Source organism: Mesorhizobium sp. BR1-1-3 (assembly GCF_020165455.1).
GTDB classification, from domain to species: domain Bacteria; phylum Pseudomonadota; class Alphaproteobacteria; order Rhizobiales; family Rhizobiaceae; genus Mesorhizobium; species Mesorhizobium ciceri.
The window spans coordinates 1-114007 of the sequence record NZ_JAIUIC010000015.1 but is presented as its reverse complement, the minus strand read 5'-3'; the positions used below and the strand labels follow the sequence as shown (position 1 = coordinate 114007).

Sequence of the window (114007 nt, the reverse complement as noted above, 5' to 3'; positions counted from 1 at the left end):
ATTCGATGTTGTATTGCCGCGCCGGATTCCGTCCGCCGATCGTCACCGTCGGGCAGATGCGCAGCGACGCCTCGCGGTCGCGGTCGGCAAGCCAGGTGTAGGAAGAACTCCAGCTGTGCGGCTTCAGCCGGTAGAAGGACGACACGCTCGACGCCGTCATGGCGGTCATCCCAGGCAGATGGCGCAGCACGCCGGCACAGAAGGCGCCCGCTTTGGCGGAAAGGCCGCCCGCCAGTGCCGGATCGTAAGTCATCGGCTTGCCGGCGTCGTCGACGAAGCTGAAATGGATGTGGACGCCGTTGCCGACGGCGGTTAGCGCTGTCTTGGGGGCGAAGCTCGCACGCCAGCCGGCATTGCGCGCCAACTCGCGCGTGATTTCGCGGATGGCGACGGCGCGGTCGGCCGCCGTCAGCGCGTCCGCCGGCTCGTGCGTCACCTCGAACTGCTCGTCGCCGAATTCGGCGATGACCACCTCGGGCACGACGCCGGCTTCCTCGAGCGCCGCCATCAGATTCGGCGCGAAAGGATCGGCGCGGCGCAGTGCGGCGAAAGACATTGAATGCGCCTGTGCGAAGCCGCCGTCGGCGACGTTGAATTCATGCTCGAAGGCGGCGATGACCGACAGGCCGGTTGCGGCTTTCAAATCGGCCAGCGCGTCTTTGAGCATCGTGCGGGTGCAGCCGAGCCATGGGCTGCCGTCGAGCTCGACGATGTCGCCGGCGATCATATCGAATGGCGTTGCCGATCCGGTGCGTGTCGTGCGAAAGCGCGCCTCGAGATCGGGGATCAGCCGCAGGTCGCCCGACGAGCCCCAGGGGTTGGGATCGACGATCGAGTTGAACGGTGTCAGCGACAGATTGGCCTGCAGCCAACCGACGCCGGTCGTGGCGGTCTTCTGCAACTTGCTTTCGGCAACGAAACGGCCCCGCGTGACGGCGGAGAGATCCGTGGTGACGACGGCAACCAGAGGCTCGACAGTCGACGTCATGCCGGTTTTCCCAAAGCGTTGAAGCGGTCGACGACCGTGTCGGTGTCGGCCACCCAGCAGTAGCCGCCGAAGGCCTTGAGCGCGATGTCGTGGCGTTCCTGGGTGATGGTGGCGCAGGCATCCGATACGCAGGTGACAAGATAGCCGCGGTCGGCGCCGTCGCGCACCGCCATGTCGACGCATTGATCGGTCAGCACGCCGACCACGACGAGATAGCGGATGCCGAGGTTCTTGAGGAGATAGTCGACATTGGTCGAATTGAAGATGCCCGACGACGTCTTCGGCAGCATGATCTCGTCGCCAACCGGCGCCAGCGATGCCACCGGCAGTCCTTCGGGGAGACTGGGCGCAACATGGATCGGTGTCAGCTTGTGGTCGAGCGAGCGCTCACGGCCGTCTTCGGTCAGGCTCTGAATGATGGTGTGCAGCACCTCGACGCCATTGGCCCGCGCCGCCGCCAGCAGGCGCTCCTGGTTGGGGATCGTCTGCGAGGATGTCTGCCGGTAAAAATAATGATCGGGGCCGCGTTCCGGATGCGATGGATCGGCGCCCGGCTCCAGCCAGATGCGCTGCATGTCGACGAGCAGCAGTGCCGTTTCGCCGGCACGGAAGGCTTCGTCTCGTTTGGGTAGGGCCTGGGTCATGCTTTGTCGTCCTGCTTTGCTGATTTGGGTCCCGGTGTCTTGCGGGGGCCGGGTGTTTTGCGCGCGCCGTTCTCTTGCGGGTCGCTGTCGAGCGTCACGGCATTGGCATGCCGCACCTTTTCGAGTCGCTCGATGCGGGCGCGGGCCTCGTCGCCCAGCGTCGAAACGATATGGGCGACCAGCGCTTCCATCTGTGCGATCGCCGGCGCCAGCGTGTCGTAAGGTGAGGCGACTTCGAGCGGGCTGACGATGGTGACTTCGGCGAGATCTGATATCGGCGACAGCCATTGGTCGGTGAACAGGAGGATGCGCACATCGAGGGCCGCCGCCTGTTTTGCATAGGCCATCACATCGAGCTGGTAGCGGCGGTAGTCGAAGACGACGAGCACGTCGCGCCGGCCGAGGTCGGCCAGCGTGTCGAAGATCTGCGGAGAGAGCACGCCGAGATCGCGAACCCCGGAGCGGAACTGCACGAGATAGCCGGCCAGCATGCCGGCGATGTGGCGGCTGAACCGGCCGCCAACCAGCACGATCTCGCCCTTGGCCTCCATCAGCAAGCGGGCCGCCCGCTCGTAAGTCTGGACGGGTGTCGCGGCGGTGGCTTTCTGCAAGGCCGTGGTGACGCTATCGAGATAGGCCAGCACGGCGCTGTCGTTGGAACCGCTCTGCCGCTTGGCCTCCATCATCAGCAGCGGCGAGTGCAGTCTTGCCTCGACTTCGGCCAGAAGCCTCGCCTGGAAATCCGGAAACCCTTCATAGCCGAGCTTCATCACCAGCCGCACCACGGTTGGATCGCTGACGCCAGCGCGCCGGGCGAGCGATGAGGCGGTACCGAGGCCGGAGGTCGGATAGTCCGTCAACAGCAGTCGGACGATCTTCTCCTCCGACGGCGTCAGCGCAAGATCCCCGCGCATCAGAACATCGCGTATCGCCATGGGCCTCCCCGGAATCCGTGTTCTCTTGTTTTGTCGAGTTTATTACAGAGATTTAAATCTCGGTCAACAATGAAGAGATGTTGACATTGCGCGATCGCTGGCCCTACCTTGTCGAAAAGCAGCCAAGAGACTGTGGGGAACAGCCATGCGAAATGGAAGCGACGTCATCGTCGTCGGTGCCGGTATTGTCGGATCGAGCGCGGCCTATGATCTGGCCAAAGCCGGTGTGAAGGTCACGCTGGTCGAGCAGACCCATCCCGCCGGCGGCCCGTCGGGCAGATCGTCGGCGCTGCTGCACGCCTTCTACCTGATGCCGGAACTGTCGCAGCTATCCATCCGTGGCCGAGAGATCCTGGTGTCGCTGCCCGAAGTCGCGGGCGAAGGATCCTTTGTCACCGAAATCGGCATGATGTGGGTCTGCGGCAACGACAACAAGGCGAGCTGGACGTCGGCAGCCGAACGCATCCGCGGCGAGGGCGCGCGCATCGAGACATTGTCGCCGCAGGCATATGCCGATGCCGCACCGGGCTTTGCCCTGGACAATCTCGCCGTCCTGGTATCCGCGCAATCCGGTGCGCGACAGCGCGCCGACCTGGAACTTTGCCGTCGTGCATTGTCATGGACATCCGGTGCCGCTCGACGATCACGGCACCGCCCGGCATCTCCTGCAGCTTGTCGACGTGCTGGAGAAGGATCGCGACGATCGCTGGCGCATGCGTGAGCTCGGACCAGGCGGCATGGAGCGACGCATACCTGGTATCATAGGGTTTGACCTGCCGATCGGGCGGCTCGAAGCCAAGTTCAAGATGGGCCAGGATGAGCGCCTCTACGACACAGGCGGAGCCATCAGGGTGCTGGAGCAAAACGATCCGGCGCTGGCAACGATGATGAAGGCGCACAACGCGCATCGCCAGGACTGAGCGCCTGCATGCGGCAAGGAAAAGAAAAATGATCCCCAATCTCAACATCGTGCCCTTCGTCAGCGTCGATCATATGATGAAGCTGGTGCTGAAGATCGGCGTCGAACGCTTCCTCGTCGAACTCGCCGGCTACATCGAGGATGATTTCCGCCGCTGGGAGCTGTTCGACAAGACGCCGCGCGTCGCCTCGCACAGCGCCGAGGGTGTCATCGAACTGATGCCGACCAGCGACGGCGAGGTCTACGGCTTCAAATATGTCAACGGCCATCCCAAGAACATGCGCGAGGGACGCCAGACCGTGACCGCCTTCGGCATGCTCGCCGACGTCCACAATGGCTACCCGGTATTGCTGTCCGAAATGACCATCCTGACGGCGCTGCGCACGGCGGCGATGTCGGCTCTGGCCGCCAAGTATCTGGCGCCGGCCGGCTCCAGCTGCATGGCGCTGATCGGCAACGGCGCCCAGGCCGAATTCCAGGCGGTGGCCTTCAAGGCGCTGCTCGGCGTCGACAGGCTGAGGCTTTACGATATCGACCGCACGGCCACCGAAAAATGCATCCGCAATCTCGCCGGTCTAGGCTTCGACATGGTCGCTTGCGGCACCGCGCAGGAGGCGGTCGAAGGGGCTGACATCATCACCACCGTCACCGCCGACAAGCAGTACGCCACTATCCTCACCGACAACATGGTCGGCTCCGGCGTGCACATCAACGCGGTCGGCGGCGACTGCCCCGGCAAGACCGAATTGCATCGCGATATCCTGCTGCGCTCAGACATCTTCGTCGAATACCCGCCGCAGACCCGTATCGAGGGCGAGATCCAGCAGCTTGCGCCGGATCATGAGGTGATCGAGTTGTGGCAGGTGATGTCAGGCGCCGTGCAAGGCCGGCGCGATTCCGGCCAGATCACGCTGTTCGATTCGGTCGGCTTCGCCATCGAGGATTTTTCGGCGTTGCGCTATGTCAGGGATCAACTGCGCTCGACCGGCCTCTACCAGGAACTCGACATGCTGGCCGACCCCGACGAACCGCGCGATCTGTTCGGCATGCTGTTGAGGGCGGCCCAGCAGGGTTGAGGCATAGAGTGTTCAGCCAGCCGAACCCCACATGGCATCCGGCACCACCACCAGCTTGCCGACGAAATCCTTGGCAATGAAATCCGCCTGCGCATGGTGGAAATCGGAGAGCTTGTAGACGCCACCGACCAGCGGCCGGATTTTCTTCGCCTCGATGTAACCAACGATGCGACGGAAATCCGCGCGCGTGCCCTGGCTCGAACCATGCAACTGCAACTGCTTGAGATACATGGTCCTGAGATCGAGTTGCACGACCGGACCGGCAATCGCGCCCGCGGTCGTGTAGCGGCCTTCGGGCCTGAGAATACGCAAGAGGTCGTTGAAGATCGCGCCGCCGACCAGGTCGGCCACCACGTCGATCGGTTGGCCACCGGTCGCTTCAATCACGGCTTGCGGCAGGTCTGCGACGCCACGGGTGATGACCGCCTCGGCGCCGATGTCCAGCACCGCCTGTTCCTTGCCCTTGCCGACGACGGCATAGGGAATGGCGCCGCGCGCCCGTGCCAGTTGCACGATGCCGGAACCGACGCCGCCCGAGGCGCCGGTGACCAGCACGCGCTCGCCGGCCTTCAAGCCGGCGCGCTCCAGCATCTGTTCACCGGTCAGGTAAGCGCAGCAGAAGGTGGCGAGTTCGACGTCGCTCATGTCGGTATCGACGACATGCGCATTCTCGGCCGGCACGGCCTGGTATTCGGCGTAGCCGCCGTCGCGGCCGTGGCCCATATAGTCGATGTCGGCGAGCGAATCGTCGTCGCGATTGTAGATGGAGAAATCGACCATCACCCGTTCGCCGATACGCTCCGGCGACACGCCTTCGCCGACGGCGGCGATGGTACCGACGGTGTCGGTGCCCTGGATGCGCGGGAAAACAAGCGTGTTGCCCTGGCGCCGCCATGTCGACACGGCGGCAGCGTCCTCCTCCGTGCCATAGGCGCCCTGGCGCACCCAGACATCGGTGTTGTTCATGCCGCAAGCGCTGACCTTGACCAGCACTTCACCTGGCGCAGGCGCGGGCACTTTCACATCGCTGCGGTAGACGAGTTTTTCCGGCCCGCCGTGCCCGACAAGCAGCACGGCGGCCATGGTGGCGGGGAGGGTTCTGGTCATGGCATTCATAGTCGATCTCAGAGATTGGCAAACACGCTCTTGACCGCATCGGCGGTCTTCGACACGACGATGTCGGCTTCCTCGCGGGTCAGGCAGAGCGGCGGCGCGAAGCCAAGAATGTCGCCCTGCGGCATGGCGCGGCCGATGACGCCGCTTGCGGCAAGCGCTGTCGCCACCTGCGGTCCGATCTTCTGCGAAGCGTCGAAGAACACCCGGTCGTCCTTGTCGGCAACGAATTCCACCGCTGCCAGCATGCCGTCGCCGCGGACGTCACCGACATTCTTGTGGCCGCCGACCGCCTTGGCCAGCTCGGCGCGGAAATAGGCGCCGGTCTCCTTGGCATTTGTCACAAGATCCATCTCGTCGATCAGCTCGAGATTGGCGACGCCGGCGGCAACGCAGATCGGATGTGCCGAATAGGTCCAGCCATGGCCGAGCGAACCGAGCTTGTCGGAGCCCTCAACCAGCACCTGCCACATCTTGTCGGCGACGATGACGCCCGACAGCGGCGCATAGGCCGAGGTCAGGCCCTTGGCGATGGTGATCAGGTCCGGCTTGATGCCGTAATGGTCGGAGCCGAACATGGTGCCCAGTCGGCCGAAGCCCGTCACCACTTCGTCGGCGACCAGAAGCACGTCGTACTTCTTCAACACCGCCTGGATCTTTTCCCAATAGCCGGCCGGCGGCGGCACGATGCCGCCGGTGCCGAGGATCGGCTCGCCGATGAAGGCAGCGACGGTTTCCGGGCCTTCGGCCAGGATCATCTCCTCGAGCTTGTCGGCACAATGCTGCGAAAACTGCTCCTCGCTCATCGAGCGGTCGGCGCGGCGGAAGTAGTAGGGTGCCTCGGTGTGCAGGATCGGCGCGCGCGGCAGGTCGAAGGCGTTGTGGAACAGGTCGAGCCCGGTCAGCGATCCCGTCATCACGCCCGAGCCGTGATAGCCGCGCCAGCGCGAAATGATCTTCTTCTTCTCCGGCCGGCCGAGCACGTTGTTGTAGTACCAGATCAGCTTGATGTTGGTTTCGTTGGCATCCGAACCGGAGAGGCCGAAATAGACCCGCGACATGCCCTGCGGCGCGCGATCGATGATCATCTTGGCCAGCGTGATCGAGGCCTCGGTACCGTGGCCGACATAGGCGTGGTAATAGGCGAGGTTCTTCGCCTGGGCGGCGATGGCGTCAGCGATCTTCTGGCGGCCGTAGCCGACATTGACGCAATAGAGCCCGGCGAAGGCATCGAGGCTCTTCCTGCCATTGTTGTCCCACACGGTGACGCCTTCACCGCCGGCCATGATGCGTGTCGGGCTTTCGCCCCGCGCATGCGTGCCCATATGGGTCGAGGGATGGAAGAAGTGGTCGCGATCCCAGGCGGCGAGTTCGTTGGACTGGTCGAGCATTTTTTAACTCCTTGAGGGATGGCAGGACGAACCTAGGCGACGTCCAGACAGAGATACTTCAGATCGGTGAAGGCTTCGAGCCCGTGGCGCGAGCCTTCGCGCCCGATGCCCGATTGCTTGACGCCGCCGAACGGGATCGGCGCGCCGGTGATCTTGACGCGGTTGATGGCGACCATGCCGTAGTCGAGCGCGCGGCCCATGCGCTGCTGCCGGCCACCATTCTCGGTCACGACATAGGCGACGAGGCCATACTCGGTGGCGTTGGCGCGGGCAATCACGTCATCCTCGCTGTCGAACGGCGTCACGGCGGCAACCGGGCCAAACGTCTCCTCGCGCATGATCAGCGCTTCCTCACTGACATCGGCCAGCAGCGTCGGCTGGTAGAACAGCGGGCCGGCCTGGTGCCGCTTGCCCCCGGTGAGGCAGCGCGCGCCGTGAGCGATGGCATCGGCGACCTGTTCCTCCACCTTCTTGATGGCGCGCTCATGCATCAGCGGCCCGATGTCGATCTTCTCGGCTAGGCCATTGCCGGTCCGCAGCGTCTCGATGCGCTTGGCGAAGGCGGCGCAGAACCGATCGTAGATCGGACGCTGGACGTAGATGCGGTTGGCGGCGAGGCAGTCCTGGCCCGACGTGGCGAATTTGGCGTCGATGGCGATATCAACCGCTTTGTCCAGATCTGCATCGGCAAAGACGATCAGCGGGGCATGACCGCCAAGCTCCATCACCAGCCGCTTCATGGTCGGCGCGCTCTGGGCGGCGATCAGCCGGCCGATCTCGGTCGAGCCGGTGAAGCTCATGGCACGCACGCGCGGATCTTCGCACATCCGGCCGACGATCGTCGAAGCCTTGCCGGTGACGATGTTGAAGACGCCCACGGGCAGGCCGGCGCGTTCGCCGAGTTCGGCCAGCGCCAGCGCCGACAGCGGCGTTTCCGAGGACGGATGCGCGACGATGGTGCAGCCGGCGGCAAGGGCGGCGGCCGCCTTACGGGTCAGCATGGCCGACGGAAAATTCCACGGCGTGACGACGCCGACGACGCCGAGCGGCTCGCGCCGCACCATCATCTCGGCGTTCGGCAGATGGCTAGTGACGCTCTCGGCGTTCAGGCGTTTTGCTTCTTCGGCATACCATTCGACGAAGGAGGCGGCGTAGTCGATCTCGCCCAGCGATTCCTGCAGAGGCTTGCCCTGTTCAAGCGTCATCAGCAGAGCCAGATCATCCTTGGCGCCGACGATCAGCTCGAACCATTTTCGTAAAATTTTCGAGCGCTCCTGCGGCAACAGCGCCCGCCAGGCCGGGAAGGCGCGCGCCGCGGCATCGATCGCCTTTGTCGTCTGCCGGCCATCGAGCGCGGCGACGAAAGCGACGGTCGTGCCGGTGGCCGGATCGGTGACCTCGAAGCTTTCGGCAGCCTCGCTTGCGGTCCAGTGGCCATCGACATAGGCCAGTTCGCGCAGCAGCCGGCGGTCGGCGAGGCCGTCGAGCGCTTCATGGCGATGCGAGCGGGCGAAATGCGCGGACATGGTCAAAGCCTCCCGGTTCGGACTGATAAGGGAAGACTATCCGCCCGATGCAGATAGAGAGGCTGTTTGGAAGTCCTGACGTAGAGAGACTCTCTCTATCGGGTTGCCCGGCGAGAGAATCTCTCCGCTCCTATGACGACGCCGGCAAAAGCTCTGCGATGGGCAGCGCCACCTCGTCCTTCACGGTCTTGATGACGATGTAGGTGAAGTAACGATCGATGCCGATCTCGCGGTCCAGCAAGCCATCGACCAGCCGCTGATAGGCGTCGATGTCGCGCGCCATTACTTTCAACAGATAGTCGACGCCGCCGCCGACAGACCAGCAGGCGACGATCTCGGGAACATCGCGTATAACGCGCTCGAAGCGGTCGAAATCGGCCTGGCGGTGGTTTGCCAGCGTCACCTCCATCAGCACGGTGGCAACGGGTGCCACGACGCGCATGGCGATCCTGGCGTGATAGCCCGAGACGATGCCGGCCTTTTCCAGCTTGCGCAACCGCATCCAGCACGGCGTCGGAGACAGGCCGACCTGCTCGGCCAGCGCCAGCTTGGTGATGCGTCCGTCGCGCTGGATGGCGTCGAGGATTTTCAGGTCGATCGGGTCGAGTTTCGCTGATGTCATCAGGGCTCACTTTTTCGTCCGAGTACCATGACGGCGCATTATTTCGATTGTCAATTGCACTGATTTCGATCTCTAATAAGTCATGACATTGTGGCAACCCGATCCCGCGCTTATCCGGCGGCCGGCCTATCAGTCGCTGGCCGACCAGTTCGCGCGCGCCATCCATGACGGACGCCTTGCCAATGGCGCGCGGTTGCCGACCCATCGCAGGCTGGCCGACGACCTCAAGCTTTCGGTGCAGACGGTTAGCCGCGCCTATGAGGAACTGATCCGCCGCGGCCTGATTTCGGGCGAGATCGGCCGCGGCAGCTTCGTCCAGACGCAGCGCCGCGAGCCCGAGCCGCCCTATCTGCCGGAGCGGCTCGGTGAAGTCATCGACCTTTCGATCCTGAAACCGGTCTGCGAGCCGATGCATCTTGAGCGGCTGAAGCAGGCACTGGGATGGCTGGCCGAGAACCTGCCGTCGAGTTCAGCACTTTCGTTCCGGCCCAACATGGTGTTTCCCCGCCACCGCGCGGGGGCGGTCGAATGGTTGAGACTGTGCGGCCTCGATGCATCGCCGCAGAACATCAGCCTGACCAACGGCGCCACCGCCGGCATGACAGTGGCGCTGATGAGCGTCGCGCCGCCGGGCTCTACGGTCGCCACGGAGGCGATCGGCCACCATACGCTGGTGCCGTTGGCACGCTATCTCGGCTTCAACCTGGAAGGCCTGCCGATCGACGACAACGGCCTGATTCCGGAAGCGCTGGACGAGGCCTGCCGGCTTTCCGACATCCGCGCGGTCTTCGTTCAGCCCTCGGTCATCAATCCGACGGCGACGCTGATGGATGCGCGGCGGCGAGAAGAGATCGCGGCGGTCGCGCGCAAGCACGATATCGCCATCATCGAGAACGATGTGCTGGGTCCGCTGGTCGAAGACCGGCCGCCGCCGGTTGCCGCGTTCGCGCCGGAGCGCACGCTCTACGTCACCTCCTTCACCAAGATCACCGTGCCCGGCCTGCGCATCGGCTATCTGGCCGCACCCGACCGCTACGTCGCCGCCGTCGCCAACCGGCATCTGGTTTCGAACTGGATGGCGACGCCGCTGGTGGCCGAGATCGCCACCAAATGGGTGACCGACGGCACGGCGATGGAGCTTGTCCACTGGCAGCGCGCGGCTTTGCGGCGCCGGCAGGATATTGCAGCGCAGGTGCTGGCGGGGGTCGACTATCGCGCCCGGCGAGACGGGCTGCATGTCTGGCTTCAACTGCCCGCGGACCGTGCCGAGGAAAGCTTTGTCGCCCAGGCCCGCCTGCAAGGCGTGGCTATCGCGCCCGGAACATCCTTCCGTATTTCGGGTGCGCCCTGGCATCCGGCGGTGCGTATCTCGCTGGGTTCGACCACCGAGGGGGAACTGCGCGCCGGCCTCGGCGTTGTCACCAAGCTGCTGCTTGGCGATCCGGAGCATCTGCTGCTCGCAATCTAGGTCCGGTTTGCCCGGAAATTGTGGGGAATCAGAATAATTGTCATGATATTATTTTCCCAATTGACATGATTTGGCGCGTTCCGCATCGTTAAGGGGCATAGGCTTCTCCAGCACGGGGAAATACATTTGTCCGCACCAGCGCCCATCATCAAGATCGACAGCATCTCGAAAAGCTTCGGCAGCTTCAAGGTGCTGGACGGCCTGTCGATGCAAGTCATGCCCGGCGAGAAGCTGGCACTGATCGGCCCATCGGGTTCGGGCAAGACGACGATCCTGCGCATCCTGATGACGCTGGAGCGCATCGATGGCGGTCATATCCAGATCGACGGCGAGCAGCTCTATCACATGGAGCGCAATGGCCAGCTGTTGCCCGCCGATGAGCGGCATCTGACAAGGATGCGCCAGAAGATCGGCATGGTGTTCCAGCTGTTCAACCTGTTTCCGCACAAGTGCGTCATGGACAATGTCACGCTGGCGCCGATGCTGACCAAGGGCACGCCGCGTGCCGCCGCCGAAAAGCGGGCGATGGAACTGCTCGAAATGGTCGGCATGGCCGACAAGGCCAAGAACATGCCGGCGCAGCTGTCCGGTGGGCAGAAGCAACGCGTGGCGATCGCTCGGGCGCTGGCGCTGTCGCCGAAGATCATGCTGTTCGACGAGGTGACGTCGGCGCTCGATCCAGAGCTGGTCGAGGAGGTGATGAACGTCATGCGCAAGCTCGCCGCCGAGACCGACATGACCATGCTGCTGGTCACCCACGAGATGGGCTTTGCCCATGATTTCGCCGACCGGGTGCTGTTCTTCGATCGCGGCAGGATCGTCGAAGAAGGCAAACCGGACGAGATTTTCCGCAATCCCAAGCAGGAGCGCACGCAAGGTTTCCTGAAGAAGATCATCGCGGCCGGACATCGGGTCTGACCGCAATGCCCAGGGCGACGAAGTCGTCCCGAGGCGGCGAGGGCCGCCATGCAACAAAGCAAGACAAGAAACAAGGAGTTGGGAACAATGAACAAACTTGGCATTCTGGCCGGCGTTGCCGGTCTTGCACTGACGGCGGTGCTGGCCGCCTCGATCCCCGGTTCGGCCGATGACAGCAAGCTCGAGCAGCTCAAGGCGCAAGGTTTCGCCCGCCTCGCCATCGCCAACGAGCCGCCCTATACGGCGGTCGCCGCCGACGGCAAGGTTTCGGGTGCCGCGCCTGATGTGGCCCGCGAGATATTCAAGCGGCTCGGCGTCGCCGACGTTGCCGCTTCGATCTCCGAATATGGCGCCATGATCCCCGGCCTGCAGGCCGGTCGCTTCGATGTCGTCACCGCCGGCCTGTTCATGAAGCCGGAGCGCTGTGCTGCGGTCGCCTATTCGGAACCCGTGCTGTGCGACGCCGAGGCGATGCTGGTGAAGAAAGGCAATCCAAAGGGTTTCAAGAGCTATGAGGATGTCGCCAAGGATACGACTGCGACCATCGGCGCGCCGGGCGGCGGCACTGAGGAGAAGCTCGCGCTCAATGCCGGCGTGCCACGCGATCGCGTCATCGTCGTGCCGGATGGCCAGAGCGGCGTGAAGATGCTCCAGGATGGCCGCATCGACGCTTATTCGCTGCCCGTCCTGTCGATCAATGATCTGGTCAAGAAGGCCAACGATCCGAACCTCGAAGTCATCGCTCCGGTGCAGGGCGCACCGGTCTATTGCGACGGCGCCGCTTTCAAGAAGGGCGACGAGGCACTGCGCGACGCCTTCGATGTGGAACTGGCCAAGATGAAGAAATCAGGCGAGTTCGCCAAGATCATCGAGCCCTACGGCTTCTCGGCGGCAGCCGCGATGTCGACCAGCCGCGACAAGCTCTGCGCGGCGAAGTGATTCTTCCTTCTCCCCGTTCAACGCGGAGAAGGTGTCACGAAGTGACGGATGAGGGGCGGCGCCATACCTTCGCAAGTTCGCGCCCCTCATCTGCCTGCCGGCATCTTCTCCCCGTGAACGGGGAGAGGGAGCTAAACCCAACGTTGGAAACCGAATGACCCAGTGGTCCGGCTATTTCGGCCTGATATTGCAGGGAGCGCTTGTCACCATCGAGCTGACGCTGATGGGGTCGGTGCTGGCGCTGATCATGGCCTTCCTCGCCGGCATGGGGCGCGTGTCGCGCTTCTTTGCGCTGCGTTGGTTGGCCACCGCCTACATCGAGTTCTTCCGCGGCACCTCGATCTTCGTGCAGTTGTTCTGGGCCTATTTCGTGCTGCCCTTCATCGGCATTTCGCTGACCCCGTTGCAGGCCGGCGTGCTGGCGCTCGGCCTCAATGTCGGCGCCTACGCCGCCGAAGTGGTGCGCGGTGCCATCCAGTCGATCGGCCGCGAACAGTATGAGGCCTGCACAGCGCTCAATCTCGGCCGCTGGCAAGGCATGCGCCACATCATCCTGCCACAGGCGCTGCTGGTGATGCTGCCGACCTTTGGCAACAATGCCATCGAATTGCTCAAGGCGACCGCCGTGGTGTCGCTGATCTCGCTCACCGACCTGACCTTCCAGGCGCAGGTGGTGCGCGCCCAGACCGGCAACACCCTGGTGCCGTTCACCACCATCCTGATCATCTATTTCATCCTCGCCCTGCTCATCTCGTGGGGCGTGCGCTCGCTGGAACGCCGCATGGCGCGCGGCCTCGACGGGGTGCGTGCCTGATGGCCAACTCCCTTCTGATAAATTGGGCTTGCTGATGGAGTGGGATTGGAACTTCGTCTGGGAAATCATGCCGACGCTGATCCAGGGGGTGAAGATCACCATCCTGGCGACGCTGCTCGGCTCGGTGCTGGCGGCGATCGTCGGGCTGGGCATTGCGCTGGCGCGCCGCTCGCCCAACAAGGCGTTGTCGCGCACGGTCGGCTGGGCGGCTGAATTCATCCGCGGCACGCCGCTACTGGTGCAGCTCTATTTCATCTTCTACGTGCTGCCCGACATCGGCATCCTGCTGCCGCCGCTGGTCGCCGGTGTCATCGGGCTCGGGCTGCACTACGGCACCTACACGGCTGAGGTGTATCGTGCCGGCATCGACAATGTGCCGCGCGGCCAATGGGAGGCCGCCAAGGCGTGCAATCTGAGCGCCAGTCAGACCTGGACCCACATCATCGTTCCGCAGGCTATCCCACCGATGATTCCGGCGCTCGCCAATTACTTTATCGCCATGTTCAAGGAAACGCCGCTGCTGTCGGCGATCACCGTGCTGGAACTGATGAACCAGGCCAAAAGCGTCGCCAACACCTACTATCGCTATATCGAGCCGATCACCCTGGTCGGTGCTTTCTTCCTGGTCATCAGTCTGTTTTCGGTCGTGTTGCTGCGCTGGCTGGAACGCCGCTACGGCAAGATCGAGAGGTAACCGATGAAACCCTTGCCCGAGATCAAGGTATATCCAAAACGGCCGGCACTGGATGCGCGTCCGCTGGAGCGGCGCATCGGCCTGATCATCCTGGCCACCGACCACACCAGCGAACCGGATTTCCGCCGCATGGTGGCGAGCGAACGCGTCGGCGTCTATGTCGCGCGCATTCCCTATGCCAACCCGACGACGCCCGAAAACCTGCGCAAGATGCAGCCGGCGCTGACGGCGGGCGCGGCCCTGATCCTGCCGGATGAGCCACTCGATGCCGTCTGCTATTCCTGCACTTCGGCCTCGGTGGTGATCGGCGATGCCGAGATCGAGGCGGCGATCCAGGTCGCAAAGCCCGGCGTGCCGGTAATCACGCCGCCGATGGCGGGCGTGCGCGGGCTGCGTGCGCTGGGCGCAAGCAAGATCAGCATCCTCACTCCCTACACGGTCGAGACATCCAGGCCGATGGCCGCCTATTTCGCGGCGCACGGCTTCGAGATCGCCAGCTTCACCTGCCTCGGTTTCGAGGACGACCGCGAGATGGCGCGCATCGCACCGGCGGCCCTCGTCGAACTGGCGCGTGAGGCGACCGACGCCAGCGCCGATGCGCTGTTCGTCTCCTGCACGGCGCTGCGTAGCGCCCTCGCGGTCACCGGAATGGAAAAAACTATTGGACGTCCCGTGGTGACCAGCAACCAGGCGACCGCCTGGAATTGTCTGCGGCTGTGCGGAGATGACACGCCGCGTCCCGAATTCGGCCGTCTGATGACGCAGCCATTTGCCGCCTGATTGATGATCATGACACAGGTCACTCTTGAGCACATTCGCGCCGCGCGTGAGCGCATTGCCGGCAAGGTCGAGCGCACGCCGACCGTGCTGTCCCAAAGTCTTTCCGAAGAGCTGGGCGTCCCCATCCACCTCAAGCTCGAACACCGGCAGACCACCGGCAGCTTCAAGCTGCGCGGCGCCTCGAATGCCGTCGCTTCGCTCAGCACCGCGGAGAAGGCGCGTGGCGTGGTCGCGGCCTCGACCGGTAACCACGGCCGCGCGCTGGCGCATGCGGCGAAGCTTGAGGGCATGCGCGCCGTGATCTGCATGTCGCGGCTGGTGCCTGAAAACAAGCTCGACGGGATCCGCCGGCTGGGCGCGGAGGTTCGCATTATCGGCAACAGCCAGGACGATGCCCAGCAGGAGGTCGATCGGCTGGTGGCGCAAGAGGGGCTGGTCATGCTGCCGCCCTTCGACCATCCCGACATTGTCGCCGGGCAAGGCACGCTCGGGCTTGAGATGATCGAACAGGCTCCGGATGCTGCCCTCGTCCTGGTGCAGTTGTCGGGTGGCGGGCTCGCCTCAGGCGTTGCCGCGGCCATCAAAGGCGTCAGCCCCGGCACAAAGATCATCGGTGTCTCGATGGCTCGTGGCGCGGCGATGAAGGCCAGCCTCGATGCCGGCCGCCCGGTGCTGGTGGAAGAATTGCCGACGCTGGCGGATTCGCTCGGCGGCGGCATCGGCCTCGACAACCGGCTGACCTTCGCCATGTGCCGCGACCTGCTCGATGGTATCGTCCTGCTTAGCGAGGACGAGATCGCCGCCGGCATCCGTCACGCCTATGCGCGCGAACGCGAAATCGTCGAGGGCGCCGGCGCGGTCGGCATCGCCGCGCTGCTCGCCGGCAAGGTCAGGTCGGACGGGCCGGTGGTCGTGCTTCTCTCCGGCCGCAACATCGATATGGACGCGCACCGCAGGATCGTCTGCGGCGAGGCGCCATCGCTCAAGGAGCACGCCGCATGAGCCGGATGACGATCCTCACCGAGCAAGAATTGCGCGCGATCGTGACACTCGATCTCGATGCCGTCGCCTGCGTCGAAAACGCCTTCCGTGCGCTTGCCACCCTGCCGGTGGCGATGCCGCCGATCCTGCGGCTCGACATTCCCGAGCATCGCGGCGAGGTCGACGTGAAGACCGCCTACGTGCCTGATATCGACGGTTTCGCCATCAAGATCAGCCCCGGCTTCTTCGACAATCCGAAGCTCGGCCTGCCCAGCGTCAACGGCATGATGGTGCTGCTGTCGTCCAAAACCGGGCTGGTCGAAGCACTGCTGCTCGACAACGGCTATCTCACGGATATCCGAACCGCTGCTGCCGGCGCCGTCGCCGCCAAACATCTGTCGCGGCAGGACTCGTCAGTTGCCGCGATCTTCGGCGCCGGCGTCCAGGCCGGGTTGCAATTGGAAGCCCTGATGCTGGTGCGGCCGATTGCCGAGGCGCGCATCTGGGCGCGCGATGTGGCAAAGGCCGAGGCAACCGCCGGAGCCCTGCGCGAAAAGCTCGGCATTCTCGTGCATGCCGAGCCCGACGCGGCAAACGCAGTTGTCGGCGCCGACATCATCGTCACCACCACGCCTTCGACCGAGCCGCTGATCAAGGCGGGTTTCGTTTCCGCCGGCCAGCACATCACGGCGATGGGCTCCGACGCCGAGCACAAGAACGAGATCGCGCCGGCAATCCTGCGCATGGCCGACCTCTATGTCGCCGACAGCGCCCGTCAGACGCGGCGGCTGGGTGAGCTGCATCACGCCATCGCGGCGGGCGTGATGGCCGCTGACGAAGAGGTGACCGAACTTGGCCAGATCATCGCCGGTAAACGGCATGGTCGGCGCTCGGCCAGCGACATCACCATCGCCGATCTGACCGGCACCGGCGTTCAGGATACGGCGATAGCTACGTTCGCCCGCGATCGGGCGCGGGTGGCCGGTTCCGGGGCCATTTTCGAAAGCTGATGCTGGCCAAGGCGTGATCCGGAAGAGTGGGAACCGGTTTTCCGAAACGATCACGCTCAAACAAGAACGACGGGCCGGTTTCAACGAAGTTGAAACAGGCTCAAGGCCCAACAAACGAGGACCAAGAACAATGCAACCGAACCTGAGATTCTCGCGCGGCGAATATGCGGATCGCCTCGCCAAGACACGCAAAGCCATGGAGGTGAAGGGCGTCGATCTTCTTGTTATCAGCGACCCGTCCAATATGGCCTGGCTGACCGGCTATGACGGCTGGTCGTTCTACGTGCATCAGGCGGTTATCGTGCCGCCATCGGGCGAGCCGGTCTGGTACGGCCGCGGCCAGGACGCCAACGGTGCCAAGCGCACTGCCTATCTCGCGCATGACAACATCGTCGGCTATGCCGATCACTATGTGCAGTCGACCGAGCGCCACCCGATGGATTTTTTGGCCAGCGTGCTTGCGGATCGCGGCTGGGGCAAGCTCACCATCGGCGTCGAAATGGACAATTACTGGTTCTCGGCGGCCGCCTTTGCCTCGCTGCAGAAGCATTTGCCCAATGCCCGCTTTGTCGATGCCACCGCGCTGGTCAACTGGCAGCGCGCGATCAAGAGCCCGACCGAGATCGACTATATGCGCAAGGCGGCTCGCATCGTCGAGGCGATGCACCAGCGCATCTTCGACAAGATCGAGGTCGGCATGCGCAAATGCGATCTCGTTGCCGAAATCTATGATGCCGGCACGCGCGGCGTCGACGGCATCGGCGGCGACTATCCGGCGATCGTGCCGCTGCTGCCGTCGGGTGCCGATGCCTCGGCGCCGCATCTGACTTGGGACGACAGACCGATGAAGCGGGACGAGGGCACCTTCTTCGAGATCGCCGGCTGCTACAACCGCTATCACTGCCCGCTGTCGCGCACCGTCTTCCTCGGCAAGCCGACGCAGGAATTCCTCGATGCCGAGATGGCGACGCTGGAAGGTATGGAAGCGGGGCTGGCCGCGGCCAAACCCGGCAACGCCTGTGAGGACATCGCCAACGCCTTCTTCGCCGTGCTGAAGAAGTATGGCATCGTCAAGGACAACCGCACCGGCTATTCGATCGGACTGTCCTATCCGCCGGACTGGGGCGAGCGCACGATGAGCTTGCGTCCCGGCGACCGCACCGAACTCAAGCCCGGCATGACCTTCCATTTCATGACCGGCCTGTGGCTGGAAACGATGGGACTGGAGATCACCGAGTCCATCCTGATCACCGAAACCGGTGTGGAGAGCCTGGCCAATGTGCCGCGTAAGCTGGTGGTGAAGGATTGAGCCCGATGTCGAATCTACGCTCATCACCGGTCGCGCCGACCGTCGATTTCGACCGCGACGGCGTCCAGCACGGCTTCCTGCGCTTGCCCTACAGCCGCGACGATTCCGCGTGGGGCTCGGTGATGATACCGATCTGCGTCATCCGCAACGGCAACGGGCCGGCAGCTCTGCTGTCCGGCGCCAACCATGGCGACGAATATGAGGGGCCGCTGGCCCTCTACGATCTCGCCAGGACCCTCGATCCCAGGCAAGTCAGCGGCACGGTGATCATCGTGCCGGCAATGAACTATCCGGCGTTCCGCGCCGGCACGCGCACCTCGCCGATCGACAAGGGCAACATGAACCGCAGCTTTCCCGGCCGGCCGGACGGAACGGTGACCGAAAAGATCGCCGATTACTTTCAACGTGAGCTGCTGCCTCGCGCCGACATCGTGTTCGACTTCCACTCCGGCGGCAAGACGCTGGACTTCGTGCCGTTCTGCGCGGCGCACACTTTGCCCGACAAGGCGCTGGAACAGAAAGCCTTTGACGCGGTCGCGGCCTTTGCCGCTCCGTTCTCGATGCGCATGATCGAGATCGACGCCGTTGGCATGTACGACACGGCAGCCGAGGAGATGGGCAAGGTCTTCGTCAGCACCGAACTTGGCGGCGGCGGCACGTCGCGCGCGCAAACCGTGCGGATCGCGAGGCGCGGCATTCTCAACGTGCTGCGTCATGCCGGCATTGTAGATGGTGCGGTCGAGAAGACTCGAACCCAGTGGCTCGACATGCCGTCGGGCGATTGTTTCTCGTTCGCCGAAGACGACGGCATGATCGAAACCATGGTCGATCTCGGTGAGCCCGTCAAAGAAGGCTCGGTGCTGGCGCGCATTCATTCCACCGGCCGCACCGGCGTCGCTCCGCAGGAGATCCGGGCAAAAATGTCGGGCATGCTTGCGGCGCGGCATTTCCCCGGGCTGGTTAAGGCCGGCGACTGCGCGGCGGTGGTGGCTGTGCACGTCTGAGCGGCTCCGCCGGGGCCTGCTCCACCCGGTTCGGGTCCATCGTCACTTGTTCTGCGTCCGTCGCGGAGCCCTTCGGCGCGGCGGAAAGAAGCAGGATAGCGGGCGGAGTCGACATTGCAGGAGGATGTCACTATATAGCGGCGGCTTCGACCCGCGCGCCCGAGGGCAGCACCTCGAAGCAACTGTGAATGTGTAGTGTTTTGCGCCATCTATTGTGACGGAAATCGGCTCGGAAACCGGAAAAAAGCAAATAGAAACAGTGGCGCAGCGCTGGGTGTGACCCAGCCAACGGTACCGACCCCTCCAGAATCAGAAAATGCCCTTGACCCCTCGATTTCCTATGGCTCTGTGGACCTTGGACGGCATTGGCTTGCCGGCTGACCGCGACTCGGCTGGAATGGGGACATGCATCCTTTGCGGGATGTCGACGTTTATGATTACCAACCGGCTTTGCCGCCAGGGAACAGCAGTATGAGCGAACACGCCATCGAATTCTTGCGGGGATGGATCGGCGAAAAGGTCCATTGCCAATCCTCCCAGGCAAGGATCGACAAGCAGGCCGAAACCTTGGCCAAGGAGTGCGCCGCCGAGGCGGCCGAGGTCGGCATTCCGCTGGAGGATATCCAGGAAGAAGTCGGCGATATCCAGGAACTTATCGCATCCCGGCTTGAGGAAGCGGCCGAGGCCGAAGAAAGCCAGCAGGCCCCCAGAAAAGCCGCGGAATGATCAAAGCCGCCGAATGATCGCATAGCGGCGACGTTGTTGCAGCGCGGGCTTCTGGCCCGCGTTTTTGTCTTCAGCCAAACGTCTCCTTCAGCCACGTCTTCGGCAGCGCCGGCACGAAATTCCCGTCGCGTCCGGTCATATCGTCATTGGCAACCAGCGCGTTGAGGATTGCTTCCTCTACGGTCTGGATCACCGCATCGAAAAACGGATCGATGTCGGTATCGGGAATAAAATCGGCACTGGCGATGCGGCCGGATGGCGCCCGCGCGGCGCTCGCATTGGCGGTCGAGAAGGCGATGAAAATGTCGCCTGAACTGTGATACCCGAAGCCTCCGGTCATGGCGACGCCAAGCGGCACCCGTCGGGCCAGCCGCTTCATCTGATGCGGCAGGAACGGTGCGTCGGTGGCGATGACGGCGATGATCGAACCCTTTTCGGCGCGCGGTGTGCCTTCGCGGACAGCCGGTTCGACGAGTTGCGGCCCGGCGCGCAGGCCGCGAATGGTTATGTTGCGCCGTTTGCCAAAATTGGACTGCACGAAGGCGCCGACCGTATAGGCACGGCCGTGCCATTCGACGATGCGCGATGCCGTGCCGGAGCCGGCCTTGAAGCCGAAGGTGATCATGCCGGTGCCGCCGCCGACGCTGCCTTCCTCGATCGGTCCGCCGGCGGCACCGTCGAGGGCCTGCGCAACATGCTCCGACGTCAAATGGTGGCCGTTGATGTCGTTGAGGAAGCCGTCATAGGTCTCCGCCGCCACCGGCAGTCCCCAGCCGCTGTCGAGCGCCGCCGGCAGCACGCTTTGCATCCAGCGCAGCGTGCCGTCGCGGGAAACACCGCAGGAATGCGTGTTGGTGACGGTGATCGGGAAGTTGAAAGCGCCGGTTTCCTCGACGATGTGCGAGCCGGTCAGTTCGCCGTTTCCGTTCTGGCTGAAGATCCCGGCGAAGACCGGGTTGGCGAGGTCGGCAAGCGGCCTGGGCAGGATCGCGGTCACGCCGGTGCGCACCGGTCCCTTGCCGACGACAAGCGCGCCATCGCCCGAGATCAGCGTCGCATAGCCGACCGCGACGCCGGGCACATCGGTGATCGCGTTGAACGGTCCAGGCCGTCCGTCGAAGCCGATGCCGAAATTTCGCGCGCGCGGTTTGCCTGAGGGCGTTGCCAGATGATGCGGATTGTCGGTCATGGTGTCAGAATAGGGATCCCTGATTGCCAGGCTCTTTGGCCTTGGCCGCCGGCTTGGCCACGGCTTTCGGTTTTGCCGTGCCGCTGATTGCCACCGCATCGGCGGTCCCGTCGGCGAACTCGAGCGAAAGCGCCATTCCCGACGCCACGTCGGCAGCCTGCTTGACGACGGCGCCGTCCGCATCTCTCACCAGCGCAAAGCCGCGGGCCAGGACGGCCTTGTGCGACAGCGACGCCATCAACCTGTCGGCCTGGACGACGCGGCCGCGCAGGCGCTCCAGCCTGAGCACCACTGCTTGCGTGCCGCGTCTTGTCAAAGCTGTCAGCAAATCCCTCTGCACGCGTTGCCGCCGTGCCGTCGGCTCGATCGTGATGCGGCCTTGCAGCATGGCCAGTTGCTGCTTGTGCCGCTGCAGCGAAGCCCTGGCACATTTTGGCAATTGATCCGCCGCCCGGTTAAGCTCCGCACGCCGGGCTCTTGCCATCGCACGCAGTGCCCCTTGTGCTCGCAAAAGATTGCGTTCGTTGGTGCGCCGGGCCTCTGCAATGCGCTGCGACAGCATTGCCGGTGTCAGTTTCACGGCAAAAAACCTTGCACGCTTGCGTTCGGTGGAGACCAACAGGCCCCGGCCGAGCCTGGATGTCGCCTCATCGAGGCGCCGGCGCGGCAGCGCCAGCAATTGATCGGGCGAGGGCAGAGCCCGGGCGGCGGCACGGGCGGCCTGCCGCTTGCGCTCGAAATTGCGCAGCACCGCCGCTTTCAGCCGCGCACCGAGGCTGGCAAGCGTTGCCTCGAGGTCGGCCTTCACCGGCACAGCGATTTCGGCCGCGCCTGTCGGTGTCGGCGCCCGCACGTCGGCAACGAGGTCGATCAGCGTCCAGTCGGTCTCGTGGCCGACAGCCGAGATCACCGGAATGCCGGAAGCGGCAACCGCGCGGGCGAGCGCCTCGTCGTTGAACCCCCAGAGGTCTTCGAGGCTGCCGCCGCCACGCGCCACGATCAACAGATCGGGCCGCTGGATGGCGCCATCCCATGCCAGCGCGTTGAAGCCGTTGACCGCGGCGGTCACTTCCGCGCCTGACGTCTCGCCTTGCACGCGCACCGGCCAGACCAGGACATGCAGCGGAAAGCGGTCCTTGATGCGGTGGATGATGTCGCGGATGACGGACCCTGTCGGCGAGGTGACGACGCCGATGACGCACGGCATGAACGGCAGCAGCCGCTTGCGACCGGTGTCGAACAGCCCCTCGGCCTGCAGCCGCCGCTTGCGCTCCTCCAGCAGCGCCATCAGGGCGCCGGCGCCAGCCGGCTCCAGATTGTCGATGACGATCTGATAGTTGGATTTGCCGGGATAGGTGGTGAGCTTGCCGGTGGCGATCACCTCCATGCCCTCTTCGGGACGGAACTTCAGCCGGCTCATCGTGCCTTTCCACACCACGGCGTCGAGCCGCGCGCGGTCGTCCTTCAGCGCGAAATAGGCATGACCTGAGGAATGCGGCCCGCGATAGCCTGATATCTCGCCACGCACCCGCACATTGCCGAAAACGTCCTCGACCGTGCGCTTCAGCGCGCCGGAAATCTCGCTCACCGTATATTCGGCGGCGTTGGTGCGTGATTCGGATGCTACTTCGGTCATCCGTCGATTGGGGAACGGTTGGGCGCCCGCGTCAAGGCGGTTGCGTCGGGCCAGCCGTTCATAACCCGCACACCTGGCCCTGCCTACCAGCCGGGCAGGATCTGGTTCGGCTTGGTTCGCCGCAGCTTGGTGAAGGCGAGCGCTGCGAAATCGAACGTTCCGGGGTCTTCGCCGACCGGCACCGAGATGTTGTCCAGGCTTTCCGAAATATGGCGGGCGAGCGCATCGACGATCTCCGGCCGCGACGTCTGGCCGCGCATGATGCCGATGCGGCAATCGGGCAGGGCGCCGAAGCCGTCGGCTTCGCCCAGCACCCGCATACCGGGTCTGAGCGCGCATTCCGGCAGCACCGAGATTGCCAGCCCGGAAAGCACCGCGGCGGTGATGACGGTGGCCGAGAAACTGGTGAACAGGATACGATAGTCGCGGTTCTGCTGGTCGAGCACATCGACGGCGGCGCGCCGCCAGATGCAGTTCGGCCGGCCGAAGGCCATCGGCAGCGTTTCCTGCTCATGCGTGGCATGATTGGCCGAGGTGACCCACAGCAGCGGTTCGCGCCGCACCACCTCCGACTGGCCGCGTACGTCGTTGTGCGTCACCAGCGCGAGGTCGAGATTGCCGCGCTTGATATGCTCGACCAGCCCCGGCGTCGGCTCGCAGATGACGGTGAGTTCGACGCGCGGATTGGAGCGGGTGAACCGTGCCATGATCTCGGGCAGGAAACGATCGGCGTAGTCGTCGGGCGTGCCGATGCGGATCGTGCCTTCGAGCCGCCGGTCGTCGAAGGCCGCCAGGGTCTCGCGGTTGAGATAGAGCAGCCGCCGCGCATAGGAGAGCAGCTTGTCGCCTTCCTCGGTCAGCCTGTTGGTGCGTCCGTCCTTTTCGAACAGCGGCTTGCCCAGCCGCTCCTCCAGCCGGCGCATCTGCATCGACACCGCTGACTGGGTCCGGTGCACCTCTTCGGCTGCTCGCGTGAAGCTGCCGGTGTCGGCAATCGAGATGAAGGTCTGCAACTGATCGAGATCGAGCGGCGATTTCATCGATATGATCCATCACTGGTGTTGATGGTAAAGATTAGAAACATTCGTTGGATTAATCAATCGGCCGATGGCAAATTGGCATTGTCCACATGAAGGCATGTGAATCGAAGCCGGAACGGCCGCTGTCGCCAGCGCCGATCGCAAGGCTTTGCCCGTTCGAGTCTGAAGGAGACCGACAATGACCACGTTCGATTTCGCCACCGAGACCTCGCGCATCACCTCGCGTCCGGCCGTTGCGACGCGCGTGGCCAACACCGTCTCCAACATCTACCGCGCCTGGAAAAACCGCCGCGCCTTCTATCGCCTTGGCGAGATGTCGGACGCCGAACTCGCCGATATCGGCCTGACGCGCGCCGACCTGCATGTCGCTATCGACGTGCCGTTTGGCCGCGACCCGACGGCGATGCTGCGCGAGATCGCCAGCGATCGCATCGAAACGATCGAGGATTTCGCCCGCAAGGTGGCCTGATCGGTTGCTTGTTGTTTAGGTTGCCGTGAACCTTTTCAGGGTTCGACGCGACTGACGAGTATGCAGGCTCCCACTCCCTGCCGGATCCCCCCGGCCCGCCTGCACTCTGCCCGGTCCTCCCAGGACCGGGCTTTTCTCTTTCTACCTCAGCGAAGACCGCCTACCGCCGGTCCATGTCCCGCTTAAACTGGTCGAAGATCGTCTCCACGCCCTTCTGGTAGTCGTCACGCTGCTGGGCGCCGGTTTCGAACATCTTGCCGAACAGGTCGTCGAACGGGTTTTTCGGACGGCCGCTCGGATTGGCCTGTGGCTGCGGTGCCTGACGTTGCGGGGGCGCTTGAGGCTGTTGCGGCGCCGGCTGTCCGCCGGGGATGCCGCCTAAGCCACCGCCACCTTGCCGCAGCATCTCCTCGAAGATTTTCCCCAGCGGATTGTCTCCGTAGGGGCTTTGCGTCTGCTGGGGCTGCGGCTGCGCCCGCCCCTGCGGCTGCGGCTGAGGCGCGCCACCGCCGAACATGTCCTGCAGCACCTTGCCGAGCGGATTGTCGCCGTAGGGATTGGGTGCCGGCTGCGTCTGGCTTTGCGGCTGTGGCTGAGCCGCGCCGCCGCCGAACATGTCCTGCAACACCTTGCCGAGCGGGTTGTCCATCGGGTTCTGGGGCGGCGGCGCCTGGCGCGGCTGCGGCGCCGGGGCCTGCATGCCGCCGCCTTGCCGCATCATCTGCTCGATGATCTCGCCGAGCGGATTGTTGCCGCCGCCGCCAAAACCACCGGCGGCCTGCATCTGGTTTGCCGTCTGCTTGAACAGCCCGCCCATGACCATCGAGGCGATCGCCGGCAGCATCTGCTGCAGGATCTGCTGATTGACGCCGCTGGCTTGCGCCGCCTGGCTGGCCACGGCGCGAGACAGATCCTTCGAACCGAACAGGTGCCCGAGAATGCCGTTGCCCTCATCGACGCCTTGCGGCGAGAAGGCCCGGGTTGCGTCCTCGAAATACTTGGCGTGCTGGCCGCTGGCCATCGCCGTCATGAAGGCGCCGAGCCCATAGGGGTCGGCGGTGTTGCGTTGCAGCCCCTGCGAAAAGGCCGGCAGCAATGCAGCGACCGCGGCTTGCGTCTGCTGCATCGAAAGCCCGTATTGCTGGGCAAGGGCCTGCATGCCATTGCCGTTCTGGGCCTGCGTCAGCATGTCGAACAAGGTGGGCATCGGCGTCTCCTCCGGAAATCCTCGCCGAAGAAGCCTAGTTTGTTTCCACTTCCGATTGAAGCGACTTTTGCCGGCCGGTCAGCTTTGCCAAATCCGAGGGTTAATAGGCGTATTCCATGAAAACCGGCTCGATCGAGCCGCCCCAGCGCGTGTGATAGGCCGACAGCATCTCCTCGGCGCTGGTGGTGCCCCGCGCCACCACTTCGTCCAACGTGTTGAGGAAGGAGGTCTCGTCGTAGCCGTCGCGGTTCTTCTTGCCACGGTTCTTCAGTCCCATGCGGGAAATGACCATCACGTCACGCGCGATCTCGCGCAGCGTGGTGTTGCGGAACGGTGCGGAGATGCCTTGTTCCGGCACGGCATTGCGCATCGCCAGCGTTTCTTCATACGTCCAGCTCGAGGTCAGCGCCTCGGCGGCATCGAGTGCGGCCTCATCATAAAGCAGTCCGACCCAGAAGGCCGGCAGCGCGCAGATGCGCCGCCATGGCCCGCCATCGGCGCCGCGCATCTCGAGGAAGCGCTTCAGCCGCACATCCGGGAACAGCGTTGACAGATGGTTCGCCCAGTCGCCCATTGTCGGCAGCCCGTCCGGCACTTCATTGCGCGCGGCCCCGGCCATGAACTGGCGGAAGGTGATGTGGGTCATGTCGTGATAGCGGTCGTCGCGGATGACGAAATACATCGGTACGTCGAGCGCCCATTCGACATAGTCGGCGAAACCGAAATCGGGCGAGAAGCAGAATTCGAGCAGGCCCGAGCGCTGGTTGTCGGTGTCACGCCATATGTCGCCGCGCCAGCTCTGCAAACCGTTCGGGTGGCTTTCGGTGAAAGGCGAATTCGCGAACAAGGCCGTCGACAGCGGCTGCAGCTTCAACGACACCTGCATCTTGCGGCGCATGTCGGCCTCGCTCTCGAAGTCGAGATTCACCTGGATCGTGCAGGTGCGGTACATCATGTCGAGGCCCTTGGTGCCGACCTTGGGCATGTAGCGCGTCATGATCTCGTAGCGCGATTTCGGCATTTTCGGCGTCTCGGCTAGCGACCATTTCGGGCTGCCGCCGAGGCCGAGGAAGCGGATGCCCATCGGCTCGGCGATCTCGCGCACCTGCGCCAGATGGGCGTTGCCCTCGCGACAGGTCTGGTGGATCGTCTCCAGCGGTGCGCCGGAAAGCTCGAACTGGCCGCCGGGTTCCAGCGAAATCGCACCCTGGCCGGTCGGTTCGACCAGGCCGATGATGCGGCCGTCATCGACGATCGGATCCCAGCCGAGCTTTTCCTGCATGCCTTCGAGGATGGCGCGGATGCCACGCTCGCCGCCATAGGGGACCGGTGCATTGCCGTCGACATAGAAGGGGAATTTCTCGTGCTCGGTGCCGATGCGCCATTTGTCGCGCGGCTTGTTGCCTTCGGCCAGGTGCTCGACGAGTTCGTCGACACCTTCGATCGGGCGGAAATCGGTCGTATCGCGCGCCATGATGGTACCCTCAGAGGCGGCCGGATGACCGCCGGCGGTAAATGGACGAAATGTCAGCAGACGATCAAGCGAAAAATCCTGAGCCACAGGTCAACAGGAATTGAACGTTGCTGGAACTCTGCGTCCCTTGCAAGGGATGACGTCTCACCAGTCTCCGACCGTTGCCTGCATCACCGCGAATGCGGCCACCGCCGCCGTATCGGCGCGCAGGATACGCGGGCCGAGCGGAATGGCGGTGACGAAGGGCAGGGCGCGCAGCATCTTGCGCTCATCGTCGGAAAAGCCACCCTCCGGCCCGACCAGCAGCCCAAGCTTCTTTTCCTTGACCGCCTGCAGCGCGGCCAGCGGATTGTTGGTCGAAGCATCCTCGTCGCAGAAGATCAGCCGTCGCTCTGTGTCCCAGCCGGTCAACAGGCGGTCGAATTTTTCGGCTTCGCGCACCTGAGGCACCGCCAGGATGCCGCATTGCTCGGCGGCTTCGACGACATTGGCGCGCAGGCGATCGATCGACGGCTTGGCCACTTGCGTGTGCTGGGTAATGACCGGCTGCAGGATGCCGGCGCCCATCTCGACCGCCTTCTGCACGAGATAATCGAGCCGGCCCTGCTTCAGCGGCGCAAAGCAGTAGACGAGATCGGGCAGAGGCGGCTGCGGCCGCTGCAGCGCCGACACCTTCAGCCGCACCGCCCTTTTCGTCTTCGCCGATATGGCCGCCGACCACTCGCCGTCGCGGCCATTGAACACCAGGATTTCGGCGCCTTCGCCAAGCCGCAGCACATGCAGGAGATAGTGGCTCTGCTGTTGGCCGGCGTCGAATTCGATGTCCGGCGCGAGATCGTCGGTCACGAACAGACGTTGCATTTTGTAATTGGCGCGCATCGCCGAGGAATGAGCGAGCCGGCCGCCGGCGTCAAGCCTCGGCGGTCGGATGCCACACCGGCCGAAAGCCGTGCCGCAGCACGCAGAGCGTCGTGGCCGGCGTCAGTAGCGAGAGTGTCTTGCTTTTGAGCATGTCGAAATCGTTGGGGTGCTCATATCCCGCAAAGGACCAGCGCAGTGCCTTGCCGCTACGCAGGGCATAAACAGTGCCGCCATCCGCAACCACGACGCCGTCCGGCAGGCCGGCAAGGTCTTCAACCGCAATCACCGGCGGCTTGCCGCCTGACGCCAGCCGCTCCTTGTGCAGCCGCTTGTCGACCATCGGCGCGCGCGGTTCGGCGATGCCGAAGGCTTCGCCGAAGCGGCCGACGAAATCCCTGGCCCGTTCGCGCTGGCAAAAGAAGCAGGGGCGATGCCCGGCCGCCAGTGCGGTCACCTCGTCGAGGAAGAACAGCTCGGTCCAGCCCGCTTTACCGCCCTTCCTGTTGCGGCCCATCGGTTCGCGCCGCACATTTCGGAATTGGCAGACGCAGATGATCCAGGCTTGAAGCGCCCAGCGCTTTTTCTTGAGCGTCTTCGTCTCGGGGTCGTGGATGATGCCGCGATTGCCGGTGAACATGCCGCGATCGGGCACCGCGTGGATGATACCGAACGGATCGACCCGGTTCTGCAGTGGCATAGTTTTCTCTCCGGACACGCATCTTGGCTGCAATGCGAGCGGCATGATATCGCTCGTCGCAGCTTTTTCATGTCAGCAGGGTTTTGCGATGCGGGTGCTGGTGGTCCAGAACTACGACAATACCGGCCTCGGCCAGGTCGGCGCAGCACTTGCGGAAGCGGGCGCCGATCTCGACCTGCGTCTCCCTTACAGGGGCGATCCCCTGCCGGATGACGCGGCCGGGCATGATGCCATGGTGGTGCTCGGCGGGGGCCAGAATGCGCTGGCCGATGATGAGTATCCCTATTTCCCGGCACTGCTCGAACTGACCCGCGACTTTGCCGACAAGGATCGCGCCGTGCTCGGCATCTGCCTGGGCAGCCAGCTCGTCGCTCGTGCCTTTGGTGGCGAGAACCGTATCGGCGGCGCCAATGAGTTCGGTTGGCACGGCGTGTCGCTGACGCCTGACGCCAAGGCCGATCCGGTGCTGGGCGCTCTGCCGGCAAAGTTCCCGATCTTCCAATGGCACGACGACACCTTCGTGTTGCCCGAAAACGCCGTGCGGCTTGCCGGCAACGATGTCGCCGAGAACCAGGCGTTTCGCGTCGGCCGCGCCGTGTACGGTTTCCAGTTTCACTTCGAGGCCGACCGGCCGATGGTCAAGGACTGGAGCGCGTCCTTTGCCCCGACCATCGCTGCGCGCCATCCCGACTGGGCCGGCAAGCTCGATGGCGAAATGGCCCGCAACGGGCCCGATGCGGATGCCGCTGGCTTCGCCATTGCCCGGGCCTGGGTAGCGACCATCTGAGCGTTGGTCTCTCCGTACCCTCCAGCGTGACATAATTGGCACGCGGCGGTGAAACCGCCTGGGGAAAACGGTTTCATTCTTGGCTTGTGTCCGCCCGCCATCCTAGAAGGCGCGCGCTCTGCATCTTCTGTGCAACGGCTATGAACCTTTTGTGTGGCCCGCGCGACACACCGTTGATACAGAACATGCCTAGAAGCGCAAAATCGTCGAAACTTTGAAGCGAATTCTCCGTTTCAACGCATTGGTAACCGCCTGGTGCACAGATGCAGAAAGCTCAACAAGAGATGACCTCCGTGAAAGCAGCGCTTCTGTCCTTTGCCATGTTGTCCGCCATCGTGCTGTGCGGTCTCGGCATCTATGCCGCCGACGCAGCCAACAACCACAACGCCGTCGACGGTTACGGCGTCACCGCCTCGCTGCGCTAAAGCGGGAAGCGTCTTTCGCGTCCTCCGACGCGCGGCGCTCAAGCTTCCTTGATCGTCATTGTCAGGATGCGTTTGTCCGCGCCGTCGACGACGAGCGCGCTCAGCATGCCTGATTGCCAGGCAAGCGTGTCGACATTGACGCGGTTGGCCATCACTTCCGCCTCCGGCACCGGCGTGTGGCCGTGCACCACGATCTTCGGATAGAGGTCGGGGTGGTTGTGGAAGACGTCGCGGATCCAGATCAGATCCTGCGGGTTTTGCTTCTCCAGAGGAATGCCCGGCCTGATGCCGGCATGGCAGAAGAAGAAGTCCCCGAAAGTCACGGAAAACGGCAGCGATCGCAGGAAGTCGATGTGGCTTTGCGGCACGGCCTCGACCAGTGCCTGATGTCCTCTGCGCACGGCCGATTCGGCCTTGCCGAACCACACGCTTGTGCCTTCACTGATCGTTACGCCGTAAGACTGTGCCGTCTGGATGCCGCCGAACCGGATGAAAAGCCCTTCCGGGTCAGGGGTCTTGAGAAAATCGAGAAAGCCGATGTCGTGGTTGCCGGCCAGCATCAGGTGACGAGGGTCTCGCTCTTGCGCTTCGATCAGGAAATCGATGACGCCCTTCGAGTCCGGCCCGCGGTCGACATAGTCGCCAAGATGGATGACGCGCCAGTCGGCAGGCGCCTCCTGCTCGACCTCGGCCCTGATGCGCAGATGCATGGCGGCCAGCAGGTCGAGCCGGCCGTGGACGTCGCCGATCGCATAGAGACGGATGCCGTCCGGCCCATGCGCGTCGAGAAAATGGATGCCGGATTCTGCCAATTCTTCGGTGTCTCCGTGGTCAGGCGGTCACGGGACCTGGCGCCGGAGCTGGTCCTTGCCCATGTCGGTGACAAGACGCTTTCCGCACAGCGCCAGCGTGATGTCCATCTCCTTGCGGATGATTTCCAACGCCTTGGTAACCCCTTCCTTGCCAAGCGCCCCCAGGCCGTAAAGAAACGGCCGGCCTATATAGGTTCCCTTGGCACCGAGGCAAAGCGCCTTCAGGACATCCTGGCCGGAGCGGATGCCGCCATCCATATGCACTTCGATCGTGTCGCCGACCGCGTCGGCAATCTCTTCCAGCACGCCGATCGATGACGACGCACCATCGAGCTGGCGCCCGCCATGGTTGGAAACGATGATCGCGTCGGCGCCGGTCTTGGCCGCCATCAGCGCGTCCTCCTTGTCGAGAATGCCCTTGAGGATCAGCTTGCCGCCCCAGCGCTCCTTGATCCAGGCGACGTCCTTCCACGACAGATGCAGGTCGAACTGCTCCGTCGTCCACGATGCCAGCGAGGCCATGTTGCCGACGCCCTTGGCGTGGCCGACAATGTTGCGGAAGGTCCGCCGCTTGGTGCCGGCCATGGCGGCGCACCAGCGCGGGCGGATGGCCATGTCGACGATGTTGGTCAGCGTCAGCTTGGGTGGCGCCGAAAGCCCGTTGCGGATGTCCTTGTGGCGCTGACCGAGAATCTGCAGGTCGAGCGTCAGCACGAGCGCCGAGCATTTCGCCGCCTTTGCCCTGTCGATCAGGTTGAGCACGAAATCCTTGTCACGCAGCACATAGAGCTGAAACCAGAACGGCTTCGTGGTAACCGAGGCGACATCCTCGATCGAGCAGATGCTCATCGTCGACAAGGTAAACGGCACGCCGAATTCCTCCGCCGCCTGCGCCGCCAGCATCTCGCCATTGGCGTGCTGCATGCCGGTCATGCCGGTTGGCGCCAATGCCACCGGCATAGACACTTTTTCGCCGATCATCGTCGATGCCAGCGAACGGTTGTCCATGTCGACGAGGACGCGCTGGCGGAACTTGATCTTCTGGAAATCCTCTTCGTTGGCCCGATACGTGCTTTCGGTCCACGAACCGGAATCGGCATAGTCGAAGAACATCTTCGGCACACGCCGGCGTGCGAGGTCCTTGAGGTCGGCGATGGTCAGGATCTGGCTCATGGGCTTCCCGTTTCGATAGCTAGGAGCGTTTGCGTGCTGGTTCTGTATCGGTGGCGTCAACGCGCTGTTTCAACCTCAGCCGCGAGACGCGCTGCCAGTCGCCGCTGCGCTCGGCCTCCGCCATCGACCGTTCGACATAGGTGATGTGGTCCATCGCCGCCTGGCGGGCGGTGGCCGGGTCGCCGGCCTTCACCGCCGCATGGATCGCCCGGTGCTGCGCGAGCAGGGCGTCGCGCGCGCCGGGCACGGTGAACACCAGCAGCCGGTTCTGGAACACGCCCTCCGACAGCAGCCGATAACAGGAGCGCAGCGTGTGCAAAAGGATGATGTTGTGCGCGCATTCGCAGATCGCGTGGTGGAACTCGACGTCGATCTCGGCCTCGTCGTCGAAGTCGCCGGTCCGGTGCGCATCGTCCATGCGTGCCATGATCTTATCGAGCAGCGCCATGTCGTCTGGGGTGGCGCGCCGTGCCGCATATTCAGCCGCAACCCCTTCGATCTCGCGGCGGTATTCCAGATAGTCGGTCACTGCCTTGCGGTGCATCGAGATCAGGTCCGTCACCGGTTTGGTGAAGAGCTGGCCGATGACATCGGCGACATGCGTGCCGCCGCCGGGCCTTGTCGTCAAAAGGCCGCGTCCTTCCAGTGCCTTCAGGGCGTCACGCAGGATCGGCCGCGATACGTCGAACTGGCGTGCAAGCTCGCGCTCGCCCGGCAGCCGGTCGCCGGTGCGCAGCACGCCTTCGAGGATGAGGCTCTCGATCTGCTGCACCACCTCGTCGGCGGTGCGCGAATGCTCGATCCTGGAAAAAATGTCGCTCAACAGAATGCCTGGAAGGTGAACCGGTGCCGCAGAATAGAGCCTGCCTCGCCAACTGGTCAAATTATTTATCCAATTGACAAAAAGCTGGCCGATTTCCCGCCCGATCCCGTGATCTTCGGCTAACTTTGCCGTTTGCGTCGTCAGGCCATTGGCACTAGAGGGACGCGAGTGCAAGCGGGTTCAAGGAAACCCCCGGGGAACAAGCCGTGTCAGACGACCCGTCCGATCTCGAATTCCAGCCGCGCGCCAAGGGCAGCGTCATGGGCTTTCCCGCGCATGAGGGCCGGCCCGGCGCACTCGGCGAGGTTCATGCCCGGCCGCATCCGCTGATCGAAAAGCCACGCGTCCTGATGCAACTCGCCTTCATGACGGAGGGCGGCTCCGGCGTCGACCACGCGGTGCTTTCCGAACTGTCACGGCGCCTCGGCATCGCCGCGCCCGATCGCCAGGCCCGCCACCATGCCATGAAATGGGGCAAGGGCTCGCTGCGCTGGGAGCGGCACACCGAATTCTCGACCTATTTGTGGGAAGGGCCGCTTTCCGAAAGCGGCAGGACGCAGGAGGACTCACCCTTCGGCAACGGGTTTTCCCCGCCGGGAACCTGCATCTCCGGCATCAGGCTCGAAATCCGCAAATGGACGCAAGCAAGCGAGCAACTGATAGCCGGTTTCGATCCGACCAGCCTGTGCTACTCGCTGGTCGAGCGCGGAAACGCCGCCATCGTCACCGATTTTCGCCAGGATGGCGATGGCCTGACGCGCATGCTGCTGCTCGATCGCGGCTTGACCCCTGCGCGCACCGGCGCGTTGTCGCAGCGGCTTATCGACATCGAAACCTATCGGACGCTGGCCATGCTCGGCCTGCCGCTGGCATTGACCTTGTCCGGCCGCGCCCGCCGCATCGAGGACCGGCTGGCGCAGACCACGCTGGAGATGAAGGTCGCCGGGACTCGCGACAGCCAGACCTTGCTGGCCGATCTGACCGAACTTGCGGCGGAGCTGGAGGCGGACGCGGCGTCGAGCCTTTACCGTTTCGGCGCCAGCCGCGCCTATGACGGCATCGTCGGCGAACGGCTGGACGCACTCGAGGAAGAGGCTGTGCCCGGCTATGACACATGGCGCGGGTTCCTGCAGCGCCGTGTGGCGCCCGCAATGCGCACCTGCCGCTCGGTCGAGGAGCGGCAGGAAAATCTATCGCGAAAACTGACCCGCGCCACGACGCTGCTGCGCACCTGGGTCGATGTCGAGGTCGAGAAGCAGAACCGCGACCTGCTTGCCTCGATGAACAACCGCGCCCGCCTGCAATTGCGCCTACAGCAGACCGTCGAGGGGCTCTCGGTCGCCGCCGTCTCCTATTATGTGGTCGGCCTTGTCGGCTATGTCGCCAAGGGCGCCTCGATCTTCGGCCATGCCTTCGCGCCGGAGATCATTACCGCTGCTTCGGTGCCTGTCGCCATCCTGCTGGTCTGGTGGGGCGTGCGCCGCGTGCGCCGGATGCACTCCGAACCCGGCAAGCCGCCCGGCGAATAGCAGCGGCAGATTGCCGCTGCGTAAGCCTGTCTCCGCCTTGAAGTTGGATTCGCCGCCATTACAGGATTTGCACCCAACGCGCTTCACTGGTAAAAGATTTTGACCAGTCAAGCGAAATGAGGCTGCTGATGTCCGGCCTGGCCATGCCGAAACCAGACGATGCCACGATGCGCCGGCGCGACGAGATCGTCGCCGACATGCGCATCATCGTGCCGGGTGAGGGCGTTGTCGACGCCGCCAATTCCATGCGCGCTTTCGAGAGCGACGGCCTGACCGCCTATCGGCAGCTGCCGCTGGTTGTCGTGCTGCCGCAAACGGTGGCGCAGGTTTCGCGCGTGCTGAAATACTGCAACGACCGCAACATCCGCGTCGTGCCGCGCGGCTCCGGCACCTCGCTGTCGGGCGGGGCGCTGCCGCTCGAGGACGCGGTGCTGCTGGTCATGAGCCGTTTCAACCGTATCCTCGGGATCGATTTTCCCAATCGCGTCGTCGTTGCCCAGCCGGGCGTCACCAATCTCGGCATCACCACCGCCGTCGAGCAGGAGGGCTTTTACTACGCCCCCGATCCATCCTCCCAGATCGCCTGCTCGATCGGCGGCAATGTCGCGGAGAATTCCGGCGGCGTGCACTGCCTGAAATACGGCCTCACAGCCAACAATGTGCTCGGCATCGAGATGGTGCTGATGAATGGCGAGGTGGTGCGGCTGGGCGGCAGTCACCTCGATGCGGAAGGCTACGACCTGCTCGGCGTCATGACCGGGTCCGAAGGGCTGCTCGGCGTCGTCACCGAGGTCACCGTGCGCATCCTGAAGAAGCCGGAGACGGCACGTGCACTGCTGATCGGCTTCCCGACCAGCGAGCAGGGCGGCCAGTGCGTTGCCGACATCATCGGCGCCGGCATCATCCCGGGCGGCATGGAGATGATGGACCGGCCGGCGATCCATGCGGCGGAAGATTTTGTTCATGCCGGCTATCCCCTCGATGTCGAGGCGCTGCTGATCGTCGAGCTCGACGGGCCGGGCGTCGAGGTCGATCATCTGATCGGGCTTGTCGAGGCGATCGCCTACAAGAACGGCTCGACCACCTGCCGCATTTCGCAGTCCGAACAGGAACGGCTGAGCTTCTGGGCCGGCCGCAAGGCGGCGTTTCCGGCCGTCGGCCGCATCTCGCCCGACTACTACTGCATGGACGGCACCATCCCGCGCAAGGAGCTGCCGCGCGTGCTCGCCGGCATGCGCGAGCTGTCGGAAAAATACGGTCTCGGCGTCGCCAATGTCTTTCATGCCGGTGACGGCAATCTGCATCCGCTGATCCTCTACGACGCCAACGTACCGGGCGAACTCGACAAGGCCGAAAGTTTCGGCGCCGATATATTGCGGCTCTGCGTCAAGGTCGGCGGCGTCTTGACCGGCGAACACGGTGTGGGCGTGGAAAAACGCGACCTGATGCCGGAAATGTTCACCCAGATCGATCTCGACCAGCAGATGCGCGTCAAATGTGCCTTCGATCCCAACCATCTGCTCAACCCGGGAAAAGTATTTCCGCAGTTGCGGCGATGCGCCGAGCTTGGGCGGATGCATGTGCACCGCGGGCAGGTGGCGTTTCCGGACATTCCGAGGTTTTGAGGGTGATGACGGCGCGTGAACACCCCCCTCTGTCCTGCCGGACATCTCCCCCTCAAGGGGGGAGATTGGCAGCTTGCGCGCCTCGCCCTTCCGTCATCATTGAAGATTGGCGAAGCCATATGCGACATCTGATCTCCCCCCTTGAGGGGGAGATGTCCGGCAGGACAGAGGGGGGCGCCAGGGAACTCGGCATATCCGAACTCGCATCTGGCGCGGTCTCTTCATGACCACCTTCACCCCGACCACCCCATCCGAAGTCCTGTCCACCGTCGCCTGGGCTGTAGCGGAAGGCTCGCCGCTGGAAATCCTTGGCCATGGCTCCAAGCGTGGCATCGGCCGGCCGCTGCAAACCGAACACACGCTCGACCTGTCGAAATTATCTGACGTCACGCTCTATGAACCGGCTGAACTGGTGCTGTCGGCCAAGGCAGGCACACCGTTGGCCGGGATCGAAAAACTGCTGGCGGAAAACGGCCAGCAGCTCGCTTTCGAGCCGATGGATTACGGCCCGCTGCTTGGTGGCGAACCGGGCAAAGGTACGATCGGCGGTGTGCTCGGCGCTAACCTCTCCGGTCCGCGCCGGCTCAAGGCGGGGGCCGCGCGCGACCATGTCCTGGGCATCAATGTGGTGTCCGGTCGTGGCGAGGCCTTCAAGTCGGGCGGTCGCGTGGTCAAGAACGTCACCGGCTATGACATGTCGAAGCTGATGGCCAACAGCTGGGGCACGCTGGCCGTCTTCACCGACGTCACCTTCAAGGTGCTGCCGGCAGCCGAGACCGAAGTCACGCTCGCCATCCGTAGCCTGCTCGACGATGCCGCGGCCGCCGCCATGGCCCTGGCGCTTGGCTCGAGTGCTGAAGTATCGAGTGCCGCCCACCTGCCGGAGCGGATCGCCGCGCGCGTCGCCAGCGGCAGTCTCGGCAGCGAGGCCGCCACGCTGCTGCGCGTCGAGGGTTTCGGCCCGTCGGTCGCCTACCGCATCGCCGCGCTGAAAACGCTGCTCGGCAATGCCGGCCCGCTGGAGGAGATTGGCGGCGAGGTTTCGCGGCTGATCTGGCGCGACGTTCGCGATTGCAGGCCTTTCGCCGACGGCAGCGAGAAGCCGGTCTGGCGCATCTCGATGACGCCTTCTCAGAGCCACCAGATGGTCCTGACGCTGCGCATGCAGGCCGCCGTCAGCGCCTTTTATGACTGGCAGGGCGGACTGGTTTGGCTGCGCATGGAACAGGGCGATCCGGAAGCCGCTCTGCTGCGCGGGCTGTTGAGGAAACATGGCGGCGGCCATGCGACGCTGGTGCGCGCCGCACCCTCGCATCGCGCCGCTCTACCGGTGTTCGAGCCGCAGCCGCCCGCTCTTGCTGCACTATCGGTCCGCCTGAAACAGGAATTCGACCCCAAGAATATCTTCAATCCCGGCCGCATGGCCTAGGACATCAGCGATGCAGACCAATTTTTCGCTTGCCCAGCTTGCCGATCCGCATGTCGCGGAATCGGAAAAGATCCTGCGCAAATGCGTGCATTGCGGCTTCTGCACCGCGACGTGCCCGACCTATGTGACACTCGGCAACGAGCTCGATTCACCGCGCGGGCGCATCTACCTGATCAAGGACATGCTGGAAAACGGCCGTCCGGCCGACAAGCAGATCGTCACCCATATCGATCGCTGCCTGTCGTGCCTTGCCTGCATGACCACCTGCCCGTCGGGCGTCAACTACATGCATCTGGTCGACCATGCCCGCGCCCATATCCAGGAGACCTACAAGCGGCCACTGCTCGACCGCCTGACCCGCGCCATGCTGGCCTTCGTGCTGCCCTATCCCCAGCGCTTTCGCGCCGCGCTCAAGCTGGCGAAGCTGGGCAAACCGTTCATCGGCCTGTTCGACAAGGTTCCGGCGCTGAAGCCGCTCAGTGCGATGCTCAAGCTCGCACCGGCCTCGATCCCGGCAGCTTCGCCGATGGCCTCGCCAGGCATCCATGCCGGGCAGGGGACCAAAAGAGGCCGCGTCACCATCCTCACCGGCTGCGCGCAATCGGTGCTCGATCCCGCCATCAACGAGGCGACGATTTCGCTGCTGACACGGCTCGGCGTCGAGGTCTTGGTGCCGCCGGGCGAAGGCTGTTGCGGTGCGCTGGTCCATCATATGGGGCGGGAACAGGCCGCGCTTGCCTCGGCGAGGCAGAATGTCGACGCCTGGACACGCGCCCTCGACCAGGGCGGGCTCGATGCCATCGTCATCACCGCCTCGGGCTGCGGCACGACGATCAAGGACTACGGTTTCATGCTGCGGCTCGACCCGGCCTATGCCGACAAGGCCGCGCGCGTCTCGGCACTGGCCAAGGACGTTACCGAATATCTCTCGACCCTCGACCTGCCCGAACCGGTTCGCAAGCCGGGCACTGTCGTTGCCTATCACTCGGCCTGCTCGATGCAGCACGGCCAGAAGATCACCCGCCAGCCGAAAGAACTGCTGGCCAAGGCCGGCTTCATCGTGCGCGAGCCGCTTGAAGGACATCTCTGCTGTGGCTCCGCCGGCACCTACAACATCCTGCAGCCCGAGATCTCGGCCAAACTGCGCGACCGCAAGGTGAAAAACATCGAGGCGACGGGTGCCTCGATCGTCGCCACCGGCAACATCGGCTGCATCACGCAAATCGCTTCCGCCGCGATGATGCCGGTGGTGCACACGATAAAGCTGCTCGACTGGGCCTATGGTGGGCCGAAGCCGGAAGGTGTTCTGGAAGAGACCCTGATCGCGGCGGAATAGGACGACCTTGGCGGGCGCTTACTCCGCCGCAAGCCTGTCGGCCGTACCGTAGGTCGCCTCGTAGAGCGCGCGCTGGCGGCTGAGCGCGACCATGGTGTTGCGCAGCAGGATGGCGACCGTGATCGGGCCGACGCCGCCCGGCACCGGGGTGATCCAGGAGGCGACCTCGCGCACGCTTTCAGTGTCGACGTCGCCGACGATGCGGCTGGAGCCGTCGGGGGCGATTTCGGAATTGATGCCGATGTCGATGACGGCAGCGCCCGGCTTGACCATGTCGGCCTTGATCAGCCGCGGCTTGCCGACGGCGACGAACAGCGCATCGGCGCGCCTTGCATGGGCGGCGACCGATCGCGTCATGTGGTGGCAGACCGTCACCGTCGCGCCTTCGCTCATCAACAGGAAGGCGATCGGCTTGCCGACGATTTCCGAATGGCCGACGATGACGACTTCCAGTCCCTTGAGGTCGAGGCCGGTTTCCTTCAGCAGCTCGACCGAGGCGGCCGCCGTGCAAGGCGCGAGATCGAGCTGGTTGTAGACGATGTTGCCGATCGAGGCCGGATGCATGCCTTCGACATCCTTCAGCGGATGCACCGCCGCTTGCAGCGTCTTGATGGGGATATGCGCTGGCACGGGCCGCTGGATGATGATGCCGGTAACGCGCGGATCGGCATTCAGGCCGTGGATCGCAGCTTCCAACTCGCCTGCCGTGATGGTGGCAGGAAAGCGCCGTTCCTCGAAATCGATGCCGGCGAGCTCAGCCTTGGCGCGCTGGTTGCGCACATAGACGTCCACCGCATCGGTGTCGCCGACGGTGATCGAGATCAGCTTGGGCGGAAAACCCTCGGCTTTGGCGATCGCTGCGTCCTCGCGAACGGCGGCGATGATGCGCTGGGCGACCGGGCCGCCCTTGAGATAACGGCTGTCTTCGGACAGAGGCATGGGTGAACTCTTTTGTGGAACTTGCCACCGAGATAGCAAAAGAATGCGGCAAAGGGCAGCATGAAAGCGAACCGCTATGCCCGTTGCGCGACGCGTGGGTGGCCTTTTGCCCTCGATTTCTGCTCAAAACGGAAAGGGCAGCGCGGTTTCCCGTGCTGCCCTTCCTGACCGGCCGCATCCCCATACGGCCCGTCCCCCGTATCCCTAAACTGGCCTCGAAACGCGGACTGCTTTGCCGGCCAGGTGATTCGCAAGGACTATTATATCACCTCGACCGTGGTTCCGACATTGACCCGCTCATAGAGATCGACGACGTCCTCGTTGCGCATGCGGATGCAGCCCGACGACACCGCGCCGCCGATCGTCCACGGCTGGTTGGTGCCATGGATGCGGTATTCGGTGGTGCCGAGGTAGAGCGCACGGGCACCAAGCGGGTTCTCCATGCCGCCGGCAAGATAGGTCGGCAAATAGCGGCCCTTGGCGGCTTCGCGCTTGATCATCTGCGCCGGCGGGCGCCAGTCCGGCCACTCGCGCTTGTTGGTGATCTTGTGCGTACCCGACCATTCGAAGCCCGGCTTGCCGGTGCCGACGCCATAGCGCCTTGCCTTGCCGTTCTTCTCGACCAGGAAGAGGAAATTCTGCGTGGTGTCGATGACGATCGTGCCCGGCTTCTGGCCTCCGTCATAGTCGACTTCCTGCGGCAGGTAGATCGGGTTGATCTGGGGACGCGCGACCATGCGCTTGGCCGGCGGCTGCACCGCCGCCGTCTGCACCCGGTCGGGCTGCGCCGGGCGCAGGCGTCGCTGCTGCTGCACCACCTGCCGGTTCTGGCGCACGATGCCGGGCGCATGGCCAAGCTGCAGCACCCAGGGTGCGGAAAGGTCGGGGCTCACCATCACCGGCGGCCTGTCGGCATAGCGGTCGCCGGCGATTGAGGGTGTGACGCCGGCGGCAAACACAGCCACGGCGCCGAGCACGGGAAACAACACTGTCTTCATCGTAACGCACCTTGATCGTCTGATACAAACGGGTGGAAACGTCCTCCCGGTTCGGCGATCATTGGCGCGCAAGCAGCAACCGAAACATGAATCGGAATGCGTAAAATGCGGCTTTGTCAGTAAACCTTTTGGTGTGGTTACCGCCGGGTTCAGGAATCTGGTAAAGCCGCAGTAAATGCCGCGCAAAGCGCGTTAACGAACGGATTTTGGCCTATGGACAAGGAACACACCGGCCTGCTCGCCGGCCCCGACGGTGTCGCGCGCTGCTTCTGGCACGGCAATCTGCCCGACTATCTGCACTATCACGATCATGAATGGGGCCGGCCTGTGGCCGACGACCGCAGGCTGTTCGAAAAGATCTGCCTGGAAGGCTTTCAGTCGGGCCTGTCGTGGCTGACCATACTGCGCAAGCGGGAGAATTTTCGCGAAGCCTTCGCCAATTTCGAATTCGACAAGGTAGCAAGCTTCACCGACAAGGATGTCGAGCGCCTGCTCGGCAATGCCGGCATCATCCGCCATCGCGGCAAGATCGTCTCGACCATCAACAACGCCAGGCGCGCCCGCGAAATGGTGGACGAATTCGGCTCACTGGCCGCCTGGTTCTGGAAGTTCGAACCCGGCAAGGACGAGCGGCCGCAAATCGTCGACCTCGCCCATCTGCGCGCGAACCCGACAACGGCCGTCTCGGTGCGGATCTCGAAGGAGCTGAAGAAGCGCGGCTGGAGCTTTGTCGGCCCGACCACGGTCTACGCTTTCATGCAGGCCATGGGCCTGGTCAACGACCACCTCGAGGGCTGCGCCTGCCGCCAAGAGGTCGAGAAGCAGCGGAAGGCTTTCAGGCGGCCGAAATAGGCTCAGGTGCCGTTGGCGCTGGCCAGCACCAGGCCGGCGACGATCGCCACCACCGTGGCCAGGGTCGGATAGATCACCAGCAGGCCGGTCATCAACGCGTCGCGCATGGATGGTCCCTTGCCGGTGTCGGCGGGTACTTCGAACGGTCCGGCAGCCTGGCTGACCATTTTCGGGACGTTGATGTCGGCCGGGCGCAAGCGTGCGGACAATCCGGCATCGCTGTCGATGGCATGGAATCTTGCTGTGCTGGTCATGGCCGCGAACCCCTCATTTCCCGCGCTTTATCGGCGGCGATTGTGTCGGCACGATGCCGCACGCATGGCGGGATTGTTTCATTTGCGGTCCGGATTGGTTTCAAGGAGGTGCGGCGTCGCCTTCTCTCATCGGCAGCGCCAGAGGTCTGACCCTTGCCGCATCCGACCTCTTCGGTTAGGACACCCGCGTTGCGAAAATCGCAACATTGCCGACCTGCAAGCATCATAAAACGCCGAGCAAACACCCCATGGCCGATAAATCGGAAAAGACGAAAGCGCGACTGCCGCGCGGCTTTGCCGACCGCAGCGCCGAGGACATCCGCGCCGTCGAGAAGATGATGGCGACGATCCGCTCGGTCTATGAGCTTTACGGCTTTGAGCCGGCCGACCAGCCGCTGATCGAATACACCGATGCGCTCGGAAAATTCCTCCCCGACCAGGACCGGCCGAACGAAGGCGTGTTCTCCTTCCAGGATGACGACGATCAGTGGCTGTCGCTGCGCTACGACCTGACCGCGCCGACGGCGCGTTATGTCGCCGAGAATTACGAGCGGCTGCCAAAACCCTACCGCAGCTATCGCTCAGGCTGGGTGTTCCGCAACGAGAAGCCCGGCCCCGGCCGCTTCCGCCAGTTCATGCAGTTCGATGCCGACACGATCGGCACGCCGGGTGTGGCCGCCGACGCCGAAATGGCCATGATGATGGCCGACGTCATGGAAGCGCTGGGCATCAAGCGCGGCGACTACGTCATCCGCGTCAACAACCGCAAGGTGCTGGATGGCGTGCTGGAGGCGATCGGCCTTGGCGGCGAGGAGAATGCCGGTCGCCGGCTGACGGTGCTGCGTGCGATCGACAAGCTCGACAAGCTCGGGCCGGAAGGCGTGAAGCTTTTGCTTGGCCCGGGCCGCTGGGACGGCGGCAAGGAGGGCGAAGGCGACTTCGCCAAGGGCGCCGGGTTGAACAACGGGCAAGCCGAGGCGGTTCTTCTCGCGACTGCGAGGACTATACAGGCCGGCCAGGATTCCATGGTCAGTTCGAACGCGATCTACCAGGAAGGCGTCGGCGAACTCGCCACGATTGAAGCGCTGGTCAGGGCGGCAGGATATGGCGAAGACCGGATTGCCATGGACCGCTCGGTCGTGCGCGGCCTCGAATACTACACCGGCCCTGTCTTCGAAGCCGAGCTTCTGGCCGAAATCCCCAACGAAGACGGCCAGATCGTGCGCTTCGGTTCGGTCGGTGGCGGCGGGCGCTATGATGGCCTCGTCTCGCGCTTCCGTGGCGAGCCGGTGCCGGCAACCGGTTTTTCCATCGGCGTCTCCAGGCTGATGACCGCGCTGAAGAACCTCGGCAAGCTTGATGCCTCGGACGTGATTGCGCCGGTCGTCGTGCTGGTGATGGACAAGGACACCGACAGCCTCGGCCGCTACCAGAAGATGGTGGCGGAGCTGCGCGCCGCCGGCATCCGTTCCGAAATGTATCTCGGCGGCGCCGGTATGAAGGCGCAGCTCAAATATGCCGACCGTCGCGGCTGTCCGGTCGCCATCATCCAGGGCGGCGACGAGCGCGCCAAGGGCGAGCTGCAGATCAAGGATTTGATCGAAGGCGCGCGCATGTCTGCCGAAATATCAGACAACGCCGAATGGCGCGCCGCACGCCCGGCGCAGGTGACGGTGGCGGAGGGCGAGCTGGTCGCCGAGGTGAGGAAGATTTTGGCGGCGCAGGCCGAGGAGAGGGCACGTGGCAAGTAGAGGTCGCGTTGGCGCCTCTGGTTTGGGACCAGAGGGTCGTGCAGCACTGAGGTCAGCAAGTTGACCTCCCGCACCCCCGCCATCTCCACCGACATCACCAACCTTTTCGCCACGCGCAACACGCATGCGGTCGAGGTCGCCATACTACAACCCGCCGACCCGTTCCTCGACATGGCCGGCGAGGATCTGCGCCGCCGGATTTTCCTGACCGAAAGCGAGACCGGCCAGACATTGTGCCTGCGGCCGGAATTCACCATCCCGGTCTGTCTCGACCACATCAGCTCGCAGGCCGGCACGCCGCGCCGTTATTCCTATCTGGGCGAGGTGTTTCGCCAGCGCCGCGAAGGCGGCAACGAGTTCTTCCAGGCCGGCATCGAGGATCTCGGTGACCGCGATACCGCTGGAGCCGATGCCCGCTCGGTGGCCGACGCGCATGCGCTGCTGTCGCTGGTGCTGCCTGGCCAGGCATTGGCGATCACGCTTGGCGACCAGACCATTTTCGAGGCGGTGCTGGCCGCCCTTGGTCTGCCGCGCGGCTGGCGCATGCGTCTTGCCCGCGCGTTCGGCTCGGCGCCGATGCTTGAGGCGGCACTCGCCGATCTCGCCAACCCGCCGCGCAACAGCCAGCTCTCAGGTCCGGTCGCCGCTCTGGTCCTCGACGGTGATCTGGACGGTCTTTCCGCCCATATCGCCAGCGGCATGGAAGAGGCCGGCCTGTCGGCGTCCGCCGGACGCTCGCCATCCGACATTGCCCGGCGGCTGATCGAGAAAGCCGAATTGCGCAGCGTTCGGCTGTCGAGCGAGGCGTTTTCCGCGCTGAAGGATTTTCTGGCGATCGACGTTCCGCTTGATGGTGCGGCCCAGGCACTGGAGACCTTCGCCACCGGCGCAGGGCTGTCGCTCGATGTCGCGCTGGAAAAGTTCGCTGCCCGCGCCAAGGCGATCGAAGCGCATGGCTTGCCGGCCGATAAAATCCGCTACGACGCCGCCTTCGGCCGCCCGCTCGACTACTACACCGGCCTGGTTTTCGAAATCGCGGCCGACAATGGCGACCGGCCGTTGGTCGGCGGCGGCCGCTATGACCGGCTGCTGACCTTGCTTGGCGCCAAGACGCCGATCCCCGGCGTCGGCTTTTCGGTCTGGCTCGACCGCATCGAGGCATTGCGGGAGACGGCGCCATGATCACGCTGGCGATCCCGTCGAAAGGCCGCCTGAAAGAGCAGGCGCTGGACGTGCTGGCCAAAGCCGGGTTGGCCGTCAGCCTGCCCGGCGACGAGCGCAAATACCACGCCCGCGTCGAGGGCCTGGACGATGTCGAAGTGGTGTTCCTGTCGGCTTCCGAAATATCAGGCGAGATCGGCCAGGGCGCAGTCGATCTCGGCATCACCGGCGAGGACCTGGTGCGTGAAAACCTTGCCGACTGGGAGAGCCGCGCCGAAATCGTCGCCCGTCTCGGTTTTGGCCATGCCGATGTCGTGGTGGCCGTGCCGGACATCTGGCTCGACGTCGACAGCATGGCCGACCTCGACGACGTCGCCGCCGATTTCCGCCAGCGCCATGGCCGGCGGTTGCGCATCGCCACCAAATACTGGCGGCTGACCCAGCAATTCTTCTCGCAGAAGCATGGCATCCAGGTCTACCGCATCGTCGAGAGCCTGGGGGCCACCGAAGGCGCGCCGGCGGCGGGGCTGGCCGATGTCATCGTCGACATCACAACCACCGGCTCGACGCTGCGCGCCAATCATCTCAAGGTGCTGGGCGATGGCCTCGTCCTGCGCTCGCAGGCCTGTCTCGTGGCGTCGAAGAAGACACGCGCGGCGGCCGATGAAGCGGTCCTGCGCGACATCGCGGCGAAGATGGCGGCTGCGGTCGGATAGCGGCGGGCCTTCGCCCGCTGCCCCTCAGGGCTTCGAACCCTGCTTGAAAACCCTGACAGCGGCCGTCCCGCGGTGTCGGTAGCCTTGCGCCGGGGTTTTCCTGTATAGGAATTATTTCCTTGACTGGTGAGGGCAGCTATGCTACATTTTTGCCCATGGTGCTGATTTGCGCCAGTGACCGCCGCCCAGGCGGGTTTTTGCGTTTGATGTTCATCAACCAACGGAGGCCCCGAAGCGTCGTGGGCCGGATCGTTGCCCTGCCACGACTATCGGCGGGATTTTCACCACCCCCTCAGGCTGATAGGCTCGGCCAATCCCGGGAGGAGAGAGCGATGCCGGTCAATCTCGACGAGCTGAAGAATGCCAGCAATCTGCGCGGACGCGGAGCGCGAGCGGGCGGTGTCTTCGTCGCACCCGTCGATGGTAGGGCGCATGTCTCTGGCGAACGCAGCGTGCCGCTGCTCGACAAGACCATCCCCGCGCTGTTTTCCGAGACGGTCAGCAAATATGGCACGCTCGACGCCGCCGTCTTCGTCGACCAGAACAAGCGCTTCACCTGGAGCGAACTTTCGGACACGGTGGATGCGCTGGCCGCCGGCTTCCTGGCACTGGGCCTGGCAAAGGGCGATCGCGTCGGCATCTGGTCGCCCAACCGCTGGGAATGGCTGGTGACGCAGTTCGCCACCGCACGCATCGGCCTGATCCTGGTCAACATCAACCCGGCCTATCGGTTGACCGAGCTCGACTATGCGCTGAACAAGGTCGGCTGCAAGGCGCTGGTCACCGCTGCCAGGTTCAAGACGTCAGATTATCTCGGCATGATCGAGACGCTGGCACCCGAGATCGCCAAGGCCACGCCGGGCAAGCTCAAGGCACAAAAACTGCCGGCGTTGAAGATCGTCATCCGCATGGGTGACGAGAACTCGCCCGGCATGTTCAATTTCGGTGATGTGCTGGCCATGGCCGGGCGTGACGAGCATGACAGCCTCGACCGCATCTCGGAGAAGCTGAAGCCGGGCGAAGCCATCAACATCCAGTTCACCTCAGGCACCACGGGAGCCCCCAAGGGCGCGACGCTGACCCACGGCAACATCGTCAACAACGGCAACTTCGTCACTTCGGCGATCAAGCTGACCGCCGACGACCGGCTCTGCATACCAGTGCCGCTCTACCACTGCTTCGGCATGTCGATGGGCACGATGGGTTGCGTCTCGAAAGGCGCCACCATGGTTTTCCCGGGAGAAGGGTTCGACGCCGGCGCCACGCTGAAGGCGGTGGCTCAGGAACGCTGCACCGGGCTCTATGGCGTACCGACCATGTTCGTTGCTCTGCTGGATCATCCGGATTTTTCCGCCTTCGATCTCTCCAGCCTGCGCACCGGCATCATGGCCGGTTCGCCATGCCCGATCGAGGTGATGAAAAAGGTGGTGTCGCTGATGCATATGGAACAGGTGACCATCGCCTACGGCATGACCGAGACCAGCCCGGTGTCGTTCCAGAGCGGCGTCGACGACCCCCTGGAAAAGCGCGTCTCGACCGTCGGGCGCATCCACCCCCATGTCGAGGTCAAGGCGGTCGATGCCGATGGCGCTACAGTTGCGGTCGGCGTACCGGGTGAGCTTTGCACGCGCGGCTATTCGGTGATGAAGGGTTACTGGGACGACGACGACAAGACCCGCGAGGCGATCGACGCCGACGGCTGGATGCACACCGGCGACCTCGCCACCATCGACGCCGAGGGCTATTGCAACATCGTCGGTCGGGTCAAGGACATGGTCATCCGCGGTGGCGAGAACGTCTATCCCAGGGAGGTCGAGGAATTCCTCTACCGCCATCCAAAGGTCAAGGAGGTGCAGGTGTTCGGCATTCCCGACGCCAAATATGGCGAGGAGCTGTGCGCCTGGATCGTGCTCAAGCCCGGCCAGATCGCCACCGAGCAGGAGGTCAGAAACTTCTGCGCCGGCCAGATCGCCCATTACAAGATCCCCCGCCACATCCGCTTCCGCACCGAATTGCCGATGACGGTGACCGGCAAGCCGCAGAAGTTCTTGATGCGCGAGGCGATGGTGGAGGAGCTGGGCTTGGTGGCGCAGAAGACGGCGTGAACGGGTGAACGCTTCGATCTGTCGCTGCGCGAATGCAGCCACGGTTCGCAGCAGCGCGCAGGGGCTTGCATGAGCGGTTTCGGACGTTCGGTGACTTCATATGCGATGCCGCTGGCCGCCTTGGTCATGGCTGTCGCCGTCAGGGCAGGCGGGCTGTCGGCGGACGAAGGTTCGCTGGGCGTCAGGATACTCGTCGGAGCGCTTTCGAGTGCGATCATGTTCACCACCATTTTCGTGGTGCTCGACCACGCCGAGGCTGTGGCTCGGCGTGTAGGAGAGCCCTACGGCACATTGGTGCTGACTTTTGCCGTGACGGCAATCGAGGTGTCGATCATCGTTTCCATGATGCTGCATGGAGAGAACAACCCTACGCTTGCACGTGAGTCCGTCTTTTCAACGGTGATGATTGCATCTACCGGCGTCGTCGGCACGTGTCTCGCGCTTGGCGGCTGGCGCCATCGCAAGCAGGCAATTGTTCGACAAGGGACCAGCGCATATTTGGCGGTTCTGATCGCGCTGACCATCATGACGCTTATTCTGCCGACCTACACACAAGCTACGGGGCCGGGCACATTTTCGGCAGCTCAACTTGGCTTTGTGAGCGTGCTTTCGGTGCTGCTTTATGCAAGTTTTGTGTTCGCGCAGACCGTCCGCCACCGGGAAGACTTTGTCGAAGGGCAGGCCCACGGCGTTTCGCTGCGGACTGCTCCGCACGAAAGCGTCTTTGCCGGCGCTCTGTTGCTGATGGCCGGCCTGATCGGCATTGTCATGCTCGCCGAGCAGGTCGCGGCAAGCGTCGAAGATACGCTCGTTGCCTACCAGGTGACCCAGGCTGACAGCATTGTGGGGGCAATGATCGCCGGGCTGGTGTTGATGCCGGAGGCCATTTCGGCGGTTCGCGCTTCACTCAACAATGAGCTGCAACGCGGTTTGAATGTCGCGATGGGTTCCGCTTGCGCCACAATCGGTTTGACAATACCGGCGGTCGCAGCCGCCAGCCTGCTGACGGGCAGAGGGTTAACCCTGGGGCTTCCAGCGACTGACACAGTGCTTTTGATTTTAGCGCTCTTCATATGCAATGTGAGCTTTAGTACTGAAAGAACAACATTCTTGACGGGCGCTGTCCATATCGTGGTATTTATTACATACATATTTCTTATATTTGTGCCATGAACTCTGGCTCAGGTTGGCGCTTGAGGGCTGGCTCGCGCTGCGGCTGGGCAATGGCCGACGTCGGCTGTAAACCCCGATTGGCATCCAACATCGGTGGGGCGTCCACGCCGCCATGGCGCTGCATCGTCGAAATGAGCAGATGGTCGAGGGCACAGAATTCGTCCAGGGTGATCGGTCCCTTGCCGCGCGGATGGCCGTGCCCCTGGGCGGTGACGAATTCCTCTTCGAACAGTTTCTGCCTGATCAGGCCACTCGAACGTCTTCCGCGGCTCCGATGAAGAGATCGATGTCGCCCTGCTCCAGGTGCTCGACGATCCTCGGCTTGTCGGGCACCGTAAAGGCGACCTTTGCGTTGGGAGCTTGGGATTTGAACCGCGGAATGAGGTCCGGAGCCAGGATCGCTGCCGGATTGTCCGTTGCGGCAATGCGATAGACACGTTTGCTTGTGGCGGGGTCGAACAGATGAGCAGTATTCACGAAATCGCTCAACCGAGCAGCCGGACGAGTTCGGGCTCAAGTGCCAGGGTCGTTCAGCAATTGACGCAGCCGCGTCAGGCGGGCCGACAAGGCCGATTGGGTAATGTTCAATCTCGACGCCGCATGGGTGACGTTCTGGTGCTTCAACAGCGCATCGAGTGTCAGCAGCAAGCCAACGTCGAAATCCGATAGCCGTTTTGTCAATGGGACCTCGAACCAGCAGGCGCTATTCAATCGGTAGCGCTCTCTAGCACGGTTCCGGAGATTGAAGGACAATGGCTTCGAAGTTTACTGCCGCCTATGGCGATTTTGCGACAGGTGCTGCTCCTCGCCACAACGCGGCCCGACCGTTCCAGATGGCACGACTGTTTCCAGCCAGAGGTCCTAACGACGATCGGCCCGCATCTCCGTCGACTTCGGCGCCGTGCCGGGTTCTTGAACGAGCGGTCCGAGCAGCACTTCTCCGAACAGTGGCTGGTAGCGGCGGCGCACGGCCGGGTCTTCCTTGAAGGACAGTGCGTACTGGCCGATCTGGTGGAAATAGGTGATGCGCGCCCGCACGATGCTCTCGTCTTCCGAATAGCCCATGGCGCGGAACGCCCGGATGAGCAGCGCGATGCGCAGATCGTCGATGTCCTTGACTTCCTGAGCGAGCTTTTTCGATGTCCGTGACCAATCGCGAACAGCCAGGTCAAGCAGCGGGCTGAAAGGGGCTTCATCCACCCAGACATGCACGATGTCGGTGAAGAACTGCAGGCCGTCTATGTCGTGGATCTCGCGCATCGCCCAGAACGGCGCGCAATTGCTGTTTCGCCATTCCTGCAAGAGGCCGCCGCGAAGGTCCGCCAGGCTGGCAAAATGGAAATAGAAGCTGCCCCGCGTGACCTTCAACTGCTGCGCCAGGCGGTCGATCTTGACCTCGCCGATGCCGCGCTTTTCCAGCACCTTGCGCGCCGCCGCAATCCAGGCCTCACGGCTGAGCGTCTGCCGCGCCGCTTTTGATCGCACCGCCGGTCGAGGCGGTCGTTTCGTTTTCGCCAGCACGCCTTTCCCGTTCATGAAATTCGAGACCTTCGTCGCCGCGCGCAACGCGCATGGCCGATTCGCCTATCGAACCGCCCCGTGACTGCTTCGCAATTCTCCGTGTCACCGTCTATCGCCGGATACGCATTTTCAGGGCAGTGCACTGATCCGCTCCAGCATCAGCGTGAAGAACGGCGCCGGATCGATCCGGCGCAGGACATTGCAGTTCTTGCGGCGGCCGGTGACGTGCCACCAGTCGACGACGGTCATGCCTATGGTTTCGGGCGAGACGATATCGACCGTCACGGCGCACTGGCGCTGCTCGTAGATCCCCGGGGCCAGAAGGTAACCGGTGACGCACGCATCGTGGATGGGACGCGCCGCCGTCGCGAATTTGTGGGTGCCGTATTGGCGATAGAAGTCGGCCATGTTGGCGGCCTCGATCGCCGCGCGACTGCCGGTGGCGCGCAGGGCGTCGAGCCATTCAGGCGTCATCAGGGCAGTGTAGGTGCAGTCGATGCCGGCCATCGTCACCGGGACGCCGCTGTCGAACACTTTGTGCGCGGCATGCGGATCGACAAAGATGTTGAACTCCGCGGCAGGCGTGGCATTGCCGCCTTGAAAAAAGCCCCCGCCCATCAGCACGACTTCGCGCAGCCGAGGGACGATTTTCGGTTCCATGGTCATGGCCATGGCCAGGTTGGTCATCGGCCCGAGCGTGCAGACGGTCAACGCGCCTTCCGGCGCATCCATGATCGTGCGCACCAGGTAATTGACTGCGTGCTCGCTCTGCAGCGGTGTGACGGGTTCGGGCAGATCGGCGCCGTCGAGGCCCGTTTCGCCGTGAACATACTCGGCCGTGATCAGCTTGCGCACCATCGGCGCCGGGCAGCCGGCATAGACCGGCACATCGGGTCGTCCGGCAAGTTCCACGACCTTGAGCGCATTCTTCGACGTTAGGGCAAGCGGCACGTTGCCGCCGACTGTCGTGATGCCGACTACCTCGAGTTCGGCTGGCGAGCCTAGCGCGAAAAGGATCGCGAACGCGTCATCCTGACCTGGGTCGGTGTCGATGATTATCTTGCGTGGTGCCATTGTGCCGCGTTTTTCCCGTTGCGCTCGAAAGCCTATTGCTGAGGCGATTTGGATGTGTAGAAATACAGTACTGTATCTTATGTTCAAGAGAAGGTGTTCGAATGGACGCACGCGGCGACTTTTCCGAAATTCCGATCATCGATGTGTCGGCGCTCTATGGCGATGACCAGGAAGCGATCGCCGCGACGGCGGCGACACTGCGCCGCCATCTCGAGACGATCGGCTTCCTCTATGTCGTCGGGCATCCGATCCCGCGTGCCGACGTCGAAGCGGTTCGCGAAGCCAGCAAGCGCTTCTTCGCTCTGCCCGAGGAGCAGAAACTGGCGCTGAAGATCGACAGGAATTTCCGCGGCTACCTGCCCTTTGCCGGCTCGACGATCGTGACGTCGTCGGTGGCGACAGTAAGCAAGCCGAACCAGAGCGAATCGATCTTCTTCATGCACGAGGTCGAGGCCGACGACCCCAGGACATTGGCCGACAAGCCGCTGCAGGGTCCCAACCAGTGGCCGGACGAGGCAACGCTTGCTGGCTTCAGGCCAACGATTGAACGCTATGTCGATGAGATGAGCACACTGGCCCGCAAAATGGTCGGCGCCATCGCTCTTTCGCTTGGACTTCCGACCGACAGTCTCGACCGTTATTTCGATCAGCCGACAACCTTCCTGCGGTTGCTGCACTACCCGACGCAGCCGCATGAGGAGGGGCTATTCGGTTCGGCCCCTCACACCGATTACGGCTTCATTACACTGCTGGCGCAGGACAATGTCGGCGGCCTGGAAGTCAAGAACAAGGCGGGCGAATGGGTTCCCGCGCCTCCGGTCCCGGACTCCTTCGTGATGAATGTCGGCGACATCCTGGCGCGCTGGTCGAACGACCAGTTCGTCTCGACGCCGCATCGCGTCATCAACCGGTCGGGGCGCGAGCGCTATTCCCAGCCCTTCTTCTTCGACCCGTCCATGGATGAAACGATCGAGGCGCTGCCGGTCTGCGTGCCGGCCGGTAGCCAGCCGAAATATGAGCCGGTGCTCTACGGCGACTATCTGATGGAGCGCATCGACAAGAACTACCATTACCGCAAGAAAAAGGCTGCGGAAGCAGCCGGTACATAGACGGATCAATGCTTGGCTGCGGCGATGAGGACGCGAGGCCCTGATTGGAGAGCAGACTGCAGGAACCGTTGTAATCAAAAAAGGGGAACGAAAATGAGAGCACATTTACAGATGGCAGGTTTGGCGCTGGCCGCACTTGCCATAGCCTGGAGCGGACCTTCAGGCGCCGCCAAGGTGACGAAATCGGCCGAGGTTCAGCAGACCGGCATGCTGACCGTCGCCAACACGCTGGACTATGCGCCTTTCGAGTATCTCGACGCCGACGGCAAACAGACCGGGATTATCATAGAACTGGCCGGTGAGGTGGCCAAGCTGGTCGGCGCCAAGCTGGACGTGGCGCGCACACCTTTCCCCTCGATGATACCGGGCCTGGCGGCCGGCCGTTTCAAGGTCGCTTGGGAGACTTTCTCCGCCACGCCGGAGCGGCTCAAGCAGGTCGATTTCGTCATGTTCCTGAAGGCCGGCCTGGCTGTTTCGACGTCGCCGGACAAGAAGGCGAGTTTCAGCGGCGACACCCCGCTCTGCGGCAAGCGGATCGGCGTTTCGGCAGGCAGCGCATCGGATTTCCTGGTCGACAAGCTGAGCACGGATTGCACCGGCAAGGGCCAGGCAGCCATCGAAAAATCGGTCTTCAACTCGTCGACGGATATCGTCCAGGCGGTGCTGTCCGACCGCGTCGACGCCCGCATGGACGATGCGACCGCCTCGAGCTATTTCGAGGTCACCAGCAAGGGCCAGCTCGTGGTGCTGCCGACCCTCTATGAAGTCGCGCCGCTCGGCATGGCGATCGCCAAGGACGACAAGGAGACCGCCGATATGATGGTGGGCGCACTCTCCGAGCTGTTCAAGAACGGCACCTACAAGGCTATTCTCGACAAATACGGCATGGGCGCCTACGCGATCAAGGAGCCCTATTTCGTCGGCAGCATGGAGGCGTTGCGCGCCGACTGACAAAGTTTTGTCCAGTCGGACGCACTTTGTTCTAAAACTTTGATCATGCTTTCCGAAATCATTTGGGGCTGATGCGATAGCGGTTGTCGGCGTCCGGTCTCGTGCCGGGCGCCGCTTCCGGATCAAGACCAGGAGAAGCAGCGATGGGCGCGGCCCACCCAAACGAGATACGCATCGAGCCGGGCGTCGCCGAGGCGGTTTCGCGCCTGACCGTCATGCCGCAGCGCCGCTACGGCATCTGGGTCGGCACGGCGCTGGCCCTGCTGGTGGCATTCCTGATCATCCGGGCCTTCGCCAGCAACCCTGCCTTTGCCTGGCCTACGGTGGTGAGTTACCTCCTGCATCCCTCTGTCATGCGCGGCCTTGGCAACACCTTGATGCTCACCGCGGTGATCATGATATTGGCGATCGTTGTCGGCACGGTCATCGCCATCATGCGCGTGTCGCCAAGCCCGGTGCTGCGTGCCTTCGCGGGTCTGTACGTCTGGTTTTTCCGTGGCGTACCGGCCCTGATACAGCTGATCTTCTGGTTCAACCTGTCGCTGCTGGTGCGCGAAGTCTCGTTGACCATCCCCTTTGTCGGCACGCTGTTTTCCGTGCGCACCAATGATTTCATGACTCCGTTCTTCTCTGCCGTCGTCGCCCTTTCCCTGTGCGAGGCGGGCTACATGGCCGAGATCATCCGGGCCGGCATCAAGTCGGTGCCGTCGGGCCAGGCTGAGGCGGCGAGCGCGCTTGGCATGCCGTACCGCATGATCCTGAAGCGCATCACGCTGCCGCAGGCGATGCGCTTCGTACTGCCGCCAACCGGCAATGAGGCCATTAACCTCCTGAAGATGACGTCGCTGGTGACATTCATCGCCGTCGACGACCTGTTCTATTCGGCGCAGAGCATCTATGCGCGCACCTTCGAGACGATCCCGCTTCTGATCGTGGTCGCCTTCTGGTATCTCGCGGTAGTCAGCATCATGTCGGTGGGACAGCATTTCCTCGAGCGACATTTCGGTCGCAGCGATACGCGCCGCGATGCCGTGACGATGCGCTTCCTGCGCAACATCATCAGCCTGCGTGGCATTTCCCGATGAGCGACGTGAAGGACGAAAATCGCGCCCGCTTCGGCGTCCCAGCCGACTCCATGGTTTTCGCGCGCGGCGTGCGCAAATCCTATGGTCCGCTCGAGGTTCTCAAGGGTGTCGATCTCGACGTACCCGTCGGATCGGTCGCCTGCATCATCGGCCCTTCGGGTTCCGGCAAGAGCACATTCCTGCGCTGCATCAACCATCTCGAGAAGCTCAGCGCCGGCATCCTGCTCGTCGACAGTCAGTTCGTCGGCTACGACCTTAGGGACGACAAGCTCTACGAGGTCAAGGACGACCTGCTTTGCCGGCGGCGCGCCGAGACCGGCATGCTGTTTCAGTCGTTCAACCTGTTCTCCCACATGACCGTGATGGAGAATTTGATTGAGGCGCCGACGCAGGTTCGGCGCATCCCCCCGGACGAGGCAAAGGCCGAAGCGGAGATTCTGCTTCGGCGCGTCGGTCTCCTGGACAAGGTCGACCGGTATCCGAGGGAACTGTCCGGCGGCCAGCAGCAGCGTGTCGCCATCGCGCGCGCGATGGCGATGAAGCCGAAAGTCCTGCTCTTCGATGAGCCGACATCGGCGCTCGACCCCGAACTCGTTGGCGAGGTGCTGCAGGTCATGCGCGATCTGGCCGAAAGCGGCATGACGATGGTCGTGGTCACCCACGAGGTAGGCTTCGCCCGCGAGATCGGCGATCAGCTGGTTTTCATGGATGGCGGTGTGATCATCGAACGCGGCGCTCCGCGCGAGATGATTGCCAATCCGGTATCGCCCCGAACCCGCGAGTTCCTGTCGCGGGTGCTTTGACGGCAAGAGAATCCACCCAAGAGAAGATCCACAAAAAAAGCGCGGGCCATGGCCCGCGCCTTCGCATATTCAGCCTTCCAAAGAGCTCAGTCCTTCTCGAAGATGCGCGCCTTGGCGACGACGCCGGCAATGGCGCCGCCGATCAACGGTGCCACGATGAACAGCCAGAGCTGGCCGATCGCCGCAGTTCCCGAAAACAGTGCCGGACCGATCGAGCGGGCCGGGTTGAGCGACGTGCCGGTCACCGGGATGATGGCGAAGTGCAGCCCTGCCAGCGTCAGGCCGATGACCAGTCCGGCGAACGCCGTCGAGTGCTTTTCGGCCGTGACGCCAAGGATCACGGTGACGAAGGTGAAGGTGCCGATCACTTCCCACAGGAAGGCCGAACTGACACCCCATTTCGTCACATCCCAGCCATTGGCGCCGAAGCCGGTGGTGTGTCCGCCAACCTGGCCGGAGACGATGATCCACAACGCCAGTGAAGCAAGGACGCCGCCGATGACCTGCGCGATCCAGTAGGGGATGACGTCCTTGGCCGGCAGCCGGCCGGCAAGGAAGACGCCGAGCGTCACCGCCGGATTGAGATGCGCGCCCGAAATGGGGCCGATCGCATAGGCCGCGGCGATGAGGCCGATGCCGAACGCCAGACCGATGCCTTCCTGGCCAAGCGGCAGCGCGCCGCCGAAGCCGCCCGTCACCACAGAAGCCGTACCGATGAACACCAATAGAAATGTGCCTAGAACTTCCGCCAGATAAGTCTTCATTGCCCTCTCCTCGTGTCGATCCGCCGGTTCACCTTTTCGCGCCGCGAATCACAATCGGAAGAGTATTCGCAACCAGAAAAGTTGGAAAGCAGAGCGGTTGTGCCGGCCGACCTGCTTGTGCGCGCCGGTTGCGCGCTCTAGAGCAGGGCCGGAATAATTTTCTGCGTGACGGAACAAGACAATGCGACTGGGCGGAAGGCTGGCTGCGGCCATCGAAGTGCTGGAAGACATCGGCCGGCGCCACCGGCCGGTGGCGGACGCGCTGAAGGATTGGGGCCTGTCGCATCGCTTCGCCGGCGGCGGCGACCGTGCGGCCATCGGCAACATCGTCTATGACGCCTTGCGCCACAAGCGTTCCGCGGGCTGGCTGCTGGGGCAGGACACGCCGCGCGCCATTGGCTTCGGCGCCCTGCTGCTCGAATGGGGGCAGACGGCACAATCGCTCAACGACGCGCTGGATGGTGACAAGTTCGCACCGCCGCTGCTGACCGCCGCCGAGCTTCAGGCCATCGCCGACCGTCGGCTCGCCGATGCGCCGGACGCGGTGCGGGCGGATGTTCCCGATTGGTGCGGGCCGCTTTTCGAGCGAGCCTTCGGCCCAAGTTGGGCCGACGAGGGCGCCGCACTGGCGACGCGCCCGCCGCTCGACCTCAGGGTCAACACCTTGCAGGCCAACCGCGACAAGGTGCTGGCCGAACTGACGGGAACCGGCGCCAAACCCGCGGCAATCGCCCCGCACGGCATCCGCATTCCGCCGATCGACGGCGATGGCCGGCACCCGAATGTGCAGGCCGAACCGGCCTTCCAGAAGGGCTGGTTCGAGGTCCAGGACGAAGGCTCGCAGATCGCGGCCGCCCTTGCCGGGGCCGAAGCCGGCATGCAGGTGCTGGATTTCTGCGCCGGCGCCGGCGGCAAGACGCTGGCACTGTCGGCTTCGATGGAAAATCGTGGCCAGATCTTTGCCCACGATGCGGAGAAAGCACGGCTAGCGCCGATCTTCGACCGCATCCGTCGTTCGGAAAACCGCAATGTGCAGGTGGTCACCAAGCCCACGGAACTCGCGCCGCTCGGCAACCACATGGACATCGTGCTGGTCGACGCGCCCTGCACCGGCAGCGGCACGTGGCGGCGCCGCCCCGACGCCAAATGGCGGCTGACGCAGAGGCAGCTCGATACCCGCAAGGGCGAACAGTCGGCGATCCTCGATGCGGCCAAAGCCTATGTCAAACCGGGCGGCCTGCTGGTCTACATCACCTGCTCGGTGTTTGATGAGGAGAATGGCGAGCAGATCGCGGCCTTTCGGGACCGTAACAGCGGCTTTGTTCCCGTCGACCACCGCCAGCTCTGGGACAGCCGTTTTCCCGGCCATCCGGCAGCCGCGCGCATCGGCGCCAAAGGCGACATCTCGCTGTCGCCGGCGCTGAGCGGCACCGACGGGTTTTACTTCTGTGCGTTGCGCAGGTCGGCCTGAATCCGATCGGATGTCGCCAATTCCTGACGGATGCGTGGCGCCAGCAGGCAGGCCAGGTCGATTGTGCAGTGCAGCAAAAGCATTTGCCTGCCGTCCATGCCTCTGCAATAAGCTTATCCGCATAAAGGAAGGCAGCGGCCATGGCAGCAAAGATCGTACCCGCCCCGGACTATGAGGATCGCGTCAGGACCTCCTTCGCGCGCCAGAAGGCGATGGCCACGATCGGCGCCGAACTGACGCTGGTGACGCCCGGCATCATCGAGATTGAGATGCCCTATTCGGCGGCACTCACCCAACAGCACGGCTTCCTCCATGCCGGCGTCATTTCGACGGCGCTGGACTCGGCCTGCGGCTATGCCGCCTTTTCGCTGATGCCGGAAAATTCCGGCGTGCTGACCATCGAGTTCAAGGTCAACCTGCTGGCGCCGGGCAGGGGCGAGCGCTTCCTGTTCCGCGGCTCGGTGACCAAGCCAGGCCGCACCATCATCGTTGCCGACGGCCAGGCCTACGCCTTTGCCGCCGACGGCGAGGCCAAGCTGATCGCCACCATGACCGGAACGATGATGACGGTGGTCGGGCGTGATGGCATAGAAGGGTGAGTGGCCGGTTCGCCGCAGGCGAATTCATCGTGCCGGTGGCACGATGAAAGGCCACGGACGCCGGGAGCTGTCGGAGGCAGCGGGTCCCGGCGAGCGGCGGCGCAGATAAGCAGGTGATCGGGCGGAGAGGAGCAAATCATCATGACCGATAAAATTCGCCGCCTGTCGGGCAAGGACGTCCTCTTCGTCATGGCGGCGCAGGCCGAATACGGTCCGCATCTCAAGCAGCTGTTCACGCCATTGATGACAGGTGTCGGTCCGGTCGAGGCCGGCGTCAGGCTAGGCGCTGAACTCTCCTGGCTGAAGTCGCAAAAAACCCTGCCCGACCTCGTCGTGTCGCTCGGCTCAGCCGGCAGCCGGACGCTGGAGCAGACGGGAATCTACCAGGCGGTTTCGGTCAGCTACCGTGACATCGACGCTTCGCCGCTCGGCTTCGAGAAGGGTGCCACACCCTTCCTCGACCTGCCGGTGACCGTGCCATTGCCCTTCAAGATACCTGATATCAAGCAGGCGACGCTATCGACCGGCGGCGCGATCATCACCGGTGCGGCCTATGATGCTGTTAACGCCGACATGGTCGACATGGAGACCTTCGCCTGCCTGCGCGCCTGCCAGTTGTTCGACATTCCGCTGATCGGGCTGCGCGGCATTTCCGACGGGGCGGCGGATCTCAGGCATGTCGGCGACTGGACCGAATATCTTGAAGTCATCGATGGGAAGCTGGCGGAGGCCGTCATGCGGCTCGAACAGGCCATCGGTTCGGGCACGCTTCTGAAAGATTCGCCGCATGAAGACGCCAGACCGCTCTGAAACTCGCAACCCATTGCGTCGACTCATTTCTTTCTCTAAACGCTCGCCATGAAAACAGCCAATCATCCCGATACCGTCCTGATTGTCGATTTCGGCAGCCAGTTCACCCAGCTCATCGCCCGCCGCATCCGCGAGGCCGGCGTGTTTTCCGAGATCGTGCCGTTCCAGTCGGCCGAAGCGGCATTCAAGCGCATCAATCCGAAAGCCGTGATCCTGTCCGGCGGCCCGGCTTCGACCGGCGATATAGGCAGTCCGCGCGCGCCGCAGATCGTCTTCGACGCCGGCGTGCCGGTGCTCGGCATCTGTTACGGCCAGATGGCCATGTGCGTGCAGATGGGCGGCGTCGCCGAAAGCTCCGACCATCGCGAATTCGGCCGCGCCTTCGTCGAGATCCAGAAGGACAGCCCGCTGTTCGAGGGCCTGTGGGCGCCCGGCCAGCGCCACCAGGTGTGGATGAGCCATGGCGACCGCGTCATCTCCTTGCCCGACGGCTTCGAGGTGTTCGGCAAATCGGAGGGCTCGCCCTTCGCCATCTTCGGCAACATCGAGCGCAAGATGTACGGCATCATGTTCCACCCCGAGGTGGTGCATACGCCCGACGGTGCCCGGCTGCTCAGGAACTTCGTCCACAACATCGCCGGCATCGAGGGCGACTGGACCATGCGCGCCTACCGCGAGCACGCGGTCGAGGCGATCCGCAAGCAGGTCGGCAAGGGCAAGGTCATCTGCGCGCTGTCGGGCGGCGTCGATTCCTCCGTTGCCGCGCTGTTGATCCACGAAGCGGTCGGCGACCAGCTGACCTGCATCCTTGTCGACCACGGCCTGATGCGCAAGGACGAGGCCGCGGGCGTGGTGGCGATGTTCCGTGAGCACTACAATTTGCCGCTCATTCTGGTCAACGCGTCGGACCGTTTCATCGACGCCCTCGAGGGCGAGTCGGATCCGGAGAAAAAACGCAAGACCATAGGCCGGCTGTTCATCGAGGTGTTCGAGGAAGAGGCCAAGAAACTCGGCGGCGCCGAATTCCTGGCGCAAGGCACGCTCTATCCCGACGTGATCGAAAGTGTCTCCTTCACCGGCGGCCCGTCGGTGACGATCAAGTCGCACCACAATGTCGGCGGCCTGCCGGCGCGCATGAACATGCAGCTGGTCGAGCCGCTGCGCGAGCTGTTCAAGGACGAGGTCAGGGCGCTGGGCAAGGAGCTTGGCCTGCCCGAGAGTTTCATCGGACGCCATCCATTCCCCGGCCCGGGCCTCGCCATCCGCTGCCCCGGCGGCATCACCCGCGAAAAGCTGGAGATCCTGCGCGAAGCCGACGCCATCTATCTTGACGAGATCCGCAAAGCCGGCCTCTACGATGCCATCTGGCAGGCATTCGCCGTGCTGCTGCCGGTGCAGACGGTCGGCGTGATGGGCGACGGCCGCACCTACGAGTTCGTCTGCGCGCTGCGTGCCGTCACCTCGGTCGACGGCATGACGGCGGATTTCTACCACTACGACATGGCCTTCCTGGGGGCTGCTGCCACCCGCATCATCAACGAAGTCCGCGGCATCAACCGCGTCGTCTACGACGTGACGTCGAAGCCGCCCGGAACAATCGAGTGGGAGTAGGAGGATTAGGCGGCGATGGTGTGTTGTCGCCTCCGCTGGAGTTAGCGCTGATTGCCTGACAGCACTCAAACGTGATCGGGCACGAATGTAAAGCATCGTCGGAGCCGTTTAGAGCCTTGGCATATGACGTGCAATACGCGGGTTTGAGCGAGCGACGATGGCTCGGCTGAAAGTTGGCTCGAACGTACTTTGCGGACCGCAAGGGGCGATAACTTCTGGCAACCGATTCGGCATCGGGCAGCGCGTTGGCTGTTTCCAGGAACATCCTTGACTGGATTGCGTTTCCTATTCCGGACCTTTCCAAAACAGGGAGAACGGTGTCATGGACTGGAACCGCGTGGAAGGAAACTGGAAACAGGTGAAAGGCAAGGTCAAGGAGCAGTGGGGCAAACTCACCGATGACGACCTTGACCGCATCGCCGGCAAGCGCGATCAACTCGAAGGCAAGATCCAGGAGCGTTACGGCATCGAAAAGGACCGCGTGCGGCGCGATGTCGACGATTGGTACGGGCGGCAGGGTTGGTAGGCATGTGAGCCCCGGCTGTGGCCATTCCAGGACGCGGCCCAACAGTCCGGCAGGACCATGCGGGCGCTGAGCCTTGTCGTCGGTTGAGTTTTGCAGCAAGGATTTCGTACTGTGGCTGAAAATATCTCTCGCAAGCAGGAGCAACGGGGGACAAGAAGAATTGTCACGTGGGCGATCGCAGTTATCGCCGTGATTTTTCTTGCTCTACTGGCTATATTCGTGTTCGGCCCGTTGCTATGACTTTCATGGCGATGATTGAGCTGTCTCCGATCCGGGGATGATCGGGCATTGGTCGGGGACGCGGGCAGCGGCCACCAGTGAGCAACTATGCTTCAGGCGAGGGCATGCGGCCAGCGCTGCTTCCGCGGCCGGACGACGCCAAGGCGGCGCACCTATATCGACCGCCGTCGCGCGGCTAGCCGGTCTGCAGTGCCGGCACAAAAACCTGTTTCACAAGAATTTTGCTGAACACGATTTCGCCGGGAACATATCAGGAAAGGATTGGTTTGGTGGCGGTACACCCAACCAGGAGATCTACCATGATCGTCAAACTTCTGTCCGCCGCTGTGCTCGCGCTCACATTGGCCACATCGGCAGTGGCACAGTCGAACAGTTCCGGCTCCAACAGCGGTTCGGGCTCGAACGACGGCACCGGGGCTACGTCTGGAAATACCGGCGGCAACAGCGGCACAGGCTCTGGAACGTCCGTGAATCCTTCCGATCCGAGCACTACAAATTCGACAAATTCCACAACGAAATCAGGTGGCATGACTGACCGCTGCAAAGATTCGGCAGGCAATGACATCGACAACAACACCGCGACCGGCACGACAACATCGAATGTGCAGAACTGTAATAAATGACCCGGCTCCTCAATCCGTTGCCGGACCAGTGCTTCGGCAGCGCATTGAGCGCTGAGAGCGGTAAGCGCAGATGAACCGGCAGGCCGCCAAGCAAGCGCCGCCCCAATTCTGGTGGTTGGCAGGAGCATCGGCGGCTGTCGTCATCGGTTTTGCCGTCTTCGCCAGCGGATCGGTTCGCAGCAACAGTCTGCGAGAAACCACGCTTGTGCAGGCGATCGGCGGCGACCCTCAACGAGCCGTCCCGGCCATGATCCGCAACGGCTGTGGCGGATGTCACGAAATCCCGGGGGTGCCCGGCGCCCGTGGTACCGTCGGTCCCTCCCTGCAGGGCGTCGTCGAAAGAGGATATATCGGGGCATCGCGAGCCAGCCCGGATGCGATGATGCGCTGGATCAGCAGAGCGCGGGACGTAGACCCGAACACGGCCATGCCCAATACAAATCTGTCGCCTCAAGAGGCGCGCGACATCACCGCCTATCTCTATGCGCGGACATGAGGCGCACTGAACTGGTCCGACGGCGCAGGCGCCTTGCCAGCAGAAGCAGCAGCCCAAGCATCAACACGGCGGCGCACGCCACAAGTGATTGAGCCGCCAGAACCATGATTGTCTGGCCTGTTGTCGAGCCGGCTCGCATCTGGCGTATATCGGCCGCGGTAACGCTGACGTCGGGATTTCCGAACCGAGCGGTGACGTAATTTGCAAGGGCTGCCACCTGGCCATCGTCCAGCCAGCCGCCGAAGGCCGTCATCGATTTACGCCCCGCCACGTCGCCAGCTTTGACGCCTTCTAGGATGGTCATGGCGACATCCTCGGGCGTGGCCGCGCCGGGGGTGCTGTTGCGGGTCAAGGACGGATAGGATCCGTCTGACGATCCGCCTCCGTTCGCCCCATGGCACGTCGAACAGAGCGATCGATAGAGATCATCGCCGGCTGCGGTCCCGCTGCCTTGCGTCATCCCTTCGGTTCCAGCATCGCCGTCGGCCGTGGCCGCGTTACCCCATGAGAAACGCGGCTGCTTTTCGTCTCCCGATTGGGCGGGCACGTCCCTGAGATAAGCGACGATGGCCTGGATATCGTCATCGGAAAGATGTTGCAGGCTGTTCATGACCGTTTCCGCCATCGGCCCGCCCGCATAAGCCTTCCCGGGAACGGCGCCGGTTTTGAGAAATCGAGACAGCTCTTCGTTGCTCCAGCCGCCGACGCCTGCGATCTTGTCGCTGGTGATGTTGAAGGCCTGCCAGATGCCGGCGGTGCCGCCGGCAAGCTTGTGGTCTTCATCCATGCCGAACGTCGCATTCCTTGGCGTGTGGCAGGCACCGCAGTGGCCGAGCACCTCGACCAGGTAGGCTCCCCTGTTCCATGCGGCGGTCCGGTTCCGATCGGGCGTGAAACTGCCGGTATGCAGGTTCGCGAGCTTCCACAGCGCAACTGTCCAGCGCTGGTTGAATGGAAAAGGCAGGATGTTTCGCGGCTGCGGCTGCGAGATCGGCGGCTGCGCCAGGAGGTAGGTCCGGATCGCAAGCACGTCCTCGCGGCTCATCGCGGCGAAGCTGTCATAGGGCATGGCGGGATAGAGATCGGCTCCGTCGCGCCTGATACCTTTCCGCACGGCCCGCACGAACTCGTCCGCGGAGTAGCGTCCAATGCCCGTGTCAGGATCAGGTGTGATGTTGGTCGAGTATACGTCGCCGAAGGGTGTCGGCACGCGATAGCCTCCAGCGAACGGGCGGCTCGGATTGGACGTGTGGCAGCCGATGCAGTCGGCCGCTCGGGTAAGGTATTCACCCTTCTGGATTTCGCTCGCCCGCAGCTCAGTGCAAAGCGCCAACGATGCCAAGACGAGCGCGACCGCCCGGGAGGTGACGGCCGGGAATGGAATGCCCGCGCCAGGCCAAGGCGCGCACCGGCGGACGGCCAATCTCCGGGTCTTTGACCTCGTCACAGTTCGCACCCGCTGAAGATCAGCCCTGCCATCAGTTGCGCCAGCAAGATGAGCGTGAACAGCACCCCGATGCCCACGGAAGTCCTTGCAAGGAATGCGCGCGTGCGCGCCTTCAGGGGCGGAACCGTACCATGTCCACGGTCATGAACGGCGTGCCACGACAGCAGCGCGCCTGCCAGGGCGACAGCGGCGCCTGTCAACGAGAACAAGGCAGTGGGACGAAAGCCGGCATGGCATTGCCAGGATGCAATCGAATAATCGAGCTGCAGCGTTATTGCCCACGCAACTGGTCCGCTGACCAGGCCTGCCCAGGAAACGCCGGTACGGATCGCCTGCATCTCACATCCTCGGAGCCCAATAGATAACAAGATAGAGCACGACCCATGAGACGACGACGAAGTCCCAGTAGAAGGCGTTGTCCGAGACGTCGCTGAAGCGGCGGCCTGCCTTGCCTTTTTGCGTGAACATGAGAACCGCCAGGACGATCGTGTCGCCGACATCGGTAAGGAGATGCGTCGTATGCAGCCCGAGCAGGAACCAGACGATCGATCCGTAAGCGTTCTGATCCCAGGAAATCCGCAGAGCCGGAAATTCCCAGATGCGAACGATCAGCGGAAGAATGCCGACGATCGACATGACGACCATGCCAAGGCGAACTTTCGCCAGGTCCTGGCGACGTGCCCAAACCTCGATCATGTGGTTGGGCACGACGCTCGCAACCAGAATAACCAGTACTGCCGTCCCCGGCAGCAGATCTGGCGCAGGGGCCCCAATGGGCCAATGCCGGGCCAGCACGGCCAGATAGAAGTAAGTGCCTATCGCCAAGGCAAAACCGGTTGCCTCGAGGGCAATGAAGGCAAGGGTTCCCCACCACATCGGGCTCGCTGACCCGAAATCGTATGTGGGCAGGTGACTGACGTCGGCGACGGGGCGGTGCCTCATTCCTCGTCCTCCGGTTCGCCTTTCGGCCAGAACCAGCAGATGAAGCCGATCGAAACCGGGATCGCTCCCCAGACCACCGCCCACGGCGTGTATATCGAACCGAGAAATGCGCCGCCGACTGCGATGGCCGACAGCAACGGCCAGATCGAGTTGTCAGCCGATGGTACCCTTACTTGCGGCATCGCATCGGCGACCGTGCCGGCGAGCACCTCGCGGGCGTCGACACGCAGACCTTCGACCACTGGGAGCACATCGGGCTCGGCCCAAAGCGGTTCGCGGTGAGTTACCACGGGCAGCCGCGAAAAATCGTAGGAGGGCGGCGGCGACGTCGTCGCCCATTCGAGCGTGCTCGCGCCCCAGGGATTGTCTCCTGCAATGCGGCCGTTGCGGAGGCTGAGAAAGAGATTCAGGAAGAAAAGCGCGAAGCCCGCGAACACCACCAGCGAAGAGAGGCTGATGAAGAGGTTCATCTCGCCCCAGCCGCTCGCCGGCGGATACGTATAAACGCGGCGCGGCATGCCTTGCAGACCGAGAATATGCATGGGGAAGAAGGTGAGATTGAACCCAAGGAAGACGAGCCAGAAATTCCAGCGGCCGAGCCTCTCGGACAGCATGCGTCCGGTGATCTTGGGAAACCAGTAATAAACGGCGCCGAGCAGGGGGAAGACGGCGCCCCCGACCAGCACATAATGGAAATGGGCAACCACGAAATAGGTGTCGTGCACCTGCAGGTCGAGCGGCACCGAGGCGACCATGACGCCGGTCAGGCCGCCGATCACAAAGGTGAAGATGAAGCCGAGAACGAAAAGCATGGGCGTGGCGAAGATCGGCCGGCCGCCCCAGATCGTCGCAATCCAGCAGAAGATCTGAACGCCGCTCGGAATGGCGATCATCATCGAGGAAGCGGTGAAGAAGCTCTCGCCGAGTTGCGGCAGGCCGGTAGCGAACATGTGGTGCACCCACAGGCCGAAGGAAAGAAAACCGATCGCGATCAACGACAGCACGATCCCGAGATAGCCGAACACCGGGCGGCGAACGAAGGTCGGCAGGATCGCGGAAACGAAGCCGGTCGCCGGAATGAAGATGATATAGACCTCGGGATGGCCGAAGAACCAGAACAGATGCTGCCACAGCAGTGCATCGCCGCCTGCTGCGGGGTCGAAAAATTTTGTGCCGACCAGGCGGTCGAGGATCAGCATTGTGCTCGAGACCATCACGGCCGGCATGGCGAACAGGATGACGAAAGCCGTAACGAGGACGGACCAGACATAGAGCGGGATGCGGTCGAGCGACATGCCGGGGGCACGTTGTTTGAAAACTGTCGCGATGATCTCGACCGCTACCGCGAGGGCGGACACTTCGGTGTAGGTCACCATCTGCGCCCAGAAATCGGGGCGCTTGCCGATGCCATATTCGGGTCCGGCGAGCGGCACATAGGAAAACCAGCCGGCATCCGCACCGGTTTCGAAGGCGAAGGCGATCCAGATCATCAGCCCGCCGGAAAGATAGACCCAGTAGCTGAATGCATTGAGCCGCGGAAAAGCGACATTGCGAGTGCCGATCATCAGCGGCACCAGGTAAATGGCGAAAGCTTCCATCACCGGCACGGCAAACAGAAACATCATCGTCGTGCCGTGCATGGTGAACAGCTGGTTGTAGAGATCGGGACCGACATGGCCGGCCTCAGGCTGGGCAAGCTGGAAGCGCATGGCGAGCGCTGACAGACCCGCAAGGATGAGAAACAGGAAAGCCGTCACGATATAGCGCCGTCCGATCAGCTTGTGATCGACCGTGACCAGCCAGCCGTAGAAGCCTTTCGGCGTTCGCCAGGCATGCGCCAGAAAGGCGCGCAGTCTCACCTCTTCGAGACCGGTGTCACGGATGCCTTTCAGGGCCTCCTGAGTGTGCTCGGCCGGCTTTCCCGCAAGGCCACTCATTCGAGGCTTCCGAGATAGGTGACGACCGCGTTGAAATCGTCGGCGCTAAGGGCAATGCGCGGCATCTTGGCGCCGGGCTTTATCGACTGTGGATCGGCGATCCAGGCGGCGAGCGCGCCAGGGGTCATGGCGAGCGTATCCGCGGCCAGTGCGCGTCGGCTGGCGAGATGAGTTAGGTCAGGTCCCACCGTTCCGCTGGCAGGCGTGCCTCTTATCGTGTGGCAGAGCGCACAGCCGGTGGACAGAAATGCCTGTTGGCCGCGGCGCTCTTCGTCGCCGCCAGGCGCGGATGCGACGGCGTTTTGCCTGGATTGCCATGCTTCGAACGCTTCGCGGCTTTCCGCGATGACGGTGATGGCCATATGGGCGTGCTGATAGCCGCAGAATTCGGCACACTGGCCACGATAGATGCCGGGCTTATCGGCGATGAGTGTGAGCTCACTCGGCCGGCCCGGAATGAGATCGCGCTTGCCGGCAAGGTTCGGCACCCAGAAGCTATGAATGACATCGAGCGAATCGAGTTCGACCTTGACCGGTTCGCCAACCGGGACATGGATTTCATTTGCCGTGACGATCGATTGGGACCGATCATCTCCGGGATACCGGACCTCCCACCACCATTGGTGCCCGGTGATGCGCACGGCAAGCGTTTCCGTTCCACTCAGCGAAGCAATGGATTTGCCGGCGAAAAAACTCGCTATCGTCATCATGATGAGCACCAGAACGGTCAACGCAATGGCGCTGCCGACAGCGCGGGTAAATCGGCGCTCCTGACGAGAATCGATCTCGAGCGGCGAGCGCGTTGTCTCGGACAGGCGACGACGCAAAAGCGCTGCCGCCAGGATCAACATGACAAGCAGCCACGTGGCCACTGCGATTGCGCTGAAGGACCAGATCAGATCAAGGATTCTCCGGGCATTCGCACCGTGTGCATGGAGGGCCGATTGCCTGTCGCCGCATCCTGCCAAGGCCAATATCGGCGCTGCGCTGATCGCCCTCAAACGCCGTTGCGCGGCCGTTCCCTGAACGGTGCCAGGCAAGATTTGCCTAGGACATGTGGGGGCAAGCGACATTCGCGGTCGTGTCAGCCTGCGAGAGCTGGCCAACGGACTCATGCACCTCGCCATGAAGGATCCACCATCGTTGCCAAGGCCATAACGCGGCTGACTGAAAAAGGATGCTTGGCAACACCGCCCGGCTGAAAACCGACGCGAAGCGGTGCGGGTTAGACGATGCGCAACTGCTGGAAAGCCTGTTGCCGCCGACTGCTCGTTTGAATCCAGAAAGCGACCAGGAGCAGTGCGGCTCCGCCATAGATCAGGCCGGCGGGAATCCACATGATCAAGCCTGCAAGTTGCTGGTCCTCGAGCGGGTTGAGCCCCCATAAATCCGAGCCGATCGCATTATCCGGATACCACAGCCTGGGCGAGACGACGAGCAACACCCCGAGCAGCCCGGTGTGGAGGGAGGTGAAGAAAAGATGCATCACGGCATTGCCGCAAGCCTGCTCGCGGCCAAGGCGAGGCAGCAGCACCCACCAGAACAAAAGCCCGCTACCGAGGAAACTCGCGTGCTGGGCATAATGCAGGAAGCCCTGCTGGAGGGCAGCCTCGAACAGCGCCGGGACATGCCAGATCCATATCGCGGCTCCGTGCAGGACGGTCGCGACCACAGGACGGCTGATGAACGCCCAGACCGCCCGAAGCGCATTTGCATGTCCGGCCGCTCCGAATATCTGGCGCAGCTGTACCGGCAAGGCCCAAATCATCGCCGCCGTCGGGCGGGAGGCAACCAGCAGAGGCGCTGCGACCGCCATCAGCAATTCGTGCTCGATCATGTGCGCCGCAAACACATGTTCGCCCAATGCATGGATCGGGCTTACAAGGGCGAACGCCAGGACGGACCAGCCGGCAGCAAACAGCAAGGCCTGCCGGGATCGCAAGCGACGTCCACGTCCGCTCCGTCGCCACAGCCGGCCAGCGCCGGCAACATACAGCAAAAGGATTGCCGCCAGTGGCAATGTGATGGGTAGCGCCAGAGTCCAACCAGCCTGCGGAGCGCCGTTGCCATAGCAAATCGAGGTCGAAAAGAGCGCGTCGAAGCTCATGATCCGCATCCGTCACCCGGAAGAGCGCGGGTTCATCTGGAAAGATTCAGAATGAAGCCACTGAGGCGCGCTGTTCCACCTCCCTGCGCCGCCTCTAGGCATCCATCATCGATTTCGCCGGCTCACGGGCGATATTTTCTTCTATGCGTTCGTGTCCCGGCGTCCGCGGCAGGGCCTGGCGGAAGTTCTTGGCGTAGTCTGCCGGCATTTTGGGCGGCATCAGCGGCTCATAGGCATCTACCAGCGCTTCGATCACGACAGGGCCTTGCGTGGCGAAAGCCTGGTCGAGAACCGTCTCGATCTGATCGGGCCGCTCGATGCGAAAACCCTTTGCGCCCATTGCTTCTGCCGCCTTGGCAAAATCGATCGGCTGCAGTTCGCAACCGAATTGCGGGTTGCCCAGAAACATCATCTGCTCCCAGGCGATCTGATTGAGCATGTTGTTCTTGATCACCAGAACCTTCAGCGGGATCTTGTAGCGCACCGCCGTCGAGAATTCGCCGAGCTGCATGGCAAAGCCGCCATCGCCGACGATAGCGGCGACCGGTCGACCGGGAAAAGCTATGCCGGCAGCGATGGCGTAGGCCAGACCGCACGCCATCGACGCCAGCGATCCGGACACCCCGAATGCCTGGCCGCTGCGAAGATCGACATGGCGGGCGGCCAGCTCCGTATTCTGACCGGAATCCGTGGCCAGCACTGTGTCGTCGGCCAATCTTTGTCCGAAAGCCCGGGCAATCGCTTGTGGCTTCAATGGTTGCGCCTGCATGTCTTCCGACTGCCGCATCATCTCGCGCCATTTTCTCATGGTCTCCTGGGAACGGCGCAGGAATTCATCCGAGGGCTTTTGCGTCAGGCGCTGGTTGAGCGCGCGCAATGTCTCTGCCGCGTCGCCGACAAGGCCGGCCTCGACCGGAAAGCGCAAGCCGATCCGTTGCGCATCGCAGTCGATCTGGACGCCACGGGCCTGTCCGGGCTTCGGGTAGTATTCGATGTAGGGAAAGGTCGAACCGATAATCAGCACTGCGTCACAGTTCTCCATCGCCTCTTGCGAAGCCAGGGTTCCAAGAATGCCGATCCCGCCGGTGGTGTAGGGATGGTCGTCCGGCAGCACCGCCTTGCCCAGCAAAGCCTTCGCGACAGGCGCCTGCAGCAGGCGCGCCGTGTGTTCGAGTTCGGCGGCCGCGCCGATGGCGCCGCGCCCGGCCAGGATCGCAACCCGCGAAGCGTCATTGAGAATGGCGGCGGCTTTGTCGAGCTCAACGTCCAGCGGTACGCTGTGACCGGCGAACATATCCTGCGGCGTGTGCGCCGGGCGATTGCGCTTGGAGCGCTTCGACGGATCACGCTCCTGCTCCTGGATGTCGCTGGCAATCGAAAGATGGGCGACGCCCTTGCGCGCCAGCGCGGTTCGACAGGCAAGGCTGGCGACGTTTTCCATATGCGCGGCGTCGGCAACATGGGCGTTATAAACGGAGACATCGTTGAACACGCGCGTCAGATCGACATCCTGTTGCGTGAACGTCTCGATCAGATCGTGGAACTGCATGCCCGTAATCGCCAGCACTGGAGCCTGGTCGAGCTTGGCGTCATAGAGGCCGGTCAGAAGATGTGTTCCGCCGGGGCCGGACGTCGCAAGGCACACGCCCAGCTTTCCTGTCCACTTGGCATACGCACATGCCATGAAGGCAGCCGACTCTTCATGCCGGACCTGAACGAAGGCAATTTTGTCGCGCCGCGTCCGCAACGCTTCCATGACCCCGTTTATGCCGTCTCCCGGCAAGCCGAACACCACCTCCACGTCCCAGGCGACGAGTGTGTCGATCAGAATTTCTGCTGCATTTGGCATGTCAGGGTAGCTCCGGGTGGATGGTGTCCGAACCGGTGAATCCCGAGTTGGTTCCTTCGTCGCAATAAATCGTGACAGGTTTCTGGGGCGATCTTCCTGGGGCGGTCTATTCGATCTGCTCGAACGTGCATTGCCGTGGCGCCTTGTCGGGGCGCCAGCGCAGCAGTTTGGTGCCATGGCGAAACCGATTGCCGGTGACGTGGTCGAACCGGACCTCCACCACCAGTTCAGGTTCCAAAGGCTCCCATTGTCCGCTGCGCTCCGTGCTCCAGCGGCTCGGGCCGCCGGGCGCCTTGCCGGTGAATCCGGGCTCTGACCGCAGCCCTTCCAGCCGGCGCGTGAGCGCTCCTCTGTCGGTCCTGGCGATGGTCGACGTGAAGCCGACGTGATCGAGCTTGCCGTCGTCATTGTAGAGGCCGAGGAGCAGTGAGCCGACCTCACGGCTACCCGCGAGATAGCGGAAACCGCCGACAACGCAATCGGCGGTGCGCCTCGGCTTTACCTTCACCATCGCACGTTCGCCGCACAGATAATGCTCGTCGAGCACTTTGGCCACGATGCCGTCGGTCGATGCATGGCCGGCCCCGTTCAGCCATCGAGCCGCCGTCGCTGCATCATAAGTGCACTTCGACAGGCGAAGATCCGGACTGTTCGAGGAGGTCACGAAGTCCTCGATCGCTCGCCGCCTTTCGACAAGTGGTTTGCCCGTGATGACCTCGCCGCCCGGCCTGGCAAGCATGTCGAAGAGGATCAGACTGGCAGGCGTCTGCGAACTCAGTTTGCGGATTCTGCTTTGTGCCGGGTGAAGACGCATCTGCAGCGCCTCGAAGGAAAGCTCACCGTCCACCTCGATGACAATCTCGCCGTCGATGACGAAATGCCCGCGCTTGAGGTCACGCAGGATCTCCGTGATTTCCGGAAAATAGCGGCCGAGCGGCTTGCCGGATTTGGCGCGCAGGTCAACGGTGTCGTCGCTCTTGAAAGCAAGGCAGCGGAATCCGTCCCATTTAGGCTCGTACTGCCAGCGGTTCCCATCCCTTGGGATTGCATCGGCAAGCCTGGCCTCCATCGGAGACGTATCCAGCGGGAGCGGGAAGGCGTTTATCGGCTCATGCACGGATCAGGCCTCCAAAACCGGTTCAGGAACGGCTCCGGCTTTTCAACTTCCAGGACAGCACCGCGTTCCATCTGACGGGTTCATGGCAGGTCCTTCGCGATGGACATTTTCATTTGCCGCCGGAACCCGGTGACGGCTGGCCGCTTTGATGTCATCGGCGGCGCGAAAGGAGATGCCCATCGACCTCTCATTGTGGACAGCTTTTGTCGGAACCGTCATTCTGATGCAGGTGCCGCCAGGCCCCGACAGCATGCTGGTGATGGCCCGCGGCATCGGACACGGGCGCGGCGTGGCGTTGTTCACGGTACTCGGCATGACGCTGGGCGCCGGACTGGTGCAGCTTCCGCTGATTGCATTCGGCCTGTCTTCGCTTGTCCACGCCTCGCCGGTGGCGTTCAATCTGCTTCGATGGGCCGGGGCGGCCTATATCATGTGGCTGGGTTTCCGGCTGCTGCTTTCAGCCTCGGCAACCATTCCCACAGGTGACATCAAGGCCCTGCGGCCGCTCGCCGCCGCCCGGGAAGGAATGATCGCCAATCTGAGCAATCCCTGGCCTTTGATGTTCATGGTTGCGTTCCTGCCGCAATTTGTCGACCCGCATAGGGGCTCCGTCACGTTGCAACTGGTGCTGCTTGGCGCAACACAGAAGATAACCGGTGTGCTGGTGCTGGGAGCCTGCGCCTTGGCATCGGGCGCGGTCGGCGCATGGGTCATGCGGCACCCTCGCGCAAGGCTTTGGCAGCAGCGGCTCGCCGGCTGTCTCATCATCGGCCTCGGCGTGCGGATGGTGATCGGCGGCAGTACGAGCCGCTGACTTCAAGAAATAGCTTTTGTGCCACGTCGCCTGAAGGACTGGCTTCGACACATGCATTCTCTTCTTCAGGCAAACGGAGCATTCGCTTTGACGTTCGGCTCCGCCGCCGTCGCGGGCCGGGACCGTGTCCAGGAACAAAAAACCTGACCGGAGGTTCGAATCTCGATCTCAATGCAGCTGCAACGCTTCATCGCCATGCGATTGGAATGTTCGTCATGATTTCTTGCGTGGCCCCGGTAAAGACGCGCCTTCAATGAACAAGCCGCCCGAGAATGCTGGCCAAAGGGAAAGCAGGCGAAAAGGGGGCGGCGTCGTTCGGGCGCTTGGGCTTGGCCTGATCACCGGCGCGGCCGATGATGACTGCTCGGCCATCGGTACCTACGCAAGCGCCGGAGCGCGGTTCGGCCCCGACCTGCTGTGGACGGCACCTGTCACGCTGCCGATGATGTATCTCGTCGTCTACCTTTCATCCAAACTTGGCCAGGTTTCGGGTCGCGGGCTTTTCCAGGTCATATCGGACTTCTATCCGCGTTGGCTGCTATGGTTCGTGCTGGTGGGCGTGCTGATCGGCAACACGATCGAGGCAGCCGCCGACCTTGGCGCCATGTCGGCGGCTATTGTGCTGTTCGTTCCGCTGCCTGCTCCGTTGGTCGTCACTGCCGTTGCGGTCGTCATTTTTGCCCTGCAGGTGCTCGGGTCGTACAAATTGATCCGAAATGTGTTCCGGTGGCTGGCTCTGGCTCTGCTTGCCTATGTGGTCTCCGCAGTGCTTGCCAAACCGGATGCCGCTTCCGTCCTGCGTGGCACGCTGTTGCCACAAATCGAGTTCAGCCGAGAGTACCTGTCCATCCTCGTCGCCATCGTCGGGACCACTCTCTCCGCATACCTTTACACGTGGCAGTCCAATCAGGAGGTGGAGGAGGAGATCGCCAAGGGTCGAACGAGCCTCGAAGAGCGCAAAGGCGCCACCGAGGGTGAACTGCGCCGATCCCGCCGCGATATCCTGATCGGCATGACGTTCTCCAATCTGATCATGTATTTTATCATCCTTTCGACCGGGTCGACGCTCTACAAGGCCGGACACACGCAGATCGAGACAGCGGCACAGGCGGCCGAAGCGCTGCGGCCGCTTGCCGGCGACGCTGCCGGCATTCTCTTTGCGGCCGGTGTAATTGGCGTCGGCTTCCTGGCCGTGCCGATCATGACCGCTGGCGCTGCTTTCGATTTCGCCCAGGCGATGGGATGGAAGAATAGCCTGCATGCCAAACCCCGGCAGGCTCCCAAATTCTACATCGCGATCGGGGTCATAACGCTGGTGGCGGTGGGTCTCAATTTCTTCGGCTTCAACCCGATGAAAGCTCTCGTCTGGTCCGGCATCGTGCAAGGATTTTCAACGCCGCCGCTGCTGCTTCTCATCCTCATCATGACCAACAATCGCAAGATCATGGGCGACAAGGTCAACAGCACAAGCACGAACATCCTGGGCGGCGTGACGACCTTGGCGATTTTTGCGGCGTCGGCGGGATTGGTGGCAAGCTGGTTCTTGTAGCTCGCATGGCATGACAGATGTTCAGGCACGGTGGAACATCGGCGGTCAAATCCCGTTGAGACGCTTGTGGGAGAAAGGAGGTTGTCCATGTCAAAGTTGCAGGCCGCAACTCCGGACCGTTTAAGGCAACTCAGGCTTGAAGCTTCAGCACATTTCGCTCCGTTGATGCTGAACGAAGCCCTGTTGCGCCTTTCCCATGCCTGCGGAGGCGACAGCCTCGACCGCTTCGAGAAAGCCATGGTTGATCAAATCGAGGCTGCCAAGGACGATCGGGCCGATTTCGAAACGATCAAGGAACTCGCGATCGAGCAGCTTTACGCCCTGGTCCGGAACGCCAACGATTCGCCGAAAAAGAAACAGTCGCTGGAGAAGATCGACACGCGCAGAACGCCCGGCCGGTCCGAAGAACCACGCACGCTCGAGGACCAACTGCAGGCGGGGTTGGAGGATTCCTTTCCGGCGAGCGATCCGCCTTCGGTGGTGTCCACGACCATTTCAGGCGGAGCAAAGAAGCTGGTCGGGACCGACGAGGTCCTGGAGAAGCAGCGGCGACAAGCGTCCAGCAAGGAAGATCGCTCGTAGACCGCGGTGCCGGCTAGGGTTGGCGGCAAACCAAAGAGTGCGGACGCGCCAACGGAAACAGCTGACGCCATCGCATCAAAGTTTGACAGCCGCCTCCCGCGCCCAGAGCCGCAGTTTGCGGCATGACTGCACAAACGCAGCTACCGAAGCTGCCGAATCCAGCCGCCTCAGCCCCTCATCGGCATCGGGAGCGACGCCTGCTTTGATCAGGAGCGGCTCGGCCCCGGAGGTGAAGCCGATGAACTTGCAATGCGCAAACGCATCAGACACGAAATCCTTCGCAGCGGCCTCCTTGACCAGTAGCCCGGCGCCCGCCTCGGAGAGGAGCAGCACCACCGCGTCGAACAAAACGGATGGACCGCCGTCGATCATGTGCCTTGCTTCGATGTGGGTGCCGTCGGCGGCTTCGACGCCGCCCACCTTGGGCGCAACCACCTCCATCACCGCGCCTTCCGCTTCGATGGCGGAACGAAGTTCCTCGAACAGCGCGACATCGGCTCCATCGCTGAGCATGACACCGACTTTGCGGCCTTCGAAACTGTCGGGCCCGTTTTGGATGATGCTGAGCGCCGGCGACGGCGGCAAGTCATCGCGCGGTGGAACGGCGGCTTCGGCAGGTTCGGGCATGTCACGGATGCCGAGCTTGTCGGCGACCGTGGTCGCCAGCGTTTCATCGATGTTCAACAAATGCGAAACCATGCGTTCGCGGATCGCCGGGGCCTGGACCTTGCTCAGTTCAAACGTCAGCGCCATTGCGATGTGACGCTGCTCCGGTGGTGTCTGGCTGTTGAAGAATTGCCGGGCCTGGCTGTAGTGATCGGCGAAGCTCTCCGCGCGCAGACGTACTTTCTACCCTTCTTCGGCATCGGAGAAAGAACGGAAGCCACGCTGCGGATCCTCGCGCGGTCCCAGTCCCCATGAGTTCGGTTCATAGTTGGCGCGACCGGCCGGATTGCGCATGGCCATGTGCCCGTCCTGTTGAAAATGGGCGAACGGGCACTTCGGCGCATTGATCGGCAGATGGGTAAAGTTCGGACTGCCCAGCCGCTTCAATTGGGTATCGAGATAGGAGAAGTTGCGGCCCTGCAGAAGCGGATCGTTGGAGAAATCGATTCCGGGCGGCACATTCTGCGTCATGAATGCAACCTGCTCGGTCTCGGCGAAGAAATTATCCGGCATCCGGTCGAGCACCAGCCGACCGACCGGAATTGGTTCGAGAACCTCTTCGGGAATGATCTTCGTTGCGTCCAGGATATCGAAGTCAAAACTGTCGGCAAACGCCTGATCGAACAGTTGCACCGTCAACTCCCATTCCGGGAAATTGCCGGCCTGTATGGCCTCCCACAGATCGCGGCGATGGAAGTCGGGATCGGCGCCGTTGATCTTGACCGCCTCGTTCCAGACCACCGATTGCATGCCGAGCTTCGGTTTCCAGATGAACTTGACGAAGGTGGATTCGTCCTTGGCGTTGACGAGGCGGAACGTATGCACACCGAAGCCTTGCATGAAGCGGAAGGAACGCGGGATGGCGCGATCCGACATGATCCACATCACCATGTGCATCGATTCCGGCATCAGGCTGATGAAGTCCCAGAAATTGTCGTGCGCCGTCTGTGCCTGCGGAAAAGCACGGTCGGGCTCCTGTTTGGCGGCGTGGATCAGATCGGGAAACTTGATGGCGTCCTGGATGAAGAAGACCGGAATGTTGTTGCCGACCAAATCCCAATTGCCTTCCTTGGTGCAGAGCTTGACCGCAAAGCCGCGCACGTCGCGGGCGAGATCGAACGAGCCCTTGTTGCCGGCAACCGTCGAGAAACGAACGAATGCCGGCGTCTTTTCACCAGCTCGCTGGAAAATGTCGGCACGTGTGTATTTGGCCAGTGAGTCGTAGGTCTCGAAATAACCATGCGCGCCATAGCCGCGGGCATGGACGACCCGTTCCGGGATGCGTTCGTGGTCGAAGTGGAAAATCTTCTCGCGAAAGTGAAAGTCTTCGATCAGCGATGGTCCGCGTTCACCGATCCGCAATGTGTTTTGGTCGTCGGAGACAGGCGTTCCGAGCGCCGTGGTAAGGACAGGCGTGTCGTCTCCCGCGATCTGGTGCAACTCGCCGCCATTTCCGCGCGCGCTATTCTGATCCAGTCCACTTGCCGATTGGCGAGCGGAGGGGCGAGCGGATTTGGCCATGACAGGTCCTCGATCGATACTGGAAGGTTGAAGTGGCAAGCCATCAAACTGCCGGTGAACGGCTTTGTTCCCGTAAAAAAGCGGACGCTGTAGATACCACTGTCGAAGGAGGCGTCGCTGCTGCGGCGATGGTATGCGCCGATCGCATGACAGACATCTCCGCCCGCGAAGAATTGTGAAGAGTTGTCTCCAGCAAGAGGAACGAACCAAACTTCCATGCATTTAGCTGAGGCTGCGTTCACACACTCTTTCTTCTGGGAGCTGGACCATTGTCATCCGGAGGCTGCCTTTTGGCCGACCAGGAAACCAATGAAGTTTCCATCGTTGACCTGATACCCGCCCTGCGGGCATTCGCCCGCACCTTCTGCCGCGTCCCCGACGATGCTGACGATCTCGTGCAGGAGACACTGACCAAGGGTCTCGCCAACATCGACAAGTTCGAACCCGGTACGCGAATGAAGTCGTGGCTCTTCACCATCATGCGCAACACCTATTATACCCGGGTCAAGATCGCTGCCCGGGAGGCGCCAGGCCTGCTCGACTGCGCCTCTTCGAGACCAATTTCGGAAGCCACCCAGGAATGGACTGTTCAGAGCAGGGAAGTTCACGGCGCCATTCAAAGACTGCCTGAACACCAACGCGAGGTGCTGATGCTGATCGGCGTTTTGGGAGTGAGCTACGAGGAAACCGCCGATATATGCGGTTGCGCGGTCGGGACGGTCAAAAGCCGCCTGAACCGTGCGCGCGCCAACATCCTTGAACTCCTAGGGGAGAGTTCGCTGGAGACATTGATGGAGAGGAGAAACCAGCTGTCGGACGGTCAGCTCGACGTCGAGGTCGACAGCCGCAGATAGTCAGTTGTTCGCGTCGCGCCGACGTTTCTCGACGAGCGCGTTCTGCAATTCGATCGCCAGCTTGGTGAGGCGGTCCGGAATCTTTTCCTGCTCTATGGCTGCCAGCAGGGAGGCAATCTCCCGATCCACCGCCATCTCGACATGCGGATCCGCGGTATCGTCGCTCGAACGAGACATCACATTCTCTTGATAGCGGTCCCTTGATCGTAGTGTGGTGATAAGCGCCCGGCATTACAAGCCTGTGTCCACCGCCGAGAAGCTGACCGGCGGACCCTTGCACAGGTTTATTTCCTTGCTCCTTGGTCGCCCCGCGGACCACAGGCCCGCGCGGTGGCGTTCAGTCCTTCGGCAATCGATTAGCGGCGTAATCCTTCGGACTTGATCCGATTGCCGTCCAGCCCGCGCTCCTCCTTCGAATCGAGGACACTCGTTGGTGCCCTTTGCTCGACGTCCGAACTGGCATCGTGCTGTAATGTTCCGTCTCACCGAGCGAGCAAAAAAGCGTTGCCATCCCATGATCGAAACGGCTTCTCACCGTCGATGAGGACCCGCAATTGATGAGCTTGCGCCAGACGGCCGATATCGTCGCGGTCTGAGAAAAGCGATCCGCGATAGGAATAGTTCAGCAAGGCGAGCCAGCCCGGCCGTTTCAGAACGCGCGCAATTTCTTCGAAATGCCGCTCTGCCATGCCGGCCAGAACCAGATAGGGAAAGCTGTCGACCGCCAGCACGCAATCGAAACTGGCATCGTCGAAATCGGCCAGATCGAGACCGGAGGTTTGTCGTAACTCGACATTGCCGAGTGCGGCGCATTGCTCTGAGGCGATGGAGATCATTCGCGACGATATATCGATACCGACCATCCGCTTGAAGGATCTGCACAGCGCACGCTCGAAACGGCCGATGCCGCAACCGATGTCGAGAATGCTCCGTTCCCTTCCGGTGAATTCTCGGGCTTCCAGCCATGCGACGATTTCGTTGGTCGTGGCTGTGAGCCTTTCCACATCGCCGAGGGACGCCAGTTGGACACTCGCGGCTCCCGAAATCGCTGCCGCGGCATCGAAGCTGGACGCCAGCCGCATGACGACATCGGCATTCGTCTCGTCCTCATTGCGCTCATGGCGAACGGCGCCGCCCGTCGCTCGCAACATGGCAAAGACGTCTGGTTTGCAGCGCAGCAGTCCGGCGACCTTCCGCAATCTTGCCGCGTCGCCGGTATCCGCCGGACGGACTTTCAGCACGACCTCCGCCAATTCCGCTGCCCCAATTGTGGGCGGCAGGTGGAGCGCCAGCCTGACGAGAACACCTTCGGCGCAAATACCGTCGGCCATGCAGTCTTCAACCGCCAGCCTGACCGATGTCCGGCGCTGGGCGCCTTTCGGTGCGGTTACACTCATGGGTCAACTCCGCGTCCAGACCCTGCGCATCGTCCACCTGTCGGCGGCGCCCCAGCCATATTTGTAGGCCTCCTGGCCGCGCAGGAAATCGAACTCGCGCGCATCTTCGCGGATCGACTCCACGATTGCGTGGCCAATCAGGATCGCGCCCGGGCTCTCCTCGGCATAAGCAGGGTCGAACCCACCCAGATAAGCGTAGGCACGGCCGCGGTGGTGAAATCCGTAATAGGCACCGATGGTCCTGTCATCGATCGCGAGCAGCCAGCATCGCACCAGACCATGAGCATCGAGCAAGGGAAGCGAGAGCCGATGGAATTGCTCGACGGCGGGGTTGGCCAACACACCCCCTCCGTGTTCGGCCCATCGCACATTGTGCAGGCGGATCAATTGATCGAGGAAGGTTTGCGGACTGCCGTTTGCCGATGACAGCGCAATCCGGCCGCATCTTGATGCCGCCTGGCGCGCCCGACGCAACTGGCGTCTGCGTCTTGCGGGGACGCAGCCTGCCAGCGTTTCGTCGCCGGCGATGGCGAGCACGGGGCAGGCGGCATGGGCGGTCGGCCGATCCATCTCGGGATGCTTCATCGCAAGGGCGACGCTGTCCTGTGGCAAGTCCGACAAGATCCATTGCGCCCACCCGATCGTGAAGATCGACTCGGTGATAATGCCGACAACCTCGGCTTCGATACCAGGGACAGCCAGGATGTCCAGATAATCGCTGAGCGAAATGCCGACCGGAAGCAGCTTCGAACCAGCCGTCCCATGCTCCAGGTAACACGGCGCCAGCCCGACCAGATCCCCGCCGTGCCAGACCGCGACTGTCGCCAGTTCACCGGGTGCGAATGCGTGCCACCATGGCACCAGCCAGGCGGGAGATTGAAACGGCGTCGCCGAGGGACTCTGCTGCCACAGTTTCCACCAGTGCGGCGTCAAGGCGTCGAACTGCGCGGGGTCACCGATGATTTCGCAGCGCAGCACCGCTTTGCTCACGGCGTCGCAGCCAAGCGCCGGCGACCAGTGCCAAGCTGTGCCAGCGCCTGATAAGCGTCCATGTAAGACGAGATCATCCGTTCCAGCGAAAACCGCCGTCGCGCCTCCGCCCTGCATGTCTCGGCATCCAAGCTGGGCGCCGCAAGAATGGCTTGGGCCATCTCGTCGACCGTGTCGACGAGAAAGCCCGTCCTGCCGTGCTCTACGACATCGGGAAGCGCACCATTTGGAAAGGCGACTACCGGGGCACCGCAGGCGAGGGCCTCCATGGCCACAAGCGAGCTGGTCTCGGCTGCGAGGCTCGGAATGACCAGACAGCGCGCTGCGTTGAGAAAGCGTCGCTTGGCGGTGAAGCCGAGCGGACCAAGGAAGCGGCGGCGGCCATCGAGGCGAGATTGGACCTCGTCGCGAAAGTACCGCGTATGTGTTTCGTAGGGATAGACCTTACCGCCGACGACCAGCGGAACGCCTGCTAGTTTGGCTGCATCGAGCGCCAGGTGAATGCCCTTCTCCGGGCAAACCCGGCTCAGAACCAGGGCAAAGTCGCGCTTCGGCTGCGGCAGGTTCAGTGCTTGGATGTCGACGCCGTTCGGAATCGGTGCCGTCAGCCTGGCGCCTGATGGCGCGGTTTTCTGCTGGCTGGGTGAGACCGCATGAAGCCAGAGGTCGCCACGCGTCGGGCGCAATGCCGCGGCCGGATACCAATCCAACGGCAGGTGGAGGGTCACCAAGGTCGGACCATCGTCGGGCAGATAAGCGTCGAAATCGATGCCGTGCAGATGAACCACATCGATGGGCCATCGGGCGCGGGCAGCGGCGATCGCTTTGCGATGGGCCTCTTGCGCGCGGCGCTTCGCCGCCTCGTCGAGCATGCCGTTTTCGGCCGGTATTTCCACAAGCGTGCCGCTCGTGCTGGAGCCACGGCAAGCAATGACGATAGATCGATGGCCGGCGTGAACCAACGCCCGATCGAGCATCGACAGAACCTGTTCGGCACCGCCGACAGCGTCGGGTCCGACGGGCGCGAGAGGGTAGGCGACATTGAGGACGGTGAGTGTCGCGGCCGGTTGCGTCCCGGTGCCCTGCGCCGCATCCCCACCTGTCAGTGGTGTTGCGAAGTCCGGCATCTGATGCATGGGCAGCATGACGATTTCACGCGGCCGAGGCCCGCCGCGTGGGGAGCGAGGCGGATGTCATGCCAGGCGCATAGCGGCGGATCATGGTTGAGCAGAATTCCGCGAACTCCTCCGGCACCAGTGGCGGGCTGGTGTGGTGGGGCATCATTCCGCGATGCTGAGGTGTGAAGCAGAAGGTGACCGTCACGTCGAAATCGGCGAGTGCTTCCATCTGCCGGTCGAACCAGTCCAGCGCATTCGGCCGAAAACTGTCCGCCCAGGAAAGCCCGGTACGCATATTGGTGACACCCAGCCGCTTCAGCCAGGCGACAGCGTCGTCCAGCCGCGGATCTTCGAAATGAAACCACTGCACCAGTCCCATTGCGGGTGTATAGCGCAGGAATTCCTCCAGCGCGGGCTTTGGCGTGCCGTCCTGGCGCAGCAGCCCCATATGGAAATGACGGTAATAAGAGGAGCCTTCGGCTTCGCGGTGACGCGTCGTTGCTTCCCATTCACGCGGAAGATCGTAGAGGCTGTACCACTGGACGCGTGGTGCATTGCCGAGCAGCAATTCAGCTGTTCGCTTGAGCCCCCAGACCTGGATTTCCTCGGCGCCGAAGGTCGATACGCCGACTTCGCTGACCCAGATGGGAAGGTCGGTGACGGTCGCGATCTCGCCGATCTTCTGCGGCCATTCCTGGATTTGCCACAGGTTCCAGTCGAGCGGAAAGCCGTGCACGGCGACGGCGTCGACATGATCCAGCACGCCGAATTCCTTCATGCGGGTGATGAATCCCGGGTCTATCGGCGAGATGCCACCGAGCACTTTGGTCAAAGCCGGGTTTTCAGATGCGATTGCGTCCGCCGCCAGGATTGCCATCCTGGCGAAGCGGCTCCAGTCGGGGTCGAGCTCGGGATCCCAATGCGATTTGTTGTTGGGCTCGTTCCAGATCATCGCGGCTTCAATCATGGCGCTGTCCTTTCGAGGGGTAGACGGGACCGCCACTGGCCGGGTCGCCTGCGGCCCGGCAGAAATAGACCTCCTGCTCAGGGTGCAGAACGATCTCGAAACCGGCGCTGCGCAGCATCGCTTCGGTGCAGGCTCGATTGGGTATCCACCAGTTGGTCGGGTCGTCGGCATAGCGGTGCTCGATGAAATGGAGCTTGGGAAATTCCGGCCGGTCGAACAGGTCATGCGTCCAGAAATGATAGTTCTCTTCCATCTCGGGAAGATCGGTGCTGCCGCGCTGCATGGACTGGAAGATCATCAGATCACCGGCGACATGCTCACGGATAAGGTCGAGCGCAAGCAACGGGTGGCGCAAGTGATAAAGCACCCCCATGAACAGCACGATATCGAATGTTTCGCGCAGGGCGCCGACGTCGTAGACCGACAGTTTCTGGAATTCGATCTCGCAATTGGCGATCTCGGCGGCAAAGCGGGCCTGCGCCAGATAAGCCTCATCGAAATCAATGCCGAGGACACGGGCAGCACCTCGCCGTTTCATCTCGACGGAATAGAAGCCGGCATTGCAGCCGATATCCAACACCGTCTTGCCTGTCAGATCCGCGGGAATGGCCTCGGCGAATTTGCGCCATTTGATCAGCGGGTAATTGCCGAGAAAATGGTTGGGAGCGGTTTCGACACCGGCCAGTTCCATGTTGTGGAACCATGGGCCGAGAGCATCGATACGGCGGCGGATTTCGGCATGGGAATGCAGCATGGTCAGGCTCCTTCGCCGGGAACGACAGGCACATGCGGGTGTGCTCCACCCACAAGCATGGCGGTTTGGCGTTGTTCGGATGCGACGCCCTCTTCGAGCAGCCGAAGAGCCGTGCGATAGCCGTTGAAGGTGCCGACATCGACGTAGGAGACTCCGGCCCTGACACCGTAGGCTTCACCGCCGGCAGCCAGATAGGCATTGATCAGGGTGCCGATATATTCGTCACGCCGGTCCCGTTCACGCCAGAGTGCAGCGAGTTGGTGCAAGATCCGGCCCGGCATCTTGAACGCCCCCCAGATCCAGTTCGTAGCAGCGTCTTGCCGCTTGACCTGAATTTCCTTCACCCGATCTCCCTCGTCGAGAACCACGGCATCGAAAAATTCCGGGCGGTCCACCGGGAAGAGCAGAAACGATAGGGAACTATCCGGCAGGCAGGAGAAGCCGTCCTCGGGGAACCAGATCGTATCGGGCAAACCAATCAAAACCGTCTCGTCGGGCGCGACGAGAGGCGCTGCCCGAAAAATCGCATCGCAAAGTCCAACAGGGTTGGGCTGCACCACGAACAGAGCCGCAGCGTCACCATAGCCGGCGGCGTAATATTCGAGAATGTCGGATTTGCCCGATCCGATGATGAAACAGATCTTGTCGACGCCGGCGCGCACCATCCGCCGCACCAGGTACTCGCTCACCGCGCAGGGACGCTCCGTCTGTCCATCGATCCGACTGCCTACCGGCAGCAGCTCTTTCGAGAAGCCGAGCGGTTGAATGCGGCTGCCGCGCCCGGCAGCGGGCACAATGCCCAACATCAGACTGCTTCCATCATCGGTTCGCGGGGAGATCTTTGAAAGGCGTCGTTTAGAATGTGGTCCAGCTCCGCCGCGCGCCGGGCAGAAGTGTGTTCATCCAGAACCCGTTCGCGCGCACGGGTTTTGATGGCATCGAGTTCATCTGCCGGCAAGGCGAGCGCCGCGACCACGTCATCGGTGTCGTGGGCCAGCAGGATCTCGCTGCCGGGTTCGAAGAAGCTGCTCAGGCCAGGCCAGGTGTCGGTTATGATCGGCACCCCGCATGCCGCCGCTTCGAACAACCGGCCCGAAGGACACCAGCCTTTTTGCACCATCGCCTCGCGGGTGACATTCAGCGTCAGTCGGGAGGATGAGAAAAACGCCGGATGATCGGCCGGTGGCAGATGCCTGACGAAGAAGATGTTGTCGCCCCACGGGAATTCCTGCGGATACTGTGCGCCGCCGATGATGAAGCGCTGATCCGGTAGACGCGCGGCGGTGCGGACCAGCAGCTTTTCGACGCCGGCCTGGCGATCCGCCGCGTAGGTCCCGAGATAGGACAGATCACCGGCGAATTCGGCCCGCTTCTCTGCCGGCCGGTGTTGGTCGGGATCGACGTGCCCATAGAGCGGCACCACATGGCGCGCACCCAGAACCGTCTTCAGCGCGTCGACCGCCGAGCCGCCGGTGTAACTCAGGACGAGGTCGAAATCGGCAAGACCCTCAGGGCCGAAATAGGGTGGACGCTCACCTTGTTCGATGCGGGCAAGCGTGACCGGAGTGTCCAGATCGTAGAACACACGCAGTCCGCGGCCTGCCTGCTGCGCCAGCCGCGAGGCGTCCACGGCGTCGGGACAATAAGAGGTGACGATAACGACATCCGATTGCTTGACTGTTTGCTCCGCGACCCGGCGGATGTCCTCCCAGTCCGGGTAGAGCACGACGTTGCCGCCGTTCAGGCGATCAAGATCGCGCGCTCCGGCATAGTAGGGCGTGTCGCGTTCGAAGAAGGTAACTGACCAGCCGCGCCGGGCGAGGGCTCGGATCAGTCCCCTCCATAAGGTGGCATGGCCGTTGCCCCATGAAGACGTGACGGTAAGACCGAAAATGACCATCTGCATCCGGCAAATCCTCGTCAGGCAACTTCGTTCAATCGGATCAGCTTCGCCCCCCAGTCCCCCGACACGATCGTCGTGATCGAAGCGGGATCGATGTCGAAGCGAAAGCAGTCGCCGGCCGGCAAGCCAAGGACCTTGCAGACGGCGGCCTTGATCACATCGGCGTGGCTGACCAGGGCGACACACTGATTCTGATGCTTCTCGTGGACAGCATTCATCACCGCGACGACGCGCTGCTGGACATCGTGCATGGTCTCGCCACTCGGTGTCCTTGCCACTTGCCGCTGATCATTCCAGGCTCGCCAGCTGGCGTCGCCATTCAGCTCATCGAAAGTCTTTCCCGACCAGTCGCCGAAGTCGATCTCGTCAAGTTCGGCGCAGATCGCGATTTCTCCGACACCGCAGGCGAGCGCAACTGGCAGCGCCGTCTCTCGGGTACGCTCGCGCGGGCTGCACAAGATCGCGACGATGGGCTCCCGGGCCATGCGGCAGCCAAGCTGCGTTGCCTGCGCCTTACCGGCATCGCCGAGGCAAACGCCGTCCATACGGCCTGCCAGATAGGAGCCGACATTTTCGTGTGCCGCATGGCGGATCAGAAAGAAGGTCGTCGTCATTCTGCGGCATCGAGCAAAGGCTCGTCCTTGCCTGCGATAAAAGCGAGCGTGCGCTGCCGCGCTTCGGCGTCGGTGAACTGTTCGGGAGGCGACTTCATAAAATAGCTGCAGGGACCGGTCAGCGCGCCGGCTATGCCGCGATCGAGCGCCAGCTTGGCGCAGCGTACCGCATCGATCACCACGCCGGCCGAGTTGGGCGAATCCCAGACCTCCAGCTTGAGCTCGGCATTGAGCGGCACGCCACCGAAGGTCGTGCCTTCGACCCTTATATAGGCCCACTTGCGATCGGTGAGCCAAGGCACATGGTCGCTCGGGCCGACATGGATGTTGCCCGGCTCCAGGGGAACATCGAACTGGCTGGCCACGGACTGTGTCTTGGAGATTTTCTTCGATTCCAGCCGCTCGCGTTCCAGCATGTTGAGAAAATCGGTGTTGCCGCCGAAATTCAGTTGATAGGTGCGGTCGATGCGTACGCCGCGTTCACGGAAGAGATTGGCCAGCAACCGATGCACGATGGTCGCGCCGACCTGGCTCTTGATGTCGTCGCCGACCAGCGGCAGCCCGCGCTGCTCAAAGCGCCGTCGCCATTCCGGACGTGAGGCGATAAAGACCGGTATGCAATTGACGAAGGCGCAGCCGGCCTCGAGTGCGCATTCGGCATAGAAGCAGGTCGCCTCCTCGGAACCCACCGGCAGGTAGGAAACCAGCACGTCAGCGCTGCTGTCACGCAGGATCTCGGTGACATTGGCAACCGGCTCGGGAGCTTCTTCAATCTCGTCGCGCAAATATTTGCCGATCCCGTCCAGCGTCGGTCCGCGCTCGACGCGAACGCCGGTTGTCATGGCGTCGGCAAAGCGGAACGTGTTGTTGGGGGCGGCGTAGATCGCTTCCGCGACGTCGAGGCCAACCTTGCTCTTGGCGACATCGAATGCGCAGACAATCTCGATGTCGTCGACATGGTAACCGCCGAGGTCGGCATGCATCAGCCCAGGGATTGGTTCGTTGCTTTTAGCGTGACGATAGAACGAGAGGCCCTGCACCAGGGAGGATGCGCAATTGCCGACCCCAACGATACCAACACGAACCTTTTTCGATCCCACGAAACCGCCACCCTATGTTGTTCAAAGGTAAGTTCCTGGCGCCGAACCATCAGCTTGCCGGAATGTTCCTCCGCCCATCGAAAAATTGCGCGAGACAGCATGGATCGAAGCCGCATCCGATGCGTTCCCGCACGGCAAGCATTGGAAACCGATCGATGATCGTCTACGGCGACCACAAGCGGACGCAGGACGCACAACAGCTTCGCGAAGCAGCAGGCGAAATGGCCGTAAGACTTGATCGGATGTCTCATGGCATCCGACGCCATGCTGCATTGGTCGGACTGTTCATCAGCGTGTCGGAGCTGGTTCAGGCGCTTGCCGACGTCGATTTCGGAACCTGCGGCATCGACATTTTTTCGCCACGGCAACAGCAAGGCGCCAGGCTGCTGGTCGGACTTGCGGCAGAGGTAGCGAAGTCGTGGCGAAGCGGTTTCAACGTTGGCGGTGGCATCGATCCGGGACTTCTCAAGCTGCTGGCCGGGCTCGACTGTCAGGCCGAGGTTCTGACCGGCTCCGCCGAGGGTTATGCGCATTATGCGCTTTATCCCGAAAGCTATTTGGACGCGGCGCAGAAGTCGGGGCTCGATGCGAACACATGCGTTATCGGTGTCCGCAGCATTGGCCTTGGGCTCGCAGCTATGGTGGCGGCCTCGATTGGCGCGCCGGCGCCATTCAGCGTTCGTCCGATCGGCCATCCCTTCCACAGGCACATCAACGCCGATCCGCGGTCGATCACCGCCTGGAAGAACAATCCATCGGCGCGTTTCGCCGTTGTCGACGAGGGTCCCGGCCTGTCCGGCAGTTCGATGCATGCCGTTGTCGTTTGGCTGCGTGAACTGGATGTCGATACGGACCGCATTCACCTGTTTCCCAGCCATTCAGGCGGCCCGGGCAGCGAAGCGTCGCCGGAGGCTCGGGAAACGTGGTCGCGCTGTCCGAAACATGTGGCGACGGCGTTTGAATGCACCTTCTCCGAAAGCTCGAAAATTCCCACGCTGCGCGATTGGGTGGCCGAGGCGGTCGGCAGGCCGGAATTAAACCTGACCGAAATATCTGGTGGCGAGTGGCGGGCCGCCCACTATGCCGACGAAGGACGCTGGCCGCCGAGCCCACGCGGTACCGAGCGGCGTAAATTCCTGGCGTCCGCCGGGCGTGACCGCTGGCTCGTCAAATTCGCCGGCCTCGGCGAAACCGGACTGCGCAAGAAACGAGCCGCGGCGATGTTGCATGAAGCCGGCTTCGGATCGCAAGTTGTCGCGCTTTGCCATGGCTTTCTGGTTGAACGGTGGATTGACGGCAGCACGATGGATCAGGCGCCGCTGCCCAGGGAAAGACTGATCGCGGAGCTCACAAACTACCTGACCTGGCGTGCGCTCAATCTTCGAACTTGCGAACCGGGTGCATCATTGCTTGCGCTCGCGGAGATGGCTGTTTCCAATGCGTCGGAAGCCTTGGACGAGAAACGCGCAGCGACGTTGCGCGGTTGGCTCTCGAAACCGACCTTTGCGCATGTGCTGCAGCGCGTTGAAATCGACGGAAAGCTTCAACCGTGGGAGTTTCTCGTTCGTGCAGATGGCACGGTGCTCAAGACAGATGCTGTTGACCACTGCCGGGCACATGATTTGATCGGCTGCCAACCGATTGAGTGGGACATTGCCGGCGCCCGCGTCGAGTATGGACTGTCCGACAGCGATGTGAGGACCTTGGTCGAGGGAATGGAACTTGCCATCGACCATGACCACATCGGCTTTTTCGAACCATGCTATTTGGCATTCCAACTCGGGCTCTGGAGCACGGCTGCGCAATCCGAAAACGGCGGGGAAAAAACAAGACTGGCCGAGATGGCAGACCGATATAGGATGCCGCTGATACGGTTCCTGGACGAATGCCGGATATGATCGTTCCGATCAGTCCAGCCTTCGCAGCATGTCTGCTTCCTGCTCGAGAATAGTGGCCACTTCCTCGCGCTGCAGATGCGTCATCATCAGGCTGACGCAGCACTCGAGATAGGTAATCGAGGCGCGCCGCAGATAGGCAGCGGTCTCGCGTTCGGCCATCTGGTCGATATCCCTCGAGGGGCGCTTGGGTTGCATGAGGGTGATCCTCCGTATCGGGTCCTCCTGCCAAACCACAAGCCTGGGCGGATGTTCCGCACGATCTCGGGAAAGGTTCGGTGCCATCTCGCATCACGCCGGAAGGTTCTGCAGCCCTCCGGGTGCGGGCCTCGCTCTTTTGGCAAAGCCGGTCATCTGATCGCCGATGCGGCTGCCTTCGAGAGCTGCGAAATAATCGATCGTCAGCTTGAGCCCTTCGTTGAGGGGCACCTTCGGCGTCCAGCCGAGCAGCGCTTTTGCACGCGAAATATCGGGCTGCCTGCGCCGAGGATCGTCTTGCGGCAGCGGTAGAAATCTCAGATCCGATTTGGTACCCGTCATCGCCTTCACCAACGCAGCCAGTCGCACGATGGTGAATTCTCCGGGATTGCCCAGATTGACCGGCTTGCCTGGATTGGGATCGATATCCATCAGGCGCCTCAATCCATCGATCTGATCGGAGACATAGCAGAAGGATCGCGTCTGCAAGCCGTCGCCGAAGATCGTCAGGGGACGTTTCTCGAGCGCCTGCATGATCAGGTTCGAGACGATGCGGCCGTCCGCCGGATCCATTCTCGGACCGTAGGTGTTGAAGATGCGCGCGACGCGCACGTCGGCTTTGCCGGCTCTCAGATAGTCGAAGCAAAGCGTTTCGGCGGTGCGTTTGCCCTCGTCGTAGCAGGCGCGCGGACCGGTGCAGTTCACGTGGCCGACATAATCCTCCCTCTGGGGATGCTGTTCCGGATCGCCATACACTTCGCTCGTCGAGGCCTGTAGCAGCCGCGCGTCATATCGGACAGCGAGTTCGAGCAGGTTGAGCGTTCCAATCACGCAGGTTCGCGTGGTGTGGATAGGGTCGGCCTGGTAACGCGGCGGCGAGGCAGCGCATGCCAGGTTGAAGATACGCTCCACGGGCTCGCCGAGATCCAATGGCCGGCAGATATCCTGCTCGATCAACCGGAAACCCGGATGGTGCATGATCGAGATGATGTTCTCCATGCGCCCAGTCAGAAAATTGTCGGCGCAGATCACGCGCCAGCCGTTGCGGAGCAATGTTTCGCAAAGATGCGAACCGAGGAATCCCGCACCGCCGGCAACAAGCACTGCCTTTGCCCTTCGCGCGTTTCGTGTTTGTCGCATCGCCGTTTTCTCCTGTCTGCTGGTCATGCTGCGCTTCCGATGTCGAAATCGAGGGCCGCCGCCCTTGGCTGTGTCAACGCCGCCACGAATTCGCGGGCCCTGGCCGCACCGGTGTGGGATGCGAGGACGCGTTCGCGGGCCCGGCGGGCCATGGCGAGGCGTGTGCGCTCGGACTCGCCGAAGAGGATCTCGACGACATCGTCCGTTTCCCCGGCGGTGTGGATCGCGGAAGCGGGAAAGAAGCTGTCGAGCCCTGGCCAGCGATCGCTGATGATGGGCGTGCCGCAAGCCGCCGCTTCGAACAGGCGCACACTGGGCGACCATCCCGCGGCGATCATGGAACTGCGTGTGACGTTCAGCGTGTAGCGCTGACGGCTGTAGAACGCGGCATGATCGGCGGGCGGCAGATGTTCGATACGTTCGACATTGTCCGGCCAGATGATGTCGGATGGGTATTGCGAGCCGGCCACGACGAAACGCCGGTCCGGCATATGCCGTGCGGGCTCGAGCAGCAGCGCGTTCAGCCTTGCCTGCCGGTCGGCACTGTAGGTGCCGAGATAGCCGAGATCCCAGCGGATCGGATCGCCGGTCCGGTGGTGCCGTTCCGGGTCGACCGAGCAGTAGAGCGGCTCGGCGCGGCGCGCGCCGAAGTCCTCCACCAGACGGCCAAGCATCGGCCCGCCGGTGAACGAGAAGTAGACGTCGAAGTAAGGAATCTGCCGCCAGCTCAGATAATCGCAATCGTCGGCTGAAAGCTGCGCCACGGTCACCGGCGTGTCGATGTCGTAAAAGCAGAAGCGCCCTTTGCAAAGTGAAGCGACGATGTCGATGACCACGCGCCCTTCCGGCACGAACGAGCCGATGACGACGATGTCGGCCTGCTCCAGGCACCGGGCGTAGTCGCGTTGCAACTCCGCAGTGGTTTCGTAGTAGCGCAAGGCGCAGAAATCCGGATCGCGCAGATCGCGGTGGTTTGCGTACCACGGCACCTCGCGCTCCAGAAAGGTCACGCGGTGGCCGAGTTCGTGCAGACCTTTCAGCAGGCCTCGAAACGTCGTGGCGTGGCCGTTTCCCCAGGACGAGGACAGCGACAGGCCAAGAAAGACGATGTCCAATTGCTTGGTCATTCCGCTGCCTCCACGGTCCCCTGCTCGAAGTGACGTTTGAAGACTGCATCGGCCACGTCCGCCCGCAACGCGTAGGTGTGATCGGCCAGCACGCGGCAAAGTGCGGCCTGGCCGATTGCCTTTGCCCGACTGGAGGTCAGCGAGCACATGATCTCGGCGACATCGCCGCCGTCGCGCGCCACCAGGATCTCCTCGCCTGGTTTCAGGAACAGTTCCACGCCCAGCCACGCATCGGTGATGAGGCAGGCGCCGGCGCCGGCCGCCTCGAAGACACGCGTGGCCGGTGAAAAACCGTTTACGGCCATGCTGTCGCGGCTGATGTTCAGAACCGCCTTGGGTGTGACGTTGAAGGCATTGTGATCGCGGGTGCCGACGTGACCGAGCCAGCCGACATTGGCGGGAAGCGGCTTGTCCCCCCAGCCCGATCCACCGAGCAGAAAACGCTGTTTCGGCAGCTGGCATGCGGGATCGAGGAAAAACGCTTCGACCCGTGCCTCACGATCCGGCAGCCTGTTGCCAAGGAACGCCAGATCGCAAGCGAAACGCGCATTGCTGGTGACCGGATAATGCGTTTGGGGATCGAGCGCATTGTAGATCGGCACGCATTCGTTCGCCCCCATGGCACGGTAGGCCCATACCACGGGGTCGCCGCCTCCATAGGTCAGCACAAGGTCGATTTCTTGCAGGGCGCTATGGAGCGGATGGTCCGGTTCGTCGCGCAACTGGGCAAGGGTTGCCGGAGCGTCCACGTCCCAGAATACCACCAGCGCGTCGCTGCGGGCGTGGTCGAGAACGGCGCGCAGCAGCGCCTCATCCTCGAAACCGACGCCACTCGCCTTGACGACGATGTCGGCGCTGGCGGCACGTGCCGCGACCTGCATCAGCGCGTGCTGGGTCGCTTCATAAACGACGACAGTGCACCAGTCAGGCGCCTCGATGTCGCGATTCTTCTGCCGGTCGTAGACGTCGGGTTCATAGAAGGTGATTTCGTAGCCCAATTGGGAAAGCGCCTTCAGCAACCCGCGATAGTAAGTTGCGGCACCGTTCCAGTAGGACGACAAAAGACTCGATCCGTAGAATGCCATCTTCATGCGGCGGCTTCCTTTGCGGTGGTGTTGTTGATGGTATGTTCGGTCGTGCATGCCGTGAGCACGCGGAACAGCTCGTCAACGCGGTGCTGGCAGGTATGCCGGGAGCGAATGGTCTCGAGGCCCGAAGTCACCAGGGAAGCCGCGAAATCCGCATCGGCCAATACCGCCCGCAAGTGTTGGCGCATCTGAGAGCCGTTCTCCGCAAACAGGAAGTCGACGCCGGGCCTGAACAACTGCTCGACATCGGACCAGGGCGCTGAAATCAGCGGAATGCCGCAGGCGAGCGCCTCGAACATCCGGATCGTCGGAATTCCAGGCAATCCCTCACGATAGGGGCGCCGTGGGATGTGAACGGTGACACGATGCGCGGCGAACGCCTTCGGCACATCGGCATTGGCGATCCATCCATCATAGCGCAGTCCGGCGGCGGCCAGGTCCGCAAGTGCGGGCTTGGGGTAGCGTACGCCGTGAACAGTGGCCTCGAGACCGAGATCGTGTACTGGCTCGATCAGAAATTCCTTGAGTTCGGCAGTCCGCTCATCGTCGCCCCAGTTTCCAATCCAGACCAGATCGGACATGGGATGGATCTCTGGGTGCGGCTTGAACAGGCGATCGTCCGCGGCTTCATGCCAGGTGAAGACGCGCTTGCCCCAGCCGGCGCGCAGATAGCTCTCGCGCAAGGTCTCGCCAAAGGCGAGGACGCCGTCATAGTGCTCCAACCGTAGCGCCGAGATTGCCTCGGTCGCCGATATGGCCCGGTGATGGGTGTCATGAAACAGAAGGATGAAGTTGCCGCCAGCGGCCCGGGCACGGCCGATGCGTGCGACAAGCTCCGGATCCGTCCACTCATGAACGATCACAACGTCGGCCTCGGCGATCCAGGCCTCGTGATCGAACCCGGCATTGTAGGTCACCGGCATCAACTCTGGGAAATCCTTGCGGAAGCGTTCGATGGCGAAGGATCCCTTCTCGGCCAACAGGTTCGAACGGCTCCAGCCGTCGGACGGCTCCAGCGCGACTGCCTGGTGCTGGCGCGCGATCAGATCCCGCATGATACCGCGCAGGAAATGGGCATTGCCGTGGTTCCAGTCGGATACGACCGAGTGGGTGTAGAACAAAAAGCGCATGGTCAACGCCCCGCCATAGCCAGGGCCGCCTTGTCGTAGACGCCTCGCATGGCTGCCGCTTGCCTGGCCAGTGTAAACCGGCGGCTCCGTCGCATCGCTGCCTGGCCGAGCTCTCGCCTGAGTTCGGCATCGCTGGAAAGACGATTGAGGCCGGCAGCGAGGTCGTGCGGATTGCGCGCGTCAAAGAACATCGCAGCCCCGTCCCATAGTTCGCGATAGGTTGCGATGTCGGAAAGCACCAGGGGCGTCGCCGACATGGCAGCTTCCAGCGCGGCCAGACCGAATGGCTCATAGATCGACGGCGACACGAAAATGCCGGCGCGCGCCATCAAGGAGCGCACCTCGTGAGACGGCAGTGCTCCCAGAGGAACAGCATAGCTGAAGCTGGTACGCCCGCCGTTCGGACCGTGCATCGAACCGGCGGCAAAGACGGGCCATCGCGTCAGCGACGCGGCCTGGTCGATCACCGCCGCATTCTTCCCCTCGTCCCACCAGCGGGCAGCGGCGAAGACGAGCGGTTGGCGCTTTTCGGCCTTCGGCACCGGACTGGCACTATTTCCCACCACACTCAGACGCGCGATCGGGCCGTAGCAGGTCTCAAGCATGTCGGCGTGGCTGCGGCTCGGCACGATGACTGCGTCGGCCCTATTGAAGCCACGCCTGTTGCGCTCCTTCTGCCAGGCCCATGCGCCATCCACTGCCTGTTTCCTGACGGCGTGGAACCATGTCGTCACGCAGGAATGAGAGACCGCCACGGCTGGGCACGGCGCATCGAATCCCGCCGCCTGCGTCGGCGCGTTGAAATGGACTAGGTCGATGGCGTGGTCGCGCATGGGCGCAAGCAATTCTAGCGGTAGCGCATCCAGGTCGCCGCCGTTGTGGGTCATCCAATCCGGCGGCGTGTTCAACCAGATCAGCGTGGTGAAAGCCTCTGCCTCCGCAGCCTGCTGCCTCGTCGGCTGGGGACCGAGCCCGGCAAGCACCACACTGTCGCCGCCGTTCACAAGTTCCCTTGCCAGATCAAGCGCATAGCGCCATACGCCGCCCACGGCATCGACGGTCATCAGGATGCGCCGCGAGCGCGGCGTCAGTGTCCGCAACATGTCGCCTCCAGTTCCGCCAGCGGCCGGGGCCGCTTCTCCTGGATGTCACTGAATTTCTGGAAGGATGCGAGATAGTGGTCATGGGCGCGCTCCCAGGCAAGGTCGTCGGGTTCGCCCCAAAGCTCGCGATAGCTGGGCGAACTCGGATACGGATAAAGCGGAACAGGTTCATTGGCCCATACGCCGTGGTCGATCAGGTGGGTTCGCCAGTGCTCGACCAGGGCGGGATCATCCTCGACCACGCCGATCAGATTGGCTTGAACGAATGGAACGTGACGTCTAGCATCGACGAGCAGCGCGGCAAGTTCCTCGGTGCCCAGCCGGCAGCGCTTGGCCAGCATCGCCCGGCCTTCAACCGTCAGGCTTTCGAGCCCTGCTTCAATGGAGACGCAGCCTGCGGCGCCCAGCAATTCCAGCAGCTCGGGCTTCCACAGATCGATGCGGGTCTGCACGCCGAATTTCACATTGCGATCGACCAAGGCTTCCAGCAACGCTTTTTGCGGCAGGAAGATTTCGTCGATGAAGTAGATGTAGCCGACACCTTGGGCAATCAGCCGATCGATCTCCGCGACCACCGCTTCGTGGTTTCGACGGCGATAGGCATCACGGAAATCGATCTTGGCGCAGAAGCTGCAATTGTAGGGACAGCCGCGCGATGCCTCGACTTCCGCGCCGAACCCGACCTGATTGTCATCGAACCTGTGATGGTGGTGCGAATGGGCTGCGATCCAGTCCGCAGGCCATTCGAGGGGTGGATGATCGACAAACGAGCTGGCGTGGACGCCGCCGTTCGAAACCACCCTGGCATCCCGCAGATAAGCGGTTGAGGGCACTGCGCTCCAATCGTCGCGCCGGGCAAGTTGCTCGACGACTTCTTCGCATTCGCCGCGCACGACGATGTCGACGCCGAGCTTGCGCAAGGTTGGCGCCGGCGTGGCCGAGCCGTGCGGCCCGACGGCGACCGTGCGTCCACCGCGCCCGGCGAGAAGGTTGAGGAAATCGGCCGGCACGCGCAATTCCGGCGGTGCGCAGCGCCAGAACAGATAGGTCGGCGCGGTACTGACGACAGTCATTGCCGGGGCGAAATCGGCCACCCGCTCGCAAAGACCGGAATTGTCGAGCTTCTGCAACTGACCATCCAGCATCAGCACCTCATGTCCGGCGGCTTCGAGCAGGGCCTTCGAATAGCCGAGTTCCAGCGGCAGATGTGGTTGGCGGCAGCCGAAATAGATGCTGTCGTCGTAGGTCCAGAATGGGTTTACCAGAGCGATTTTCATGCGACGTACCTCACGGCTTCGGGGTGAGGCTCGAGCCGGTGGCGCTGCAGCCAGTCGGCTAGGTCGCGGACGCCTTCGCGCCATGAAACCTGGGCCATCCAGCCAAGCGCGGTTTTGATCTTGCGGGTGTCGGCGACGAAGAAGGGCTGGTCGCCGGTGCGTTCGCCATCATGGCGGATTGAAAGCTCATGGCCGGTCAGGCCACGGATCTCGCTCAACAGCGTGCGCAGGCTGAGCGCATTTTCCGGGCCGCCGCCAAGATTGAATGCCTGGCCTTTGGTCGTCTCGATGTGGTCGAGTACGGCCCTGTAGGCGGCGACGGCATCGGAAACATGCAGGATATCGCGCACTTGCCTGCCGTCACCGTAAATGGTGATGGGGCGTCCCGTCAGCGCGCTGAGTAGGAAGTGCGCGACCCAGCCCTGGTCCTCGGTTCCGAACTGGCGCGGTCCATAGATGCAGCTCATCCGCAGCACCGCCGTCGGCATGCCGTAGGATTTGGCGTAGTCGAGCACATACTGGTCCGCCGCGCCCTTGGAGCAACCGTAGGGCGTGCAGAAGTCCAGGCCCCGAGCCTCATCGATGCCGTTCGCCTGGATGACGCTGTCGCAAGGCACATAGCGGTCGCCGTCCTCGCGGACCGCGACGTCGGGCAGGCTGCCATAGACCTTGTTGGTGCTGGCGAAGACAACAGGAATACGCTCACCGCTCAGTCGCGCCGCCTCCAGTACGTTGAATGTTCCGCGAAGGTTGATGTCGAAATCCTCGCGCGGCTGGACCAGGCTTGTGGTGACGGCGGTTTGCGCGGCCAGATGGAAAATTGCCTTTGAACCCGTCAGAGCCGGCGCCAAGGCGTTGGCGTCCCGCACGTCGATGGTCTCCACCGTCAGGCGACTGGCGTGTTTTTGTGCCAGCCATTCAAGGTTCTGCTGGACGCCCGGACGGCTGAGATTGTCGATCACCAGCACCGGTTCGCCATCCGACAACAGGCTGTCGGCGAGGTTCGATCCTATGAAGCCGCTGCCGCCGACGATGGCGACCGGCGCGTCGCGTCGATTACGTGTGTTCATGACACCAGCCCGCGTTCTTCGAGCTCGCGTTTCATGTCGGCGCCGCGGTCGACGGCGGACGTGTTACGCACCCAGGAAACGAAATCGCCGAGCGAATTCTCCAGTTGCCGCACCGGCTCGAAACCGAGCAGCTCACGGGCCTTGGAAATATCGGCGAAGCAGTTGCGGATATCGCCGGAGCGCGCTTTGCCGAGCAGTTCGGGCGAGCGGTTCGGTGTCCCCATGGCCTCGGCCAGCAATCGTGCGACTTCGCTGATCGCGTAGGCTCGGCCGCTGCCGATGTTGATGACATGACCCTTTGCCTGGCGTTGCTGCAGTGCAAGGCGAAAGGCGCGGGCGACGTCATGCACATGGACGAAATCGCGCTTCTGTTCGCCATCCTCGAAGATCATTGGCCGTTGGCCGTTGGCGAGACGCGAAGCGAAGTTGGCCAGCACGCCGGTATAGGGGTTCGACAATGCCTGGCCGGCGCCGAAGACATTGAACAGGCGCAACGCGACAGCATCGATGCCATAGGCCTCGCCGAAGATCAGCACAGCGCGTTCTTGTGCGTATTTTGTCAGCGCATAGATTGAGGCGAGATCGACCGGCTTTTCTTCGTCCGTCGGCAGCGGCGAGAGGGGGGCTCCCTCTGGCGACAGCGGATTCCATTGCCCGCTTTTGATGTCGCTCGCCTTGCGCCGGGCATTGTCGATGCGCCGGCCGTCTGGCGTTGCATAGAGCCCTTCGCCATAGACGCTCATCGACGAGGCGACGACGATCCGTTCGACCGGGTGCTTGATCAGTGCTTCAAGTAGCGTTGCGGTGCCGAGATCATTGGCGCTGACATAGCGCGCGATCTCGTACATCGATTGTCCGACGCCGACTTCCGCCGCCAGATGAATGACCGCCTCAACACCTTCCAGCGCACTGGCGACCGCCTCCCGGTCTCGGACATCACCCTTGATCAGTTCGGTCCCGGCGGGAAGCGCAACGGCTTCGCCCGAATGCACCTGCTCCAGCAGCGCATCGAGGATGCGAACCGAATAATCCTGCTCGACGAGTTCCTGTGCGACATGCCGGCCGATGAAGCCGCAGCCTCCTGTAACCAATATGCGTTTCACGACGACTCCTCAGACAAGTAACCTCGGCGCCCCGAACTTTTCGGCAAAAGGTTTGTTCCCTTGCTTCAACAAAGTTCCTTTGGCGGACTTCGTTGGGCCGGCATCGCGATCACGGCGCGGTGCTGGAACATTGACGCCCTTGTGCTGTTAGGACGCCCGACAGCCCGCGTGTCCCATGGGGCAACGCCGATCAAAGGAGATTTCAATGTCTCAGTCGCAAACGACCACCGACCACGACGAAATTCGCAAGTGGGCCGAGGAGCGGGACGGCCGGCCGGCAGTGGTGCGCACAAAAGGCGAGGGCGGCATCCTGCGGATCGACTTCGGTGAGCCTGAGGAAGCATTCGAGCCCATCGAATGGGACGAGTTCTTCCGGATATTCGACGAGAACGATCTGGCCTTTCTGTATCAGGCCAAGACCGGGGAGGGGAAAGCCAGCCGTTTCAACAAATTCGTCGAGCGCGATCAGAAGGACTGATGACACAAGCCAAGCGGCTGATCTGTACGGCCCAGTTTTCGAGATGTGGTCAACAATGACGGCCCCGCGGCTTACCACTTCAGCCTGAGAGGGAGGGTAAAACTAATGCATCAGGTTTGCGCCGCGGGTTTTCGCCATCTCTCGCATGATGCCGTTGAGCCAGTTTTCAGTGGATTGACCAAGCTGTCTGCGGTCGACATCCCGGATCGCTTGCTCGAGCGTCCTCTCGACGAGCCGATCCGATGCGTCGACGTCTCCCAGCAAAAGGCGAGCCGCAAGTCGCAGTTTAGGCAAAAGCGCGAAGACATCGTCGCACGGGTCCGGCATGGAACTCGCCCGCCCCGGTGCCTGCGGGGGAAAAAGTGCGTTGAACACCGCCTGGCTGCCCGAGGATTTCCGCAAATTGCTGGCGTAGCGGAGATGATCGGGAATGGCGATGTCGTCATCGCCACTGAAGAACACGAAGGGGATACCCCGGCGCATCAACTCATCGGCGATTGGAAACACACGTCGGCCATTGAGATTGACATCGAGGATTGCAGCTTCGGCCGTTTCGGTATGTTTGGATGCCTGTTCGACGGTTGCGGCGGGCCCGAGAATGATGGCGCCCATATTGCTGAAGAACCGCGCAAGATCTCCCGCCAGCGTCCATTCGTCTTCGACTATCAGAATATGCAGCCCCCGCAGGTCGCGCACATCGTCATCCTTTCTTGGAACGGAGGTTAGCATGCAGCGCATTCGCTTCCCGAATTCTGTCATCCAGGGCCGCCTGCAACCGCTTCGCAAGCATCAGCATGCGATCCGGGACGGGCCCCGCATCGGAATCTGCTAGCGATCCAGGCGCCCCTGACACCACTGGCGCTCGGAGTTTTATGTCAGCAGAGCGTTTCGTCATTGAACCACCATTGATATCGGGTTCAACGTCATCCCTGACGTCTTGTTCCATACGTCTTGCGCGCTATATGGTTGTGTCCTGTTCGATCCGGCCTTGAGGAGACTTCATGTCGGGTCGGCGAAAGGGGGACATGCCGTGACTGCCCGATCGACTAGATTTCCCATCGTTGGCATCGGCGCGTCCGCGGGTGGCATTCCCGCGATGGAAGGCTTGTTCAAAGGCGTTACCAGCCAGCCCGGCATGGCGTTCATCATCATCACGCATCTCAGCCCGAAGCGAGAAAGTCTGTTGCATGAAGTTGTCAGCCGCTACACCGAGATGCCTGTCGTTGTGGCCGAGGATGGCATAGCTGTTGTACCTGACCACGTCTACGTGATGCCACAAAACGTCACTCTGGCGATCGCCAACGGTGTGCTGCGCCTGCGGCGGCCCAACGGGCTTACCCAAGAGCGCAAACCCGTCGACATCTTCTTTAGTGCGCTCGCTGAAGACCAGGGCGAATATGCCGTGGGCGTCATTCTGTCGGGCGGTGATTCCGATGGAACGCTGGGCGCCAAGGCGATCAAGGAGCGGGGTGGCCTCACTGTCGCGCAAGCGCACGACGGCTACGGGCCGCGCAATCCCGACATGCCACAGAGCGCTATTGCCAGCGGGCTCGTCGACGTCGCTGTGCCCGCCGAGGAGATCGGGGCGAAGCTGGAGGCTTTCGCCCGCGGCTTCGACACGCTGGAAGGGCTGGCGGAAGAAGATGGCGACCAGACGGCCGACATCGATAAGGTGCGAGAACAGATATACGCCATTCTGCGCAGCCACTCCGGCCACGACTTCTCGGGCTACAAGACCAAGACATTTCTGCGCCGCGTGAAGCGACGCATGCAGATCGCCCAGGTCCATTCCATCAGCGCCTATATAGACTGGCTGAAGAAAGATGCTCGCGAGGTGATGAACCTTTTTCGCGATCTGCTGATCAATGTCACCAACTTCTTTCGCGACCCCGATGCCTTCGAGTTGCTCGAGCGAAAGATCATACCGCAGTTGTTCGAAGGCAAGACCGCCAGCGACACCGTCAGGGTCTGGGTTCCCGGATGCGCCACGGGCGAGGAGGTGTTCTCCATCGGCATCCTGCTGCGCGAACACATGGAGACGCTTACGGTCGTTCCGCGCGTCCAGATATTTGCCACCGACATAGACGAGCCTGCGCTGGCGGTGGCCCGGGCGGCACGCTATCCCGAAGCCTTGCTGCAAGGGCTTTCACCCGAACGCCGACAGCGGTTCTTCAACGGCGACGGAGAGAGCTATGTCATTAGCAACGAGATACGGGAACTGTGCATCTTCTCGCCGCACAGCGTCATTCGCGATCCGCCTTTCTCGCGCATGGATCTGGTCTCCTGCCGCAATCTGCTGATCTATTTCGGCCCGAGCATCCAGAGCCGTGTCATCCCTGTCTTTCACTATGCATTGAAGCCCGGCGGTTACCTGTTCCTCGGCACCTCCGAAAGCGTTGGGCAGCACGACAATCTGTTTGCCACTGTCGACAAGAAACATCGTCTCTTCCAGGCGCGCGAGCATGCCTCGCCGCATATCAGGCTGCCCGCCTTGATCGGTGAGAGCCGTTCCGGCGTCTTTCCCTCTGAAAGCGCCGGCTTAAGGAAGGGAGCCGCCGGTTATCCGCTGCGCCAGGCTGTCGAGGCGCAGGTGCTGGAGCGCTTCGCTCCGCCGCATGTCCTGGTCAACGCCGAGGGCGATGTCGTCTATTATTCGGCCAGGACCGGCAGATATCTCGAAGCGCCGCAAGGGATTCCCAGCCGGCAGTTGCTGACGATGGCTAGGCGTGGGCTGCGACTGGACCTCCGCGCCGCGTTGCGGGAAGCGACGACGACGCGCCGCACAGTGGTGCGGGAAAACCTCATCGTAGAGGAAGACGACGAACGGGTCCAGCCGATCAGGCTCACGATCGAACCGCTCACCGAACGTGGCAATGGCGAGCCGCTTTATCTCGTCCTGTTCGAACCGTCGGGGCCGACCCAGGCCCGCTCAGAGGAAGACGGCGGCGGCCGTGACAGTGACAGCACCGCCGATCTCGAGCGGGAGCTGCGCGACACCAGGGAGCGCCTGCAATCGACGATCGAGGAATACGAGACCGCGCTGGAGGAGGTCAAATCGTCGAACGAGGAACTCGTCTCCGTCAATGAGGAGGCGCAGTCCACCAACGAGGAACTCGAAGCCTCGAAGGAGGAGATGCAGTCGCTCAACGAGGAGCTCAACACGATCAACGCCGAGTTGACGGCCAAGATAGAGGAGCTCGACCACGTCAACGGCGATCTGCGCAACCTGTTCGAAAGCACCGACATCGCGACCATTTTCCTCGACCGCAGCCTTGTGGTCCGTACCTTCACGCCGGCGGCGTCATCCTTCTTCAGCCTGCGTCCCTCCGATGTCGGCCGGCCGCTGACGGATCTGTCTAGCCAGCTCGACTACCCCGAGTTGAAGCAGCACATCGACAAGGTCTTCGAGACAGGCGAGATCCTGAATCACCATCTGGCACGCGATGCCAGGGGCCTGTTCCACATGGTCCGCATCAATCCCTATCGCGACAAGGGCAACAGGATCCAGGGCGTGGTGGTGACACTTGTCGATGTCACCACTCTGGCACAGGCGGAAGAGCATCAGCAGGTGCTCATCTCGGAACTCAACCATAGGGTCAAGAACATGCTTGCGGTGATCGCCAGCATTGCAAGCCGCACGCGGGAAAGTTCTGATACGAAGGAGGAGTTCGCGGATGCGCTGATCGGCCGCCTGCATGCCATGTCGCGGGCCTACGGCCTGCTGACCCGGGAGAGATGGAAGGAAGCCTCGGTCAGGGAAATGCTCCAGCAGGAGCTCGAACCATTCGGCATCGAGCGGATCGAACTCGATGGCAAGGATGTCAAACTAGGTCCGCAACAGGGGCTTTCCCTGAGTATGGCCATCCATGAACTGGCCACCAACGCGGCCAAGTATGGCGCTTTGTCAAAAACCGACGGCAAGGTCAGTGTGCAATGGTCGATCGACGATGACAGTTTCACATTTGGCTGGCGAGAAAAGGACGGCCCTCCTGTCAAGGCGCCGTTGGACAATGGCTTTGGGCTGACCTTGTTGCAGGGTGAAATTGATTACAGGCTGGGCGGCCATGTCGAGACCGCGTTCCACAAGGACGGCCTCAGCGTCCAGATTGCGTTTCCGGCAAACCACAAGGAGGCGCCGTGAGCGACAGGCCGCGCGTTCTGGTGGTCGAGGACGAATGGCTGATCGCCGAAGACGTCGCGTCTCGCCTGCGTGCGGCGGGTTATCCCGTGATCGGCCCGGTCTCGTCGGTCGCCGCGGCTCGTCAACTTATCGATGCAGGCAAAGTCGACGTGGCGCTGCTGGACATTCAATTGAACGGTGAAACAAGTCTGCCCGTGGCCGAAACACTGTTGGCTCGCGGTATCCCCTTCGCCTTCATGACCGGATTTGGGCCCCGTGACGTTCCCAAACCCTTCCGAAACTGCAAATTCGTGCCGAAGCCGGCAGGCGACGCTGCACTTCTCAACACCCTGGCCGACCTGGCATCGCTTCGTCCCGACACGCATTCTTCGTGATTTCAACAGGCGGTTTCGATCAGTCCAGGGGCTTGTCCGCCGGCCGAGGCGTGGTGCTCGCCTGACGCGGCCGCCCGGCGTTGCGATTGGCAACCGGATTGTCAAGCGGCGCGGTCGACGGCCGGGATGTGCCTGCGGTTTTCGGCGTCTCCGGCTTGCCACCGGCATCCGTGTCACTGGCGTCCCGTCTCGGGTGCGGCAGACCATCGGCGTTCGGAGACCGGACGCTGGGTTTCGATGTGGAACTCTCATTGCTCATGGCAGCACCTTTCTTTGCATCGGGTGGGGCACGGTAGTCCCGCCGCTGTGAAGTCTGCAGGTCAAACCGTCGCCGCGATCGAAGGTTCCAGGTGCCAACGGGTCCATTGCGATCCACGGCCGCCGACTTACTCAGGGCAGACCTGGTGCGAGAGCCCGACACCTCAACCATGCGGCCGCATCACCACCTTGATGCAGCCATCCTGCTTGTCACGGAACGTCTTGTAGAGATCCGGCCCGGCTCCGAGATCCGCCCGGTGCGTGATCACGAAGGAGGGATCGATGTCGCCCTTCTGGACTATGTCCAGGAGCGGTTCGAGGTAACGCTGAGTATGGGTCTGACCCATCCGGAAGGTCAGGCCCTTGTTCATGGCGGCGCCGAACGGAATATGATCGACGAGACCGATATAGACGCCGGGCACCGAGATGGTGCCGCCTTTGCGGCAGGAGTAGATTGCTTCGCGCAGTACATGCGGCCTGTCGGTGCCGAGGTAGACGGCGGCCTTGACCTTGTCGAGCATGGCGTCGGCACTGGCGCCGGGATCCGACTCGGTACCGACACAGTCGATGCAGCGATCAGGACCGCGGCCATCGGTCATCGCCATCAAGGCGTCGTAAATATCGGAGTTGCTGAAGTCGAGCGTCTCGGCCTTGCCGTGCTCGCGAGCCATCGCCAGCCGCTCCGGCACCTTGTCTATGGCAATGACGCGGCCGGCGCCGAGCATCCATGCGCTTTGGATGGCGAACTGGCCGACCGGACCGCAGCCCCAGATAGCGACGGTATCGCCTGGCTCGATGCCGGCATTTTCAGCCGCCATGTAGCCGGTCGGGAAGATGTCTGAGAGGAACAGCACCTGTTCGTCGTCCATTCCTTCGGGCACCTTTATCGGACCGACATCGGCGAAAGGGACTCGCAGATATTCGGCTTGCCCTCCCCAATAGCCGCCGACCAGATGCGAATAGCCGAACAGGCCCGCCGGGGATTGTCCCATCACTTCGGCGGCCTGTTTGGCATTGGGATTGGACCTGTCGCAAAGCGAGAACAGCCCCTTCTGGCAAAACCAGCATTCGCCGCATGAGATGTTGAACGGCACCACGATGCGGTCACCCTTCCGGAATTTCGAATGGCCGCGGCCGACTTCCACGACCTCGCCCATGGTCTCGTGTCCAAGCACGTCGCCCGATTCCATGGTCGGCATATATCCGTTCATCAGATGCAGGTCCGAGCCGCATATGGCGCAGCAGGTGACCTTGATGATGACGTCGCGATCATCCTCTATAGCGGGATCAGCCACCTGGTCGCATCGGATGTCGCCTTTGCCGTGCCATGTGAGCGCTTTCATGAGGTTGCTCCTTGTTGGAAGAAGGTTGGAAGGCAAATCGTGTAAAAGGCACCGTCTGAGCGTCTGCAGCAATCCGTCGATATACAGGTCAACACATGGGAGTTGCTGCCGTGATGCCCGATTGTTCAGTCTTTGAATGCGGAACCCGGCTCGGCCATCTTGCGGTGCTGTTCAGCCAGCGTGCCTGCCGGCATCACATGCGCCGCGGCGACCTGCAGCTTGTTCTCCAACTGCTGATGACTTGTTCCTCGCCGGCCATCATCGCCTCGTAACCGGCTATGACTACATCGGTGGGATTGTCCTTCTCATCGGTGCCGACCTTGCCCTCACCACGGCCAACTTTTCATTCGTCATAACGTCCTCCGAATTTCGCTTCGGCCGAACCACCATCGAGGCTGATTGTTCCGTACGGATAGGATTGAATGGGCGGCTTTATGCCGGCCATGAAAAGCGATTTTGTTCTGGGCACATTCGACTATGAACAACTCATGATGGCGGTGGAACAACTCAAGTTTGTGCGAGTTCGGTAGCCGTGCAGCGTCATCGCTCCCCTTGTTTGATGCTGCACGGTCGGGTCCCCTCAGCCTGATCAGCCCGCGCGCCCTCGCGGCAGCGCGGGCTTTCTATGGGCAGGCCGCGATGTTTTAAATCTTTGGAACAACGTACCCGTTCAGCAGTTCGGCGTGCAGGAGGAACAAAATGCAATTCGCGGAAGAAATCGCGCTCAGGCGCGTAAAGATGCTGGTCGAACAATATGTTGTCGCCAGGAGCAGGAGATATGATTTCGTCTCGACCGAACTCGCCTGTAAGGCCATCCGCCAGGTCGTACGAAGCCCGATCGAGGACGCCGAACTGGACCATCTGCTGGCCAGAAGCGCCGTCAAACAAGGGCTGTCGGTGCGGTTCGACCGGATAGGTCATTGGCAGGCGGCTTCGCCCGAACTCAGCCAGGAGAAATCAGCATGAGGGCAGTGCTTTTGATGTCGGCCGCATTGCTCGCCTTGGCGGCGTGTAATGACAATGCCGATCCAGCCAAGTCCAAGACGGATACCACGAACAGCCAACCGGTCGACAAGAATCCCACGACGGACACCAACCCGACACCGCAGACCAGCACCGGCGGCGATCAGCAAGGTACGCAGCCAGCCCAGCCTGCATCTCCCAAGCCAAGTGGCGGCTAGGCCTATGGAGCGACGCAACGCGATAATCTCGCTGGTGATAGCCGCAGTCATCATTGTCGGTTTCGTCGTCGGCTTTTTCTACATTGATATGGGCTGGCAGACCTCGCCGCTGAAACGCGCGCCTGAACAGAACCAGGGTGGCAACGCCCCGGCGGATACCTCACCAGCCGCGGGCGTCCAGAAGAATCCCAAGGAAAACACCGAAATGCCTGGGCAGTGATCGACAGCTCGTCTCTGAGTAGACCTCGAACCAGGCCAGACGCGTTTATGCTGTCAGGTCCCACCGTGCTGATCCTTATGTACTTTCTGCTTCCCGTCTGGCTTGTCGCTGGCTTTGCAGACTGGCTTTGCCACCGCGCCTCACATATCGAGTCGACCACGGGCGCCAAGGAATCCTTGATCCATCTTCTGATGTTCGCCGAAGTAGGCGTGCCGTTGCTGGCAGCCATGTTCCTCGAGGTGAATGCCTTGGTCATCGCTGTCATGATCGTCACCTTCTTCATCCACGAGGCGACGGCGATGTGGGATGTACGCTATGCAACCACGGCGCGCAGGGTAACGCCGATCGAACAGCATGTGCACAGCTTTCTGGAAATGATCCCGCTGATGGGCCTGGTCAGCGTCGTCTCCCTCCATTGGACGCAGTTTCTTGCGTTGTTCGGGGCGGGGCCGGAAACCGCGCGCTTCGATATCGTCTGGAAATCGCAGCAGTTGCCACTGATCTATATCGTCTGCGTGATGGCCGTGATCGTACTTTTCGAGTTGCTTCCGTATGTGGAGAAATTCGTCAGGGGCTTACGGGCCAATGCCGGGAGGCTGATCCCGCCGAAAGCCAGGCGACGCGACCCGGGCCACACGACGTTGCGGTGATGGGGCGGTCTGAAACGATGCTCCCTTGACCACAAGTACTCAGCGGTCTGAGCGCCGTCTCGCGCGGAACATCTCTGCCGGACTGGTCATTAACAGAACGGGAGAGGACAGACATGGAGCGTGATGATGGGCATCCTTTCCGACCTCGACAAAAAGCTGACGGACAACATGTATGAACATGCCAGCGAACTCACGGATGCGGTGGCGGACCTGCCGCCGGAACTCGTTGAAAGCGTCGACCGGCTAATGCCTTTCATCCAGCCCGAAGCGCGCGAGACGGTGAGAAATCAGGTTTTCGGCCTGATCCACGAATACAGGATCGTGGCCCCTCGCAGCCCGGCCGATCAGGATTGACCTACCCGTTCTGGTCTATCGCGTGAGGCGCGGGTTGGCTGCCGCCATCGTTGCTTGCTCTATGGCCGCCGAACCACAGCCAAGCCGCGACGATCACGACTGCCACGATCACTATCCAGGATATGAGACGAGGCATTGCGGGATTCTCCGTGCCAGCAGTCCATTCACGTCGACGTGATGATCAGGACGGAATTGAAGTCGGCTCCGCCGCCTCCTTGTGCTCCTAATTCCGCACGCGATCCTTTGTTTCGCTTGAGTTGCGGTGGCCGGCTGAGATCTGTCGCGTCCACATGCCCTGCAGCCGCCCCGCCGGATGGGCTTTCGTTGACGCGCCCGCTGAACGCTCTAGGTCAATTCAAGCCGACCACCGCTCGTTCGGCACTAGGGGAGACTATTCTTGTGGCGCACCAAACGCCGAATTTGATCCTCAGCGGCCGTCATTTCCGGCTGGATTGTTTGTGCTTGCTGTTGCTGTTGTGCGTGTCGGCGGGATGCTCGTCTTCCGACGAGATCGAGCAGCAATCACGAACAGCGGCTTCCGCGGCACAGACCGCATCGATGTTGCTCGACGCTTGGATGGGCGGCGCGGCGCCGACCGCATACACGGTGGACACGCTGCAATCGATCGGCAAGACGCTTGCCGATGTCGGGGCGCAAATCCGGTCCGCCGAAACCAGTGAACCCACCGAGCAAGCTTCTCTGACAAAAGCAGTCAATGATTTGTCGGTCGCGGTGACGCGTGCCGAGGCCGGACTGCAGGCAGATGACCGGCTGGAAGTCCAAGACGCGCAACAGGATTTACGGCTGGCGTCGCGTTCGCTCGCTGCCGCCTACGCCAAGTACTTCGCGCCGAAGCCATGAAGAAGCTCATGGAAATATCCCTCGGCGTCGTCACCAGCGTCGGCGGCTTCCTCGAAGTTGGGTCCATGGCGACGGCGGCGCAGGCAGGCGCGATGTTTGGCTTCCAGTTGATCTGGGCGGTGGTGCTCGGCACCGTCTGCATCATCTTTCTTGTCGAAATGTCCGGCCGGTTCGCGGCCGTGAGCCATCACGCGATCTCCGACGGCATCCGCGAAAGGTTCGGTTTCAACGTCTTTCTATGGCCGTTGCTTGCCGCCTTGCTGGTCAATTTCCTGGTGCTGTCCGCCGAGATCGGCGGCGTTGCCATTGCGCTCGAACTTGCCACCGGCATAGGCTTCCAGTGGTGGGCACTGCCGGTGGCTTTGCTGGCGTGGCTGCTGCTCTGGAAAGGCACGTTCGGCGTCATCGAGAAGGGCGTGTCGTTTCTCGGTCTGGTGACGCTGTGTTTCGTCGTCGGAGCGGTGATGCTGAGACCTGATTGGACGGCAGTCGCAAGGGGCGCCGTGCCTTCGCTGCCGGTCCACGATGCCGCCAATTACTGGTTCATGGCGGTCAGCATTCTGGGCGCCTCGATATCGCCCTACCTGTTCATGTTCTATTCCTCGGGGGCCATCGAGGACCGGTGGGACAAAAGCTATCTCGGCGCCAATCGGGCGATAGCGGGGTTGGGCATGACCTTCGGGGGCACCATCTCGATCGGCGTGTTGATCGTGGCCGCTCTCGTGCTCGCCACGCATGGCGTCACCCAGGTGGACGACTATCACCAATTGCCGTTGATGCTGATCCCCATATTCGGCTTCTGGGGCTTCGTGCTGTTTGTTGCTTCTCTCGCCATCGCCTGCTTCGGCGCCGCACTCGAGGTCGGGTTGCAACAGGCCTATCTTGTGGCCCAAGGGTTCGGCTGGAATTGGGGCGAGGATCGCAAGCCGCGCGACGATCCGGGTTTCAGCGCCACCTACACGATATCATTGCTGTTGGCGGCTATTCCCATCGCGCTTGGTCTTGACCCGCTGAGGCTCACCATCTTTTCCATGGCGCTGACGGCTGCCAGCCTTCCGCTGACCGTCGTTCCGTTCCTGTTTCTGCTGAACGACAAACGTTATGTCGGCGAGCATCGCAACGGCATTTTGTCAAATGCCGCCGTCATCTTCATCATCGCGCTTGGCTTCGTACTGGCGGTGGTGACCATCCCGCTGCAGATATTCGGAGGCACATGATGAAGTTGCTGCGTGATCTCCTGGACAAGCAGGTGGTCGACCGCGAGCAGGTCAAGGTCGGTAAGGTCGACGGTTTGGTGGCGCAGTTGCGGCCTGGCAAGCCGCCTCGGATCATTGCCATCGAGCTCGGCTCCATCACCCTGGCGCGTCGCCTCGGCGCACGGCCCGGGCGCTGGATGGCGCGGCTCGCGGTCAAGCTGGGCGGCACGCAGCATGGCGAACCTCATCGGATCGCCTGGCGCAAGGTGAAAGATATCGGCATCGATATCGAGTTCGACATCGATGTGCGAGAAACGTCGATCTTCGCCTGGCAGGACTGGTTGCGCGACCATATCATCGGGCGCATTCCGGGAGCTTGATGATGATCACGGTCAATCTCGAGCATCTGGCGGGGCGGCGCGTACTCTCGCAGCGCGGCAAGAATGTCGGTTATATCGAGGAGATCCGCGCCGAACGGGATGGTGACGATTTCGTCGTCACCGAATTCCACGTCGGGGTCTACGCTGCTTTCGAGCGTCTTTCGGCCTCGGCCATAGGCGTGGCGGTGCTGGATCTTTTCCGATTACGCCGCCGCGACGGTCTATACCGCATTCCTTGGGACAAGCTCGACATCTCCGATCCCGCGCGACCGCGGCTGCTGTGCCCAATGACTGAACTCTCAGGCATGAAGGACGCGCCGGACCTCCAGGAATAGGTCGTGGGTGCTGCATCGTCGGGATTAGTCTCAGCGCAGCATGCTTGCCGCCAGGAAGACCACGGCTGCTGTCAAAACGACAGCTGCAATCACCAACACCGGCCAGTTGCCGCCAGGCCGCAGTTCCGGCTCGCCTTCGACCGGACGCATGGCATTGGCAAAGCTGGCATCGTTTTCGAATTTTGGACGAGTGCGCGGCGGACTTGTCTCAGCGACCGGATTTTGTGTGTCCGCGGCCTCTGCGTCTGTCTCAAGCGGGGCAATGGCGGGATCGAACCCCGGCGTCTTGTCGTGCGTTGCTCCTGCCTGAACTTCGCCTCTGGCCGCGGCAGCCGTGAGACCTGTAACCTTAGCCATAATCTCTCCCCTTCGAACCGATCTCGGCAGTATCGCACTTGCAGGCGCCGGCGGAACCAAGCTTGCATGCGCTGAGGCGACCCACCACGGTCAGACTTGCTCGCTCAGCAGAATCCTGGCGTCCTTGGCCGCAACGATGAACGCCTGTCGTGCCGCCCTTGTCGGCTTTTCGCCTCGCATGACGGCAAGGCACGCTCTGATCGCGGCAAGACGCCTCTCGGATGTCGGCTTTGGCCAGTCCCGCAGCAGCACTTCGGCTGCGTCCGACACCGAAACCACAACCCTGTCGCGGTCTATCCGGCCAGGTTGAATGACAATCGGCTTTCTGAAATGTCCAGTACGCACATGCCTCTCCAGCGGGATGCACTCTATTCGACACGCCGCTGCAAGACTGCGCGTCGCGACGCGCTTTAACTCCGCAACCGTCGATTTGTTCCAGAGCACCTGGCGTTTGAAACAACTAGCCGTTGGCCGTCCGTGCGCGCCCGTCCCAAGACTTACAACAGGTCCTTGCGAAGGAAGATGCGTGCGTGCCCTGGAATTCCGAATTCGACTTTGCCGAATTCCTCGAACCCATGCTGCATGTAGAATAGCGGCGCCTGGAAACTGCTTGTCTCGACCACGGCTTTTTTGCAGCCACGCTGGTTCATGGTGCCGGCGTTCCTGTCGCCTGTCACTTCTCCACATTTTCCGTCGATGTGGCAGATCTCACGCGAGATAGTCCGGCAGCCTCATGCGTGGATCGTGGTGCTGCCGGGCCTGCAGGCATGTCGTCTGGGTATCGGAACAAAGCGCATCTTGGCCTGTTAGGGCGACGCATCCCAGGCAAGGACAAAGCCGATGAAAACACGACAATTTTTCGCATCGCTCGCCGCTGCTTCCATTCTTCTCGCCGTGCCTGCTTTTGCTGCCGACAGCGCCCAGGCCTTCGTCGACAAGGCTGCCATCGGCGGCAAGTTCGAAGTCGACTCGAGCCAGATTGCCTTGAGCAAGGTTCAGGACCAGAGCATCAAGGACTTCGCCCAGATGATGATCCGCGATCACGGCGCGGCCAATGACAAGCTGGCAACGGTGGCCGGCGAACAAAAATTGAAAGTGCCGCCGGCGCTTGATGCCCAGCACCAGGGCGATCTCGACAAGCTCAAGAATGCGCAGGCTCCGATCGATCCAGCCTATGTCGACATGCAGCGCAAGGCGCATGCCGACGCCGTCAAGCTGTTCGAAACCTATGCCAGCGGCGGCGACAACGCCGGGCTCAAGACATTCGCCCAGCAAACGGTCGATACGCTGAAGACGCACCAGCAGATGATCGAAAAGATCGCAGCCGGGCAGGACGCCATCACGGGAGCGACAACACCGGCGGTGAAGACCGACAATACCCCCAATGCCGCCGCTCTCGTTCCCGGCGCAAACAGCTTCACCGAAGCCCAGGCCAAGAGCCGCATCGAGGGTGCAGGCTATACCAACGTGTCGAAGCTTACCAAGGACGACCAGGGCATCTGGCGGGGCCATGCCACCAAGGCAGGCGAAAGCCTCGCCGTCGGCCTGGACTATCAGGGCAACGTCGTTGCCGCCAGCAAGTGAGCACGGATCAGGAGAAATCAATGAAAACGGTAACTGGACTGTTCGACAACTATGACGACGCGGCCGACGCGGTCCGCGAACTGGAAGCCACGGGCGTCCCGCATGCGAACATCAGCATCGTCGCCAACAACTCGGATGACTGGTACGAGGGCGACCGTTCGGAGGCTGCCGAGGATGCCGGGGCTGGCGCGGGGATTGGAGCCGTGATCGGCGGTGCCGGCGGATTGCTGACAGGGCTGGGGGTCATGGCCATCCCGGGCGTCGGACCTGTGGTCGCGGCGGGTTGGCTCGCCGCCACCGCGACAGGTGTCGTTGCCGGGGCGGTGGCAGGCGGTGCGGTCGGAGGCATTGTCGGCGCTCTGACGGAGTCCGGCGTGCCCGAGAACGATGCCCACGTGTATGCGGAGGGCGTACGCCGCGGCGGCACGTTGGTCACGGCCAGGGTGGACGATGAACTCATTGCAAATGCCGAGGAAATTCTGGGGCAATCCAGATCGGTCGATCTTGCCGAACGCCGCAGGGCTTACGAGGCTGGCGGCTGGACCGGCTTCGATGCCAATGCCGGCGAATATATCCCTGACGAGACCGATCGCGACAGCGCTCGGGCGATCAATCGGCCTTGAACGAGGAGGTGTGGTCGCACGTACCGAACGACGAGGTTTCACGAAGTGCTACGGAGCGTGTGGGACAGATGTTCGAGTTGCCCGGCTTCAAGATCTCCGTGAGCAAGGGCATGAAGCTTCCCGGCTGTCCGGCGCGTTAAGTGATCTCAGTTGAATCCCCGACCGTTCAAGCGAACTGGCTGGCTGTCGGGTTGGCGTGCTGCACGAAAAGTACTCAGCGATCAAGGTGCGGTGTTGGTATGGTGGTGCGCTGGCGGGCTCTGGTCACGCTGAGCCGCACGTCTGCCGCCTGGCTCATATCGGGCGTGCGCCTGTTCGATCTCACAACTCGATTCTAGTGACTGTGGCTCCCCTTATGTTCGACTATTAACTGTTCGGCCAAGTTGGGCGTTGACGCTTCCTCTCTATAAGAGTTAATAATCTCCTAATATAAGAAGAATCTAAAGTTCGTGGTCGAAAGCCACGAGTTTGACGATGTAGGTTGGGTAGGGAACGTAGCGTGACGACCAGATCGTCGCGTCCAGCAGCATCGGGTCAATATCCGTCCGTGAATGGCCAGCTTGAGGCGGCTGTTCCAAGCGCGCCGGTGTGCCTGGATGAGGGCGAAAATTCATGCCTGCCTGGATTCGCGCGGTTTTTCTTCGGCTGGAAGCAGCCGGTCGTTCAGTACTGTCGATAAAACAGATGAGGCGTCTGTTCTTAAAAGGGGGGTTGAAAAATGGCTACTCAGGTCACCGGTGCCGGCGGCACCACGACGTCTTTCTCCAACACGCCGCAGGCGAAGGATGACCTTTTTCTCCTCTCAGAAAATGATACCGGTGTCCTGATCCTGAATGTTTTGGCGAATGATCTGGGAGGCGCAGCCAAACAGCTCTACTCCATCGATAACTCGATTCCCGAAGGTGGGTTGACGTCGACAAAGACACCCTCGCCAGTGGACTTGCTCACGCGCGACACGACATATTCTACTGATAGTTCGGGAGCCGCCGGGACCACCGACACAAGCCTATTAGGAGCCAAGATCTGGATGGCCAGCGATGGCACGATCCACTACGACACGGCCAGTATCGCTGCGCAGCTCCAGGCACTTGCCGCGGGACAGGTTCTCACCGACAAGCTGACCTACGCCATTCAACTCGGCAATGGCACGCTGAGCTGGGCCACGACCATTGTCCAGTTCACCGGCACCAACGACAAGCCTGTGATCACCTCGGGGCCGCAGACAGGCGCGGTCGTCGAGGACGCCCCGACGACGCCGGACCTCACCGATTCCCTCAACGCGGCCGGCACCATCGCCTTCAACGACGTCGATCTCATCGACGGCCACACCGCTTCGTTCGCGGCGACCGCCGGCGAGACGGCGCTCGGCACCTTCTCGCTCGATTCCGTCAGCGAGGCGGCCGGCGCGGCCGCCGGCTCCGTCCAGTGGCATTACGCCCTCAACAACGCCGCCGCCCAGTATCTTGCCGCCGGCCAGAGCGTGGTCGAGCACTACACCGTGACCGTCGACGACGGCCATGGCGGCACCGCGACCCAGGTCGTGGCCGTCACCATCAACGGCACCAACGACAAGCCTGTGATCACCTCGGGGCCGCAGACAGGCGCGGTCGTCGAGGACGCCCCGACGACGCCGGACCTCACCGTTTCCCTCAACGCCGCCGGCACCATCGCCTTCAACGACGTCGATCTCATCGACGGCCACACCGCTTCGTTCGCGGCGACCGCCGGCGAGACGGCGCTCGGCACCTTCTCGCTCGATTCCGTCAGCGAGGCGGCCGGCGCGGCCGCCGGCTCCGTCCAGTGGCATTACGCCCTCAACGCCGCCGCCGCCCAGTATCTTGCCGCCGGCCAGAGCGTGGTCGAGCACTACACCGTCACCGTCGACGACGGCCATGGCGGAACGGTCGAGCAGCTGGTCACCGTCACCATCCACGGCACCAATGACGATCCGACCATCACGGTCGCCGGCACCGATGCCGACGGCGCGGTGACCGAGGATACGACTGCGCCGACGCTGTCGGACACCGGCACCATCGCCTTCAACGACATCGACCTCATCGACACCCACACCACCAGCGTCGCGCCGGATGCCGGCAACACGCTCGGCGGCACGCTGACCATGGGGGCCGTCAGCGAGGACGGCGCGACCCAACCGGGCACCGTCGGCTGGACCTACGAGGTCGCCAACGCCGCCACCCAATACCTGGCGGCGGGCGAGACCGCGACGGAGAAGTTCACCGTCACCGTCGACGACGGCCATGGCGGAACGGTCGAGCAGCTGGTCACCGTCACCATCCACGGCACCAATGACG

General features: G+C 62.6%; 115 protein-coding genes and 2 pseudogenes (1 of these 117 cut by a window edge). 58 read left to right on the top strand and 59 right to left on the bottom strand.

Annotation, left to right across the window (positions count from 1 at the left end):
- The 3 genes in view from LB559_RS27720 to LB559_RS27710 are tightly spaced (each overlapping or abutting the next) and all read right to left on the bottom strand, a layout consistent with a single transcriptional unit that may run on beyond the window.
- A protein-coding gene (locus tag LB559_RS27720) for a glutamine synthetase family protein (protein ID WP_224675455.1) crosses the window boundary here: on the bottom strand, positions 1-988 show its 5' portion. The gene continues 335 nt to the left of window position 1, outside the view; 988 of the gene's 1323 nt are visible here — the first part of the coding sequence; the start codon lies at positions 986-988; the stop codon falls past the left edge of the window.
- Positions 985-1632 (bottom strand): cysteine hydrolase family protein, encoded by a 648-nt coding sequence (locus LB559_RS27715; RefSeq protein WP_013530318.1) that lies wholly within the window; start codon positions 1630-1632, stop codon positions 985-987. The genes LB559_RS27720 and LB559_RS27715 overlap by 4 nt, the downstream gene beginning before the upstream one ends.
- Positions 1629-2567, bottom strand: coding sequence for a MurR/RpiR family transcriptional regulator (locus LB559_RS27710; RefSeq protein ID WP_224675454.1), 939 nt, complete (start codon positions 2565-2567; stop codon positions 1629-1631). The genes LB559_RS27715 and LB559_RS27710 overlap by 4 nt, the downstream gene beginning before the upstream one ends.
- Positions 2568-2712: 145 nt before the next feature.
- Between LB559_RS27710 and LB559_RS27705 the strand changes: the two are divergent.
- From LB559_RS27705 to LB559_RS27695, 3 genes and pseudogenes are all read left to right on the top strand, one after another.
- Positions 2713-3078 (top strand): annotated as a pseudogene (locus tag LB559_RS27705) (FAD-dependent oxidoreductase); the annotation flags it as partial.
- Entirely contained in the window at positions 3077-3487 is a 411-nt protein-coding gene (locus tag LB559_RS27700; protein WP_318014187.1) for an FMN-binding negative transcriptional regulator, read from the top strand. The pseudogene LB559_RS27705 and the gene LB559_RS27700, both read left to right, overlap by 2 nt.
- Before the next feature lie 28 nt (positions 3488-3515).
- A complete protein-coding gene (locus LB559_RS27695) occupies positions 3516-4562 on the top strand; it encodes an ornithine cyclodeaminase (protein ID WP_064994643.1) in 1047 nt (348 codons plus the stop codon).
- A gap of 12 nt (positions 4563-4574) precedes the next feature.
- On the opposite strand, the gene LB559_RS27690 is transcribed toward LB559_RS27695, so the two are convergent.
- From LB559_RS27690 to LB559_RS27675, 4 genes are all read right to left on the bottom strand, one after another.
- A complete protein-coding gene (locus LB559_RS27690) occupies positions 4575-5678 on the bottom strand; it encodes an alcohol dehydrogenase family protein (protein WP_013530321.1) in 1104 nt (367 codons plus the stop codon).
- Positions 5679-5686: 8 nt separating this feature from the next.
- On the bottom strand, positions 5687-7066 hold the full coding sequence (locus tag LB559_RS27685; RefSeq protein WP_063170117.1) for an aspartate aminotransferase family protein: 1380 nt from the start codon (positions 7064-7066) through the stop codon (positions 5687-5689).
- A 32-nt stretch (positions 7067-7098) separates the two neighbouring features.
- Positions 7099-8592, bottom strand: coding sequence for an NAD-dependent succinate-semialdehyde dehydrogenase (locus tag LB559_RS27680; protein ID WP_224675452.1), 1494 nt, complete (start codon positions 8590-8592; stop codon positions 7099-7101).
- A gap of 130 nt (positions 8593-8722) precedes the next feature.
- Entirely contained in the window at positions 8723-9214 is a 492-nt protein-coding gene (locus LB559_RS27675) for an Lrp/AsnC family transcriptional regulator (RefSeq protein ID WP_013530324.1), read from the bottom strand.
- Positions 9215-9296: 82 nt separating this feature from the next.
- Here LB559_RS27675 and LB559_RS27670 point away from each other — a divergent pair, with 82 nt between their 5' ends.
- The 11 genes from LB559_RS27670 (at position 9297) to LB559_RS27620 (ending at position 19857) form a co-directional block, all read left to right on the top strand.
- On the top strand, positions 9297-10682 hold the full coding sequence (locus tag LB559_RS27670) for a PLP-dependent aminotransferase family protein (RefSeq protein ID WP_224675451.1): 1386 nt from the start codon (positions 9297-9299) through the stop codon (positions 10680-10682).
- A 126-nt stretch (positions 10683-10808) separates the two neighbouring features.
- The gene (ehuA, locus tag LB559_RS27665; RefSeq protein WP_027162225.1) at positions 10809-11600 is read left to right on the top strand and encodes an ectoine/hydroxyectoine ABC transporter ATP-binding protein EhuA; all 792 of its coding nucleotides are present in this window, start codon (positions 10809-10811) and stop codon (positions 11598-11600) included.
- Between the two features lie 87 nt (positions 11601-11687).
- Complete coding sequence (ehuB, locus tag LB559_RS27660; protein ID WP_013530327.1) at positions 11688-12539, top strand: ectoine/hydroxyectoine ABC transporter substrate-binding protein EhuB; 852 nt, start codon at positions 11688-11690, stop codon at positions 12537-12539.
- 154 nt (positions 12540-12693) lie between these two features.
- Positions 12694-13353: an ectoine/hydroxyectoine ABC transporter permease subunit EhuC gene (gene ehuC, locus LB559_RS27655; protein WP_013530328.1), complete on the top strand. Its 660-nt coding sequence runs from the start codon at positions 12694-12696 to the stop codon at positions 13351-13353.
- Positions 13354-13387: 34 nt separating this feature from the next.
- Positions 13388-14047, top strand: a complete 660-nt coding sequence (gene ehuD / locus LB559_RS27650; RefSeq protein ID WP_024502312.1) for an ectoine/hydroxyectoine ABC transporter permease subunit EhuD — start codon at positions 13388-13390, stop codon at positions 14045-14047.
- A 3-nt stretch (positions 14048-14050) separates the two neighbouring features.
- Entirely contained in the window at positions 14051-14827 is a 777-nt protein-coding gene (gene eutA, locus LB559_RS27645; RefSeq protein ID WP_224675450.1) for an ectoine utilization protein EutA, read from the top strand.
- Positions 14828-14836: 9 nt separating this feature from the next.
- On the top strand, positions 14837-15829 hold the full coding sequence (gene eutB / locus LB559_RS27640; protein ID WP_224675449.1) for a hydroxyectoine utilization dehydratase EutB: 993 nt from the start codon (positions 14837-14839) through the stop codon (positions 15827-15829).
- Complete coding sequence (eutC, locus tag LB559_RS27635; protein ID WP_027162221.1) at positions 15826-16818, top strand: ectoine utilization protein EutC; 993 nt, start codon at positions 15826-15828, stop codon at positions 16816-16818. Before eutB ends, eutC begins: the two co-directional genes overlap by 4 nt.
- Before the next feature lie 130 nt (positions 16819-16948).
- A complete protein-coding gene (gene doeA / locus LB559_RS27630) occupies positions 16949-18127 on the top strand; it encodes an ectoine hydrolase DoeA (RefSeq protein ID WP_224675448.1) in 1179 nt (392 codons plus the stop codon).
- Positions 18128-18132: 5 nt separating this feature from the next.
- A complete protein-coding gene (gene doeB / locus LB559_RS27625) occupies positions 18133-19131 on the top strand; it encodes a N(2)-acetyl-L-2,4-diaminobutanoate deacetylase DoeB (RefSeq protein WP_024502317.1) in 999 nt (332 codons plus the stop codon).
- Between the two features lie 471 nt (positions 19132-19602).
- Complete coding sequence (locus tag LB559_RS27620; RefSeq protein WP_013530335.1) at positions 19603-19857, top strand: DUF768 domain-containing protein; 255 nt, start codon at positions 19603-19605, stop codon at positions 19855-19857.
- A gap of 70 nt (positions 19858-19927) precedes the next feature.
- On the opposite strand, the gene LB559_RS27615 is transcribed toward LB559_RS27620, so the two are convergent.
- From LB559_RS27615 to LB559_RS27605, 3 genes are all read right to left on the bottom strand, one after another.
- Positions 19928-21046 carry a P1 family peptidase gene (locus LB559_RS27615; RefSeq protein WP_224675446.1) on the bottom strand — a complete coding sequence of 373 codons (1119 nt, stop codon included), beginning with the start codon at positions 21044-21046 and terminating at the stop codon, positions 19928-19930.
- Positions 21047-21050: 4 nt separating this feature from the next.
- Positions 21051-22682 carry an exodeoxyribonuclease VII large subunit gene (gene xseA / locus LB559_RS27610; RefSeq protein ID WP_224675445.1) on the bottom strand — a complete coding sequence of 544 codons (1632 nt, stop codon included), beginning with the start codon at positions 22680-22682 and terminating at the stop codon, positions 21051-21053.
- An 83-nt stretch (positions 22683-22765) separates the two neighbouring features.
- Positions 22766-23722: a LysR substrate-binding domain-containing protein gene (locus LB559_RS27605; protein WP_063170125.1), complete on the bottom strand. Its 957-nt coding sequence runs from the start codon at positions 23720-23722 to the stop codon at positions 22766-22768.
- A 178-nt stretch (positions 23723-23900) separates the two neighbouring features.
- Here LB559_RS27605 and LB559_RS27600 point away from each other — a divergent pair, with 178 nt between their 5' ends.
- Positions 23901-24191 (top strand): DUF1127 domain-containing protein, encoded by a 291-nt coding sequence (locus tag LB559_RS27600; RefSeq protein WP_013530339.1) that lies wholly within the window; start codon positions 23901-23903, stop codon positions 24189-24191.
- Between the two features lie 160 nt (positions 24192-24351).
- On the opposite strand, the gene LB559_RS27595 is transcribed toward LB559_RS27600, so the two are convergent.
- The 4 genes from LB559_RS27595 to LB559_RS27580 all read right to left on the bottom strand — a co-directional run bounded on the left by LB559_RS27595 (position 24352) and on the right by LB559_RS27580 (position 28430).
- Entirely contained in the window at positions 24352-25398 is a 1047-nt protein-coding gene (locus tag LB559_RS27595) for a DUF937 domain-containing protein (protein WP_024502320.1), read from the bottom strand.
- 100 nt (positions 25399-25498) lie between these two features.
- A complete protein-coding gene (locus tag LB559_RS27590) occupies positions 25499-26872 on the bottom strand; it encodes a glutamate--cysteine ligase (protein WP_013530341.1) in 1374 nt (457 codons plus the stop codon).
- Positions 26873-27016: 144 nt separating this feature from the next.
- A complete protein-coding gene (locus tag LB559_RS27585; protein WP_127366732.1) occupies positions 27017-27751 on the bottom strand; it encodes a 16S rRNA (uracil(1498)-N(3))-methyltransferase in 735 nt (244 codons plus the stop codon).
- A 31-nt stretch (positions 27752-27782) separates the two neighbouring features.
- Positions 27783-28430, bottom strand: coding sequence for a hypothetical protein (locus tag LB559_RS27580; RefSeq protein WP_224675444.1), 648 nt, complete (start codon positions 28428-28430; stop codon positions 27783-27785).
- Positions 28431-28518: 88 nt separating this feature from the next.
- On the opposite strand from LB559_RS27580, the gene LB559_RS27575 reads away from it, so the two are divergent.
- Positions 28519-29217: a type 1 glutamine amidotransferase gene (locus LB559_RS27575; protein WP_224675443.1), complete on the top strand. Its 699-nt coding sequence runs from the start codon at positions 28519-28521 to the stop codon at positions 29215-29217.
- A gap of 293 nt (positions 29218-29510) precedes the next feature.
- Complete coding sequence (locus LB559_RS32925) at positions 29511-29642, top strand: hypothetical protein (RefSeq protein ID WP_013893872.1); 132 nt, start codon at positions 29511-29513, stop codon at positions 29640-29642.
- Positions 29643-29680: 38 nt separating this feature from the next.
- On the opposite strand, the gene LB559_RS27570 is transcribed toward LB559_RS32925, so the two are convergent.
- The 3 genes from LB559_RS27570 to LB559_RS27560 are packed head-to-tail and all read right to left on the bottom strand — an operon-like array spanning position 29681 to position 32450.
- Positions 29681-30454, bottom strand: a complete 774-nt coding sequence (locus tag LB559_RS27570) for a metallophosphoesterase family protein (RefSeq protein WP_224675442.1) — start codon at positions 30452-30454, stop codon at positions 29681-29683.
- 27 nt (positions 30455-30481) lie between these two features.
- A complete protein-coding gene (locus tag LB559_RS27565) occupies positions 30482-31627 on the bottom strand; it encodes an alpha-hydroxy acid oxidase (RefSeq protein ID WP_013530347.1) in 1146 nt (381 codons plus the stop codon).
- Between the two features lie 19 nt (positions 31628-31646).
- Positions 31647-32450, bottom strand: a complete 804-nt coding sequence (locus LB559_RS27560) for an FCD domain-containing protein (protein ID WP_032808722.1) — start codon at positions 32448-32450, stop codon at positions 31647-31649.
- A 206-nt stretch (positions 32451-32656) separates the two neighbouring features.
- Here LB559_RS27560 and LB559_RS27555 point away from each other — a divergent pair, with 206 nt between their 5' ends.
- From LB559_RS27555 to glcF, 4 genes are all read left to right on the top strand, one after another.
- A complete protein-coding gene (locus LB559_RS27555; RefSeq protein WP_013530349.1) occupies positions 32657-33979 on the top strand; it encodes a DUF3422 family protein in 1323 nt (440 codons plus the stop codon).
- Positions 33980-34107: 128 nt separating this feature from the next.
- Positions 34108-35604, top strand: a complete 1497-nt coding sequence (locus LB559_RS27550) for an FAD-linked oxidase C-terminal domain-containing protein (RefSeq protein WP_013530350.1) — start codon at positions 34108-34110, stop codon at positions 35602-35604.
- A 223-nt stretch (positions 35605-35827) separates the two neighbouring features.
- Positions 35828-37033: an FAD-binding protein gene (locus tag LB559_RS27545; protein WP_013530351.1), complete on the top strand. Its 1206-nt coding sequence runs from the start codon at positions 35828-35830 to the stop codon at positions 37031-37033.
- A gap of 10 nt (positions 37034-37043) precedes the next feature.
- The gene (gene glcF, locus LB559_RS27540) at positions 37044-38369 is read left to right on the top strand and encodes a glycolate oxidase subunit GlcF (protein ID WP_224675441.1); all 1326 of its coding nucleotides are present in this window, start codon (positions 37044-37046) and stop codon (positions 38367-38369) included.
- Between the two features lie 18 nt (positions 38370-38387).
- Here the strand turns inward: glcF and LB559_RS27535 are convergent, their stop codons facing one another.
- Together LB559_RS27535 and LB559_RS27530 are read right to left on the bottom strand one after the other, a co-directional pair.
- A complete protein-coding gene (locus tag LB559_RS27535; protein WP_013530353.1) occupies positions 38388-39308 on the bottom strand; it encodes a bifunctional 5,10-methylenetetrahydrofolate dehydrogenase/5,10-methenyltetrahydrofolate cyclohydrolase in 921 nt (306 codons plus the stop codon).
- Between the two features lie 260 nt (positions 39309-39568).
- On the bottom strand, positions 39569-40306 hold the full coding sequence (locus LB559_RS27530; RefSeq protein ID WP_013530354.1) for a L,D-transpeptidase: 738 nt from the start codon (positions 40304-40306) through the stop codon (positions 39569-39571).
- Positions 40307-40519: 213 nt separating this feature from the next.
- Here LB559_RS27530 and LB559_RS27525 point away from each other — a divergent pair, with 213 nt between their 5' ends.
- Positions 40520-41158, top strand: coding sequence for a DNA-3-methyladenine glycosylase I (locus LB559_RS27525; protein WP_013530355.1), 639 nt, complete (start codon positions 40520-40522; stop codon positions 41156-41158).
- A 2-nt stretch (positions 41159-41160) separates the two neighbouring features.
- Here the strand turns inward: LB559_RS27525 and LB559_RS27520 are convergent, their stop codons facing one another.
- Positions 41161-41412, bottom strand: a complete 252-nt coding sequence (locus LB559_RS27520) for a hypothetical protein (RefSeq protein ID WP_024502332.1) — start codon at positions 41410-41412, stop codon at positions 41161-41163.
- Positions 41413-41660: 248 nt separating this feature from the next.
- Here LB559_RS27520 and hisS point away from each other — a divergent pair, with 248 nt between their 5' ends.
- The 5 genes from hisS (at position 41661) to LB559_RS27495 (ending at position 48318) form a co-directional block, all read left to right on the top strand.
- A complete protein-coding gene (gene hisS / locus LB559_RS27515) occupies positions 41661-43163 on the top strand; it encodes a histidine--tRNA ligase (RefSeq protein ID WP_127370257.1) in 1503 nt (500 codons plus the stop codon).
- Between the two features lie 60 nt (positions 43164-43223).
- On the top strand, positions 43224-44345 hold the full coding sequence (locus LB559_RS27510) for an ATP phosphoribosyltransferase regulatory subunit (RefSeq protein ID WP_224675440.1): 1122 nt from the start codon (positions 43224-43226) through the stop codon (positions 44343-44345).
- Positions 44342-45040, top strand: coding sequence for an ATP phosphoribosyltransferase (gene hisG / locus LB559_RS27505; RefSeq protein ID WP_024502335.1), 699 nt, complete (start codon positions 44342-44344; stop codon positions 45038-45040). Before LB559_RS27510 ends, hisG begins: the two co-directional genes overlap by 4 nt.
- 332 nt (positions 45041-45372) lie before the next feature.
- Positions 45373-47145 (top strand): AMP-binding protein, encoded by a 1773-nt coding sequence (locus tag LB559_RS27500; RefSeq protein ID WP_224675439.1) that lies wholly within the window; start codon positions 45373-45375, stop codon positions 47143-47145.
- Between the two features lie 69 nt (positions 47146-47214).
- Positions 47215-48318: a calcium:proton antiporter gene (locus LB559_RS27495; protein WP_224675438.1), complete on the top strand. Its 1104-nt coding sequence runs from the start codon at positions 47215-47217 to the stop codon at positions 48316-48318.
- Positions 48319-48561: 243 nt separating this feature from the next.
- On the opposite strand, the gene LB559_RS27490 is transcribed toward LB559_RS27495, so the two are convergent.
- The 4 genes from LB559_RS27490 to LB559_RS27475 form a co-directional block, all read right to left on the bottom strand.
- Positions 48562-48795: a LysR substrate-binding domain-containing protein gene (locus LB559_RS27490; protein ID WP_224621641.1), complete on the bottom strand. Its 234-nt coding sequence runs from the start codon at positions 48793-48795 to the stop codon at positions 48562-48564.
- A 36-nt stretch (positions 48796-48831) separates the two neighbouring features.
- Positions 48832-48999, bottom strand: coding sequence for a LysR family transcriptional regulator (locus tag LB559_RS27485; RefSeq protein ID WP_224621640.1), 168 nt, complete (start codon positions 48997-48999; stop codon positions 48832-48834).
- 180 nt (positions 49000-49179) lie between these two features.
- Entirely contained in the window at positions 49180-49854 is a 675-nt protein-coding gene (locus tag LB559_RS27480) for a TetR/AcrR family transcriptional regulator (RefSeq protein ID WP_013530362.1), read from the bottom strand.
- A gap of 114 nt (positions 49855-49968) precedes the next feature.
- Positions 49969-50913: a nucleoside hydrolase gene (locus tag LB559_RS27475; RefSeq protein WP_013530363.1), complete on the bottom strand. Its 945-nt coding sequence runs from the start codon at positions 50911-50913 to the stop codon at positions 49969-49971.
- Between the two features lie 101 nt (positions 50914-51014).
- Between LB559_RS27475 and LB559_RS27470 the strand changes: the two genes are divergently transcribed.
- From LB559_RS27470 to LB559_RS27455, 4 genes are all read left to right on the top strand, one after another.
- Entirely contained in the window at positions 51015-52022 is a 1008-nt protein-coding gene (locus LB559_RS27470; protein WP_013530364.1) for an isopenicillin N synthase family dioxygenase, read from the top strand.
- Positions 52023-52115: 93 nt separating this feature from the next.
- Positions 52116-52973: an ABC transporter substrate-binding protein gene (locus LB559_RS27465; protein ID WP_013530365.1), complete on the top strand. Its 858-nt coding sequence runs from the start codon at positions 52116-52118 to the stop codon at positions 52971-52973.
- 143 nt (positions 52974-53116) lie between these two features.
- The gene (locus tag LB559_RS27460) at positions 53117-54058 is read left to right on the top strand and encodes an amino acid ABC transporter permease (protein WP_013530366.1); all 942 of its coding nucleotides are present in this window, start codon (positions 53117-53119) and stop codon (positions 54056-54058) included.
- 50 nt (positions 54059-54108) lie between these two features.
- On the top strand, positions 54109-54861 hold the full coding sequence (locus LB559_RS27455) for an amino acid ABC transporter ATP-binding protein (RefSeq protein ID WP_164745975.1): 753 nt from the start codon (positions 54109-54111) through the stop codon (positions 54859-54861).
- A gap of 86 nt (positions 54862-54947) precedes the next feature.
- Here the strand turns inward: LB559_RS27455 and LB559_RS27450 are convergent, their stop codons facing one another.
- Positions 54948-55625 (bottom strand): MIP family channel protein, encoded by a 678-nt coding sequence (locus LB559_RS27450; protein ID WP_013530368.1) that lies wholly within the window; start codon positions 55623-55625, stop codon positions 54948-54950.
- A 181-nt stretch (positions 55626-55806) separates the two neighbouring features.
- On the opposite strand from LB559_RS27450, the gene LB559_RS27445 reads away from it, so the two are divergent.
- The 7 genes from LB559_RS27445 (at position 55807) to LB559_RS27415 (ending at position 62001) form a co-directional block, all read left to right on the top strand.
- Complete coding sequence (locus LB559_RS27445; protein WP_224675437.1) at positions 55807-57096, top strand: RsmB/NOP family class I SAM-dependent RNA methyltransferase; 1290 nt, start codon at positions 55807-55809, stop codon at positions 57094-57096.
- Between the two features lie 140 nt (positions 57097-57236).
- The gene (locus tag LB559_RS27440; RefSeq protein ID WP_013530371.1) at positions 57237-57695 is read left to right on the top strand and encodes a PaaI family thioesterase; all 459 of its coding nucleotides are present in this window, start codon (positions 57237-57239) and stop codon (positions 57693-57695) included.
- Positions 57696-57836: 141 nt separating this feature from the next.
- Positions 57837-58505 (top strand): 5'-methylthioadenosine/S-adenosylhomocysteine nucleosidase, encoded by a 669-nt coding sequence (locus LB559_RS27435; RefSeq protein ID WP_063172754.1) that lies wholly within the window; start codon positions 57837-57839, stop codon positions 58503-58505.
- Positions 58506-58553: 48 nt separating this feature from the next.
- On the top strand, positions 58554-60116 hold the full coding sequence (guaA, locus tag LB559_RS27430; RefSeq protein WP_013530373.1) for a glutamine-hydrolyzing GMP synthase: 1563 nt from the start codon (positions 58554-58556) through the stop codon (positions 60114-60116).
- A 322-nt stretch (positions 60117-60438) separates the two neighbouring features.
- Positions 60439-60642 carry a CsbD family protein gene (locus LB559_RS27425; protein ID WP_013533227.1) on the top strand — a complete coding sequence of 68 codons (204 nt, stop codon included), beginning with the start codon at positions 60439-60441 and terminating at the stop codon, positions 60640-60642.
- Between the two features lie 539 nt (positions 60643-61181).
- Positions 61182-61505 carry a hypothetical protein gene (locus tag LB559_RS27420; protein WP_013533226.1) on the top strand — a complete coding sequence of 108 codons (324 nt, stop codon included), beginning with the start codon at positions 61182-61184 and terminating at the stop codon, positions 61503-61505.
- Between the two features lie 70 nt (positions 61506-61575).
- Positions 61576-62001, top strand: coding sequence for a c-type cytochrome (locus LB559_RS27415; RefSeq protein ID WP_224621639.1), 426 nt, complete (start codon positions 61576-61578; stop codon positions 61999-62001).
- Here the strand turns inward: LB559_RS27415 and LB559_RS27410 are convergent.
- The 8 genes from LB559_RS27410 to LB559_RS27375 form a co-directional block, all read right to left on the bottom strand.
- Positions 61973-63046 carry a c-type cytochrome gene (locus LB559_RS27410; protein WP_224675436.1) on the bottom strand — a complete coding sequence of 358 codons (1074 nt, stop codon included), beginning with the start codon at positions 63044-63046 and terminating at the stop codon, positions 61973-61975. The two genes, LB559_RS27415 and LB559_RS27410, sit on opposite strands and share 29 nt — an antisense overlap.
- Before the next feature lie 398 nt (positions 63047-63444).
- On the bottom strand, positions 63445-63786 hold the full coding sequence (locus tag LB559_RS27405) for a hypothetical protein (protein ID WP_224675435.1): 342 nt from the start codon (positions 63784-63786) through the stop codon (positions 63445-63447).
- A gap of 1 nt (position 63787) precedes the next feature.
- Entirely contained in the window at positions 63788-64390 is a 603-nt protein-coding gene (locus tag LB559_RS27400) for a heme-copper oxidase subunit III (RefSeq protein WP_013533222.1), read from the bottom strand.
- The gene (ctaD, locus tag LB559_RS27395; RefSeq protein ID WP_224675434.1) at positions 64387-66327 is read right to left on the bottom strand and encodes a cytochrome c oxidase subunit I; all 1941 of its coding nucleotides are present in this window, start codon (positions 66325-66327) and stop codon (positions 64387-64389) included. The genes LB559_RS27400 and ctaD overlap by 4 nt, the downstream gene beginning before the upstream one ends.
- Complete coding sequence (gene coxB / locus LB559_RS27390) at positions 66324-67400, bottom strand: cytochrome c oxidase subunit II (RefSeq protein WP_411970128.1); 1077 nt, start codon at positions 67398-67400, stop codon at positions 66324-66326. The genes ctaD and coxB overlap by 4 nt, the downstream gene beginning before the upstream one ends.
- Positions 67401-67552: 152 nt before the next feature.
- The gene (locus LB559_RS27385) at positions 67553-68434 is read right to left on the bottom strand and encodes a cytochrome c oxidase assembly protein (RefSeq protein ID WP_224675433.1); all 882 of its coding nucleotides are present in this window, start codon (positions 68432-68434) and stop codon (positions 67553-67555) included.
- 94 nt (positions 68435-68528) lie between these two features.
- Positions 68529-70283 (bottom strand): thiamine pyrophosphate-dependent enzyme, encoded by a 1755-nt coding sequence (locus tag LB559_RS27380; RefSeq protein ID WP_224675432.1) that lies wholly within the window; start codon positions 70281-70283, stop codon positions 68529-68531.
- 106 nt (positions 70284-70389) lie between these two features.
- Positions 70390-71400 (bottom strand): ATP-dependent DNA ligase, encoded by a 1011-nt coding sequence (locus tag LB559_RS27375; protein ID WP_027164032.1) that lies wholly within the window; start codon positions 71398-71400, stop codon positions 70390-70392.
- 148 nt (positions 71401-71548) lie between these two features.
- On the opposite strand from LB559_RS27375, the gene LB559_RS27370 reads away from it, so the two are divergent.
- From LB559_RS27370 to LB559_RS27360, 3 genes are all read left to right on the top strand, one after another.
- The gene (locus LB559_RS27370; RefSeq protein WP_318014186.1) at positions 71549-72214 is read left to right on the top strand and encodes a LysE family translocator; all 666 of its coding nucleotides are present in this window, start codon (positions 71549-71551) and stop codon (positions 72212-72214) included.
- A gap of 253 nt (positions 72215-72467) precedes the next feature.
- Entirely contained in the window at positions 72468-73763 is a 1296-nt protein-coding gene (locus LB559_RS27365) for an Nramp family divalent metal transporter (RefSeq protein ID WP_013533215.1), read from the top strand.
- 87 nt (positions 73764-73850) lie between these two features.
- Positions 73851-74345: a hypothetical protein gene (locus tag LB559_RS27360; RefSeq protein WP_013533214.1), complete on the top strand. Its 495-nt coding sequence runs from the start codon at positions 73851-73853 to the stop codon at positions 74343-74345.
- A gap of 75 nt (positions 74346-74420) precedes the next feature.
- Here LB559_RS27360 and LB559_RS27355 read toward each other — a convergent pair.
- Positions 74421-76532 (bottom strand): annotated as a pseudogene (locus LB559_RS27355) (catalase).
- A 290-nt stretch (positions 76533-76822) separates the two neighbouring features.
- On the opposite strand from LB559_RS27355, the gene LB559_RS27350 reads away from it, so the two are divergent.
- Positions 76823-77386 (top strand): sigma-70 family RNA polymerase sigma factor, encoded by a 564-nt coding sequence (locus tag LB559_RS27350; protein WP_013533212.1) that lies wholly within the window; start codon positions 76823-76825, stop codon positions 77384-77386.
- Here LB559_RS27350 and LB559_RS27345 read toward each other — a convergent pair whose 3' ends face one another.
- From LB559_RS27345 to LB559_RS27295, 11 genes are all read right to left on the bottom strand, one after another.
- Complete coding sequence (locus LB559_RS27345) at positions 77387-77563, bottom strand: hypothetical protein (RefSeq protein WP_013533211.1); 177 nt, start codon at positions 77561-77563, stop codon at positions 77387-77389.
- A gap of 305 nt (positions 77564-77868) precedes the next feature.
- Positions 77869-78783, bottom strand: coding sequence for a class I SAM-dependent methyltransferase (locus LB559_RS27340; RefSeq protein WP_063171475.1), 915 nt, complete (start codon positions 78781-78783; stop codon positions 77869-77871).
- 3 nt (positions 78784-78786) lie between these two features.
- Positions 78787-79773 (bottom strand): GNAT family N-acetyltransferase, encoded by a 987-nt coding sequence (locus LB559_RS27335; protein ID WP_013533209.1) that lies wholly within the window; start codon positions 79771-79773, stop codon positions 78787-78789.
- Positions 79770-80918, bottom strand: coding sequence for a glycosyltransferase (locus LB559_RS27330; RefSeq protein WP_013533208.1), 1149 nt, complete (start codon positions 80916-80918; stop codon positions 79770-79772). Before LB559_RS27330 ends, LB559_RS27335 begins: the two co-directional genes overlap by 4 nt.
- A gap of 7 nt (positions 80919-80925) precedes the next feature.
- Positions 80926-81858, bottom strand: coding sequence for a hypothetical protein (locus LB559_RS27325; protein ID WP_063170148.1), 933 nt, complete (start codon positions 81856-81858; stop codon positions 80926-80928).
- Positions 81851-82612, bottom strand: coding sequence for a TIGR04290 family methyltransferase (locus LB559_RS27320; RefSeq protein ID WP_224675430.1), 762 nt, complete (start codon positions 82610-82612; stop codon positions 81851-81853). Before LB559_RS27320 ends, LB559_RS27325 begins: the two co-directional genes overlap by 8 nt.
- Positions 82613-82614: 2 nt before the next feature.
- A complete protein-coding gene (locus tag LB559_RS27315; protein ID WP_024502357.1) occupies positions 82615-83418 on the bottom strand; it encodes a sugar phosphate nucleotidyltransferase in 804 nt (267 codons plus the stop codon).
- Positions 83418-84518 carry a glycosyltransferase gene (locus LB559_RS27310; protein WP_224621630.1) on the bottom strand — a complete coding sequence of 367 codons (1101 nt, stop codon included), beginning with the start codon at positions 84516-84518 and terminating at the stop codon, positions 83418-83420. Before LB559_RS27310 ends, LB559_RS27315 begins: the two co-directional genes overlap by 1 nt.
- 14 nt (positions 84519-84532) lie before the next feature.
- Positions 84533-85129, bottom strand: coding sequence for a histidine phosphatase family protein (locus tag LB559_RS27305; RefSeq protein WP_024502359.1), 597 nt, complete (start codon positions 85127-85129; stop codon positions 84533-84535).
- The gene (locus LB559_RS27300; RefSeq protein ID WP_013533202.1) at positions 85126-86229 is read right to left on the bottom strand and encodes an inositol-3-phosphate synthase; all 1104 of its coding nucleotides are present in this window, start codon (positions 86227-86229) and stop codon (positions 85126-85128) included. The genes LB559_RS27305 and LB559_RS27300 overlap by 4 nt, the downstream gene beginning before the upstream one ends.
- Complete coding sequence (locus LB559_RS27295) at positions 86112-86762, bottom strand: hypothetical protein (protein ID WP_224675429.1); 651 nt, start codon at positions 86760-86762, stop codon at positions 86112-86114. The genes LB559_RS27300 and LB559_RS27295 overlap by 118 nt, the downstream gene beginning before the upstream one ends.
- Before the next feature lie 24 nt (positions 86763-86786).
- On the opposite strand from LB559_RS27295, the gene LB559_RS27290 reads away from it, so the two are divergent.
- Positions 86787-88127, top strand: coding sequence for a hypothetical protein (locus LB559_RS27290; RefSeq protein WP_224675428.1), 1341 nt, complete (start codon positions 86787-86789; stop codon positions 88125-88127).
- 9 nt (positions 88128-88136) lie between these two features.
- Here the strand turns inward: LB559_RS27290 and LB559_RS27285 are convergent, their stop codons facing one another.
- From LB559_RS27285 to LB559_RS27245, 9 genes are all read right to left on the bottom strand, one after another.
- On the bottom strand, positions 88137-88322 hold the full coding sequence (locus LB559_RS27285) for a hypothetical protein (RefSeq protein ID WP_013533200.1): 186 nt from the start codon (positions 88320-88322) through the stop codon (positions 88137-88139).
- A 93-nt stretch (positions 88323-88415) separates the two neighbouring features.
- Complete coding sequence (locus LB559_RS27280; RefSeq protein ID WP_224675427.1) at positions 88416-89462, bottom strand: UDP-glucuronic acid decarboxylase family protein; 1047 nt, start codon at positions 89460-89462, stop codon at positions 88416-88418.
- A gap of 23 nt (positions 89463-89485) precedes the next feature.
- Positions 89486-90589, bottom strand: a complete 1104-nt coding sequence (locus tag LB559_RS27275) for a glycosyltransferase (RefSeq protein WP_224675426.1) — start codon at positions 90587-90589, stop codon at positions 89486-89488.
- Complete coding sequence (locus LB559_RS27270) at positions 90586-91680, bottom strand: glycosyltransferase (protein ID WP_013533197.1); 1095 nt, start codon at positions 91678-91680, stop codon at positions 90586-90588. Before LB559_RS27270 ends, LB559_RS27275 begins: the two co-directional genes overlap by 4 nt.
- The gene (locus tag LB559_RS27265; protein WP_127370015.1) at positions 91677-92807 is read right to left on the bottom strand and encodes a glycosyltransferase; all 1131 of its coding nucleotides are present in this window, start codon (positions 92805-92807) and stop codon (positions 91677-91679) included. Before LB559_RS27265 ends, LB559_RS27270 begins: the two co-directional genes overlap by 4 nt.
- 2 nt (positions 92808-92809) lie before the next feature.
- Complete coding sequence (locus tag LB559_RS27260; protein ID WP_063171479.1) at positions 92810-93910, bottom strand: glycosyltransferase family 4 protein; 1101 nt, start codon at positions 93908-93910, stop codon at positions 92810-92812.
- Positions 93895-95187 carry a TIGR04295 family B12-binding domain-containing radical SAM protein gene (locus LB559_RS27255; RefSeq protein WP_013533194.1) on the bottom strand — a complete coding sequence of 431 codons (1293 nt, stop codon included), beginning with the start codon at positions 95185-95187 and terminating at the stop codon, positions 93895-93897. Before LB559_RS27255 ends, LB559_RS27260 begins: the two co-directional genes overlap by 16 nt.
- Positions 95184-96257 carry an NAD-dependent epimerase/dehydratase family protein gene (locus tag LB559_RS27250; protein ID WP_224675424.1) on the bottom strand — a complete coding sequence of 358 codons (1074 nt, stop codon included), beginning with the start codon at positions 96255-96257 and terminating at the stop codon, positions 95184-95186. The genes LB559_RS27255 and LB559_RS27250 overlap by 4 nt, the downstream gene beginning before the upstream one ends.
- A complete protein-coding gene (locus tag LB559_RS27245; RefSeq protein ID WP_224675423.1) occupies positions 96254-97360 on the bottom strand; it encodes an NAD-dependent epimerase/dehydratase family protein in 1107 nt (368 codons plus the stop codon). Before LB559_RS27245 ends, LB559_RS27250 begins: the two co-directional genes overlap by 4 nt.
- A gap of 205 nt (positions 97361-97565) precedes the next feature.
- On the opposite strand from LB559_RS27245, the gene LB559_RS27240 reads away from it, so the two are divergent.
- Positions 97566-97838 (top strand): hypothetical protein, encoded by a 273-nt coding sequence (locus LB559_RS27240; protein ID WP_013533191.1) that lies wholly within the window; start codon positions 97566-97568, stop codon positions 97836-97838.
- 102 nt (positions 97839-97940) lie between these two features.
- Here LB559_RS27240 and LB559_RS27235 read toward each other — a convergent pair whose 3' ends face one another.
- On the bottom strand, positions 97941-98534 hold the full coding sequence (locus LB559_RS27235; RefSeq protein WP_164920080.1) for a response regulator: 594 nt from the start codon (positions 98532-98534) through the stop codon (positions 97941-97943).
- A 334-nt stretch (positions 98535-98868) separates the two neighbouring features.
- On the opposite strand from LB559_RS27235, the gene LB559_RS27230 reads away from it, so the two are divergent.
- Entirely contained in the window at positions 98869-101979 is a 3111-nt protein-coding gene (locus LB559_RS27230) for a CheR family methyltransferase (protein ID WP_224675422.1), read from the top strand.
- Positions 101976-102353 (top strand): response regulator, encoded by a 378-nt coding sequence (locus tag LB559_RS27225; protein ID WP_224675421.1) that lies wholly within the window; start codon positions 101976-101978, stop codon positions 102351-102353. The genes LB559_RS27230 and LB559_RS27225 overlap by 4 nt, the downstream gene beginning before the upstream one ends.
- A 422-nt stretch (positions 102354-102775) precedes the next feature.
- Here LB559_RS27225 and LB559_RS27220 read toward each other — a convergent pair whose 3' ends face one another.
- Positions 102776-103954, bottom strand: coding sequence for a zinc-dependent alcohol dehydrogenase (locus tag LB559_RS27220; RefSeq protein WP_224675420.1), 1179 nt, complete (start codon positions 103952-103954; stop codon positions 102776-102778).
- A gap of 699 nt (positions 103955-104653) precedes the next feature.
- Between LB559_RS27220 and LB559_RS27215 the strand changes: the two genes are divergently transcribed.
- The 9 genes from LB559_RS27215 (at position 104654) to LB559_RS27175 (ending at position 109131) form a co-directional block, all read left to right on the top strand.
- Positions 104654-104920, top strand: a complete 267-nt coding sequence (locus LB559_RS27215; RefSeq protein WP_063170162.1) for a hypothetical protein — start codon at positions 104654-104656, stop codon at positions 104918-104920.
- Positions 104917-105135 carry a hypothetical protein gene (locus LB559_RS27210; RefSeq protein ID WP_063170163.1) on the top strand — a complete coding sequence of 73 codons (219 nt, stop codon included), beginning with the start codon at positions 104917-104919 and terminating at the stop codon, positions 105133-105135. Before LB559_RS27215 ends, LB559_RS27210 begins: the two co-directional genes overlap by 4 nt.
- A gap of 4 nt (positions 105136-105139) precedes the next feature.
- A complete protein-coding gene (locus LB559_RS27205; protein WP_063170164.1) occupies positions 105140-105355 on the top strand; it encodes a hypothetical protein in 216 nt (71 codons plus the stop codon).
- 47 nt (positions 105356-105402) lie between these two features.
- Positions 105403-106005: a diguanylate cyclase gene (locus LB559_RS27200; protein ID WP_224675492.1), complete on the top strand. Its 603-nt coding sequence runs from the start codon at positions 105403-105405 to the stop codon at positions 106003-106005.
- 126 nt (positions 106006-106131) lie between these two features.
- Entirely contained in the window at positions 106132-106359 is a 228-nt protein-coding gene (locus tag LB559_RS27195; RefSeq protein ID WP_224675419.1) for a hypothetical protein, read from the top strand.
- Positions 106360-106683: 324 nt separating this feature from the next.
- Positions 106684-107220, top strand: a complete 537-nt coding sequence (locus LB559_RS27190) for a hypothetical protein (RefSeq protein ID WP_224675418.1) — start codon at positions 106684-106686, stop codon at positions 107218-107220.
- Positions 107217-108437, top strand: coding sequence for an NRAMP family divalent metal transporter (locus LB559_RS27185; RefSeq protein ID WP_318014185.1), 1221 nt, complete (start codon positions 107217-107219; stop codon positions 108435-108437). Before LB559_RS27190 ends, LB559_RS27185 begins: the two co-directional genes overlap by 4 nt.
- A complete protein-coding gene (locus LB559_RS27180; RefSeq protein ID WP_013533180.1) occupies positions 108437-108796 on the top strand; it encodes a hypothetical protein in 360 nt (119 codons plus the stop codon). Before LB559_RS27185 ends, LB559_RS27180 begins: the two co-directional genes overlap by 1 nt.
- A 2-nt stretch (positions 108797-108798) precedes the next feature.
- On the top strand, positions 108799-109131 hold the full coding sequence (locus LB559_RS27175; protein ID WP_013533179.1) for a hypothetical protein: 333 nt from the start codon (positions 108799-108801) through the stop codon (positions 109129-109131).
- A gap of 30 nt (positions 109132-109161) precedes the next feature.
- Here the strand turns inward: LB559_RS27175 and LB559_RS27170 are convergent, their stop codons facing one another.
- The 3 genes from LB559_RS27170 to LB559_RS27160 form a co-directional block, all read right to left on the bottom strand.
- On the bottom strand, positions 109162-109488 hold the full coding sequence (locus LB559_RS27170; RefSeq protein WP_063170168.1) for a hypothetical protein: 327 nt from the start codon (positions 109486-109488) through the stop codon (positions 109162-109164).
- A gap of 90 nt (positions 109489-109578) precedes the next feature.
- On the bottom strand, positions 109579-109833 hold the full coding sequence (locus LB559_RS27165; RefSeq protein WP_013533177.1) for a DUF982 domain-containing protein: 255 nt from the start codon (positions 109831-109833) through the stop codon (positions 109579-109581).
- Between the two features lie 152 nt (positions 109834-109985).
- A complete protein-coding gene (locus LB559_RS27160; protein WP_024502377.1) occupies positions 109986-110165 on the bottom strand; it encodes a hypothetical protein in 180 nt (59 codons plus the stop codon).
- Positions 110166-110328: 163 nt separating this feature from the next.
- On the opposite strand from LB559_RS27160, the gene LB559_RS27155 reads away from it, so the two are divergent.
- The 3 genes from LB559_RS27155 to LB559_RS27145 all read left to right on the top strand — a co-directional run.
- Positions 110329-111072: a DUF4142 domain-containing protein gene (locus LB559_RS27155; RefSeq protein ID WP_224675416.1), complete on the top strand. Its 744-nt coding sequence runs from the start codon at positions 110329-110331 to the stop codon at positions 111070-111072.
- Positions 111073-111092: 20 nt separating this feature from the next.
- Complete coding sequence (locus LB559_RS27150; protein ID WP_063170170.1) at positions 111093-111695, top strand: general stress protein; 603 nt, start codon at positions 111093-111095, stop codon at positions 111693-111695.
- 1027 nt (positions 111696-112722) lie between these two features.
- Positions 112723-114007: VCBS domain-containing protein (locus tag LB559_RS27145; RefSeq protein ID WP_263499158.1), on the top strand; the 1285-nt coding region annotated here is incomplete at its 3' end.

Coding starts and splice junctions, on each gene's coding strand:
- LB559_RS27715 (WP_013530318.1), bottom strand. CDS start 1,632: ATGACCCAGGCCCTACCCAAACGAGACGAAGCCTTCCGTGCCGGCGAA.
- LB559_RS27710 (WP_224675454.1), bottom strand. CDS start 2,567: ATGGCGATACGCGATGTTCTGATGCGCGGGGATCTTGCGCTGACGCCG.
- LB559_RS27700 (WP_318014187.1), top strand. CDS start 3,077: ATGCCGATGCCGCACCGGGCTTTGCCCTGGACAATCTCGCCGTCCTGG.
- LB559_RS27695 (WP_064994643.1), top strand. CDS start 3,516: ATGATCCCCAATCTCAACATCGTGCCCTTCGTCAGCGTCGATCATATG.
- LB559_RS27690 (WP_013530321.1), bottom strand. CDS start 5,678: ATGAATGCCATGACCAGAACCCTCCCCGCCACCATGGCCGCCGTGCTG.
- LB559_RS27685 (WP_063170117.1), bottom strand. CDS start 7,066: ATGCTCGACCAGTCCAACGAACTCGCCGCCTGGGATCGCGACCACTTC.
- LB559_RS27680 (WP_224675452.1), bottom strand. CDS start 8,592: ATGTCCGCGCATTTCGCCCGCTCGCATCGCCATGAAGCGCTCGACGGC.
- LB559_RS27675 (WP_013530324.1), bottom strand. CDS start 9,214: ATGACATCAGCGAAACTCGACCCGATCGACCTGAAAATCCTCGACGCC.
- LB559_RS27670 (WP_224675451.1), top strand. CDS start 9,297: ATGACATTGTGGCAACCCGATCCCGCGCTTATCCGGCGGCCGGCCTAT.
- ehuB (WP_013530327.1), top strand. CDS start 11,688: ATGAACAAACTTGGCATTCTGGCCGGCGTTGCCGGTCTTGCACTGACG.
- ehuC (WP_013530328.1), top strand. CDS start 12,694: ATGACCCAGTGGTCCGGCTATTTCGGCCTGATATTGCAGGGAGCGCTT.
- ehuD (WP_024502312.1), top strand. CDS start 13,388: ATGGAGTGGGATTGGAACTTCGTCTGGGAAATCATGCCGACGCTGATC.
- eutA (WP_224675450.1), top strand. CDS start 14,051: ATGAAACCCTTGCCCGAGATCAAGGTATATCCAAAACGGCCGGCACTG.
- eutB (WP_224675449.1), top strand. CDS start 14,837: ATGACACAGGTCACTCTTGAGCACATTCGCGCCGCGCGTGAGCGCATT.
- eutC (WP_027162221.1), top strand. CDS start 15,826: ATGAGCCGGATGACGATCCTCACCGAGCAAGAATTGCGCGCGATCGTG.
- doeA (WP_224675448.1), top strand. CDS start 16,949: ATGCAACCGAACCTGAGATTCTCGCGCGGCGAATATGCGGATCGCCTC.
- doeB (WP_024502317.1), top strand. CDS start 18,133: ATGTCGAATCTACGCTCATCACCGGTCGCGCCGACCGTCGATTTCGAC.
- LB559_RS27620 (WP_013530335.1), top strand. CDS start 19,603: ATGAGCGAACACGCCATCGAATTCTTGCGGGGATGGATCGGCGAAAAG.
- LB559_RS27615 (WP_224675446.1), bottom strand. CDS start 21,046: ATGACCGACAATCCGCATCATCTGGCAACGCCCTCAGGCAAACCGCGC.
- xseA (WP_224675445.1), bottom strand. CDS start 22,682: ATGACCGAAGTAGCATCCGAATCACGCACCAACGCCGCCGAATATACG.
- LB559_RS27605 (WP_063170125.1), bottom strand. CDS start 23,722: ATGAAATCGCCGCTCGATCTCGATCAGTTGCAGACCTTCATCTCGATT.
- LB559_RS27600 (WP_013530339.1), top strand. CDS start 23,901: ATGACCACGTTCGATTTCGCCACCGAGACCTCGCGCATCACCTCGCGT.
- LB559_RS27595 (WP_024502320.1), bottom strand. CDS start 25,398: ATGCCCACCTTGTTCGACATGCTGACGCAGGCCCAGAACGGCAATGGC.
- LB559_RS27590 (WP_013530341.1), bottom strand. CDS start 26,872: ATGGCGCGCGATACGACCGATTTCCGCCCGATCGAAGGTGTCGACGAA.
- LB559_RS27585 (WP_127366732.1), bottom strand. CDS start 27,751: ATGCGCGCCAATTACAAAATGCAACGTCTGTTCGTGACCGACGATCTC.
- LB559_RS27580 (WP_224675444.1), bottom strand. CDS start 28,430: ATGCCACTGCAGAACCGGGTCGATCCGTTCGGTATCATCCACGCGGTG.
- LB559_RS27575 (WP_224675443.1), top strand. CDS start 28,519: ATGCGGGTGCTGGTGGTCCAGAACTACGACAATACCGGCCTCGGCCAG.
- LB559_RS27565 (WP_013530347.1), bottom strand. CDS start 31,627: ATGAGCCAGATCCTGACCATCGCCGACCTCAAGGACCTCGCACGCCGG.
- LB559_RS27550 (WP_013530350.1), top strand. CDS start 34,108: ATGTCCGGCCTGGCCATGCCGAAACCAGACGATGCCACGATGCGCCGG.
- LB559_RS27545 (WP_013530351.1), top strand. CDS start 35,828: ATGACCACCTTCACCCCGACCACCCCATCCGAAGTCCTGTCCACCGTC.
- glcF (WP_224675441.1), top strand. CDS start 37,044: ATGCAGACCAATTTTTCGCTTGCCCAGCTTGCCGATCCGCATGTCGCG.
- LB559_RS27535 (WP_013530353.1), bottom strand. CDS start 39,308: ATGCCTCTGTCCGAAGACAGCCGTTATCTCAAGGGCGGCCCGGTCGCC.
- LB559_RS27530 (WP_013530354.1), bottom strand. CDS start 40,306: ATGAAGACAGTGTTGTTTCCCGTGCTCGGCGCCGTGGCTGTGTTTGCC.
- LB559_RS27525 (WP_013530355.1), top strand. CDS start 40,520: ATGGACAAGGAACACACCGGCCTGCTCGCCGGCCCCGACGGTGTCGCG.
- LB559_RS27520 (WP_024502332.1), bottom strand. CDS start 41,412: ATGACCAGCACAGCAAGATTCCATGCCATCGACAGCGATGCCGGATTG.
- hisS (WP_127370257.1), top strand. CDS start 41,661: ATGGCCGATAAATCGGAAAAGACGAAAGCGCGACTGCCGCGCGGCTTT.
- hisG (WP_024502335.1), top strand. CDS start 44,342: ATGATCACGCTGGCGATCCCGTCGAAAGGCCGCCTGAAAGAGCAGGCG.
- LB559_RS27500 (WP_224675439.1), top strand. CDS start 45,373: ATGCCGGTCAATCTCGACGAGCTGAAGAATGCCAGCAATCTGCGCGGA.
- LB559_RS27495 (WP_224675438.1), top strand. CDS start 47,215: ATGAGCGGTTTCGGACGTTCGGTGACTTCATATGCGATGCCGCTGGCC.
- LB559_RS27480 (WP_013530362.1), bottom strand. CDS start 49,854: ATGAACGGGAAAGGCGTGCTGGCGAAAACGAAACGACCGCCTCGACCG.
- LB559_RS27475 (WP_013530363.1), bottom strand. CDS start 50,913: ATGGCACCACGCAAGATAATCATCGACACCGACCCAGGTCAGGATGAC.
- LB559_RS27470 (WP_013530364.1), top strand. CDS start 51,015: ATGGACGCACGCGGCGACTTTTCCGAAATTCCGATCATCGATGTGTCG.
- LB559_RS27465 (WP_013530365.1), top strand. CDS start 52,116: ATGAGAGCACATTTACAGATGGCAGGTTTGGCGCTGGCCGCACTTGCC.
- LB559_RS27460 (WP_013530366.1), top strand. CDS start 53,117: ATGGGCGCGGCCCACCCAAACGAGATACGCATCGAGCCGGGCGTCGCC.
- LB559_RS27455 (WP_164745975.1), top strand. CDS start 54,109: ATGGTTTTCGCGCGCGGCGTGCGCAAATCCTATGGTCCGCTCGAGGTT.
- LB559_RS27450 (WP_013530368.1), bottom strand. CDS start 55,625: ATGAAGACTTATCTGGCGGAAGTTCTAGGCACATTTCTATTGGTGTTC.
- LB559_RS27445 (WP_224675437.1), top strand. CDS start 55,807: ATGCGACTGGGCGGAAGGCTGGCTGCGGCCATCGAAGTGCTGGAAGAC.
- LB559_RS27440 (WP_013530371.1), top strand. CDS start 57,237: ATGGCAGCAAAGATCGTACCCGCCCCGGACTATGAGGATCGCGTCAGG.
- LB559_RS27435 (WP_063172754.1), top strand. CDS start 57,837: ATGACCGATAAAATTCGCCGCCTGTCGGGCAAGGACGTCCTCTTCGTC.
- guaA (WP_013530373.1), top strand. CDS start 58,554: ATGAAAACAGCCAATCATCCCGATACCGTCCTGATTGTCGATTTCGGC.
- LB559_RS27425 (WP_013533227.1), top strand. CDS start 60,439: ATGGACTGGAACCGCGTGGAAGGAAACTGGAAACAGGTGAAAGGCAAG.
- LB559_RS27420 (WP_013533226.1), top strand. CDS start 61,182: ATGATCGTCAAACTTCTGTCCGCCGCTGTGCTCGCGCTCACATTGGCC.
- LB559_RS27415 (WP_224621639.1), top strand. CDS start 61,576: ATGAACCGGCAGGCCGCCAAGCAAGCGCCGCCCCAATTCTGGTGGTTG.
- LB559_RS27410 (WP_224675436.1), bottom strand. CDS start 63,046: ATGAGCCGCGAGGACGTGCTTGCGATCCGGACCTACCTCCTGGCGCAG.
- LB559_RS27405 (WP_224675435.1), bottom strand. CDS start 63,786: ATGCAGGCGATCCGTACCGGCGTTTCCTGGGCAGGCCTGGTCAGCGGA.
- LB559_RS27400 (WP_013533222.1), bottom strand. CDS start 64,390: ATGAGGCACCGCCCCGTCGCCGACGTCAGTCACCTGCCCACATACGAT.
- ctaD (WP_224675434.1), bottom strand. CDS start 66,327: ATGAGTGGCCTTGCGGGAAAGCCGGCCGAGCACACTCAGGAGGCCCTG.
- coxB (WP_411970128.1), bottom strand. CDS start 67,400: ATGTCGCTTGCCCCCACATGTCCTAGGCAAATCTTGCCTGGCACCGTT.
- LB559_RS27385 (WP_224675433.1), bottom strand. CDS start 68,434: ATGAGCTTCGACGCGCTCTTTTCGACCTCGATTTGCTATGGCAACGGC.
- LB559_RS27380 (WP_224675432.1), bottom strand. CDS start 70,283: ATGCCAAATGCAGCAGAAATTCTGATCGACACACTCGTCGCCTGGGAC.
- LB559_RS27370 (WP_318014186.1), top strand. CDS start 71,549: ATGTCATCGGCGGCGCGAAAGGAGATGCCCATCGACCTCTCATTGTGG.
- LB559_RS27365 (WP_013533215.1), top strand. CDS start 72,468: ATGAACAAGCCGCCCGAGAATGCTGGCCAAAGGGAAAGCAGGCGAAAA.
- LB559_RS27360 (WP_013533214.1), top strand. CDS start 73,851: ATGTCAAAGTTGCAGGCCGCAACTCCGGACCGTTTAAGGCAACTCAGG.
- LB559_RS27345 (WP_013533211.1), bottom strand. CDS start 77,563: ATGTCTCGTTCGAGCGACGATACCGCGGATCCGCATGTCGAGATGGCG.
- LB559_RS27340 (WP_063171475.1), bottom strand. CDS start 78,783: ATGAGTGTAACCGCACCGAAAGGCGCCCAGCGCCGGACATCGGTCAGG.
- LB559_RS27330 (WP_013533208.1), bottom strand. CDS start 80,918: ATGCTGCCCATGCATCAGATGCCGGACTTCGCAACACCACTGACAGGT.
- LB559_RS27325 (WP_063170148.1), bottom strand. CDS start 81,858: ATGATTGAAGCCGCGATGATCTGGAACGAGCCCAACAACAAATCGCAT.
- LB559_RS27320 (WP_224675430.1), bottom strand. CDS start 82,612: ATGCTGCATTCCCATGCCGAAATCCGCCGCCGTATCGATGCTCTCGGC.
- LB559_RS27315 (WP_024502357.1), bottom strand. CDS start 83,418: ATGTTGGGCATTGTGCCCGCTGCCGGGCGCGGCAGCCGCATTCAACCG.
- LB559_RS27310 (WP_224621630.1), bottom strand. CDS start 84,518: ATGCAGATGGTCATTTTCGGTCTTACCGTCACGTCTTCATGGGGCAAC.
- LB559_RS27305 (WP_024502359.1), bottom strand. CDS start 85,129: ATGACGACGACCTTCTTTCTGATCCGCCATGCGGCACACGAAAATGTC.
- LB559_RS27295 (WP_224675429.1), bottom strand. CDS start 86,762: ATGCGCATAACCCTCGGCGGAGCCGGTCAGAACCTCGGCCTGACAGTC.
- LB559_RS27285 (WP_013533200.1), bottom strand. CDS start 88,322: ATGCAACCCAAGCGCCCCTCGAGGGATATCGACCAGATGGCCGAACGC.
- LB559_RS27280 (WP_224675427.1), bottom strand. CDS start 89,462: ATGCGACAAACACGAAACGCGCGAAGGGCAAAGGCAGTGCTTGTTGCC.
- LB559_RS27275 (WP_224675426.1), bottom strand. CDS start 90,589: ATGACCAAGCAATTGGACATCGTCTTTCTTGGCCTGTCGCTGTCCTCG.
- LB559_RS27270 (WP_013533197.1), bottom strand. CDS start 91,680: ATGAAGATGGCATTCTACGGATCGAGTCTTTTGTCGTCCTACTGGAAC.
- LB559_RS27265 (WP_127370015.1), bottom strand. CDS start 92,807: ATGCGCTTTTTGTTCTACACCCACTCGGTCGTATCCGACTGGAACCAC.
- LB559_RS27260 (WP_063171479.1), bottom strand. CDS start 93,910: ATGTTGCGGACACTGACGCCGCGCTCGCGGCGCATCCTGATGACCGTC.
- LB559_RS27255 (WP_013533194.1), bottom strand. CDS start 95,187: ATGAAAATCGCTCTGGTAAACCCATTCTGGACCTACGACGACAGCATC.
- LB559_RS27250 (WP_224675424.1), bottom strand. CDS start 96,257: ATGAACACACGTAATCGACGCGACGCGCCGGTCGCCATCGTCGGCGGC.
- LB559_RS27240 (WP_013533191.1), top strand. CDS start 97,566: ATGTCTCAGTCGCAAACGACCACCGACCACGACGAAATTCGCAAGTGG.
- LB559_RS27220 (WP_224675420.1), bottom strand. CDS start 103,954: ATGAAAGCGCTCACATGGCACGGCAAAGGCGACATCCGATGCGACCAG.
- LB559_RS27215 (WP_063170162.1), top strand. CDS start 104,654: ATGCAATTCGCGGAAGAAATCGCGCTCAGGCGCGTAAAGATGCTGGTC.
- LB559_RS27210 (WP_063170163.1), top strand. CDS start 104,917: ATGAGGGCAGTGCTTTTGATGTCGGCCGCATTGCTCGCCTTGGCGGCG.
- LB559_RS27205 (WP_063170164.1), top strand. CDS start 105,140: ATGGAGCGACGCAACGCGATAATCTCGCTGGTGATAGCCGCAGTCATC.
- LB559_RS27200 (WP_224675492.1), top strand. CDS start 105,403: ATGCTGTCAGGTCCCACCGTGCTGATCCTTATGTACTTTCTGCTTCCC.
- LB559_RS27195 (WP_224675419.1), top strand. CDS start 106,132: ATGGGCATCCTTTCCGACCTCGACAAAAAGCTGACGGACAACATGTAT.
- LB559_RS27185 (WP_318014185.1), top strand. CDS start 107,217: ATGAAGAAGCTCATGGAAATATCCCTCGGCGTCGTCACCAGCGTCGGC.
- LB559_RS27180 (WP_013533180.1), top strand. CDS start 108,437: ATGAAGTTGCTGCGTGATCTCCTGGACAAGCAGGTGGTCGACCGCGAG.
- LB559_RS27175 (WP_013533179.1), top strand. CDS start 108,799: ATGATCACGGTCAATCTCGAGCATCTGGCGGGGCGGCGCGTACTCTCG.
- LB559_RS27170 (WP_063170168.1), bottom strand. CDS start 109,488: ATGGCTAAGGTTACAGGTCTCACGGCTGCCGCGGCCAGAGGCGAAGTT.
- LB559_RS27155 (WP_224675416.1), top strand. CDS start 110,329: ATGAAAACACGACAATTTTTCGCATCGCTCGCCGCTGCTTCCATTCTT.
- LB559_RS27150 (WP_063170170.1), top strand. CDS start 111,093: ATGAAAACGGTAACTGGACTGTTCGACAACTATGACGACGCGGCCGAC.